Consider the following 110,699-nt stretch of genomic DNA (forward strand, 5'->3'; position numbering starts at 1 on the left):
ACGCCACAGGAACTCGGGCACGTCTTTCTCTTTGACCTTTTTCAGTTTGGACGGAACGCCCGCCTTGCGGAAGTACTTCTGAGCGATGACGTCGCTGGCGACCTGGCTCCAGCTTGATGGAACTTCGATATCATCCAGCCGAAAGACAATTGTACCATCGGGGTTTCGAATCTCGGACGTGGCCGAAATGAAATCCAAGTCTGCGTAAGCATCCTGCCCCGGTTTGGTGAATTTTCTTTCAATTTTCATGTCCGCCGCCTTCGAATTAATGACCGTCTACCCAGCTTCGGGCCCGAGAAATGCCAAGCCCTCCACTTTGCCGAATCCGACAGACGCAACGGTCCGGGCGCTGCCGCGCGCAGCGCAAAACCGCATCAGCGGTTGCACAATTAGCATGGTGTGCGTCCCGTCCCTGCCCTGCGCCTTTCTCTGATTTTGCACCAGATGTAGTGGCGTCATATTCGGCTCATACAATTTGGCGTATCTTCACATAGAAGGTCAACGGCCTTTTTCCGACATTTTTGAAATCTTTTGTGTTGACCCGATCCCGCCATGGGGCCGCGAAACGCGCGCTCCCGATTCCTCCGCAAAGTGATCCACGGCGAAAATCCGCCGGCCTTGGATTTGACGAAATGAAATTCCCGTTTTTACCAGCATAGTTATAAGCGTTTGGTGAACCGGACCGCGGCTGGTTAGGCTGAAACAGAATCATCACGGGCTAATCGAAGGTCGATGTGGTTGGCACGCAAATCAATGAGGGCTTACAATCAGATGCGGTTGTTTCACTTTCTATCGGCACTGGCCCTGATCGTGGCCTGCACACCACAAGATGTACCCGATCCATCACGCAGTGCGCAGTTCAACGACTACCCCAAGCGTCTGTTCGAAACCTTTGAAATGAGCTGTACCGGCCCGGGCGACAGATTTAGCAAATTACCGGATCGCAGTTTTGAGTGCAGCCAATACCTGCCCCCCGAAGCGGCCGCTTCTCTGATTCTGACCTATGATGGTTCGCCCCAAGAGTTGCCAAAAAGCGTCATGCGGTTGAACCCGACCAAAACCGCATCCGGCTACCGTGTGGATGCCTCACTGGTGTTCAGGGTTCCACAAAAGGCCGGATCGGTAGTTGACGTTCCGGTAGAAAGCGAGGCTTTGGACCTTGCCCTCAGCAGGCTCTATCGCACGATGGGCGGATTGCCGGGCTGATTGCTGCAGCATTATTTTAGGGCGAGAGGTCGACGCCCCTAAGACGCGGGAGGCTGTTCCGAAAGGAACCTCTGAACCCAGTCCCGGCTGGTCGCGTCGGCCATCTTGCGGATATCCGGAGCGACCTCTTCCGCCACTCCAGGGTCCAACCCCAACTCGGCAAAAACCAGACGCAGCATCGCAGCAGGTGCCTTGGATAGATCTTCATAATAAACTCTGACGGGCTGGATTCCTTCCCGATGGAACCAAGCATCCCAGCCCCTGTCATAGCTTTCCAGCGTGGCGATGCAGTCCTTGATCTTACGCGCATCAAAAACGGGTTCCTGAGCGGGGACTGTCCGCTCCCATTCCGACCCATCAACGGCAACATGCCACAATCCAGTCTGTTGCGCCTTGAGATAGGAAACGGCCTGCTCCAATTTATTTCTGCGGCTCAGATGTACAAACAACATAGGTCCAAATGCGTGTTCGATCCTTATCCTTGGTTGCCTCAGGATGAAGAGCCGCCAAATTCTGGCAAAGAAAATCAAAGCTAGGAAATTGCTGACGCAAACCAAAAACAGGTGTTTCACCTCGCCCTGCTTGCAGCGCTCTCTGCATCACAACCTCAAGGCCTTCTTGCTCGCTCAGCACCCCCTGAGGCAGCCCCAATCTGGTTAACCAATCCTCAAGCGATGGTCGATAAAACAAAGATCTGGGATCTCCGGCAACCCCGGAGTTCTTGAGCATGCTGCACAACAAAGTACTGCCGCTTCGAGGCGACGTGCAGATCATATAGGAGGCGGGATTTTTCATCCTCTACACATAGCAACGCGTCATGAAGAGTGCGTGACCACATCAAAAAATGCTTTCACATAAGGTATGCTGCGCCTTTTGCGCGAACATTGCCTTATGTGATGAAAATGGTCGGGGCGGCAGGATTCGAACCTACGACCCCCTGTACCCAAAACAGGTGCGCTACCAGACTGCGCCACGCCCCGGACCGTGCGCCTTCCTAAACGTGCCGATCTGATTTGAAAAGCCCTAACAGGGCCAAATTGCCGGGCCTTGTGAAAAAATTTCGTGCCGTATCCGAGTTCCGGCTTCGATTCCATAGCGTGCGGCCAATCCGGCGTTGATTTCCAGCACTGCAAACACGGAATCGCCCCCTTCGATCGGGGTCAAATCACCCGGGATCGCGCCTTCATGCACACTGCTGACCGCTCCGGTTTTGTCGATAAAGATCATGTCCAGAGGAATCAGCGTGTTCTTCATCCAGAATGCCACACGCTGAGGCGGATCGAAGACGAACAGCATCCCTGACCTGTTGGGCAGGGACTCTCGAAACATCAACCCACGCGAACGTTCTTGGGGTGTTATGGCCAGTTCAATGTCGAAACGTATCTGAGTCTGATCATTTTTCAGCTCAACCCGATCCGCACGGCATTCCGCCAACGCGCCCCCGGCCCAAATGGTAAAGATCAGGGCAGGAACGGCGAAGCGAGACATCATGTTGGAATCATTCGTCCAGTGCGGCTTCCCAGGCAAGCACCTGTGCTGCCATCCGGCCCCGTTTGCCATCTATCACGCGCATGGCCAGTGCTTCGCCGGGTTGCAGATCGGCAAGGCCCGAGCGGCGCAAAACTTCGATATGCAGAAACACATCCTCGCCACGGCCAAACACATTGGCAAAGCCAAAGCCTTTGCCCTTGTCGAACCATTTCACCCGCGCCGCCTCCATCGGGGCATCGGCGATCACGTCTGGATCAAGTTCGGCAAAATCGGCCAGCAGCATCGAATCTGCGCGCGCTGGCGGATCAACGCTGATCACCTCGACCGCTTGAACGCCACGGTCCGTGCGATGGGTCATAATTTCGATGCCCGCACCATCTGCGACAGAACTTTGCCCAAAATTGCGCAAGACGTTAACGTGCAGCAGAATATCCGGACCACCCTCGTCGGACACAACAAATCCATACCCTTTCGCGGGGTCGAACCATTTCACGTGTCCACGTACGCGATACATATTGTTCAGATCGTCCGGCACTGTTTTCCTAACGCGCAGTTTTTAAGATCGTTAAGGGTTCGTTGTTTATGGGAATGCCCCGCAAATTCAAGCTGAAAAAACCCATTGTTTTCTACAAGTTGCATTTCGCGCAACGCGAACATCATGGATTCAACCTTTCAACCTGCCAGATTGAATCGGCCTGATCCCTTGTCCATCTAAAGCGATCATGCAGGCGAAAGGCCCCATCAGCCCAGAATTCAATCTCAGTCGGCGCTATTCTATATCCTCCCCAAAATGGCGGTCGCGCAGGATTCGGGCCGTGTTTCGCAGTAACCTTTGCAACTTCGGCCATCAGCGCAGCGCGGCTGCTCAGCGGCTGTGACTGCCGCGAAGCCCAGGCCCCCAATCGGCTTTTGAGTGATCTGGATACATAATATTCATCCGCTTTCGGACCCGTCTCGCGGGTTATTGTACCACGAACTCGGATTTGGCGCCGCAAAGATTTCCAATGCATAACAAAGGCCGCTTTGCCCGCGCCATCCAGTTCGGACGCTTTTGCGCTTTCGTAATTCGTATAGAAAACGAAGCTGTCCGGCTCGATTTCTTTCAGAAGAACCATGCGAACATTGGGCAAACCGTCTTGATCGACAGTCGCCAGCGCGATTGCGTTCGGATCGTTGACTTCACTTACTTCAGCCTCACTTAACCACCGAGCCGCTATTTCAAACGGATCGGAGCCAGCAAAGATGCCATCACGCTCGTTCATTTCCATCCCCAGGAAAGTACTAAAGTCGAACCTAAGGCGATAACCCGCTACGGGCAAGAGTGGATGGCCTTGATGCAGCGCTAACGATGGCATAAACCAACGCAATACAACGCGAAGACAGGCGGAGAACCAATCATGTCAAATCAGTTGATGGCCGGTAAGCGCGGCCTCATCATGGGACTGGCCAATGACAAATCAATCGCATGGGGAATCGCCCGCGCCTTGTCCGATGCCGGGGCCGAACTGGCCTTTTCCTATCAGGGCGATGCCCTGAAGAAACGTGTCGATCCGTTGGCGGCACAGCTTGGCAGCGAAGTCGTCCTGCCCTGCGACGTCAGCGACGAAGAGTCGATTGATGCACTGTTTACCGCGCTCGAAGCGAAATGGGGCAAGCTGGACTTTATCGTTCATGCCATCGGATTCTCGGATAAGAACGAACTGCGCGGTCGCTATGTCGACACCAGCCGCGCGAATTTCAATTTGACGATGGATGTGTCCGTCTTTTCGTTCACAGCCGTTATGCAGCGCGCGGAAAAGATGATGGGCGAAGGTGGCAGCGCCGTGACCCTGACCTATTATGGCGCCGAACAGGTCATGCCCCACTATAATGTCATGGGCGTCGCCAAAGCCGCGCTTGAAGCATCGGTCAAATATCTGGCCGAGGATCTGGGCAAGGATGGCATCCGCGTGAACTCGATCTCGGCCGGGCCGATCAAAACGCTCGCCGCCAGTGGCATCGGTGACTTCCGCTATATCATGAAATGGAACGAGTATAACTCACCCCTGCGTCGCAACGTGACGATCGACGATGTCGGCAAATCCGCACTCTATCTGCTGTCTGATCTCAGCAGTGGGGTGACGGGCGAAAACCTGCATGTGGATTCAGGGTATCACATCGTCGGCATGAAAGCTGTCGATGCCCCCGACGTCGAGAAGGGCTAGGAACATGAGCGCGAAGGACCGCCTGCCCCACGAAAAAGGCTTTCACATTAGCTGGGACCAGATTCACCGCGACTCGCGCGCGCTGGCCTGGCGGCTGGATGGGCAAGGCCCCGATGATGGATCATGGCGCGCGGTTGTCGCGATCACCCGTGGCGGCATGGCCCCGGCCATGATCGTCAGCCGTGAGCTGGACATCCGCACCGTCGATACGATCAGCGTACGCTCCTACCACCATCAGGAACAGGGCGAGGCTGAAGTGCTCAAAGCGCCAGATGCCCAGTTGATGGGTGATGGCGAAGGCGTTCTGATCATCGACGATCTGGTCGATAGCGGCAAAACCCTGGATCTGGTGCGCCGGATGTTTCCCAAAGCGCATTTCGCCACCGTCTATGCCAAGCCCAAAGGTCGCCCGATGGTCGACACGTTCATTACCGAGGTCAGCCAGGATACCTGGATTTTCTTCCCCTGGGACATGGCCTTGCAATATGTCGAACCCTATCGCGGCACGGACTAACTTCTTCTGTTCAAAAATACCTCGGAGCGCGAGGCAGAGCCTCGCACAAGCCCTGCTGGCAATGTCCAAGGACCAAACCCAATGACTCAAACCCGCACTAGCGTCACCTTCCCGCCCCCGGTGATGGAGGCACGCCGCTGGCTGGACGGGGTTACATTTTCGGATGACCAGCCGTTGATCAATGTCAGTCAGGCGGCCCCTGTCGATCCGCCACCTCTGGCCATGCGTCAAGCCATGGCGGCTTTTGCTGTAGAAGAAGACAGCGCCCATCTCTATGGGCCCGTTTTGGGCAACAGTGATTTGCGCGCGGAACTGGCCAACCAGATCAGCACTCATTACGCGGCCGAGGTCGCCGCGAACCAGGTTGCCATCACCTCGGGGTGCAATCAGGCGTTTTCGGCGATCATCTCGGCGATCACCGATCAAGGGGACGCGGTCATCCTACCTACTCCATGGTACTTTAACCACAAAATGTGGCTGGACATGGCAGGTGTCCACGCGGTCGACTTGCCAACCGGCGCTGATCTTTTGCCCGATCCCGAACAAGCGCGCGCTCTGATCACCGACAGAACCCGCGCCATTTCTTTGGTCACGCCCAACAATCCCGGCGGGGTTGAATACCCGGCCGAACTGGTCCGCGCCTTCTACGATCTGGCCCGCGAGGCTGGCATCTACCTTCTGGTCGACGAGACCTATCGCGATTTCGACAGTCGCAGTGGCCCGCCGCATGAGCTGTTACAACAACCGGGCTGGGATCAGACGTTTGTTCATCTTTATTCCTTCTCGAAAGCCTACCGCCTGACTGGTCATCGCGTTGGGGCAATCGCATCCAGCGCCGCCCTGCTGGCCGAGATCGAGAAATTTCTGGATACGGTCGCGATTTGTCCCGGCCAGATCGGCCAATTTGCTGCCCTTTGGGGCATGCGGAATCTCAGCCAATGGTTGGCCGGGGAACGCGATGAGATCCTCGACCGGCGTGCCGCGATCGCCGATGGGATGTCTAGGCTGACTGCCAAGGGCTGGCGGCTGTTGGGCCTCGGCGCATATTTCGCTTATCTTGAACATCCGTTCACTATCCCCTCGGATGAACTTGCCCGCCGCCTCGTTCCCGAAGCCGGTATTCTCCTGCTGCCAGGTACGATGTTCATGCCCGCAGGCGATCCTGCCGGGCAGCGCCAGGTACGCATCGCTTTTGCCAATCTGGATCGGGCCGGGATTGGCCAATTGTTCGACCGCTTGCAGGCAGTTTCCTTCTAAGCTTGCCCCCCGGCGGTGCCCGTCGTATTCAGGGCGGCGACCAACAGGGCAGAGACCTGCCAAAACACCAAGAGGGCATTATGGCTGCAGGCAAGAACAGTCTTTCGAAAACCTTTGTCTGGATATTGATGGGCCTTTTGTTCGTCGGTCTTGCCGGCTTTGGCGCCACCAATCTCAGCGGCACCATCCGCACCGTTGCACAGGTGGGTGACGAAAGCGTCTCGGTCGATGCCTATGTACGTGAGCTGCAGCGCGAAATCCGTGCTGTTGAGGCCCAGACCGGGCAATCTCTGCAGATGTCTCAGGCCCGAGAGCTGGGTTTGGAACAGCGCGCCCTGTCCCGCCTGACCGCCCTCGCCGCGTTGGACAACGAAGTCAGCCTGTTGGGCATTTCGATTGGCGACGAAAACCTGCAGGAAGAGATCGTGGCGATCCCGGCCTTTCAGGGCGTTGATGGAAGTTTCGACCGCGAAGCCTATCGGTTCCAACTGGATCAACTGGGTATCTCGGATACCGAATTCGAATCCGACCTGCGCAAGGAATCTTCTCGCACGATCCTCCAGGCCGCTGTGACCAGTGGTGTTGTCATGCCCGATACCCTGACCCAAACACTGGTCGATTATCTGGGCGCGCGGCGCAGCTTTACCATTGCGACCCTTGGGGTTGAGGCGCTGACGACGCCGGTTTCTGAACCAACCGATGAACAGGTTCAGGCGTTTTATGATGAAAACACCGACCTGTTTACCCTGCCCCGCACCAAACGGCTGACCTATGCGATCCTCTCGCCCGAGATGTTGATCGATACGGTCGAGGTCGACGAAGACACACTGCGCAGGCTATATGATCAGCGCGCGGCTGAATACCAGCAACCCGAACGCCGGTTGGTCGAACGGCTGAACTTCCCCAGTGAAGAGGCCGCAAATGACGCCATGGCACAGCTTGAGGTTGGCGGCACCACGTTCGAACAGCTTGTCCGCGCCCGCGAGCTGGAACTGAGCGATATCGATCTGGGTGATGTCACCCGCGATGATCTGGGTGAGGCTGCTGATGCTGTTTTTGCCGCAGAGCTGGATCAGGTTGTTGGCCCGTTGCCCTCGGTCTTTGGCCCGGCCTTGTTCCGCGTCAACGGCTCGCTGGCGGCCAACAATGTTCCTTTTGAAGAGGCTGAACCAACACTGCGTGAAGAGCAGGCCTCAGAGCGCGCGCGCCGCCTCATCGAAGCCCAATCCGAGGATATCAACGACCTGTTGGCCGGTGGCGCCACGCTGGAAGAGCTGGCCGCTGAAACCGAGATGGTGCTGGATCAGATCGACTGGACCCGCGACAGCAACGAACAGGTTGCCGCCTATGATGGGTTCCGTGTGGCCGCCGAAGCGGTGCAAGAAGGTGATTTCCCCGAGATCGCGTTCCTTGAGGATGGGTCGATCTTCGCGCTTCGACTGGAAGAAGACCTACCCCCGCGCCCCGAACCCTTGGACAGCGCGCGCGACCGCGTCGCTGCGGCCTGGACCGCAGCCGAGACAAATACGGCGTTGCAGGATCAGGCGGCCTCGGTCCTGCTGGACCTGGCCACCGATGGCGAATTCACCGCAACGGGCCTGCCCTTCCGCGTGGAAAATGCCCTGACCCGCACCGCATTTCTGGAGGATGTGCCCCCCAGCTTCATGGCTGAGGTCTTCGAGATGGAGCCAGGGGAACTGCGCGCGATCAGCGGCAATGGCGCCGCCCTGATTGTACGTCTGGATGAGATCCTGCCACCGGATGAGACCGACGAGTTGCGGCAGCTGCAAGAGGCGCTTGGCGCGCAGCTGGATCAGGCCTTGGCGCAGAACATCTTTGACGCCTATGTCCGCGACGCGCAGACCCGCGCACGCCCCGTGGTCGATCAGCAAGCCCTGAACGCCGTGCAGGCGAGTTATTAAGAGGCCATCATGGCACTGACACCCGATTTCGACACATTCGCCCGTGCCTATGAGGCGGGTGAAAATCAGGTCGTATACACACGCCTTGCTGCTGATCTGGACACGCCTGTATCGCTGATGCTGAAGCTGACCGGTGCGCAAAAAGATGCCTTTATGCTGGAATCGGTTACCGGCGGAGAGGTGCGCGGGCGTTATTCGATCGTTGGCATGAAGCCTGATCTGATCTGGCGGTGCCGGGGCGAAACATCCGAGTTGAACCGATCCGCCCGGTTCGATCCCGAGGCGTTTGAGCCGCAAGCCGACAATCCGATGGACAATCTGCGCACCTTGCTGGCCGAAAGCCGGATCGCGCTGCCCGATGATCTGCCGCAGGCGGCTGCCGGGCTGTTTGGTTATCTGGGCTACGACATGGTGCGTCTGGTCGAATATCTGCCGGATGTGAACCCTGATCCGCTGGGCCTGCCGGATGCGATCATGCTGCGCCCTTCGGTCGTGGCGGTTCTGGATGGCGTCAAAGGCGAAGTCACCGTTGTGTCGCCCGCATGGGTCAGCGACGGGCAATCGGCCAAGGCCGCCTATGCGCAGGCAGCCGAACGCGTGATGGACGCTGTCCGCGATCTGGAACGCGCCATGCCGGCAGAAACGCGCGATCTGGGTGATGCGTCCGAGGTTGCTCCGCCCGTGTCGAATTTCACCAAATCCGGCTACATGAAAGCGGTTGAAAAGGCCAAGGAATACATCCGAGCAGGCGACATCTTTCAGGTCGTCCCGGCGCAGCGCTGGACACAGGATTTCCCGCTGCCGCCGTTCACACTCTATCGGTCTTTGCGCCGCACCAACCCTTCGCCATTCATGTTCTACTTCAACTTCGGTGGCTTTCAGGTCGTGGGCGCCAGCCCCGAGATTCTGGTGCGCGTCTTTGGCGATGAAGTCACCATTCGTCCCATCGCTGGCACACGCCCGCGCGGTGCGACGCCTGAAGAAGACAAAGCAAACGAGTTGGATTTGCTGGCCGACAAGAAGGAATTGGCCGAACATCTGATGCTTCTGGATCTGGGTCGCAACGATACGGGCCGCGTCGCCAAGATCGGCACTGTACGCCCAACCGAAGAGTTCATCATCGAACGCTACAGCCACGTGATGCACATCGTGTCGAACGTGGTGGGTGAGTTGGCCGAGGACAAAGACGCGCTGGATGCCTTCTTTGCAGGGATGCCTGCGGGCACTGTCTCGGGCGCGCCAAAGGTCCGCGCGATGGAGATCATCGACGAATTAGAGCCTGAAAAGCGCGGCGTTTATGGCGGCGGTGTTGGCTATTTCAGCGCGGGTGGTGACATGGACATGTGTATCGCCCTGCGCACGGCCATCGTGAAAGACCAGAAGCTCTACATTCAGGCAGGCGGCGGCGTCGTCTATGACAGCGACCCCGAGGCAGAGTTTATGGAGACCGTTCATAAATCGAACGCCATCCGGCGGGCAGCCGCAGATGCGGCGCGGTTTACCCCAACCGGAAACAGCTAAACAGAAAAAGGCGGCGATCCCGGATCAGCCGCCTTTCTAGCGCTCACTGAACCTCGCGCTTCATCACCGCTGAGATCGGCGCCATGGCGACCCGGCTGGCGCGATCCTCTAGCCCCCAGAGCAACAAGGCCGAAATCGTTTCGGGACGCACGCGGCCCAGCATCACCACAGTGCCCTCCTGCCCGGCGCGGAAAACGGCCTGATCCAGAAAACGGCGCATGATCTTGGGGTCCTGGCGTGCTCCGTCGATATCGCGGAACACGACGCTGGATGGGACGCCGTTGCGCGCGGCAATTTTCTGGACCGTGTTCAAACCATTGTCCTGTGTGATCAGACCCCTGCCCGTGACGCCTGCAATTTCGGCCACCTGATCAGCCAGCTTGCGATTGCCCTGAATGCCGGTTTCAACACCTTCCAGAATTCCTACTGTTTCCGGCAGGGTTTCCAGCCAGACGGCCATCGAAACTTCGGCATCCTGTGCGCTGGCGGCCTCGGGTAGATCGGCCAATGCCATCACCTCGAATCCGGCAGCGCGGTGGCGTGCCATTTTTTCGGCGGCGTTTGGATCAGACGGGCTGACAGCAAAGCTGATCGGATAGGGGAAGTCCTGCAATGCTTCGGCCCCAAAGGATTGTTCATCATCGATCAGGATAATCGACATCAGCGGCTTGGCTTCGGCATTTTCAAACGCGGCGGCATAAGCTTCGATGGGTTTACCCATAGGGATCAGACCTGCGATATCGACTGTTTCCTCAGCCGGTGGATCGTCGCGTTCGGTCAGCGGCACCACACGCTTGCCGACGATCGTCCTGGTGCTGGTTTCACCCTCTCCACCGATCTGTGGCAAGGCTGCAATACGCGGCAAAGTGCGCGGCAGCGTATCCTCATCCCCTTCGACAGCAATCGGGCTGTTTTCAAACGGGTTTTCCTCGGTAATATCTTCGGTCGAGCCCGGAACGTCGATGCTTGGCACGGGTTCCAGAACCGCAACCTCTTCAGCTTCAGGCGCAGCAGGTGCCTCACCAATAACCTGTGGCTGCACCTCATCCTGAGGGGTTTCAGGCGCGGCACCTGGCAGTGGCGGCGCCGCAGGCGGGTTTGTCAGCACCGCAACCTCATCCGCTGTACCGGGATCGGGTTGTTCGGGTTGTTGCCCCGGCGCGGTGATGTTTGGCTGGGCGTCTGTCTCTTGCTCAAGATCCGAAAGGTCGGCCACATCCTCTTCCTGGAAATCGGCAGCTTTTGGCCCAGCGGGTTGCGCATCAACAAGATCGGCGTCTGATCCGGTCTCGGTCACACTGGCCGAGGCTTCGGATGCGGTGACATCCTCGGGCTGTGGTGCTTCGGTTGCCACAACCGGTTTTTGGGTCAACGGTGCCTGCAACGACAAAACCGCGCCCAAGATCAAAACAACGACCGCACCTGCGACCATTCCTCCGACAAATCCGCCCATGTCCAACGCCTTTCGCCTGTCTGCTGCTACGCCCGTTCTTACGTCATCTTTTGCAACGCTTGGCCTGATGGCGCGTCGGGAACGGGTTGTCCTCTTGACGCTGCCGCCCAAGCCTGAGCATGTATGTCCCGACATTATACCGTGGCCGGGGGCTGTATCGCCAGCCTGAAATGCCCAAGCTAAGATAAGTGCCCAAATGCTGCTGCTGATCGACAACTACGATTCGTTTACCTACAACCTGGTGCATTATCTGGGCGAACTTGGGGCCGAAATGGTCATTCGCCGAAATGATGCGCTGGATGTACAGGAAGCCATGGCGATGAATCCCGCCGGTATCCTGCTTAGCCCCGGCCCTTGCGACCCGGATCAGGCCGGGATTTGCCTGGCCCTGACCGAAGCCGCCGCCGAGACAAAAACACCATTGATGGGTGTTTGCCTGGGTCATCAGACCATCGGTCAGGTTTTCGGCGGCAAGGTCGTGCGTTGCCATGAGATCGTCCATGGTAAGATGGGTACCATGAAACACACAGGCAAAGGTGTCTTTGCCGGTCTGCCCTCACCTTTTGAGGCGACGCGCTATCATTCGCTGGTCGTCGAACGTGAGAGCCTGCCAGACTGCCTTGAGATCACGGCAGAACTGGATGACGGCACGATTATGGGGCTGCAGCATAAAGACCTGCCCATTCACGGGGTGCAATTCCATCCGGAATCAATCGCCTCAGAGCATGGCCACGCCCTGCTCAAGAACTTCCTGCAAGAACTGAAAGTCCCCGCATGAGCGATGCTTTGAAACCGCTGATCGGCGCGTCTGCCGATCGGCCCCTGACCCGCACCGAGGCGGAACAGGCCTTTGGCATTCTGTTCGATGGCGAAGCCACGCCCAGCCAGATTGGCGGGCTGCTGATGGCGATGCGCACACGTGGCGAAACCGTGGACGAATACGCCGCCGCCGCCGCCGTGATGCGCGCCAAGTGTAACGCGGTCACCGCCCCGACGGGCGCGATGGATATCGTGGGCACCGGCGGGGATGGCAAGGGAACACTGAATATCTCAACCGCAACGGCCTTTGTCGTGGCGGGGGCCGGTGTCACCGTGGCCAAGCATGGCAACCGGAACCTCAGTTCGAAATCCGGCGCAGCAGATGCACTTGGGCAGATGGGCATCAACGTAATGGTCGGCCCGCAAGTGGTTGAAAAGGCACTGAATGAGGTGGGTATCTGTTTTATGATGGCCCCCATGCATCACCCTGCAATTGCTCATGTCATGCCGTCTCGGCAGGAACTTGGAACGCGCACGATCTTCAATATTCTAGGACCGCTGACCAACCCGGCGGGCGTCAAACGCCAACTGACTGGCGCCTTCTCTCGCGAATTGATCCGGCCGATGGCTGAAACGCTGGGCCTGTTGGGATCTGACCGCGCGTGGCTGGTTCATGGCTCGGACGGGACGGATGAGTTGACCATCACCGGTGTCAGCTGGGTTGCCGCATTGGAAGACGACGCCATAAAAGAAGTTGAACTGCACCCCGAAGATGCGGGCCTGCCGGTCCATCCGTTCGAACAGATCATCGGAGGGACACCAGAAGAAAACGCTGTTGCCTTTGGCGCATTGCTGGATGGTGCCCCATCGGCCTATCGTGATGCTGTTCTGCTGAACTCCGCCGCTGCTTTGGTCGTGGCCGAGGCCGCGAGTGATTTGCGTGAAGGCGTTGAAAAGGCGGCCGAAAGCATCGACAGTGGCAAAGCCAAAGAGAAGATCGCCGCCCTTGCGCGGATCACACAGGAAGCCGCATGACCGAGACTGTTCTGGACAAAATCAAGGCTTATAAGCTGGAAGAGATCGAAGCGGATAAGGCACAGAAATCGCTGAGCCAGCTGGAAAGCGAAGCGCGAGATGCGCCTGAGGTGCGCGGCTTTGCCCAGGCGCTGCACAATGCATCGCGTACCGGCTACGGTTTGATTGCCGAGGTCAAAAAGGCCAGCCCCTCCAAAGGCTTGATCCGTCCGGATTTTGACCCACCCGTGCTGGCAAAAGCCTATGAAGACGGCGGCGCAGCCTGTCTGTCGGTTCTGACCGACACGCCCAGCTTTCAGGGTGCCAAAGAATATCTGACTGCTGCGCGCGCTGCGACCAATTTGCCCGCTTTGCGCAAGGATTTCATGTACGATCCCTATCAGGTCGTCGAAGCGCGGGCCTTGGGGGCGGACTGTATTCTGATCATCATGGCCTCGGTCGAGGATTCGCAGGCCGCCGAGTTGGAACAAACCGCATTTGACTGGGAAATGGACGTTCTGATCGAAGTTCACGACGAAGCCGAGCTTGACCGCGCAGCGCAACTTAAAAGCCCCCTGATCGGTATAAACAACCGCAATCTCAAGACCTTCGAAACCACTCTTGATACTACGCGGCGCCTGTCAAAGCTGGTTCCGGGCGACCGAACGATTGTCTGCGAAAGCGGTCTGGGCGCGCCGGAAGATCTGGCCGATATCGCGCGATACGGTGCACGGTGTTTTCTGATCGGCGAGAGCCTGATGCGGCAGGATGACGTCACTGCCGCGACCCGCCATATCCTGTCGAACCCGTTGATCCCCGGGGTGATGTGATGCCGCTTACGCATTTTGATGCCGAAGGTCAGGCGCATATGGTCGACGTCTCGGACAAGGATGTCACTGATCGCGTTGCAGTGGCTGCCGGGCACATCAAGATGGCGGCAGAAACCTTTGATTTGATTTCAGAAGGCCGCTCCAAGAAAGGCGATGTTCTAGGCGTTGCGCGTCTTGCTGGGATCATGGGGGCCAAGAAAACGCCCGATCTGATCCCGCTGTGCCATCCGCTACCCGTGACCAAGGTTGCAGTTGAACTGACACTGGACCCTGATCTACCGGGTGTCCAAATCGAAGCCACGGTCAAAACCTCGGGCCAGACCGGCGTTGAGATGGAAGCATTGACCGCTGTCTCAACCGCCGCGCTTACGGTCTATGACATGACCAAAGCCGTGGACAAGGCAATGGAGATCGGCGGCATTCGCGTTCTTCTCAAAGATGGCGGCAAATCAGGGCGTTACGAAGCGCTATGATCACGGTCGAAGACGCCCGCACGCTGCTGTTTGATCTGGTCGCCCCGCTTCCTTCCGAACATGTGCCACTTGCCCAATCGGCGGGTCGCGTCCTGGCCGAAAACGTTATCGCAACCCGCGATCAGCCTCCCTTTGCGGCCTCATCGATGGACGGCTATGCGGTCAAGGCGGCTGAGGTCGAGCGCCACGCCATGTTCAAGGTTGTGGGCGAGGCTGCTGCGGGTAACCGGTTCGATGGCGACATCGGACCCGGACAAGCCGTCCGGATCTTTACCGGAGCACCCGTGCCGGAAGGGGCTGACTTCATTGTCATACAGGAAGATGCGGACCGTCGCGGCGACCTGATCACGATAACCGACGCGCCCGGCCCCAAAACCAATATCCGACCCGCTGGCGTGGACTTTGCCAAAGGTACCACAATCGCCGCCCCGCGCCTGATCCGGCCCGAGGATGTGGCGCTCATGGCTGCCATGAACATCCCCCAGATCCCAGTGACTCGAAAACCGCAGATCGCCCTGATTTCGACCGGGGACGAATTGGTGATGCCGGGTGAGACCCCGGGCCCCGATCAGATCATCGCCTCCAACACGTTCGGCCTGCAGGCGCTGCTTGAAGGGGTCGGCGCCCATGTCCGTGTTCTGCCCATCGCATGGGACACGGTCTCTTCGTTGGAAACCGCGTTTGGACTGGCGGAAGGGGCCGATCTGGTGGTCACCATCGGCGGCGCATCAGTTGGGGATTATGATCTGGTCTCCGAAGTATCCGAGGCTCTGGGGATGGAGCGATCCTTCTACAAAATCCGGATGCGCCCCGGAAAACCGTTGATGGCCGGACGGATGGGCGATGCCGCAATGGTTGGCCTGCCTGGGAACCCAGTCAGTGCAATGGTGTGCGGCTACCTGTTCCTGGTTCCGATGGTGCGACGGATGTTGGGGCTTGATACAGTCGTCACACCCTTCCAGCGTGCGGTTCTAGCCGAAGCGCTGCCTGTAAATGGCCCGCGCGAACACTATATGCGTGCAATTCTCGACGAAAACGGCATCCGCGCCTGCGCCGATCAGGACAGTTCTCTGCTAAGTGTTTTGGCCGAAGCCAACGCTCTGATAATGCGTCCGCCCGAGGACCCAGAGAAGCCAATTGGCACCGAAGTGCTCTATCTGCCGATCTAGAACATCCTCAAATTCATTGACACAAAACGTGAACATGCGTAGAACAAAAGAAAACGCATGAGCGACGAGGTGTGAGCGATGCTGACCAAGAAGCAGTTGGATTTGCTGGAATTCATCCACAAACGCGTACAACGGGATGGCGTTCCACCCAGTTTTGACGAAATGAAGGCCGCTCTGGATCTGCGATCCAAATCCGGCATCCACCGATTGATCACAGCGTTGGAAGAACGCGGCTTTATCCGCCGTCTGGCACACCGAGCGCGTGCGATTGAGATCGTGAAACTGCCCGAAAGCCTAGGGGGCGAGCCAACGGCTGGATTTACCCCTCGTGTCATCGAAGGTGACAAGCCCGAAGGTCCGCGCCCTGCGAATTTCGAACCGGTATCGGTCGATGCGCTGGAATTACCGGTCATGGGACGGATCGCCGCCGGTGTCCCAATTGCAGCGATCAGTCATGAATCTCACCGCGTTGCGGTGCCCGGCCCGATGGTGTCGGGCCAAGGGGCGCACTACGCGCTTGAAGTGCAAGGCGATTCGATGATCGATGCCGGTATCAATGACGGGGACGTCGTCATCATCCGGGAGACATCGACAGCCGACAATGGCGACATCGTGGTTGCGCTTGTCGAAGATCAGGAGGCCACGCTGAAACGGTTCTTCCGCCGTGGCAATGCCATCGCACTTGAGGCTGCGAACCCGGCCTACGAAACCCGCGTGCTGCCCGAAGATAAAGTTCGGGTTCAGGGGCGTCTGGTCGGGCTGATCCGCAGTTACTGATCGCCTGCCTTCTTACGGTCCCCGGTAAATTTCGGGGACCAGAGACGATCTCCTGTCAGATCGGTACTAGTGATCACCTTGCCATCCGAAATGGACAGGCTGCCTGTGCGATACAGCCGATCCGGGTCGAACACCCCGCAATCCCCCTGAATCGTCAGCTCCACCGCCGAGACGACAATCTGGTTCGCGTTGCATTCCGTAAAACTGCGTGCAGCCCGTTTGCCGGTGATATGTACAACCTCCGTTCCCTGCACAGCGATGCGCTGGATTAGATCAATCTTACCCGGCCAGCGCCCTGCCGCCTGCCCCTGATCCTGACCATCGCCGTCGTTCTCCAACCAGACGCTTGCAACGAAACCGCTGCCCTTCTTCTTGCTCAGCGCCCGACCCTCTTCAGTCATGACACCAACTAGCCCGCCGGATTCTGCGACCAAAACCTCGGGGCGATGATCTGAGGTCCACAGTAGGAACGCTGCAGTCATCGGACCAAGGCCAACCCAGCGCAAACGCCCCTGCCAGAGCGCCACCCAGAGCCCTCCAAGCGCTATCGCAGGCGGCACGAACCACGGCGGGCTGACCACATAGCCTTGCGCGCCCTCAAGGTTAGAAACCCAATCGGCAACCAACAAAATCCAGCTCAACCCAATCCCCATGACCTCTAGGGCGATCCACTCCAGTCCAAACGGTGCCAGCAACGCAGCAACCACGGCAGAAGGCACAACAACCGTCCCCATCACGGGCACGGACAGCAGATTTGCCAACAACCCGTAGTGGGACATTGTATTGAAATGGGCGGCCCCAATTGGGGCTGTTGCAAGGCCTGCGATGGCCGATGACAACACAACGCCAAAGACGGGCCTAAGCCATTTCGGCCCAGGAGTCGGACCAAAGTCACGTAACGTGCCAAACACGGCAACCAACGCGGTCGTGGCAGCAAACGACATCTGGAAACCGGGGCTGAGCAATGTCTCAGGGCGCAAGATCAACACGATCAGCGCAGCCACTGCCACCGCTCGCAGCGAAATCGCGCGACGATCGATCAGGATGGCCCCGAACATGACGCTGACCATGACAAATGCCCGCTCGGTCGCCACATTGCCCCCTGAAAGCATCAGGTAAATAACCGCGGCCACTAGGGCACATCCGGCTGCCAGCTTGCGGACCGGAAGTCGCAGCGCCAGGGTTGGGATCATCGACAGGCCAATCCGGCAGGCCACGAAGACAAATCCGGTCAGCAGCCCCATATGCAGACCGGAGATCGCCAATAAATGCGCCAAGTTCGACGCCCGCAACGCATCAAGCGATGCCTGCCCCATGCCGCTGCGATCTCCGGTTGTGACTGCGGCAGCAAACCCGCCGACCTCACCCGGAAGGATACCGCGCACATGATCCGAGATCGCCATCCGGATCGCCGTAACCCGAACACCCCCCAGCGCATCCTGCGGCGGGGCGATAGTCAGGACCGGAACACGCGTGTATCCGACTGCGCCCAAGCGTTGAAACCAGGCATGGCGTCGGAAATCGAACCCTCCGGGTTCAACCGGGCCTTGTGGCGGCGACAGATGGGCCGTGGTCATAATCCGTTGTCCGGGCGCGATGGGTCCAATGTCGGAATGGATGGAAAGGCGGATGCGCTGCGGTCGCCGGTCGTCTGGTACGTCCCCTAGTCGCACCTGATCCAGCGTCAGCCGCAGCGCATCCGAGGCAGACCGGTCCATGGCCACCACGCGCCCCTCAACCGGGCCGTAGTAGCGCCATGACAGAACCGGTTCTGCCACCATATGGGCGCGAGTGCCGGCCAGCACAAAGCCAGCGATAACCAGCGCCCCCCCGATCGCTAACGATCCCCAACCCGAAGGGAATACACGGCTTAACCAGATCAGCCCCAGACCAATGCAGCCAAGGCTGACATAGACCGTCCAATCCGGTTCGAACCGAAGTCCGAAATAGAGGCCGATCCCAACCGCAAGGCACACCGGCGACCAGGGAAACAAGAACCCTGTCTGGTTCAGCAGCGCGGCCTGGGCCCGTGCAAGAACACGCATGGTTGCCCCCGTCCTTCGGGCTCGTTAGACAGGCGCCAAACTATGCCCGACACGGTTACCAAAAGGTTAATCCATACAATGTCCGATCAGGTCGTCACCCGTTTCGCCCCCTCGCCTACCGGTTTTCTGCATATCGGCGGCGCACGCACTGCGCTGTTCAACTGGCTTTACGCGCGCGGACGTGGCGGCAAGTTCCTGCTACGAATCGAGGACACAGATCGCGAGCGGTCTACACCGGAAGCAACAGCCGCGATCCTGCAGGGCATGGCCTGGCTGGGGCTGGATCATGATGGCGATGTGATCTCTCAGTTCGAAGGTGCCGCACGCCACGCCGAGGTGGCACATCAGCTGCTGACCGAGGGCAAGGCTTATAAGTGTTTCTCGACCCAGGACGAAATCGCAGCCTTCCGCGAACAGGCCCGCGCCGAGGGTAAATCGACCCTGTTCCACAGCCCCTGGCGCGATGCGGATCCGGCGACGCACCCGGATGCGCCCTTTGTGATCCGCATCAAGGCCCCACAGGACGGTGCAACAGTGATCCGCGATCAGGTGCAGGGCGATGTGACCATTCGCAATGATCAGCTGGACGACATGATCCTGCTGCGTTCCGATGGCACACCGGTCTATATGCTGGCTGTGGTTGTGGACGATCACGATATGGGCGTCACCCATGTCATTCGGGGCGATGACCATCTGAACAACGCCGCGCGTCAGATGATGATCTACGAGGCTATGGGCTGGGATATCCCGGTCTGGGCCCATATCCCATTGATTCACGGACCTGACGGCAAAAAACTGTCCAAGCGCCACGGTGCTTTGGGTGCGCAGGAATATCAGGCGATGGGTTATCCTGCCGCAGGTATGCGAAACTACCTGGCGCGTCTGGGATGGAGCCACGGAGATGATGAGTTTTTCACTGACGCGCAGGCTAAAGACTGGTTTGATCTGGACGGCATCGGCAAAAGCCCGGCGCGTTTCGATTTGAAAAAACTGGAAAATCTGTGTGGGCAGCACATTGCGATCTCGGACGATACTGCACTGCGGCATGAGATCGAGGGATATCTGGCCGCTGCTGCACTACCCGCTCTCACGCAGACACAATCAGGTGATCTTAAACGGGCGATGTTTTGCCTGAAGGATCGCGCGCGGACCTTCCCAGAACTCCTTGAAAAAGCGCATTTTGTTCTGACTGAACGACCAATCGCTCCAGATGAAAAGGCCGCCAAGGCGCTCACAAATGTATCCGATGGTATACTGGAAGAATTGACGCCGCAGCTGCAAAATGTTAGCTGGTCGCGAAACGAGCTGGAAGAGGCGCTGAATTCCTTTGCCGAGGCACGGGAACTCAAGTTCGGCAAGCTGGCAGGTCCACTCAGGGCCGCTTTGGCAGGTCGGGCCGTCACACCTTCGGTTTTTGACATGATGCTTGTGCTGGGACGCGATGAAACCCTGGCGCGGCTTTCTGAGGCAGCGACATAAACCCAATCTTCATAAACGGGTAACGCTGCTCCGCTAACACCCGGACTGCGCGCCCGCGCGCAGTCATTGCCCGCATGGTTCGGCAACGATCCGGCCTGCGCACGAATGAAGAAGGGACAATCATGACTGATAGCACCAAAACAGCCACTCTGACGGTTCACGGAAATGAGTACGAGCTGCCGATTCACTCGCCGACAGCCGGGCCTGACGTTATCGATATCCGCAAATTATATGGTCAGGCGGGTGTGTTCACCTATGATCCCGGATTCACTTCAACCGCCAGCTGCGACAGCACCATAACCTATATCGATGGTGAAAAAGGCGAGTTGCTGCACCGGGGTTACCCGATCGATCAGCTGGCCGAGAAATCCCATTTCCTGGAAGTCTGCTATCTGCTGCTGTACGGAGAGCTTCCGGGTGCCAAAGCACTGGAAAATTTTGAGACCACGATCACCCGTCACACAATGCTGCATGAGCAGATGTTGTATTTCTACCGCGGCTTCCGCCGTGACGCGCATCCGATGGCGATTATGGTGGGTGTTGTTGGCGCCATGTCAGCCTTCTACCACGATTCGACCGATGTTTCGGACCCGCATCAACGTGAGGTCGCTTCGCACCGCCTGATCGCCAAGATGCCGACAATTGCGGCCTGGGCTTACAAATATCACATCGGGCAGCCTTTCGTGTATCCGCGCAATGATCTGGACTATGCGTCGAACTTCCTGCGCATGTGCTTTGCCGTTCCCGCCGAAGAGTATGAGGTCAACCCGATCCTGAGCCGTGCGATGGATCGTATCTTTACCCTGCATGCGGATCACGAACAGAACGCCTCGACCTCAACCGTGCGTCTGGCCTCGTCTTCGGGTGCCAACCCGTTTGCCTGTATCGCCGCCGGGATCGCCTGCCTATGGGGGCCAGCCCACGGGGGTGCAAACCAGGCCTGTCTGGAAATGCTGGAAGAGATCGGTAGCGTTGATCGCATCCCGGAGTATATCGCCCGCGCCAAGGACAAAAACGACCCGTTCCGCCTGATGGGCTTTGGCCACCGCGTCTACAAGAACTTTGACCCGCGCGCCAAGGTGATGAAACAGTCGGCGGATGAAGTTCTGGATCTGCTCGGTGTTGAAAACAACCCGAAACTGCAGGTCGCTAAAGAGCTTGAGAAAGAAGCTCTGCAAGACCCGTATTTCGCTGAGAAGAAGCTGTTCCCGAATGTCGACTTCTATTCGGGCATCATTCTCGAGGCGATGGGCTTCCCGACCTCGATGTTCACGCCGATCTTTGCGCTGTCGCGCACCGTTGGCTGGGTCAGCCAGTGGAAAGAGATGATCGCCGATCCTCAGAACAAGATCGGTCGCCCGCGCCAGTTGTATCTGGGCGACACGAACCGCGACTACGTGGATATCGAAAAGCGCTAAGCGCCAGACCCATGCAACGCCCCGGATCATCCGGGGCGTTTTGCTTTAGAGCAGGCTCAGTTGATCGCCTGCCTGCGGTGGCCTGGCAAACAGATCCGTTCGCAAAGGGTGCGCGTCTATGCGCAACCCCAATCGTTTGACCGCCAGTTTAAACCGTTGCGCGATCACTTCGGCATATTCGCCCTCGCCCCGCATCCGATGACCCCAACGCGGATCATACTCCCGCCCACCATGCATTTCGCGCAGGCGCGACATAACCTTTTCCGCGCGCGCTGGTTCATGTTGTGCCAGCCAATCCTTCCAAAGCCCCGACACTTCGCGCGGCAGGCGCAGCATGATCCAACTAGCAGTATCAGCCCCGGCATCCCGGCCCGCCTCAAGCAGCTGTTCCAGTTCATGATCGGTTAACCCGGGGACAAGCGGTGATGTCATTACTCGGACCGGTATCCCTGCCTGTGTAAGCTGACGGATCATATGCAACCGCCGCTTGGGTGAAGGGGCCCGAGGTTCCATCCGGCGCGACAGTTTCGCATCCAGCGTTGTCAGCGATATACCAACACGCACCAACCCACACGCAGCCATGGGCGCTAAAATATCCAAATCGCGTTCAATCAAGGCCCCTTTGGTCACGATGGCAAGCGGATGGTTGAAATCGCGCAAAACCTCCAGGCATCCTCGTGTTATTAAGCGGGTTTTCTCAATGGGCTGATATGGGTCAGTATTCGTACCCAGCGCCATTGTGGCCACGCGGTATTTGCGCGCCGAAAGCTCTTGCCGCAGCAGATCAGCCGCGTTCGGGCGCGCAATCAGGCGAGTTTCGAAATCCAACCCGGGGGACAGCCCAAGATAGGCGTGGCTTGGCCGGGCAAAGCAATAGACACAGCCATGCTCACACCCACGATACGGGTTGATCGACCTATCAAAAGGCAAGTCCGGGGACCGGTTATAGGAAATGATACTGCGCGCAACCTCCTCCCGAACTTCGGTCCGAAGCGGTGGAAGATCGTCGTCCTGTGGCCATCCATCGTCGGTTTCAAACGTCATAAAACGTTCGAAACGCCCGGCATCATTTGATGCCGTTCCCCGCCCCCGAATTCTGGATTGATCGACCATATGTTCCCTCTTTGTTCTTTTTTGAGAATACTGAAAGAGCGCAGCTCCATCAAGAGCGCTTCATTCGTGCTACGGCCAGTTGATGAGATGAATTTACCTAACAATCTGAACGTTATGCAGAATGATCATGCAGAAAATTCAGTCGCCCTGTGCAATTTTCTCTCTTATAGGTCGGTCCCGAAACGACTGAGGTCGCAATCGTCACAGTCAAACTGCGGCGTTTTGGCCAAAACAGAAAAAATGCCATCTTGGTGCCATTGGCCCACACAGCTCAGGGAAACGCCCCATGTCTGATGAAGAAGATATCGTCCTGTCCGAACTGAATGACGATGAACTTGTCGAACAGATGTTCGACGATCTTTATGACGGCCTAAAAGAAGAAATCGAAGAAGGTGTGAACATCCTGCTGGAACGCGGATGGGTGCCGTACGATATTCTGACCAAAGCGCTAGTTGGCGGTATGACCATCGTGGGACATGACTTCCGCGACGGTATCCTGTTCGTACCCGAAGTTCTTCTGGCGGCGAACGCGATGAAGGGCGGCATGTTTATCCTCAAGCCGCTGCTTGCCGAAACCGGTGCGCCGCGCGTTGGCAAAATGGTCATCGGCACCGTCAAAGGTGACATCCACGACATCGGCAAAAACCTTGTTTCGATGATGATGGAAGGTGCAGGTTTCGAAGTTGTCGATATCGGCATCAACAACCCGGTCGAAAACTATCTTGAAGCGCTGGAAAGCGAAGAGCCTGATATTCTTGGCATGTCCGCCCTGCTGACCACAACCATGCCCTACATGAAGGTCGTGATCGACACGCTGGTCGAGCAAGGCGTGCGTGATGACTATATCGTTCTGGTCGGCGGTGCGCCGTTGAACGAAGAATTCGGCAAGGCCATCGGCGCTGATGCCTACTGCCGGGATGCGGCCGTTGCGGTTGAAACCGCTAAGGAGTTCGTTTCCCGCAAGCACAACCAAATGGCCGGTTGATCCGACTAAGCACACCAAGCCAAAGCCGCCCCATCTTGGGCGGCTTTTTTTTGTGCGCGGCTGTGGTGCAGCGCCAGCTTATCATCAGTTTGTGCAGTAAGCGTCGGTGGCCACAATAGGAATGTCGGCACCAGACTTGCCTTCCTGCGCTAAAGATCATTCTCTTATCCAGAAGCAGACGGGTTCAAAGCCATGCCACAGAACACTTTACCTGACGACGCAAGCCTGACCACCGATGGATATTCCGAGAATGTTGGTCAGCAGCAGATTTTGCTGATCGCCTGCGGTGCCCTGGCGCGCGAGATCCTCGACCTGAAAAAGCGCAACGGCTGGGATCATATGGCCCTGACCTGCCTGCCCGCGATCCTGCATATCCATCCGGATCGCATCACACAGGCGGTCGAGGATACAGTTGCGAAACATCGTGACGACTATGATCAGATCTTCGTCGTTTACGCAGATTGCGGCACCGGAGGGCTGTTGCAGAAAGCCTGCCAAAGGCTCGGGGTCGAGATGATCAAAGGCCCGCATTGCTATTCGTTTTTCGAAGGCAATGAGACCTTTGCTGACCGCGGAGATGATGAAACAACCGCCTTCTATCTGACGGATTTTCTGGCGCGGCAGTTCGATGCCTTTGTCTGGAAGCCATTGGGTCTGGACCGTCACCCAGACCTGCGTGAGATGTATTTCGGAAATTACACCAAGCTGATCTATCAGGCGCAGACGGACGATCCGGCCCTGACCGAACGCGCCCGTGCTTGCGCTGAAAAGATGGGATTGGCGTTCGAGCGTCGCCTGACCGGCTATGGCGATCTTGAAGTCACGCTAAAAGACTGGGCCAACCGCTAAGCGATGGTGTTAGACGTTTTGTTGCGCGACCTCGCGGATGCGCTCGATCATTGAGCGCAACCCGTTTGATCGCTGCGCAGACAGGTGATCATGCAGCCCCAGACGGGCCAACTCACCCCCTGCATCCACTTTCAGAACCTCTGCCACGGGTAGTCCGTTATACAAAGAACGCAATACCGCGATCAGGCCACGCACGATCAGTGCGTCGCTATCCCCGTCAAAGCGAAATGTGCCATCCTCGATCACAGGTTGCAGCCAGACCTGACTGGCGCATCCATCCACCTTGGTCGAAGGCACCTTGAAGGCGTCGTCCAACGGTTCCATCGCCTTGCCTTGTTCGATCACATGGCGATACCTGTCTTCCCAGTCCTCGAGAAACTCAAAATCCTCAACGATTTCTTCAAAGGCGGGCGTTGCCATGGCGGGGCGATCCTTGCGTTATCTTCACAATTGTGACCTAAGCTCAGCCATCATCGCTGTCCAGCCCCTGCCGTGGCTTTTCAAGGCGTGGAAATTGCGCTAACCCATTGGCTGAACTGCCATCATAAAGCTGTGGGTCCATGCTGAAACCTCTGTCCTTACTTGTCGTCGTCTCACTGACCCTGTCTGCCTGCGGCTGGCGGGATTCGCGGGTCAACCCGTCAAACTGGTTCGGCGGTAGCAGATCAACCCCGGTTGAAGCCCCCCCAGCAGATGATGCGAACGCTCTGGTTCCGCAGGAACGTCAGGGTGGCGGCTTGTTCGCACGCCCCGAAGAAGAAGATACCAGCGTGCCGATTGCGAAGGTTGATGAGCTGCGGATCGAACCCATCCCGTCGGGCGCCATCGTCTATGCCTCGGGCACTGCAATCCGCCAGGGTGCGTTTGATGCGCGACTGGTCCGGGTGGACTCGGAAGACAACCAGAAGAACGGTATCCTGGAATACACATTCCGCGTCGACTACCCCAAAACTCAGACGCCGCAAGGGTCCGAACGGACGCGCATGGTGTCGGACGCCATCAATGTCTCGACGCAGGACTTGGAAGGCATCCGCCTGGTGCGTGTGGTCGGACAGCAGAACGCATTGGAATCGCGTCGGCGCTGACTGCGTCTATAGCGAGACGACTTTGACGTTTTGTCCTTTGGCGGCCAGTGCGATCCTGCCTTCGCACAGTTTCAGCGCGTCTTCACCAAACACTTCAAAGCGCCATCCGGACATGGCGGGCAAGTCACGCTCGCCCGCCGCGATCTGATCCAGTTCCGAACTTGTGGCGATCAGCTTGGCCGCCACCCCGGAGCTTTCGGTCTTTGACTTCAAGAGCACGCGCAATAGATCAGCCAGCGCCGGGTTAACCTTGAGTTTATCCCGCGAGTTATCAACTTTGGGCAGCTTGTCCGCCGGGCAATTCACGCCGCGTTTCACTGCGGCCAGAATACCGTCGGCAATCGCGCCTTTGCGCGCCTCGCGCAGCAATAGGCGAGAGCCACCCAGATCAGAGGGTGTTTTGGGCTTAGTCGAGGCCAATTCGATCAAGGCATCATCCTTGAACACCCGATTGCGCGGCACGTTGTTTTCCTGTGCGTACTCCTCGCGGAATTGCGCCAGCTCTCGCACAACGGCCAGAAACTTGGCCGAATTGGTGCGCGTCTTGACCCGTTTCCAGGCATCCTCGGGCTGAATGTCATAGGTTTGCGACTGGGTCAGGGTGCGCAGCTCTTCCGCAACCCAGTGGCTGCGGCGCGTCTTTTCCAGCTCCGCCGCCAGGTGTTCATAGATCTTGCGCAGATGCGTGACATCCGCCAAGGCATAAGTTTTTTGCGCATCCGTCAGCGGCCGCCGGGACCAATCGGTAAAGCGCGACGTCTTATCGACACCCTGTTTGCAGATTTTGCGTACAAGAGTTTCGTACCCCACCTGTTCGCCAAAACCGCAGACCATTGCGGCAACCTGCGTGTCAAACAACGGTGTTGGGAAGACATTGGCCTCAACCCAAAAAATCTCAAGATCCTGCCGGGCGGCGTGGAACACTTTGACCACGCTATCATCCCGGAACAAGTCGTAAAGCGGCTCAAGCGACAGACCATCCGCCAATGGGTCGACCAGAACGGCGCTGCCCTCATCTTCTGATGGTACGGCCAGCTGCACCAGACACAGTTTCGAGTAATAGGTCCGTTCGCGCAGAAACTCGGTGTCTACAGTGACATAGGGATAGCCTGCAGCAGCCGAGCAAAACTCGGCCAGCTCTTGCGTCGTCGTCAGGGTTTTCATGCGCCGTACTATTCTTGCTCTTGTTCTTTATGTGACTGCCCGATTTTCCGCGTCCCGAGCGATAGATGCGACCATAGGACGAATTTTAGGGATCTGTAAATCACTCAGGGGCGATCAGGGCAGCATAAGGCGTGAACTGTTGCCATCCGCGAAACGACGCAGCACTGCGGGGTATAATTTGTGCTCCCAAAGCAGTACCCGTGCAGCCAGATCATCGGGTGTATCGCCCGGTGAAACCTCAATCCGCGCCTGACCAAGGATCGGGCCGTCATCCAAAGCCGCGGTCACTTCATGCACGGTGCAGCCGTGTTCCGCGTCCCCTGCTTCGATGGCGCGCGCATGGGTGTTCAGGCCCTTGTACTTGGGCAGTAGTGACGGATGGATATTCAGCATCCGCCCCTGAAAGCGCGAGACGAAATCAGCCGTCAGAACCCGCATGAACCCGGCCAGGCACACGATGTCTGGTTGCGCCTGTTCCAGCGGTTTCAGAAGCTCGGCCTCAAAGGCGGCACGGTCGCCCTTGAAGGGGCGATGATCCACCACGGCGGTTGCAATGCCGCGCTCCTGCGCCTTCGTTAACCCGCCCGCTTGCGCATCATTGCACAAGACCAGACAGGGCCGCGCAGGGTGGTCGCCTGTCATGCTGTCGACCAGCGACACCATGTTGGACCCACCCCCCGAAATCAGGATCGCAACGCGCTTGTGGCTCACAGCAACTTGCCTGAATAGGCCACGCCTTCTGCGTCGGTGATGACGCCAATGCGCGAGACGTCCTCACCCGCTTCGGTCAGCAAAGCTGACAGCGCATCTGCTTGGTCAGCCGCGCAAACCACGATCATGCCAATGCCGCAGTTAAAGGTCTTCAGCATCTCAGCTTCAGAAATCCCGCCGGTTTTGGCCATCCAGTTGAAGACCCAGGGCGCATCCCACGCATCCAGATCGATCTGGGCCCCCAAACCTTCGGGCAACACGCGCGGCAGGTTCTCGGTCAAGCCACCGCCTGTGATATGGGCCAGCGCATGCACGCCCCCTGCCCGGATCGCAGCCAGTGCGGGTTTTACATAAAGGCGCGTCGGCGTCAGCAATGCCTCGCCCAGCGAGCCCACGCCAAAGGGTGAGTCTGCGTCCCAGCCCAGACCCGAGATCTCAACCAGTTTGCGGACCAGCGAATAGCCGTTGGAATGCACCCCATTCGAGGCAAGCCCCAAAAGAACATCGCCGGCCTGGACACCGTCGGGCAGGTCAGCGCCCCGTTCCATTGCACCAACCGAGAATCCGGCCAGATCGAAATCACCATCGGGATACATGCCTGGCATCTCGGCCGTCTCTCCGCCGATCAGCGCGCAACCCGACTGCGCGCAACCTTCGGCAATCCCTTCGATGATCCGGGCGGCGGTATCTGTGTCCAGCTTGCCGGTCGCAAAATAATCAAGGAAGAACAAAGGCTCAGCGCCCTGACAGATCAGATCGTTGACACACATGGCCACCAGATCAATGCCAACACCGTCAACAACACCAGTATCAATAGCGATCCGCAGCTTGGTGCCCACACCGTCAGTCGCCCCGACCAAGATGGGATCGTCGTAGCCTGCTGCCTTGAGGTCAAACAGTGCACCAAAGCCGCCCAGACCGCTCATCACACCGGGGCGGTTCGTCCGCTTGGCCGCGGGTTTGATCCGATCAACCAACGCGTTGCCTGCATCAATATCCACACCCGCATCGGCATAGGTGATTCCGTTCTTGCCCGCTGTCATGGTAGGTCCCTTAAGAATGCTTTTCGGGCGGGTTAGTCGATTGTGCGTCTTGTTGCAACGGTCAGGCTTGACGCGGGCGTTCACCGTGATACTCAAAGCGCTCAGGCGGGCCTGTAGCTCAATTGGTTAGAGCAGAGCGCTCATAACGCTTTGGTTGCGGGTTCAAGTCCTGCCGGGCCTACCAGATCTCCCAATTCGCCTGCTGACGCATTGATCCGGCTTTCGGGCTGAACGACTGCCGGGGCAAGCTTTTGATGGACAAAGCCTTTGCTGCATGGCACCTGAGGCGCGGCGAAGACAAGAGCGTACGATGACCGAGAAGACCTTTATCCCCGGCCCAGATCAAAGCAGCGATTTTCGCGCGGCTTTGGGCTGTTTTGGGACCGGTGTTACGGTTGTCACCACACATACGGAAAACGGCCCCCGTGCGATTACGGTCAACTCATTTGCATCCGTGTCGCTGGATCCGCCTTTGGTGCTGTGGTGTCTGGCCAAAGACTCGTTTCGCTTTAACGCGTTCAATTCCTGCCAGCACTATGCGATCCACGTCATGGCGCAGGAACAACAGGACGCCGCGCTAAAATTCGCCCGCGACGGCACCGATTTCTCACATGCCAAGTGGGAGTTGGACGCAGCCGGTCGCCCGCAACTGGCCGAATGTCTGGCTAGGTTCGACTGCGAGCTGCACACCAAACATGAAGCCGGGGATCACCTGATCCTTGTGGGTCAGGTCGAACAGGTGATGTACCGCACTGGCAAAGGCCTGATCTTTAAACGCGGTCAGTTCGGTGGTTTTGTCGACAACGTCTAATCGTCAAGCGACCCATGCACGGCCAGCGCCTCTAACTGCGTCTCTTGCGGTGTGATCACCCGAAACGCTTCATGCACACCGCTTTCCGTCAACTCACGTGCGACGGTCAACAGCGAATTTGGCGCGTGATCCGCGCAAAGCTCCGACATATGATCAATTTCCGTTTGCGCCACGCCGCGTGCGGCTTCGACCGAGGGCGCGCCGTAGAACTGCACGAAATGCTCGGCCAGATTCTGAATGATCTGATCCTTTTCTGCCGCTTCGATCTGGGTCACCGCGACAAAGGTCACGCGCCCAAAGGTTTCCAGCCCCAACCAGCCATTGGCAAAGGCCTGCCGGGATTTCCCCTCAAGATCGCCCTGGCCCCAGTTCGAAAACTCGAACCCGCCCGAGATGCACCATTCACCAGTCCGCGCTGGGGAATGAAACACATTCATATCGCTTTCATCGAAATGGATCGCGCGGGCGAGTTTCATTGGCTTGCCTCCAATAGCTCTGTCAGCGGGCGTAGGCGTGTTTCCTCGCCATCCCGGATCAACATGCCAAATCGTTCATCCGTACCCAGGAAGACGCCCCCTTCGGCCAGAGGTTCTCCTACTCCGCGCAAAAGGCCCAGCCATTCGCCGTGCAGCGGCCCATTGCCATCCTCTTGCCAGCGATTGAGCCATGTCAGCATGTGCCGCGACCAGCTCTCCACAAGTTGGGTCGCTGAAACATCCGCACAACCTTCGTCATAAAGCGCCGTGATATCAGGCGTGTTCCCCGGTGCATCACTGGTTTGCAGCAGTGCCAGTTCCCATCCGATCACCAGCCAGTCAGGCATCTGCGCGGGATCGGAGGACGAGGCCGCGACGTGGAACTGCCCGCATTTTGCGCCGTTCACGCAAATCAGCCCATCCCACCCCAGATGCACAGCCACTTCGGGCGGGGCCAGCGCGCCCAAAGCGTTCTGAAACCCAACAGCACAGAGCGGTAGCATCGCCATCGCGTCCTGCAACGGCACCTCGGGCGCGAACACGATGGCCACGCGCAGGCGGTCGGCCTGAATATTGTGGATCACCGTGCCCGCATCACAGCCCAGGGCTGCCATGGCCTGTGCCTTTTCGAACGGATCCTCTCCCCCCTTCGCGGCGAGACCGGTCAGTAACGGAGGGAAGACCGGATCGGTCATGCGTTACCTTTGGCGATCAGGTCGCGGGCAATCTTGCGGAAGGATTCTGCCTGAGCGCTGTCTGGTTTGCTGACCACGATCGGCGCGCCGCCATCTGCGGCTAGGCGGATGTCCAGATGCAGCGGGATTTCCCCAAGCAGCGGAACACCCAGGCCCTCAGCCTCAGAGGCGACACCGCCATGGCCAAAGATATGTTCCTCGTGCCCGCAATTCGAACAGATGTGCGTCGACATGTTTTCGATCATCCCCAGGATCGGTGTCTTGAGCTGATTGAACATGTCGATCCCTTTGCGGGCATCGATCAGGGCCACGTCCTGAGGGGTTGAGACAACGATGGCGCCATCCACCTGGAATTTCTGGCTGAGCGTCAGTTGCACGTCGCCGGTGCCCGGCGGCAGGTCCACGATCAGAACATCCAGCGCGCCCCATTGCACCTGGCTCATCATCTGTTGCAACGCGCCCATCAGCATCGGACCCCGCCAGACGACCGCCTGCCCTTCGTTGGTCATCAGACCCATCGACATCATGGTAACGCCGTGATTGCGCAGCGGCAGGATCGTCTTGCCATCGGGGCTGGCCGGACGTCCTGACACACCCAGCATCCGGGGCTGCGACGGGCCATAGACATCCGCATCCAGCAGACCCACACGCCGCCCTTCGGCAGCCAATGCACAGGCAAGGTTCGCGGATACGGTGGACTTACCCACCCCGCCCTTGCCCGAGGCTACGGCGATGATCCGATCCACGCCAGGTACGGCCTGCGGGCCGGTCTGCGATGGTTTGGGCTTGGGCTTCAGATCCGGCGGGGCCTTATCGGAATGTGCGGTCATCATGGCCGAGACCTTGGCGACCCCATCCACCATCTGTGCGGCCTGTTCGGCAGCCGCGCGCACGGGTTCCATGCGCTCGGCATGTTTGGGATCGATCTCGATGACAAACCGGACGGTATCGCCTTCGACATTCAGCGCACGGACAACGCCTGCGCTGACAATATCCTGACCGGATACCGGATCGGTGATCTTTTTTAGGTTCGCCAGAACCGCGTCACGGACACTCATGCCTTCATCCCCAAAACCTGCCCCATCGCATGGCTGCATTTCATCGCACCTGTCTCCGTCTTTCCTAGTTCATTTGACGCATTTGCCTGTTGGCCGTTAGGTTTGGCCATGCGCTTTGTCCTGTTGTGCCTCAGCCTGACGCTCACCGCCACCCCTTCCGGGTCGCAAGAGGCCATCGGCCTGGCCGCCCCGTCCGAGGTGACAGACACCGGCCTGTTGCAACATATTCTTCCACGCTTTTCGCTCAAGACCGGGATACGCGTTATTGCGGATGAAAGCGGTGTTATGTCGCTGACGGCGGGCCCAGCCGGTGATCCGGTCTTTGCCCGCGGCGGTATCGCCTACCATCTGAACATTCAGGACGATCCCCGGCAGGCCCGGTTCCGGGATTGGCTGATATCCGAGATCGGAAAACGCACGATCGAAAGCTTTGCACCCGATCAGGGCGCGCCCTTTAGCGCCAGTTTTGAGGTCGCCGTTTCCGATGAAGCAACCACACCCGAGGGTGACGTGACCCTGGGTGAGCAGCTTTCGATGACCCATTGTGGTCGCTGCCATGTTATCGGTCCAAGAAACCGGATGAACGGATTGGGCTCGACCCCCTCTTTCGCGGTTTTGCGCAGTCTTCCGGATTGGGACGAACGATTTCAGGCCTTCTTTGCGCTGAACCCGCACCCCGCCTTTACCCAAATCGATGGGCTGACGCCGCCCTTCGATCCGACGCGCCCGTCGCCCATCCATCCGGTTGAGATGACATTGGATGACCTCGACGCGATCCTGGCCTTTGTCTCGATCATTGAAGCGGCGGATCTGGGCAAGCCGCTGCAGCATCAATGATCTTTCCGCTTTGAGAAGTAATCATCCGTCGTCACAACCCGCGGCTTGGGATTGGACCGGAACGGATTGTCCTCCAACTTGAACTGCGCCTCGACCCGGCAATTGTCACACATCTGGATCATCCGCGCCTGCTCGGAAGAGGCGAACATCGGATGCGTGCCCGACAGTTTCTCCATGATGCGTTCCACCGTCGATTTCACGCCGAACAGGGCGCCACATTCGACACAGGCAAAGGGTTCCTCTTCGTTCAATACCTGTTGCGATAGGGCCGTATCGCTCAAATCCAGTTGTGGCACCAGCGCAATCGCATCCTCGGGGCAGATGTTCCGGCATAGACCGCATTGCAGGCAGGCATCCTGCTGAAAGTTCAGTTGTGGTTTATCCGGGTTGTCGATCAGCGCCCCTGAAGGACAGAGCGAAACGCAACTCAGACAAAGGGTGCAGGCGTCTGTATCCACTGCAACCGCACCATACGGGGCGCCCTCTGGCAAAGATAGCGGCTCTTGCTTCATTGGGTTCAAAGCTTGTGCCGCCAGCCGCGTGATCTGTCGGCGATTGCCCAATGGCAACACAGGGTCTATCAGCGGTGCCGGAACAGCCTGCGCATAAAGCAGATCAGACAACGCGTCCGGGTCGGGCTCATCAATAAGGCTCAGACCGGCATCTGTGGCGATGGCCAAAGCCAGCGCGAGTTCCCGATCCAGCGCATCCCGCTCAGTTGTTGGCGCGAGCAATACATCCACCCGTGCAAACCCATGGGCCAGACCGGCCAACATTTCGGCATGGCCGAAACCCGAGATGACGCTCAGCTCCATCAGGATCACATCGGAGGGCAAGCCACGGCCAAAACGCGCGGCCAGGCGGATCATCTCGGCCCCATGCGCATCGTGCACAAGCAGGCGCGGCACAGTGCCACCCGCCCGCCGATAGGTGCGCGCCAGAACGTGCATCCGCGACAGGATTGCTGATACCGGAGGATCCTCGTAGGTGATCGCGGTCGAAGGGCACAGAGCGGCGCAGGCCCCACAACCTGCACAGATCATCGGGTCGATTGCGACATGCTCTCCAGCTGATGTGATCGCACCGGTTGGGCAGATATCAAGGCAGTTGGTGCAAGCGACCTGTTCAGCGCGTGAGTGAGCGCAGAGCGTTTCCTCAAGCCGCACATAAAGCGGTTTTTCAAACGTCCCGACCAGTTGCACCGCGTCAAACGCCACACGGGCCACCGTCAACGGATCGCGCGGATCTGCCCGCAGATACCCTTCGCGCTTGGCAGGGGCCTGAACCAGCGGTGTGCCAGCTGTCAGATCAATCAGTATGTCGCAGGTGGATTTGGCCCCGTCACGCGGATCGGACCAGGCGAAAGCCCCGCGACCCCCCGGCTCCAATTGCCGCAGCTGATCGATCCGCAGCACAAATCCCCCCAACGCGCCAGTGACCGACCGTACCTGCCCCTGAACTACGTCAAAAGATCGGGTCATGGGATGGCCGCCATCAGTTGTCAGAACCGTCACGGCCAGCAAGTTGGCCAGACGATCCGCCAGTTCGAACGCAACGTCGGAGGGGCCGATGATGCAGCAGGTCCCCTCGCTAATCACATCCACGCTAGGTGTAATGGGCATCGGGATCATGGCCTCAGCCGCCAGTGCAGCCATTTTAGGGGCCGCATCTTGCGCCTGCTCTGACCAACCCGCACGATCCCGGATGTCCACAAAAGCGGGCGGTTCAACACCCAGGTCTTCGGCCAGGTCCCGAAACACTTCCTGCTCTTGCCCACAGGCAATCAGCACCGGGTCATCGCCTGTCAGAAAATCGGCCACCAGCCCAAGTTCGCGGGTACACAATCCGGTGTGAACCTTCGAACATTCCAGATCGCAGGCGGATCCGATCCGCGCAGCATCGACGGATTGCGATCCTTCACAGTCGCATAGAATAAGTTTGGTGGCCATGTCCCTCCCCCGGACAGCTTCCTTAGGTGCCCACTTTAGATGGTATGCCGCAGCTTACAATCCACACTTGAAACTCAGACCGAATTGTAACCAACAATCTGCAAGGCTTCTTTTTTCTTATAGAAATACTCAGAGTTTCACATGTTAAATTTTTGTCGATCACGCGGATTTGCACATAATACAGGCTTGGCAGATCGGTATTTTGTGTACCATAGTAGACGCAAGTTAAGGCACGGGAGAGCCTTACGGGGAGGAGCCAGTGGCCAAGGCCGCAAGCTGTATCGAAATGCCAGTTGGCGTCATCGTGCGCAAAACGCCCGGGGTAACCCGCTGGGCCAAGTGGAACTGGCGCGCGGTCGCTGCCCTGCCGGGTGCAGGCCCTGCGGATTGGGTTGAACTGCGCCGCGAGGGCGATGCTGTCGAATACCACGCCGCCACCTTGCCCCTGACCCTATGGGTGGATGAGACTGAGGCCTACATGGTCAACCTGTCTGACGGGCAACCGTCGATCTATCTGGTTCTACGCGATGCATTGGACGGGGAACGCCCGATGGATGCGGTATTGATCACTGCCTCTCCGTTCGAAGGCCAGGACTATGCGGATACGGGTGAGGAACTGGTCGAGAAGATCCCGATGTCCGAAGGTTTGATTGCCTGGGTGCGCGATTTTACCTTGGAACACCACCGTGATGAGGTTTTCATCAAGCGCCGCCGCGACAAGAAACGGACCGATCTGGTGGAAGATGGCAAAGGCGATGCGCGGATCCGGCAGGATTCAGACGTCTACCGCGCGCCGCGGAGGGTTGTGCAATGACCCAGTCCCGCGATTTCTGGTCTCGCCGCAAGGCTGCCGTTCAGGCCGAAGCTGAGGCTGAAGTTATCGCCGCCGAAGAACAGGTGATTGCCCTTCAGCAGGCCGAGCTGGAAGAAAAAAGCGACGCCGAAATATTGGCCGAATTCAACTTGCCCGACCCGGATCACTTGCAGGCGGGCGATGATGTCTCGGGTTTCATGGCCAAAGCGGTGCCAGACCGCCTGCGCCGCCGCGCATTGCGACGCCTGTGGCGTCTGAACCCGGTGCTGGCCAATGTGGATGGTCTTGTCGACTACGGCGAGGATTACACCGACGCGGCCTGCGTGATCGAGAACCTGCAAACCGCGTATCAGGTTGGCAAAGGGATGCTGGCCCATGTCGAGGCACTGGCGGCTGAGACCGAAGAACAAGAAGTCGAGACCGAGGCTCAAGAGACCGAGGACGAGTCCGAGACCCATCCGGTCGTAGCTGCGGAACCTGCCCCCGAACCCGTCGCTATGGTCGAACGGGATGCGGCCGAAGAGATCGCAGAGCTTCCCCCTGCCCCGCGTCGTATGAGATTTGAATTCGAAGGATAACGCATGACCGCAGATAACGCGCAAACACTGGATATCTCAGCCGAGGATCGGCTGCGCGCGGATTTCTACAATTTCCTCGGTCTGCTTTTGGCCGGTCCACCGGATAAATTGCTGCTGGACCAGATGGCGGGGCTAAGCGGCGATGAAACCGATCTGGGACAGGCCATTCAGGCGATGTCGCGCGTAGCAAAGGTCACCAAACCCGCCGCCGCCGAGCGCGAATTCAACGCGTTGTTTATCGGATTGGGGCGTGGTGAGCTGCTGCCCTATGCCAGTTTCTATCTGACTGGGTTCCTGAACGAAAAACCCTTGGCGCAATTGCGTAACGATATGGCCGTGCGCGGCATAACTCGGGCGCAGAATGTGTTCGAACCCGAAGACAACATCGCCTCGTTGATGGAGATGATGGCGGGCATGATCGTTGGACGCTTTGGTGCGCCTGCCTTGTTGGATGACCAGAAAGCGTTCTGGAACAAACATATCGGTCCCTGGGCCGCGCATTTCTATTCGGATTTGGAAGCCGCTGAAAATTCGGTTCTCTATGCCTCGGTCGGTACTGCCGGTCGGGTGTTCATGGAGATCGAACGCGAGGCGTTCCGAATGACGGCGGCATAACCCGCCACTCGCCAGCGCCCGAATTGGCGCTAGATCGCAAATGGGAGAGGAGACACCCATGAGCACGACGAAGGAAGAAGGCGCAACGCGCCGCGACTTCCTGAAACTGGCCGGAACCGCAGCGCCTGCTGCTGTTGCCGCTGCCAGCCTAAGCGGTCAAGCCGAAGCAGCCGAGCTGCCCACGGACGAGACCCGCATGCAGGATACGCCGCACACCCGTGCGTATCTGGAAAGCGCGCGCTTCTAAGCCACTTGAAAGCGCGCTTTCAGCACGACGACCGCGCCCGGCGCACCAGCTGGACGATGTCATCTACCCGACTGACGGTTGCGATTGGCCCTGACGTCGGTTTCGCAGTTACCAAGCCAGCCATGATCATCATGGCCAGCAAGGGAGGAAAGAAATGCTTAGGAAAAAGACCAACGGGGTTGCGAGACGCCCCCAGCGGACAAGTATCCTGTCCCAGGTCGGCGAGAAAACCGTCGATCGCCGCGCATTCCTGCGTGGCTCGGGCCTGACGATCGGCGGCCTCGCCGCGATCAGCGCTACGGGTGGAACCGTGACGCCAGCCAGTGCCCAGACAGCGGCCAATCAGGCCGTCGAGAATATCAAATCCATATGCACCCACTGCTCGGTCGGCTGTACCGTCGTTGCCGAAGTGCAGAACGGCGTTTGGGTCGGGCAGGAACCCGGCTGGGACAGCCCGTTCAACCTGGGTGCACATTGCGCCAAGGGGGCCTCGGTGCGCGAGCATGCCCATGGCGAGCGCCGCCTGAAATATCCGATGAAAAAGGAAGGTGGCGAGTGGAAACGCATCAGCTGGGAGCAGGCGATCGACGAGATCGGCGACGGCATGATGAACATCCGTCAGGAATCCGGGCCGGACAGCGTGTACTGGTTGGGTTCGGCCAAGCACAATAACGAACAGGCCTATCTGTTCCGCAAATTCGCCGCCTATTGGGGCACGAACAACGTGGATCATCAGGCCCGTATCTGCCACTCGACCACGGTTGCGGGTGTTGCGAATACATGGGGCTACGGCGCCATGACCAATTCGTATAATGACATCCACAACTCTCGGGCCATCTTCATCATCGGCGGCAACCCGGCCGAGGCGCACCCTGTCTCGCTGCTGCATGTTCTGCGTGCGAAAGAGCAGAATAACGCCCCGTTGATCGTGTGTGACCCGCGCTTTACGCGCACGGCAGCCCATGCGGATGAATATGTCCGGTTCCGTCCGGGCACAGACGTGGCGCTGATCTGGGGTATCCTGTGGCATATCTTCGACAACGGTTGGGAAGACAAAGAGTTCATCCGCACCCGTGTCTGGGGCATGGACCAGATCCGTGAGGAAGTCGCCAAGTGGAACCCGGATGAGGTCGAACGCGTCACCGGCACGCCCGGCTCACAGCTGAAACGCGTTGCCCGCACAATGGCCAATAACCGCCCCGGCACCGTGATCTGGTGCATGGGTGGGACCCAGCACACCAACGGCAACAACAACACGCGCGCCTATTGCGTGCTGCAGCTTGCGCTTGGCAACATGGGCACCTCGGGGGGTGGCACCAACATCTTCCGTGGCCATGACAACGTACAGGGCGCGACCGACCTTGGTGTTCTGTCACACACCCTGCCCGGCTATTATGGCCTGTCGAAAGGGGCTTGGGGTCACTGGGCCCGTGTCTGGGGGGAAGACCCCGAATGGCTGGCAGGTCAGTTCGCCACGATCAAGGACAAGGACGGCAAGGATAAACCGCTTCAGAATGAACGCGGCATCCCGGTCTCTCGTTGGATCGACGGTGTTCTGGAAGACCCGGCCAACATGGATCAGGACAATAACGTCCGCGCCATGGTTCTGTGGGGCCACGCGCCCAACTCGCAGACCCGGATGACGGAAATGAAGACGGCGATGGAGAAGCTGGACATGCTGGTCGTGATCGACCCGTATCCCACCGTTTCCGCCGTTCTGCATGACCGCACCGATGGCGTCTATCTGTTGCCGGCCTGCACGCAGTTCGAAACCCGTGGTTCCGTCACGGCCTCGAACCGTTCGCTACAGTGGCGCGATAAGGTGGTTGATCCGCTGTTCGAAAGCCTGCCGGACGAGGTCATCATGGCCAAGTTCGCCAACAAGTTCGGCTGGGCGGATCGGTTGTTCCGTAATATCGAGATGGACGACCCAGAAACCCCGAATGTCGAAAGCATCACGCGTGAGTTCAACGCGGGCCTTTGGACCATCGGCTATACCGGACAATCGCCAGAGCGCCTGAAAAGCCATATGGCCAACCAGCACACGTTCGACAGAACCACGCTGCAAGCCATTGGTGGGCCAAACGACGGCGAGTATTACGGTCTACCTTGGCCTTGCTGGGGAACGCCGGAAATGGGGCATACGGGGACACCAAACCTCTATGACATGTCCAAGCCGGTGGCCGAAGGCGGCCTGACCTTCCGCGCGCGCTTTGGCGTGGAACGCGATGGTGACAACCTGCTGGCCGAAGGGGTCTATAGCGTTGGATCGGAAATTCAGGATGGTTATCCCGAATTCACGATGCAGATGCTGATGGACCTTGGCTGGGATGGTGATCTGACGGCTGACGAACGTGCAGCCATTGACGCCGTTGCGGGACCAGAGACCAACTGGAAAACCGACCTGTCGGGCGGTATCCAGCGGGTTGCGATCGAGCATGGCTGTGCGCCCTTCGGGAACGCCAAAGCCCGCGCGGTTGTTTGGACCTTCCCGGATCCGATCCCACTGCATCGCGAGCCGCTTTATACCAACCGGCGCGATCTGGTTGCGGACTATCCGACCTACGAGGACCGTCAGGCCTATCGCCTGCCCACCCTTTACGCTTCGATCCAAAAGAACGACTTTTCAAAGGATTACCCGATAATCCTCACGTCAGGTCGTCTGGTCGAATATGAAGGCGGCGGCGATGAGACACGGTCGAACCCGTGGCTGGCCGAGCTTCAGCAGGACATGTTCGTCGAGATCAATCCGCGCGATGCCAACAACCTTGGTATTCGGGACGGATCGCAGGTCTGGGTCGAGGGTCCTGAGGGCGGTAAGGTCAAGGTTATGGCGATGCTGACCAACAGGGTCGGTGCCGGTGTGGCCTTCATGCCGTTCCACTTTGGTGGCCATTTCCAGGGCGAAGATCAGCGGCATAAATATCCCGCTGGTGCAGACCCCTATGTACTGGGCGAAAGTACCAACACCGCTCAGACCTATGGCTATGATTCAGTGACCCAGATGCAAGAGACCAAAGCGACTCTCTGTAAAATCTGGTCAGCGTAAGGAGGAGAAGAGAAAATGGCAGCAAGAGCAAAATTTCTCTGCGACGCCGAACGCTGCATCGAGTGCAATGCCTGCGTCACCGCGTGTAAAAACGAGCACGAGGTTCCGTGGGGCGTAAACCGCCGCAGGGTGGTAACGATCAATGACGGTGACCCGGGTGAACGCTCGATCTCGGTGGCCTGTATGCATTGCTCTGACGCGCCCTGCATGGCGGTGTGCCCGGTCGACTGCTTCTATCAGAACGAAGAAGGGGTTGTCCTGCATTCCAAGGACCTGTGCATTGGCTGTGGCTATTGTTTCTACGCGTGCCCATTCGGCGCGCCGCAATACCCACAGGCGGGCAACTTCGGATCACGCGGCAAGATGGACAAATGTACCTTCTGCGCTGGCGGCCCTGAAGAAACGCACTCGACCGCAGAGTTCGCCAAATACGGTCGCAACCGGATCGCCGAGGGCAAATTGCCCATCTGCGCCGAGATGTGTTCCACCAAGGCCCTGCTCGCCGGTGACGGCGATGTGGTCTCGGCCATCTACCGTGAGCGCGTCGTCGCCCGCGGGTTTGGTTCAGGCGCGTGGGGTTGGGGCACTGCCTACGACCAGAAAGACGGCTAAGACCGCTTTCATTGACCAAACAGGCGACCCGCAACCGTGGGTCGCCTGATATGGAATTTTGACCGAGGCTCAGATGTTCCGCTTACTCATCGCATTGCTTTTGACCATTGGGATGGCCCAAGCCGTCGTTGCACAAACCGACGAGGCCGATGCACCAGCCACCGCAAATGAACGCATCTCGACCGGAGGTGCGTCAACGCTCGAAGATATCCTGGCCCGCCAACGCGGCGAAAATGTGGACAACAGTTTTCGATCGGAGAACACCGGCCAGGGCAATGTCGAAGGCCTGTTGGGCCAGTTTGGACCTAGCGGCGTATCCTCGGACAGCGATGTTTACCGCGCGCTGCGCTTTGGGTCGGCAGATGTTACCGTGTCATCGCGCGGCCCGGCAGACAGTGTTCTAATACAAGACGGCGGCATGTGGTGGTGGCAATTCCGCACCGGACCATTACGCGAATACGGCACCTATATCATCGCCGTAATGCTGGGTCTGATCCTATTGTTCTTCCTGATCCGGGGCCGAATTCGCATAGATGGCGAAAAAACGGGCCGCACAGTCACGCGTTTCAAAAGTTTCGAACGCTTTGGTCATTGGCTTTTTGCCGGATCCTTTATCATCCTCGGAATAACCGGATTGCTCACCCTTTATGGTCGCGACGTCCTGATCCCAATCTTCGGCAAGGAAGGGTTTGCGGTGATCGCCCAAGGGTGCAAATGGCTGCACAATAATTTGGCCTGGGCCTTTATGCTGGGCCTGATCATTGTCACGGTGAACTGGATTTCACATAACATTCCAAACCGGACCGATCTGAAATGGCTCGCTGCCGGAGGGGGCCTGTTCACCAAAGGCAGCCATCCACCTGCTAAGAAGTTCAACGCGGGCCAAAAGATCATCTTCTGGGCCTGCATAGTGCTGGGCACCTCAATCAGCCTGTCCGGCCTATCCTTGTTGTTCCCCTTCGAACTGCCGATGTTCGCCAAGACGTTCGCCGTTGCCAATTCCACCGGCATTCCGCAGGCTTTGGGCCTAAGCCTGCCCGTCCAGATGTCACCGCAGGAAGAGATGCAATACGCCCAAGTCTGGCACGTGATGGTTGCCTATGTGTTCATCGCGATCATCGTGGCGCATATCTATCTTGGATCCATCGGCATGGAGGGCGCGTTTGACGCCATGGGCACTGGTGAAGTCGAGGAGCAATGGGCCCGTGAGCACCACTCGCTGTGGCTGGAAGAGGTGCAGGAAAAAGAGGCCAGCAAGGCAGCGGCCTCACCTGCGGAATAGATGCGCGCGCTGGTTCTGGCGTTTGCTCTGATCCCCCTACCCGTTTGGGCTGATTTCTTCACGCTCAAGGGGCATGGCGGCCCCATCATGGGAATTGCGACCGCATCGGATGGCCGGATCGCAACGGCCAGTTTCGACAATTCGGTCGGAGTGTGGTCAGACCAGACACCCGAATGGCTGGAAGGCCACGAAGCGGCGGTCAACGCGGTCGTCTTTAATGGCACTGCGATCTATTCAGCCGGGGACGATTTCACCCTGCGCCGCTGGCCGGGCGGAGAAATCATTGGCCAGCACAAAGGCAAGATCGTCGGCATCGCAGCCTCGAAAACGCATGTAGCCACCGCCAGTTGGGATGGCACAATAGGTGTTTGGTCGGTTGACGGATCAGACCCAATTCTGCTTGGCCCAGTCGGCAGTGGCGTGAATGCACTGGCGTTTTCGCGCGAAGGTGACCAGCTTTATTCTGCCGGGGTCGATGGCAGTCTGCGGAAATGGGATGTCTTCAGCGGCCAAGAGGTACTGCGATTGGTCGAACACGGGTTCGGGCTGAACGAGTTGATCCTGAACGAAGATGACGGCTGGATCGCCTATGGCGCGGTGGATGGCGTGACCCGCATCCGCGATCTTTCAACAGGTGAAGAACGGGATTTCACCCTGGATCGCCGTCCGATACTGGCCCTTGCCCTCAGCCCGGATCGCTCGCTTTTGGCCGTCGGCGACGGCGAAGGCTATATCATGGTGATCGACACGGAAAACTGGCGCATCGCCAGTGATTTCCGCGCAACCCTGCGCGGTCCGGTCTGGGCCTTGGCATTTTCCACAGACGGGCAGAATATCCATGCCGGTGGCATTGATGAGGCCATGTATAGTTGGCCAGTGTCTACCCTTGGTGATCAGGGACAAATGGCGGTAGCCGAGCCCAGCTTTCTGAAAGACCCCGCAAAAATGGGTAATGGAGAGCGCCAATTTGCCCGCAAATGCTCGATCTGTCACAGCCTGACACCCGATGGGCAACGCCGCGCAGGTCCCACATTGCATGGTATCTTTGGGCGGCGGGCCGGCACCTTACCGGGCTATTTCTACTCGGAAACGCTGCAAGACTCTGATATCATTTGGAATGACGAGACGATAAACGCCCTTTTCGATGTAGGGCCAGATCACTACATTCCAGGATCAAAGATGCCGATGCAACGGATCACGCAAGCGCAAGACCGGATCGACCTGATTGCCTTCTTGCGCAGTGCAACGGTTGATCAAAACTGAACCGGAGGAGACCATGAAAGCCTTTCTTACCGCCTTGGCCGCGATGGTCGTCATCACGGTTGCAGCCCCCTACACGCTGGAGCAGATGGGGTTTAGCGCTGAAGAAGCCACCTCTGGCGCAGCTGTACGTCTGGATTAAATGTTCGAATATCTGACCACCAAGGAACTGGCCGACCTGCTTCGGATCGGCGAGCGCAAGGCCTACGATCTGGCCTCATCGGGTGAGCTGCCTTGCGTCCGCGCCATGGGCAAGCTTTTGTTTCCACGGGCCGAAGTCATAGCCTGGCTCAATGCCTCGCGATCGGGCCCACATGTGGCCGAACCACCCCTGCCCCCGATTGTCGCGGGCAGCCACGATCCCTTGCTAGACTGGGCGCTGCGCGAAAGCGGATCGGGGCTGGCGACCTACTACGACGGTTCATTTGACGGTCTGACTCGCCTTGCAGACCGAAGCGCACAGGCGGCAGTACTGCACATCCACGAAGACCGTGGGTTCAACACCCAATCCTTGCGCGACACGCTTGGTGAGGCGCCTGTTGTGCTGGTTGAGGTCGCGCAGCGCCAACGGGGTCTGCTTCTTGCGCCCGGAACCTCAGGTATCGCGGGCTTTGCTGATCTTAAGGGCCGACGCGTCATTTTGCGCCAGGACAGTGCAGCCAGCCAGCGCCTGTTCGATGCGCAGCTGGAAGTACATGGCATGACACGGGATGATCTGGACGCCCTTCCAAACTGCGCCCGCACCGAAGAGGAACTGGCGATCACCCTACATGATGGCAAAGCCGAGGCAGGTTTTGGCCTCGGGGCTTTGGCCGGACTCTATAACCTTGGATTTTCACCAACCCATTCCGAACGGCTGGATCTGGCGATCTGGCGGCGCGCTTACTTTGATGCGCCCATGCAGAAACTGCTGGGCTTTCTGCAATCAGACCCGTTCAAGGACCGCGCATCCGAGTTTGGGGGCTACGACCTGACCGGACTCGGACAGGTCCACCATAATGGCGCCAGCGGCTAGCGCTTGATCATTTTAAGAACCCTCTAGCCAAAGGCCCATTCAGCGCGCGTTGGGAAAGAACACCTGCTGCCCTTGCAAGCGGTATGACTCGATGGCCATCTGCCCCTCCGGCCCTGTCAGCCAATCGACAAACCGCTGCCCTGCCTCGGCCCGCACTTTGGGATGTTTGTCCGGGTTTACAAGGATCACCCCATATTGGTTGAACAGGCGCGGGTCTCCTTCGACCAGACTCTCAAGATCGCCCCGATTTCCAAATGACAACCACGTCGCCCGATCTGTCAGCGTATACGCCCCCATGCCGCTGGCCACATTCAACGTCGCCCCCATGCCCGAGCCGGTTTCGCGATACCAGGTTCCGGACACCTGGGTCGGATCAATACCGGTATCCGCCCAATGCCTCATCTCGGCCTTGTGTGTCCCGCTATCATCCCCGCGCGAGACAAACACGGCGCCCGCCGCTTCGATCGCCTTGAGCGCAGACAGAATGTCTGACCCACCTTTGACGCCAGCAGGGTCCGATTTTGGCCCGACCAACACAAAGTCATTATACATCAAATCAAACCGCTCAACGCCCCAGCCATCGGCCACGAACTTCTCTTCCGCTGGTTTGGAATGCACCAGCAACACGTCACCATCCCCGTTGATCGCGTTGCGAATGGCCTGTCCGGTGCCGACGGCAACAACACGCACATCGATCCCGGATTCAGCCTCAAACCCCGGCAGGATATAATCCAACAGGCCCGAATTTTGTGTTGAAGTTGTCGACTGCACAATGATGAACGGCTCTTCCGCAAAACCCGCCCCTGTCATCAGGCCAAGCCCCACCGCCGCTGCGCGCAATACTGCCCGAACCATCATAATCTCCGATTTGTTGTTAGGTCACCAAGCCGCCCGCCAGATAACGGCGTGAGGCTTCACTTTCTGGGGTCTCCAGAACCTGTTTGGCAGGTCCGTGTTCAACCACGCGACCGCCTTGCATCATGACAATGTCTGCCGCCAACCGCCGTGCCTGCCCGATGTCGTGTGTCACCATGACAATCCGTACGCTGCGTGACGACGCCCGCAAAATCATGCCTTCGATCATCTGCGTCGCGTTTGGGTCTAATGCGCTTGTGGGTTCGTCCAGAAACAAGGTTTCGGGCGTTGCCGCCAGAGCGCGCAGGATCGCAAGACGCTGCGCCTCACCACCTGACAAAGAACGCGCGGCCTGCCGCGCTTTGCCCTCAAGCCCGCCTTCGGCCAACAATTCGACAATCCGCGCCTTGCGCGCTGCGCGCTTCAGGCCCTGACGCCTGAGCACAAAATCCAGATTGGCCGACACCGAACGCCGCAGAAGAACCGGCTGCTGAAACACCATTGCCTGCCGGGCCATGTGACCGACGTTCAAAGCCTCATCATCCTGCAACACTCGACCCTGATCAGGTGCGATCAGCCCGTGCAAACAACGTAGCAGCAGGCTTTTGCCCGCCCCGTTTGGGCCCAACAGCAAGGTCGGCCCCGGCCCATCCAGCATCAGATTGGAAACATCCAGCAGAGCAGTGCCATTGCGGCGGATTTGTACATCGCGGACCTGTAGGCAGTTCGCCATTTCCGACACCAGATCACGCATGGCGCAACCCCTCCTGCTCAGCCCGCAGGCTGGCCGCGCTGACCATGGCATTCACGGCCACCGCAATCCCGATCAGGATCGCCCCCAAAGCCAGCGCCAGCGCCAGGTTGCCTTTCGAGGTTTCCAGCGCAATCGTCGTGGTCATCACCCGCGTCACGTGGTTGATATTGCCCCCAACGATAATCACGGCCCCAACCTCGGCAATCGCACGGCCAAATCCGGCCAGCAGCGCCGTGACCAAAGCAAGCCGCGCATCCCAAAGCAGAACTGGTACAGACGCCAATCGCGACACGCCCAGCGAACGGAGTTGTTCCGAATACTCCTCGGCCAACATCTCAACCACTTGGCGGGTCAGCGCGGCCACAATTGGTGTGACCAACACGACCTGCGCGATGATCATGGCGGTAGGTGTGTAAAGCAGTTCCAACACACCCAAGGGCCCTGAGCGTGAGAGCATCAGATAGACCAACAGCCCGACCACCACGGGCGGGAAGCCCATCAGCGCGTTCATCAGCACGATCAAAACCCGCCGCCCGGGGAACCGTGCCACCGCCAGAGCCGCCCCAATGGGCATTCCGATCAGCGCGGAAATCAGCACGGCAAGAAGGGAAACTTGCAGAGACAAAAGCACTATCGCCCAAAGCTCTGCATCCCCGTTGAGGATCAGACCCATCGCCATCCTGAATTCTGATGCAAATCCTTGCATTTTACCCCATCATCCAATGCATTACGGATGAAATGCGAAGTTATACAGGGAAATACTAACCTGATTTGACACCGAGTACACGCACAATTCCAACAGTCGGCACAAAAAAAGCGCGGCCCCATTTGGGACCGCGCTAAAACGGCTTCGAGGATGAATTACCTTAGTTCAAGGCTGCATCCGTGATCTGGTGAGTCCAGGCCCCTTCGGGCTGTTTGGTGATAACCGGGTCAGACCCGCCTGCCAGCAATGTGCCCACTGTCCGCTCAAAATCCGCCGGGTCCAGCGCACCATTCGAACCAGCGGTCAGCTTGGCAATCTCACCCATCATTCGCTTCTGATGTTCTTCGGTCTGCGCACCTGTTGCGTCATTGTCCAGAACGATCAATGCGGCCTCTTCCGGGTTCTCCTCGGCATATTTCCAGCCTTTCATTGAGGCGCGCACAAAGCGCTGCATCTTGTCCACGAAAGCCGCGTCGCTCAGGTTCTCTTCCAGAACGTACAGACCGTCTTCCAAAGTTGCGACGCCCTGATCTTCGTATTTGAAGGTCACCAGCTCATCGGGGCTGACGCCCGCATCGATCACTTGCCAGTACTCGTTATAGGTCATGGTACTGATGCAATCGGCCTGACGCTGCAACAGCGGATCGACGTTGAAGCCCTGCTTCAGAACCTCGACACCATTTTCGCTCTTGCCGCCAGTATCAATACCCAACTGGCTCATCCAGCTCATGAACGGGAATTCATTACCAAAGAACCAAACGCCCAGGGTGCGGTTCTTCAGGTCTTCGGGCGCGGCGATCCCGGCATCCTTCCAACAGGTCAGCATCATGCCCGAACTTTTGAATGGCTGCGCAATATTCACAAGCGGCAGACCCTTTTCGCGCGCGGCCAAGGCCGCTGGCATCCATTCAACGGTCACATCTGCCCCACCGCCAGCAATCACTTGCGTTGGCGCAATATCCGGACCGCCCGGCAAGATGGTCACGTCCAGATCTTCTTCTTCGTAGAACCCCTTGTCCTTCGCCACATAGTAGCCCGCGAACTGAGCCTGCGTGACCCATTTGAGCTGCAGGTTCACTTCGTCTGCGGCCAGTGATGCACTGGCGGTCAGGCTCAAGGCGGCAACCGCCCCGCTGAGTAGCTTTTTCATCTTCATCTTCTCCTAGTTGCTTGGTGTGCCTCGTTTTCGAGGTCTGTTAAGTCTTCTTTTGGTTATCCGCGTTGTGAGGGGTGCCAGAAGGTCACCACCTTTTCGATCCCTGCCACCAATGTATAGAACACCGTACCCGCCATGGCCGCCACCGCAATCTCGGCCCAGACCAGATCGATCGACAGGCTACCCACCCCAGTCGAGATCCGAAAGCCCATGCCGCGCGTCGGCGATCCGAAGTATTCGGCGACAATCGCCCCGATCAGCGCCAACGTCGTGGCAATCTTGAGCCCGTTGAAAATGAACGGCATCGCCGCAGGCAAGCGCAGCTTGACCAGCGTTTGCATGTAGCTGGCCGCATAGGTGCGCATCAGATCGCGTTGCATCGCATCCGCCTCGCGCAGGCCCTGCACCGTATTCACAAGGATCGGGAAGAACACCATCACCACGACAACGGCCGCTTTGGATTGCCAGTCGAACCCGAACCAGCTGACCAGAATGGGCGCAATCCCGACGATGGGCAGAGCCGCGACAAAATTCCCGATGGGCAGCAAACCACGTGTCAGAAAAACTGATCGGTCGATCAGGATCGCCGTTAGGAATGCTGCGGTACTGCCAATGGCAAACCCGGTGAAAGCCCCTTTGAACACGGTCTGAGTGAAATCCTGCCACAGAATATCTGTCGAATTCGCAAAGGTCTGCGCCACCATCGAGGGCGGCGGCAGGATCACGGGTGAGACGTTTAGCCCGCGCACCAGACCCTCCCACAGGATCAGCAATGTGACACCGAACAGCACAGGCACAAAGACCCGAACGCCCTTGGAATCGCGATAGATCGACCGCGCCAGCCAGGCATTCAGCCACCAGGCTCCGGCCCAGAAGATCAGCGCAAAGATCAACCAACTCATGTGCTCATCCCCATGCGTTTCAGGGTCACCCGTTGCAACACGTCCAGCAAGGTCACCAGAATCCCCGCCAGAATCGCCGCCGCGAACAGAGCCGCCCAGATGGCAAGCGGTGTGCCAAACTGATCGCCGATCAATATCCGCGCGCCGAGGCCCGAAATTGCACCTGTTGGAAGTTCTCCGACAATTGTTCCGACCAGAGCGGCTGCGACACCCACCTTCAAAGAGGTGAACAGATAGGGCACCGAGGACGGCAGACGCAGCTTCAGAAACGCCTGCAGACCGTTTGCATTGTAGGTTCTCAGCAAATCCAATTGCGAAGCAGCTGGTGACCTTAACCCTTTGACCATCCCCACCAGAACCGGGAAGTAACACAGATAGGCCGAGATGATGGCCTTCGGAACGCCGCGCCCTTCGATCCCAAGTTGCGAGCTTAAGACAATGATCATCGGCGCCAAAGCCACAATCGGGACTGTCTGGCTGATAATGGCCCAGGGCATCAGGCTCATATCCACAACGCGGGAATAGACGATGGCAACGGCCCCGAGAATGCCGACAGCCGTGCCCAGAACAAAACCCCAAAGCGTTGATTGAAGGGTGATCCATCCGTGGTAAATCAGCGACCGTTTGGACATGGCTCGCCCGCGCATCGCCATTTCACCCGTAGTTTTCCAAAGCTCCTGGCCAACTTGGACCGGGGTTGGCAGGCGCGGTCGATCCAATTCGTAACCCCGTGCGATATGCGAAGAGTTCTGCGCCATCAGAACCCAGGCCGACACCTGCTGGCGATCCCTGGACAATTCGGGTGTCACTGTTTCCCCGGCGCGTTCCGCCTGATCCAGCGATACGCGGATATTCATCGGCGCCACGGCCAAATACCAAAGCATGACAATGGCCAGCAAAACGGTCATGACGGCGAGAAACTGCTTCATGCGCGCCACTCCATCCGAAACACCGGAACCGTATCCGGAGGCACAGGTGGTTCCTCAGCCGTAACCGCGAACCCTTCGCGCCGATAAAACCTTTGCGCCGCTGTGTTAGGTTTATGTGTGGTTAGCCAAAGAAAATCGCGCCCTTCCTTAGCCTTATCGACAAGGTGTTTGCCAATACCCTGCCCGGTTCGGCTGCAATAGAGCGCGCCGATCTTCTGTTCTTTTGGGTCGACAGACATGTAACAATCCACCGGATCACCGGCGACCCAGATTTCACGTGCGTCAAATGCTTCTCTGATCATCCCGGCCAACTGATCAACCGGCAATTCTTCGGGCATCCACGCGGTCCGGCTGGCCCAGTCATGAACCACCCGGGCGCATGCTTTTACATCCGCAGGTCTTGCGCGCCTGATCTGGACAGGGTCAGTCATCATAGGAATGCCCCGCCCGCAGGCCGTCGCGCACCCTATGCGCGACCTCGATGAATTCCGGCGTATCACGAATGTCCAAGGGACGTTCCTTGGGCAGAGGGCTGTCGATCACATCCGTGATCCGCCCGGGCCTCGGGCTCATGACCACGATCTTGGTACTCAGATACACCGCTTCGGGGATCGAGTGGGTCACAAACCCGATTGTCTTCTCGGTCCGCGCCCACAGCGCCAGAAGCTGTTCGTTCAAGTGATCGCGCACAATTTCATCCAGCGCCCCAAATGGCTCGTCCATCAGCAAGATATCGGCGTCAAAAGCCAAGGCGCGCGCGATACTGGCACGTTGCTGCATCCCACCGGATAACTGCCAAGGAAACTTCCCACCAAACCCCTCAAGGTCAACAAGTTCCAAGACTTTTTTAACGCGCTCATCCTGTTCCGTAGTGGAGTATCCCATGATCTCAAGCGGCAGTTTGATGTTTTTGGCAATCGTGCGCCACGGGTATAACCCGGCGGCCTGAAACACGTATCCATAGGCACGCTTGCGCCGCGCTTCATCCGGGGTCATGCCATTCACGCTCAACGTTCCGCCGGTCGGGGCTTCCAACGCCGCGATACAACGCAAGAACGTGGTTTTACCACAGCCAGACGGGCCAATGAAGCTAACGAAATCGCCCTTGTCGATGGTGAGATTCACATCTTTAAGGGCATGGATCGGGCCATCATTCGTCTGAAAGGTCAGGTCGAGATGAGCCGCTTGTATAACGCTAGATTGTTGCGTTGATTGTATTGTCACTTTCACACGTCCTACTTTTTGAGAGCTCTCTCGATGGTGAGCAATATTATCGCCGCACCAAACGTTATTCCTAACACCGCAAGCACACCTGGAAACAATTCAATAAGCGGCTTCACAGTCACAGGCACTCCGCGTATCCCAATGGTCAGCAAGGAACCGATCGCTAAAACCACCACTATGGATATGACGATCGAGAGTGAAAATGCTCGTGCCTCAGGCATTTTAGTCTGCAAAAGGTCGTATGATAGCCAAATGAGTGGTGTCATTGCGAATGTTGCCACAGGGACAGCGAGCACGCTTGCAAAGAGAGCCCAAGTGGCAATGGCAAAAACCAGTTCTCCGATAGTTGGCGGACAAATGAACTCGCACCGGGCCCCAAACAACTCTAAATAGATGCTTGTCCAAAAAACAGCGTTGCACACAAAGCAGCTTATCAAAACCACCAGCGCAATGCGCCCAGCCAGCTTCCAAGGCGATGTTATGGGACGAATGTCGAATGCCACCGCTCAGCCCGTCAAACCCCCGTTGCCGGAATACCCGTCCGCTCGACAGGTCGCGGTGCGGTCAGCTCTTTCCAAGTGCTCAGCGCTTTGTTCACATGTGTATTGGCCTCACGCGATACGAACTTTCCGTGCCCTTCCTGCGTCTGGATCTCACCATCATGCACAGCAACCGCACCACGGGTCAGCGTGAACCGCGGCAGTCCACGCACTTCTTTACCTTCGAACACGTTGTAGTCGATCGACGATTGTTGCGTTTCGGCCGAGATCACCTTGGCCTTGTCCGGATCCCAAACCACCAGATCAGCATCAGCACCGACAAGAACCGCGCCCTTTTTCGGATAGCAATTCAATATCTTGGCGATATTTGTTGAGGTAACAGCCACAAACTCGTTCGGCGTCAAACGCCCAGTATTCACCCCATGGGTCCAAAGCATCGGCATCCGATCTTCCAACCCTCCAGTTCCGTTCGGGATCTTGGTGAAATCCCCCACTCCATAGCGTTTCTGTTCAGTCGTGAACGCGCAATGGTCCGTGGCGACCACGCTTAATGTGCCTGATTGCAGACCATTCCACAGGCTGTCCTGATGCTGCTTGTTCCGGAACGGGGGGCTCATGACCCTCCGCGCCGCATGTTCCCAGTCATGGTGGAAATACTCGCTCTCATCCAATGTCAGGTGCTGGATCAAAGGTTCTCCCCAGACCCGCTTGCCTTGCATCTTCGCGCGCCGAATGGCCTCATGCGCCTCTTCACACGAGGTATGCACCACGTACAAGGGCACACCGGCCATATCAGCAATCATGATCGCGCGGTTGGTCGCTTCGCCTTCCACCTGCGGCGGGCGGGAATAAGCGTGTGCTTCTGGGCCGGTATTGCCCTCGGCCAGCAGTTTGGCGCTCAGCTCGGCCACCACGTCACCGTTCTCGGCATGCACCATCGCGGTGCCGCCCAATTCGGCCAGACGTTTGAATGAGGCAAACAACTCATCATCGTTGACCATCAAGGCGCCCTTATAGGCCATGAAATGCTTGAATGTGTTGATCCCGCGAGTCTCGATAACCGTCTTGATGTCGTCAAAGACCTGCTCGCCCCACCAGGTCACCGCCATATGGAACGAGTAGTCACAATTTGCCCGCGTTGATTTGTTGTCCCAACGCTTGAGCGCGTCCAGCAAGCTTTCGCCCGGATTGGGAAGCGCGAAATCCACCACCATCGTGGTGCCTCCGGCCAAGGCCGCGCGCGTACCGCTTTCGAAATCGTCGCTGGAATACGTGCCCATAAACGGCATCTCAAGATGCGTATGGGGGTCGATCCCGCCAGGCATGACATAGCAGCCGGTTGCATCCAACTCCTTGTCGCCTTGCAGATCTTTCCCGATCTCAGTGATGATACCACCTTCGACCAGCACATCCGCCTTATAGGTCAAATCCGCAGTCACGACGGTTCCGTTCTTGATCACAGTGCTCATTTTACTCTCCCTGTCGCGGTCTGCGCCACGTGCTTCTTCTGTTCAAAAATACCTCGGGGGAGTCGCCCATCGGGCGACGGGGGCAGCGCCCCCTATCCCACGATCTCAGCTGTCTCGACGACCGCATGCAGCAAGACGTCCGCCCCCGCTGCGGCCCAGTCCTTGCTGATTTCTTCGGCTTCGTTATGGCTCAGCCCGTCCACACAGGGGCACATCACCATCGCAGTTGGCGCGACGCGGTTGATCCAGCACGCATCATGACCCGCGCCCGAGATGATATCTGTATGCGAATACCCCAGCCGCTCGGCGGCGTTGCGCACAGCTGCCACGCAGCCGTCATCAAACTTCACCGGATCAAACCCGCCAACCTTCTCGAACGCGATCTGCAGCCCCATCTCGTTCACGATATCTTCGGCCGCCACGCGCAGGCGGTTCTCCATATCGGTGATCACCTCCAACTCGGGCGAGCGGAAATCGACCGTAAACACCACCTTGCCCGGTATCACATTGCGGGAATTCGGATAGACATCAATATGCCCCGCCGCACCCACCGCGTGCGGTGCATGTGACCAGGCGATCTCATCCACTTTCTCAAGAATTCGCGCCATGGCCAGCCCCGCGTTCTTGCGCATCGGCATCGGGGTCGAGCCGGTATGGGCATCCTTGCCCGTCACCGTAACTTGCGTCCAGCTCAGGCCCTGCCCATGGGTTACAACGCCAATATCCTTGCCCTCGGCCTCCAGGATCGGGCCCTGTTCGATATGCAGTTCAAAGAAGGCATGCATCTTGCGGGCACCAACCTCTTCCTCGCCGCGCCAGCCGATCCGCTGCAATTCGTCGCCAAACTTCTTACCTTCCGCGTCTTCGCGGTCATAGGCCCAATCCAGTGTGTGCATCCCAGCAAACACGCCCGAGGACAGCATGGCCGGCGCGTAGCGCGTTCCTTCTTCATTGGTCCAGTTCGTCGCAATGATCGGATGTTTGGTCTTGATGCCCAGATCATTCAACGTGCGAATGATCTCTAGCCCACCCAGTACACCCAGCACACCATCATACTTGCCGCCTGTCGGCTGGGTATCGAGATGTGAACCCACATAAACCGGCAGCGCCTCTGGGTCGGCTCCCTCGCGCATGGCAAACATGTTGCCCATCTGGTCCAATCCCATGGAACAGCCTGCTTCCTCGCACCATTCCTGGAACAGGGCGCGCCCCGCGGCGTCTTCATCCGTCAGGGTCTGGCGATTATTGCCACCTGCAATACCGGGGCCGATCTTGGCCATCTCCATCAGGCTGTCCCACAACCTGTCGCCATTGATCCTGAGATTCTGCGCCGGAGCTGCCATAGTTACTTTCCCTGTTGCTTGCGATTTGCTCGCTTTTGGTGTCTTGATTTGACCATCTGGTCAAACTCACGCTATCACGGGTTCGACATCAGTCAAGAAATTGCGCGGACCAGCCGGAATTTTTGGCTTATTCCACGATTGCTTGACAAAAAAAGAGACAGGCCGAACAGATGCCCAGCGACCGCGCCCCAACCCGCATTCAGAAGAAGAACCGCGCTGCGATTCTAGAAGCCGCTTTGAACGTGTTTTCGTCGCATGGGTTTCGCGGCTCGACTGTTGATCAGATCGCGGCTGAGTCCGGACTGAGTAAGCCGAACCTATTGTACTACTTCCCGTCAAAAGAAGCGATCCATACGGAGCTTCTGTCTGGCCTGCTGGAAACCTGGCTAGCGCCGCTGCACGATCTGGACGAAAATGGTGACCCGCTTGAGGAACTGCTGTCCTATATTCGCCGAAAGCTGCAGATGAGTCAGGAGCTACCACGAGAAAGCCGCCTGTTTGCCAATGAACTGGTTCAAGGCGCGCCGCGCATTCACGAGGCTTTGTCGCAAGATTTGAAGGCACTGGTCGATCAGAAAACCGCGCTTCTGACCGGATGGATGGATCAAGGCAAAATCGCGCGGGTGCATCCTTATCACCTGATGTTTTCGATCTGGGCCCTGACCCAGCACTACGCAGATTTCGAAGTTCAGGTGCGCGCGATTCTGGGCGACGAAGACCCGTTCGAAGGCGCAGAACCTTTTGTCGACACCCTGTACCGCAAGCTTCTGACGCCTTGAAAAAAAGAGGCCGTATCAGCGGCCCCTTTGTGATCTGCGCGAACCACCTCATTCCGCAGCCTTGGCCATCGGATTGTTGGGATGCGTTGTCCAGTTTGCATAATCCGGCTGAACTTCGCGTCCGGTACGCGGATCAACCTCTCCGGCTGCCATCGGTTCCATCGAGATACAGCCCTCGACCGGGCAGACATCGACGCAGAGGTTACAGGCCACGCATTCTTCGTCGATCACCTCGAACACCCGGTCCGGTGACATCGCGATGGCCTGGTGGCTGGTGTCTTCACAGGCGGCATAGCAGCGACCGCATTTGATGCACTGGTCCTGATCGATCTTTGCCTTGGCAATGTAATTCAGGTTCAGATACTGCCAATCGGTTACGTTGGGGACCGCGCGACCAACAACTTCCGAGACGTTGGAATAACCTTTCTCGTCCATCCATTTGGACAAGCCGGCCGTCAGTTCATCGATGATCTTGAAGCCATAAGTCATGGCCGCTGTGCAGACCTGCACGTTGCCGCAGCCGAGCGATATGAACTCTGCCGCGTCCCGCCATGTGGTGACGCCACCGATGCCGGATATGGGCAGGCCATGCGTTTCCGCATCCCGCGCAATTTCTGAAACCATAGACAGGGCAATCGGCTTCACCGCCGGACCGCAATACCCGCCGTGGCTGCCCTTGCCATCAATCGAGGGTTCAGGGCTGAACGTGTCCAGATTGACACTGGTGATCGAGTTGATCGTGTTGATCAGTGACACCGCATCCGCACCGCCATTCCTGGCCGCGGCCGCGGGTTTGCGGATGTCGGTGATGTTCGGCGTCAGCTTCACGATCACCGGGCGGTCGTAATACATTTTGCACCAACGGGTGACCATTTCGATGTATTCCGGCACCTGCCCGACCGCCGCTCCCATGCCCCGCTCGCTCATTCCGTGCGGGCAGCCAAAGTTCAATTCGATTCCATCTGCACCAGTCTCAGCCACGCGCGGCAGGATTGCTTTCCACGCGCCCTCCTCACACGGCACCATGATCGAAGCGATCAGAGCGCGATCCGGGTAATCGGCTTTCACGCGGGCCATTTCCTCGAGGTTTACCTCAAGTGGCCGGTCGGTGATCAGTTCGATGTTGTTCAGCCCCAGCAACCGCCGGTCCGCACCGTAGATCGCACCATAGCGCGGGCCATTCACATTCACCACCGGAGGGCCCTCAGAACCCAGTGTTTTCCAGACGACACCGCCCCAACCGGCCTCAAAGGCACGGCGGACGTTGTATTCCTTGTCAGTTGGTGGGGCCGAGGCCAGCCAGAATGGATTGGGGCTGGAAATGCCCAGAAAGTCTGTCGTCAGGTCAGCCATGGGTACTCCTTTCCGGCTCCTCAGCCGGTTTTCTTGAAAATCATCTCAGTCGGGCGGATTCGCCCGGCATGCAGGTTCGCGACGTAGTTTTGGAACTTCTCGGGCGCCGTCTCGCCCATCATCAGGTGGATGCCCAGCGGCGCGGGACCGGTTTCGGCGATCTTTGCAAAGACGTCCTCGAAGAACTTAATCGCGAATTGGGTACGGTCGGTCTCGGTCTCCAGCTCAAGCCCCGCCGCTGCGGCTGCGTCCTTGTAGACCTCAGGCGCGTCGACGAAGGATGTCTCGGCCACGCTTGACCAGGGCAGAGGGAACGCCAGCGGCTCGGCTGTTTCTCCGGACATCACATCGAACAGGGCAAAGCGTCCGTCAGATGCCAAAGCGCGCGAGACCTCGGCAAACAGCCCGGCCTTGTCTTCGATATTCATGCCCACATGCAACATCACCGCCAGATCGAACCCGGCATCCGGGACAGGCATGTCCAAAGCACTGCCCACATGGAACGAGACTTTGTTGGAATGCCCAACAATCTCGCTCAGCGCCTCTGCTGTCTCGACAAATTCGGGCGTCAGGTCGACCCCCGTTACTGTCGCGTCATAGCGATCCACCACATAGCGCGACGTTCCGCCAATCCCGCAGCCTACATCCAGCACCCGCGTTGCGTGGGTCAGCGACAATTGATCAAACAGGTGATCGGTGGCCAAAACCCCGCCGGTGTGGAACTCGTCTCCGGCTTTCAGGTCGGCGGCGGTGGCCGCGTCCGGATCCACGCCGCTAGCTTTCAGCGCATCGCGCACGCGATCCGTCAGGGCGCCAGTGGTGTAATGTTGGGCAACTGCGTCTTCGATTTGGGACATAACGGTACCTCAGCGAATGGGATGAATTCAATACCTCACCCTATCACGAAATCAGGCTCGCGTGGATGTCCATCGCCGCATCCCGGCCCTCGGCCACCGCAGTCACGGTCAGGTCTTCGCCTCCCGCAGCGCAGTCGCCGCCCGCCCAGACGCCGGGCATGGAAGTACGTCCAGCACCGCTGACAGCGATCTTGTTGCCGTCCAGCTTCAGCCCTTCGGGCGCGCCATCCAGAGTTTGACCGATGGCCTTGAGCACCTGATCGGCGGGCAGGCGAATGGTCTCGCCGGTTCCGGTCAGCTGACCGTTCTGGCTTGACGTATATTCAAGCTCAATCTCAACTGCCGCGCCGTTGCCATGCACAGCAACAGGCTGAACATTGGTCATGATCCGCACGCCATGCGAGGCGGCCAAGTCTTGTTCATAGCGGCTGGCCCCCATCGCGTTACGCCCTCGGCGATACGCAATCGTGACATGCTCGGCGCCCAGCAGTTTCGACTTCACCGCCGCATCAACAGCAGTCATACCGCCGCCGATCACAACCACATTCCGACCAACCGGCAGATTCGCAAGATCCGACGCCTGTCGCACGTCCGAGATGAAATCGACCGCGTGCAAGACACCGTCCTTATCAGAGCCCTGCGCCCTCAGCGCGTTGACGCCGGCAAGACCAATAGACAGGAACACAGCATCATAGTTTTGCTGCAAACCCTCCATCGAGACGCCATTGCCCAAGGCTGATCCCGTTTCAATCGAGATACCACCGATTTTCAGCAGCCAGTCGACCTCGGCCTGCGCAAAATCATTGGTCGATTTATAGGCCGCAATCCCGTATTCGTTCAGACCGCCCGGCTTGGGTTTGCCTTCGTGGATCACCACGTCATGACCCAGCATCGCCAGCCGATGCGCACAAGCCAGACCCGCAGGCCCCGCCCCCACAACGGCAATTGTCTTGCCGGTCGCAGGCGCGCGCTCAAAAGGATGATCGCCCGAGGCCATCACATCATCAGTTGCAAAACGCTGAAGCCGCCCGATCTCAACCGGTTTGCCTTCGGCGGCTTCACGCACACAGGCCTCTTCGCACAGTGTCTCGGTCGGGCAGACACGAGCGCACATACCGCCCAGAATGTTCTGATCCAGAATGGTCTTTCCCGCCGATTGCGGCTGGCCCGCCTGTATTTGGCGGATGAACAACGGAATATCGATATCCGTCGGACAGGCCGTAACGCATGGCGCGTCATAGCAAAAATAGCAGCGATCTGCGGCCACGGCAGCCTCATGCGGGGCCAAAGGCGGATGCAGATCCGAAAAATTCGATGTCAGTTCATCGCTGGAAAGCCGCCCGGAAACGATCCCGGGTGCCATCTGGCCCTGTGCCATCGCTCTACTCCCTGTAGATATGTTTGTTATGAGCACAGCTTGCCACAAATCAAAATTTTATCAATTGGTAAAATTTATCAAATGGTCAAAATTCTGATTTTGCACGAGATTTCGTGTGAAATATCGGCGTTTTCGCGGGTTTTGACGGCAAACTAGGCGGAATTGACACGCTGAAATGCTGTAACTGAAGCCGGCATTTGACACCCCGCGCCCCACAAACGACTTTTGACGCCCTACCCCGGTTGCTGTAAGCCGAAACACAGATGCGTGAGATCAACGCATGTTTAGGACAGGCACAGATGCGGGCAGCTTCGCAAGACTTCAATATTGTCATCATTGGTCAGAACAACCGCCTGCAATATGAGGCGGTCCTGTTCGCCGCCTCGCTGCGCCATTCCGCGCCCGATTTCAAAGGGCGTCTGTTTGTAGCCACACCCAACCCTGGCTCGCGCTGGAACCAGAACCCCACCATTCAGGATCAAGACGTCCTAAAGGCCCTAGATCAACTTGATGCGGAAATCCTGCCTTTTGACAATCATGTCTTCGGGGAAAGCTATCCTAACGGGAACAAGATCGAAGCGCTTTTGGCCCTGCCCGAAGGCGAACCCTTTGTTTTCTTTGATACAGATACCCTGATCACCGGCGATCTAGGCAGCGTTCCGTTTGATTTTAATCGCCCCGGCGCTTCGCTGAAGGTCGAAGGCACATGGCCCAAGCCCACGCTTTATGGCCCGGGGTATGAGGGCATCTGGTCTGCGCTTTATCGCCGTTTTGAACTGGATTTCGAAAGCTCGATTGATATCAGCCAACCACAGGGACACTGGCGTCGGTATCTGTATTTCAACGCAGGCTATTTCTTCTACAAATGCCCGCGTCAATTTGGCGAACGCTTCCTGGACTATGCGCGCACCATCCGAGATGAGCACATCCCGGAACTGGTCGGGCAGAACCTTGATCCCTGGCTGGATCAGGCCGCTCTGCCCCTTGTGATCCACTCTTTCGGCGGTGGGCGCGATGCCTTGCCTGACGGGTTGCTGGATGGCTCGGTCAGCTGCCATTATCGCCTGTTCCCGCTGCTTTATGCCCGCGAGGACGATCATGTGATCGATGTTCTGGAAACCGTCGTGGCCCCGAACAAGGTCAAGAAGGTGCTCAAGCAATATGATCCGATCAAAAAGCTTGTGATTCAAGGCAAGGGTCAGAAAATCCGGGACCTGTTCGACCGTAACGCGCTGCCAAGCCGCGAACAGGCCATTCGCAACCGGATCAAAGCGCAAGGCCTGTGGATGCGCTAAAAGCGGCGTTGTGTGACGGCGGGCAATGTCCTACAGATTTCGCAAGTTCTATTTCGACAGGAGAGTTTACGATGTCCGACGGCCCTACCTATGGATTTGACACGCTGCAGATTCACGCGGGTGCACGCCCTGATCCGGCAACCGGTGCGCGCCAGACTCCGATCTATCAAACTACCGCCTATGTCTTTCGCGATGCGGATCATGCAGCCGCCCTGTTCAACCTACAAGAGGTCGGCTTTATCTATTCACGCCTGACCAACCCGACGATTGCCGTACTGCAAGAACGTGTTGCGACGCTGGAAGGTGGTGTTGGGGCGGTCTGCTGTTCTTCGGGCCACGCGGCGCAGATCATGGCGCTGTTCCCGCTGATGGAGCCGGGCTGCAATGTGGTTGCTTCGACCCGTTTGTACGGCGGCACTGTCACCCAGTTCAGCCAGACGATCAAACGCTTTGGCTGGTCGGCCAAGTTTGTTGATACCGACGATCTGGACGCCGTGAAGGACGCCATCGACGAAAACACCCGCGCGGTGTTCTGCGAATCCATCGCCAACCCAGGCGGCTACGTGACTGATATCCGGTCGCTTGCGGATGTTGCCGATGCGGCGGGCATTCCGCTGATCGTCGACAACACCTCGGCCACCCCTTACCTGTGCCGCCCGATCGAACACGGCGCGACACTGGTGGTACATTCGACCACAAAGTACCTGACCGGCAATGGTACTGTCACCGGCGGCTGCATCGTGGATTCGGGCACGTTCGACTGGTCGGCGAATGACAAATTCCCCTCGCTCAGCCAACCCGAGCCTGCCTATCACGGGTTGAAGTTCCATGAGACGTTTGGCCCGCTGGCCTTCACCTTCCACGGCATCGCCATCGGTCTGCGCGATCTGGGTATGACGATGAACCCGCAAGCGGCCCATTACACGCTGATGGGGATTGAGACGCTGTCGCTGCGGATGGAGCGTCATGTTGAGAACGCCCAGAAGATCGCCGCCTGGCTCGAAGCGGATGATCGGGTCGACTACGTGACCTATGCGGGCCTGCCCTCGTCGCCCTATCACGACCGGGTCAAAGCGCAGTATCCGCGCGGCGCCGGTGCCCTGTTCACCTTTGCGGTCAAGGGTGGCTACGACGCCTGTATCAAACTTGTCAACGCTTTGGAGATCTTCAGCCACGTTGCAAACCTCGGCGATGCGCGCTCGCTGATCATCCACTCGGCCTCGACCACGCACCGCCAGTTGACCCCCGAACAGCAAGAGGCCGCAGGCGCCGGGCCCAACGTTGTGCGCGTTTCCATCGGGATCGAGGATGCCAACGACCTGATCGCCGATTTGGATCAGGCTTTGGCCAAAGCCAGCGCATAAATCATGAGCGGGCACGACACAAACGCGCTTGGTCAACCCATCGGACGGCCGGTCGCGGGTGAGTTCCCGCGCCCCACGCCGCCCTATACCCCGATGGAGGGTCAGTATTGCTCGGTCGTGCCGCTGGATGTGAACAGGCATGCGCCCGGATTGTTCCGGGCGTTTGCCAATGACGCTGATCACCGAAATTGGACCTACCTGCCCTACGGTCCATTTGAATCGGAACAGTCGTTTGAAACCTGGGCGCGCGCCACCTGCATGGATGCGGATCCGATGTTCCATACGGTTCTGGATGCAAATGAGGTTCCGGTGGGCATGGCTTCCTATCTGCGGATTGAACCGGCTTCAGGTGCGATCGAGGTTGGGCATATCCATTTCTCGCCGCTTCTCCAACGCAAACCGCAATCCACCGAAATCATGTATTTGATGATGAAACGCGTCTTCGACGAGTTGGGTTATCGCCGCTACGAATGGAAATGCGATGCGCTGAACGCGCCCTCATGTACGGCGGCGCGGCGTCTCGGCTTTACCTACGAAGGGATATTCCGCCAGGCGACCCATTACAAAGGGCGCAACCGGGATACGGCGTGGTTTTCCATTCTCGACAGTGAATGGCCCCGCATCCGGGACGCATTCGAGGCCTGGCTATCGCCCGACAATTTCGACGCGACGGGCCAACAGAAACAGAAGCTGATGGCCCGCGCCGACGGCTGAGTTTATTCAGAGATTTCAAACTCCATCGAGACGCTGACAGAGACAGAGACTTCCCCTTCGGCTACAGGGACGCTGCTGGCTTCCGCCACCGCTCGTTGAAACGCTTGAGCGACTGGTCTGCCATCTCTGGAGTTATCGGTGATCAATAGAACTTCACCCAACTCTATTCCAGCGGCCGTTGCCAATTGTTCGGCTTTTTCACGAGCATCTTTCACTGCTTCAGCGCGGGCTTTGGCTTGTAGCGGTTTAGGGTCCTGCACCGAGAAACTTAGCCCACCGAAATCATTCGCCCCATCCGTGATGACAGCGTCCATGATCTGCCCAAGCTTATCCAAGTCACGCACACGGACAAACACCCGGTTGGACGCCACAAACCCAACGATCTCACGCGTGGAGTTCTCATGATCACGTCCGTTGGACCAAATCGGAGACAGCGATAGATCACGCGTTTGCACATCCCGCGGCTCTAGCCCCATTTCGGTTAGTCTTGAGAGAACTTGCGCCACCGTATCTGAGGTTGCCCGCATCGCGTCTGATGCTACTTTGTCCTTGTTGGATACACCCAACGTGATTGTGGCCATATCAGGCAAGCTTACTACCGTGCCTGTGCCAACCACGCTAATGCGACGTTCTTCCGCATGGGCGATACCAGCGGCAGTTGCGGCCATCATGGCGGCCAGAAAAGCGAATGTCTTCAAGGTCATCCCTCCAATTTACTACTGTTCAACATGGGTTGGCAGGGCTTTGCCATACAAGGGGAGAGTTCGCGTTTTTCTTTCCCTCGGCGGGTTCCTGCTCTACTGTCACTCTGCAAGCGTGTGATCGTTTGCGCTGATGATATAGTTATGGTTCTCCGGGAATATGAAACCCGCCTTTACGCTATCTTTTTCTGCAACCGGTATTTCGTTGCACCACCTGTCCGAAGGTGAGTGGTACGAGATCGGTACTGTAACGCTGGATACAGATGACCTGAACGGGCAGATACAGGCGCTGCGGGATCAGGGTTTTGCGCTGGAAAACGACCTGAGTTGCAATGTGGTCATCCCGGCGGATCAGATCCGGTATCTGTCGATTCCATCGGATGGTCTGTCTGCTGATGAAAACGCGCAGCTGGTGCAGGACGCATTGGTCGATGCCACTCCATATGAGCGCGATGAACTGAGTTTTGCCTCGATCACCAAAAATGGACTGGTCTATGGGGCGGCAGTGGCACGCCAGACCTTGAACGAAGCGCATAGCTTTACCACCGAGCACGGATTCGTCCCCGTCGCCTATACCGCAGAGCCCGGTGAAGACGAGTACCCCGGCGCGCCGGTGTTTGATCTGGACACCGAACCGCCGGTAGCTGCTGCGGTTACTGTACCAGAGGTCGGCCCACCCCCAGCAAAGCCGGAACCCAAAGAAGACGCCGATCCGTCAGCACCCAAAGTTCACGCCATAGCGGAAACCGCCGCCCCGGATGCGTTTCGTGCGCCTGCGCCATCGCCGGGTGACTCAGCGAGCACCGGCGCGGACCTCAAAAAATTTGCCCTGCCTGCTGTCGCAGCGGCGGGTCTATTGGCCCTGGCGATTGGAACGTGGTTACTGCTCGGATCGCCGGAAGAGGAGATCGTGGCCGAGGTGGATGTGGAACCTGAAACCACATCACCCGAAGCCGAACTGGCCGCTGATCTGGCGGCAGACGCGCTGCCCGAAGCACCTGAGGCAGAAAACACGGAACCTGCGATCGAACCCGCGCCAGAAGATGTTCAGGTGACAGCTGCCGAACCTGCGCCCGAGGCGACACCCGAAGACCAACCCGCCTTGTCTGCGACCGATGCGGCGATCCTTGAGGCGTTGAAGGTAGAACCCACCCCGGTCGAGGACGTTGCGCAGGAAACCGAGACGGCCCTGCCTGCCGAAATCGTCACCGGTGTTGCTAAAACCGCGCCGGTGCAGCCCGCAGAACCGGTAGCCGTTGAACCGGACGATCTGTATTTGGCTTCGGTGGACAAATCCGATTTCTCCAACGACGCGGTGGCCCTTGCACCGTCAGCAAGTTTTGAAACAGATCAACCTTTTGATTTGCCCGCTCTGGCGCGCGCCTCCATCCCCGGGTTTGACCTGGATGAGCGCGGGCTTGTCACCCCATCCCCCGAAGGCACACTGAACCCTAATGGCGTGCTGGTCTATCAGGGCCGCCCCTCATCTGTGCCGCCTGCCGTACCTTTGCGGTTCGAAGAAGAACCGGTGGTCGAAGAAAAGACCTCGCGCCTGGCCGGAATACGGCCCAAACCCCGTCCTGAGAACCTGCAAGATCAATTCGAACGTCAGCAACTGGGCGGCAGATCGCTGCAAGAACTGTCCGTGTTGCGGCCCAAGCAACGCCCCGCTTCGCTACAAGCCAGCCCCGAGGTAGATGATACCCCAACTGCCCTGGCCGTTGTCCTTGTTCCGCGTCCCAAGGCACGCCCTGCAGGGCTGGTTCGGACTGCAGCGGCCGCGCCGGCGACCAATCTGGGATCGACCGCCGGGCTGGATCAGAACGCTGGCGAGGCCGAAACCTTCGAGCCCAAAACAGTTGCCCCCAAGATCCCCACGACTGCATCGGTGGCGCGGCAGGCGACCATCGACAACGCGATCAACCTGCGCCGCCTGAACCTGATCGGGGTCTACGGCACACCAGCCAACCGGCGCGCCTTGGTGCGCTTGCCCAGCGGACGATACAAGAAACTGAAAGTGGGTGACCGGGTCGACGGCGGCAAGGTCGTCGCAATCAGCGACAGTGAGTTGCTATATCAAAAGAAGGGTCGCAACGTGTCCCTCAAAATGCCGCGTGGATGATCGCTGCGCGCAGGCATTAAAGCCTTAATCACTCCAGCAACGCCTCTCTTCGCAAGAGAAACTGGCGCGCCCGAATGACTTGGGTAAAGCGTGTTTTCGAAGCGGATTAAGCCGCTGTAATCTCGCCGCTTTCGATCTGCTCGCGTTCGATGGATTCGAACAGGGCCTGAAAATTCCCCTCACCAAACCCATCATCGCCTTTGCGCTGAATGAATTCGAAAAAGATAGGGCCGATCACGGTTTTCGAAAAGATTTGCAGCAAAATCCGCGTCTCACCGCCATCCACCACGCCTTCGCCATCGATCAGGATGCCGTGCTTAATCATCCGATCCAGCGGCTCGTCATGATCTTTCACGCGGTCCTTTGACATATCATAGTAGGATTGGTTCGGGCCTGGCATGAACTTTAGCCCCTTCTCTGCAATCGCGTCGGTCGAGGCATAGATATCCTCGCTGCCCACCGCGATATGCTGGATACCTTCGCCCTTGTACTTCTTGAGGTACGAGACGATCTGGCCCGTTTCGCCGCGATCTTCGTTGATCGGTATACGGATACGGCCGCAAGGCGAGGTCAACGCGCGGCTATAAAGCCCCGTGAACTTGCCCTGAATATCAAAGAACCGGATTTCGCGGAAATTGAACAAGTCGCCATAAAACTTGAACCACTTGTCCATATTGCCCTTAAAAACGTTATGAGTCAGGTGGTCGAGGTAGTAGAACCCATCACCGCGTGGTTTGGATTCCTTGATCCATTCGAATTCCTGGTTGTAGGGCGATGTGTCGTAATACTGATCGATGAAGTAGATCAGCGACCCGCCAATCCCTTTGATCGCGGGTACATCCATGGTTTTGTCCGCGCCATCATAGGGTTCGGCCCCTTTTGAAACCGCATGCTCATACGCCTGCTGCGCATCGACAACCCGCCAGCCCATTGCAGGCGCACAGGGGCCGTGTTCGGCGACAAACTTTGCGGCAAAACTCTCAGGATCGGCATTGAGGATATAAGTCACGTCCCCTTGCTGCCACAGCTCGATTAGGGGTTTTTTCTTGTGACGGGCAACAAGGTCATAGCCCATGGTCGCAAACAGATCCCGCAATTCCTGCGGGTTGGGATGAGCGAATTCGACGAACTCGAACCCGTCGGTTCCAGCCGGGTTCTCTGCGCTGATGATGGATTTCGGGGCGTTATGCGGGAAAGGACCCATGGCGCGTCTCCTTTGAAAACAGGAATTTCTTTGCTGATTCCAAGATATGTCTTAAACAACGCTGTTTCTGCGCATTGTTTTCAGATAAACTATGTTCACACGCGCAAAACACGCGCGATTTGGAAATAATACGGTGAAATGCCGCAAGCACTGGATCATATCGATATCGGATTGTTGGCCGCGCTCCAGCGCGATGCGCATCTGACCGCCCAACAACTGGGCGAAGTACTTAACCTGTCTGCGAGTCAGGCCGGTCGCCGCCGCCAACGGCTGGAGGCCGAAGGTTACATCACCGGCTATACCGCACGGCTGGATCCGCTGAAGCTGGGCCTGCAAGTGCAGGGCTTTGTTCAGGTCCATCTCGGCACGCATGGGCCAGATCAATCGGCCAGTTTTGCCCGCATGGTCGATGCCCGCCCCGAAATCACCAGCGCCTGGACGATGACCGGAGAGGCAGATTACCTGTTGCATGTCTATTGCGACGATCTATCTGCGCTCAACAGCTTGCTTCATCAAGTGATCCTGCCGCATCCTGCAGTTGCACGGGTTCATAGCCAGATCGTAATGGACCAATTGAAACGCGACGCCCCCCTGCCGACCTGAGCAGGCTACGAGGACACCTATGGACGATTTCCTGTACCAGGCTTCTATCTATCTCGCCGCTGCGGTGATTGCCGTTCCGTTATCGGCGCGTCTGGGGTTGGGATCGGTTCTGGGATATCTGGCCGCCGGTCTTATCATCGGCCCGGTTCTGGGCCTTGTTGGGGCAGAAACCGAAGACCTGCAGCATGTGGCAGAGTTCGGCGTAGTCATGATGCTGTTCCTGATCGGGCTGGAGCTGGAACCGCGCGCTCTTTGGGATATGCGGGACAGGTTATTGGGGTTGGGTGGTTTGCAGGTTTTGCTATCCACCGCAGTAATTGCGGGCGTGGCAATTTATGCCAGCCACCCGTGGACAGTGGCGCTCGCCGTCGGCCTGACCCTTTGCCTATCTTCAACCGCAATTGTACTGCAAACCCTGTCTGAAAAGGGGCTGATGCAGACCAATGGCGGGCGCGCGACCTTCTCGGTGCTGTTGACGCAGGATATTGCGGTCATCCCGATCCTGGCGATGTTGCCCTTGCTGGCACTGCCCGCCATCCCTCATATCGAGGCCGACGGGTCAATTGATCGCGGCGCGGGGGATCACCTGCACGACGCGCATCACAGCCTGTCCCTGGTCGAAGGTCTGCCCGGCTGGGCCGTCACATTGGTAACGATCGGAGCCGTCGCCTTTGTCATTTTGGCCGGTGTCTACCTGACCCGCCCGCTGTTCCGCTTCATCCATGCCACACGCCTGCGCGAGATGTATACAGCGTTGGCCCTGATGATCGTGGTTGGCATTTCCTTCCTGATGACGCTGGTTGGTCTTTCACCTGCTCTGGGCGCCTTTCTCGCAGGTGTTGTGCTGGCTAGCTCAGAGTTTCGGCATGAGATGGAAAGCGACCTTGAGCCCTTCAAAGGCCTGTTTCTGGGCCTTTTCTTCATCACGGTCGGGGCTGGGATCGACGTTGGCTATTTCTTCAACGATCCGTTTGACCTGATCGGTCTTGCATTGCTGGTGATCTTCGCCAAGGGTGTCATCCTCTATATTGTAGGCAAAGCCTTCAAGCTGAAGGGCCGTGATCACTGGTTGTTCACCCTTGGTTTGGCACAAGCGGGTGAGTTCGGTTTTGTCCTTCTGGCCTTTTCACGGCAACAGAATGTGATCCCTCAAGACCTGGCGCAAAAGCTGCTTATGATCATCGCGTTGACCATGCTGATTACGCCGCTTTTGTTCATCATCTACGACCTGCTGTCGAGGAAGCTGGGCGAGACGGCAACCACAATGGAGCCGGACGAGATCGACGAAAAAGGGCCGGTGATCATTGCGGGCATTGGACGGTTCGGTCAGATCGTCAATCGCCTTGTGGTGGCCAGCGGGTTCAAGACCATCGTTCTGGACCATGATATCGAGACGATCCAGCTGATGCGTCGGTTTGGCGTGAAAGGGTTTCTAGGTGACCCAACCCGGCCCGAGCTTTTGCGCGCAGCGGGGTTGGATAAGGCGTCGGTTCTGGTAGCCGCGATGGATGATCGAAAGACGGTGACGCGACTGGTTGGATTTGCCCGCCGCCAGCGCCCAGACCTGCACATCATCGCCCGCGCCCATGACCGGACCCATGTGTACGAACTGTATCAAGCCGGTGCCAACGACATCGTGCGTGAGATGTTCGACAGCTCACTACGCGCTGGTCGATATGTATTGGAAAATATCGGGCTCAGCGAATATGAGGCCGCGCAGGCGGAACAGACCTTCTATCATCACGACCGGACGTCAGTGCGTGAACTGGCGGAACTCTGGGTGCCCGGCATACCTACGGCAGAAAACAAGAAATACATCGAACGGGCGCAGTCTTTGGAGAAAGATCTGGAGACCGCGCTGCTGGAACTGGCCGAAGAACACGCCAAGAAATCTGCCTGACCGGGGGTTGCCCGGACAGGCCCTTTGTTTCAGCCGTCTGCTACGCCCGCCTCAGCAAAGGTGGCCATGCCGGAATGGCAGGCCACGGCGCTTTTGAGGATGTTAATAGCCAGCGCCCCGCCAGAGCCCTCGCCCAATCTCAGGCCAAGGCTCAGCAACGGGTCCTTTCCGAGTTTCGCAAGCATTGCGCCATGCGCGCCCTCGGCGCTTTGATGGCCTGCAACCGCATGGTCCAGTGCCGATGCTGACACGCGCGCCAGACAGGCCGCTGCCGAAGTACAGATAAACCCGTCCAGAATGACAGGAATGCGCAACACACGCGCGGCAGCTATGGCGCCTGCCATCGCGGCAATCTCGCGCCCGCCCAAACACCGCAGAACTTCTAGCCCATCGTCGGTGGCATGGCGCGCAACGCCTTCGGATACAACGCGGGTTTTGTTCCCAAGGCCCGCATCGTCGACACCGGTGCCGCGCCCGGTCCAATCGGCAGCCTCACCCCCGAACAGCGCGCAGGCGATGGCCGCAGCGGGGGTGGTGTTGCCGATCCCCATCTCACCGACCACCAGCAGGTCGGCTTGTGGGTCGACCGCGTTCCAACCGGTTTTCAGCGCGCTCAGAAATTCGGCTTCGCTCATGGCTGGCCCTTGCGTGAAATCCGCCGTCGGGCGCTCTAAGTCCAGCGCATGGACATCCATCTTTGCCCCGGCCGCCTTGGCCAGTTGATTGATCGCGGCCCCTCCATGTTCGAAATTCATAACCATCTGCACGGTCACTTCAGGCGGAAAGGCCGATACGCCTTGCGCCGTGACCCCGTGGTTGCCTGCAAACACAATGACCTGAGGCTGTTCGATCTGAGGACGCGTATCGCCGCGCCAGGACGCGTACCAGATCGCCAGATCCTCAAGCCGCCCCAACGCACCCGGAGGTTTCGTCAGCTGGCCATTACGCGTGGCGGCGCCGTCTGCGGCTGCTATGTCCGGACCCGGCGCGTTGATCAACGCATCGCGGAACGTGTTCAAATCATTCAGTTCGGGCAGCATCAAAGCCTCATTGCATCAGAGTGGTCCTGCGTGTTTAACCGAAGCTGAAAGACCAACAAGACCCTGAAAGGCGCGGGAGTGAATAAAAACGACAACTACGCGATTTCTCGGTGGGATATCCCGCTGGCACTGGTCCTGTTGACCCGCCTGCCCTTACCCCGTCTGCCCGAGCATGTCTTTGCCCGGCAGGCTCATGCGGTCTGGGCTTTTCCAGTGGTCGGACTTGTCGTCGGCGGGCTAGCTTGCGCGGTGGGCTGGGTCTTGTTGGCGTTGTCCGTGTCCCCATTTATTTCCGCTGTTCTGCTTGTGGGGGCCCTGATCATGCTGACGGGTGCAATGCATGAAGACGGTTTGGCTGACACTTTTGACGGACTTTGGGGCGGCTTCACAGCCGAACGTCGTCTGGAAATCATGAAAGACAGCCATATCGGGACATATGGCGTTCTGGCCCTGATCAGCGCGCAACTGATCCGCATCTCGGCGATTGCCGCGCTTTTGTCCGCAGGGGCGTTCTGGGCGATCCTTGCCGCCTGCGTGCTGTCCCGCGCCATGATGCCGGTTCTGATGGCCGCCTTGCCCAATGCACGGCAATCGGGCCTGAGCCATTCAGTCGGCACGCCAAGAGCGATGGTGGTCAGCCTGTCCTTGGGTCTGGCATTCGTGATCAGCTTACTGCTGGTTGGAACGCAGTCTTTGTTGCCTGCAATTTGCGCTGCGGTCGTTGTTTTTTGCCTTTGGCAGTTGGCCAAGAAGAAAATCGGCGGCCAGACCGGCGACATTCTTGGGGCGTCTCAACAATTGGCCGAGGTTACATTCTTGATCGCAATCAGTGCTCAGCTGTAAATATCAGGCCCGCCCGCGCCTTTGGCGAACATGCCCAATCAGCAGGTAGAGCGCGGGTAGAAGTGTCAGCATTGCGGCTGCTCCCCAGACCAAACCCGCCTGTTGCAACAGAACCTGACCGGTCTCCGGGTCGTAGCACCGGCCCAATTCGTTAAAACATTCGCGCCATTTGATATATCTGGAATAGTAGGCCGCCCAGAACAGGCCGGACAGTGCAAGCAAGGCGCATCCGATGGTTATCCTGATCACGGCCGTTCCTCAGCCAATGGGCGTTTAGGCATAGCACAATCTAGATAGAAAAAGCCGCCCTGATGTCAGAGCGGCTTTTAAAACTCAAAGTCAGTGCATTCAGGCAGCAGCAGCACGCGAGGTCAGAACCTCATCCACCTGCTTGGCCGCCGACAGCTCACCCGCGCCGGACACAGCGGCAACTTCGCGGGTCAGGCGTTCCAGCGCGGCTTCGTACAGCTGACGCTCGGAATAGCTCTGCTCGCGCTGATCGTCGGTGCGGTGCAGGTCGCGAACCACTTCTGCGATTGAGATCAGATCGCCCGAGTTGATCTTTTGTTCATATTCCTGCGCCCGGCGCGACCACATGGCGCGTTTCACCTTGGCCTTACCCTTCAGCGTTTTCATCGCCTGGCTGATCACGTCCGGCGAACTAAGCGAACGCAGCCCGGATTCGGTGACCTTATTGGTCGGCACCCGTAAGGTCATCTTGTCTTTCTCGAATGAGATGACAAACAGCTCAAGCGAATAGCCCGCGACTTCCTGTTCCTCGATCGAGATGATCTGTCCCACGCCATGGGCGGGGTAGACAACATAGTCGTTGGGGCGGAACTCAAGCTTTTTCGACTTTGTCATTCAATGTATTCCTTGGTTTTGGACCGGTACGCAGACGACAAAACACCACAAGCGGGGACTGTTTCAGCCCCGACAGGCGGCATATTTATCATAAATTCAGAACTCCAAAGCGAGCATACTTACGGAGTGCATCCCGATCTCAGTCATCATGTAAGGACAGATTATATCACAAAAATGCGACACCCGAAAGTTTACCTAAGGTAAATTCGCAATATTTGACCTGATTTCAGCCAATTAGCACGCTGTTCTGAGGAATATCGGTCCCCAATGCGAGACGAATCGCTTACCCGCCTTCGCCGGGGGCTTCGGAGAAATATTTCTCCATCTTGCCCTCTTCGCCGTCGCGTTCTTCTGCTTCGGGCAGCGGATCCTTTTTGGTCACGATCACCGGCCAAATTTCCGAAAACTTGCGGTTAAATTCAACCCAGGTCTCCATTCCCGGTTCAGTGTCCGGGCGGATCGCATCGGCGGGGCATTCGGGTTCGCACACGCCACAATCAATGCATTCGTCGGGATGAATGACCAGCGCATTCTCACCTTCATAAAAACAGTCCACCGGGCACACTTCGACACAGTCGGTGTATTTGCAGGCGATGCAGTTTTCGGTGACGACATAAGTCATTGCTGAGTTCCCGTATGATCTTTGGCGCTTAGCTAATTCAGACTGGCCCTTTCTTCAAGGTCAGATCAGTCATCCAGCGTGCGAGAAAGATCAATTGCCCGCCGATCTTTCTTGGTTGGACGACCTTTTCCCTCGAAACCAGGATTCGTGGATCGCACCTCCTGTTTCGGGGTCAAATCCGAGTACAGCGTTTGTGCCTCGGCTGCCGGACCACGCCTATCACCCAGCGCCTCAACCTTGACGACCCGAACAGTGCGGGCCTGTGGGAAGGTCAGAACATCGCCGGGACCCACCACTTGCGCAGGTTTCAGAATCCGGTTTCCGTTCAATCGCACATGGCCGCCGCTGACCTGTTTGGCGGCCAGGCTGCGGGTCTTGAAGAACCGCGCCTGCCACAGCCATTTGTCGATCCGCAGCTTGGCCTGATCCATGACGGATCAGTTACCGCCCTTCAGACCCATCAGCGCTGCTGCAAACGGGTTGTCGGGATCGATGGCCTTTTCCTTTTTCGGAGGCCGCGCCGAGAAGGATTTAGCGCCTTGCGGCTTGCCACCCTTTTTGCCTTGCGGCTTGCGACTATCCTGAGGTTTCCCACGCGGCTTGCCTTTGCCCTGCCCCTGCTCGCGGCGCGGGCCGCGATTTTGCTGGCGCTGACGGCCCCATGTGAAGGTGTAGAACACCTCGACCTCGGGTTCATCACTTGCGGGTTCTGCTGCCGGAGCCTCGGCTGCTGCCTCGGTGCTTTCGGTGGCCTCGGCTGGCGCCTCGGCGGGTGCGACGACCTCATCACTCGAAGCCTCGACGGCCGGGGTTTCTTCGGCGGCGGATTGCTCAGCCGCTTCAGTCGCAGGTGCCTCAGCCGGTGCAGCTTTGACCTTTTCACGCTCGCCGCGTTCGGCCTTGTAGCCCAGCCCCTGCATCAGGTCCGCGAACTGTTCCAGCGTCATGCCCGTGATCGACAGCATGTCGGGCTTGGCTTCAAAGCCACCCCGGCTGTCCTCGGCCCGCAGCATATCGGCGAGACGTTCCAGCATGTCGATCCGGATCGAGCGCTCGCCCGCGTCGCGGTAGCCACACATGGTGTCGTATCCCTGCGGCGCATCCTTGGCGACGGGCACGGTGACCAGCCCCGGAGGTGGGGCTTCGGGGAATTCCTGCAGGCCGCTGGACAGCGCCCAAAGAACCAGACGCAAGCGCGTAGGTGCCGGCTTCAGCAGCAGCGGCATGAAGATGGTGAACTGACCAAAACGGATTCCGTGCTTGCGCAGCGCGCCGCGAGCGTCCTGATCCAGATCCTTGACCTCGTGCGCGACCTGCGCGCGGGGCAGCACGCCCAACGCCTCGACCATGCGGAAGGCAAAGCCTTTCGCCAGACCGGACAGTTCTTCGTCTCGCGACAGGTTCAGCAGCGGCTCGAACAGCGCGGCCACTTTGCGGTCGATGAAGTGCTGCAGTCGGCGCTGCACCTTCTGTTCGACGTCCGGACCTGCGGCCTCATCCACAAAAACCTCGACCATCGGCTTGAGAGGCTCGGCCCCGGCAACCAGTTTGCCGACCGCATATTCGCCCCACATCAGGCCGCCCTGATCAGTGAAATCAATTTCGGTATCGGGCGCATTGTAGAAGCGATCAGCACGCAGATGGAATTGCGGCGCGAGGGCTTGCAGAGACGCCGATTTCAAGGCTTTCGCCTCAGCCCCTTGCGCAGCCTTGTCCGGAGAAAACCGGAACCCTTCCAGACGACCGACGAATTCGCCTTCGACGGTCACTTCACCCTTGTCATTTACTTCGGCCAAAAGGGCCTCCTTCTGTTTGAGCCGGCGCAGCAACACGGATGTGCGCCGGTCCACAAATCTTTGAGTCAAACGTTCGTGAAGAGCATCTGACAGCCTGTCTTCTACAATGCGCGTCTCGTCCCGCCAATGCGATTCGTCACGGACCCAGCCGTTTCGTTGCGCAACATAGGTCCAGGTGCGAATATACGCCAACCTTACGGAAAGAGCATCGATATCGCCATCTGCCCGGTCGATACGTCGCACCTGCCGGGCCATGAAATCATCGGGGATAGACCCGCGCTCGTGTAGGTGGCCAAAGATCACTTCGAGCAAACCTGCATGTTCGGCGTGGCTGATCCCCCGGAAGTCGGGAATACGGCACACATCCCATAGCAAACGGACCGATGGCCCGTCGCTGGCGCGGGCCACAACCTCGGTCACTTGTGACAGGGATTTCAGGGCGTTCAGGTCATCAGCCGGGCGCGCCTTAACCAGGTTTTCGCCCTGGGGACTAGCCTCAAGCGCGTCAATCAGTGCCTCAATCGAGCCAAAACGAAGGGCAGCATTTCGCCAATTTAGCTTTTTCATCGGCGTAAACCGGCTGTCCATGATCGCCTGCGCCACGCCTTCATCCAGCGGCGCGGCCTCACCGGTCACACCGAAGGTGCCATCTGACATGCCCCGCCCAGCCCGGCCTGCGATCTGGGCCAGCTCATTCGGGGCAAGCGGGCGCATCCGGCGACCATCGAATTTGGACAGGGACGAGAACGCCACATGGTTCACATCCAGGTTCAACCCCATCCCGATGGCATCGGTCGCGACCAAATAATCGACCTCACCATTCTGATAGAGATCGACCTGTGCATTGCGCGTGCGCGGGCTAAGCGCGCCCATCACCACCGCCGCGCCACCCTTCTGGCGACGAAGCAGTTCGGCGATGGCATAGACATTGTCGACCGAGAAGCCGACGATGGCGCTACGTGCGGGCATCCGGCTGATTTTCTTCGAGCCGGAATAGACCAACTGCGACATCCTCTCGCGCCGTACGAACTGCACCTCGGGGATCAGCGTTGCAATGGGGCCGCGCATGGTATCCGAACCCAGAAACAGGGTCTCATGGGTTCCACGGGACCGCAGTAAGCGGTCGGTGAAGACGTGACCGCGTTCCGGATCAGCGCAAAGCTGGATTTCGTCGATGGCGACAAAATCAGCCCCCATCCCTTCGGGCATCGCTTCGACCGTACAGACCCAATACTGGGCACGGGGCGGCACAATCCGTTCTTCGCCCGTGACCAGAGCCACAACAGACAGGCCGCGAATGGCGACGATCTTGTCATAGACCTCGCGCGCGAGCAGCCGCAGCGGCAGGCCAATGACGCCCGTTCGATGCCCCAGCATGCGTTCGATTGCGTAATGGGTTTTGCCTGTATTCGTCGGGCCAAGTACGGCCACTACCCGGGATGACCCGCTCACCTGTGCCCCCTGCCCCAGTGTCTCAGAGAGATGAGCCCTCGACCTGAGGCTTTAGTCGATTCACCGCATTGGTTACTTCTTCGTGATGGGGATGTATAGCCAGCGCGCGCTGATAGGCATCGAATGCGCGCTTGGGCTTGCCCACAACCTCAAAGATCAGGCCCAGCCCATAGATGGCCTCGTAGTTATTGGGGTTCAGAGTCAATGCGTATTCCAGATCGGCAGCGGCCATGCCGAAGCGCTCTTGCCCAAAGAAGGCCGAAGCTCGCACATGCCAGCCTTCGGCGAAATCAGGGGCGTGATCGGTCAGGGCTGTCAGATGCTCAATGGCAGTTTCGACATCCCCATCATCCAGCGCCTCTCGCCCGCGCTCTAACAGCAGGTCCGCCGAGGCCGAGCCGGATTGAGACCAAAGTGCCTGAAGCTGACGGTCCAGACCAATGGCCTGCTGCGGCGTTGATTGCGCCAGTTGCTGTAACAACTGAGTCTCATCCCGGGAATCAGCCTCTTGCGCGGCGCAAGTTCCGGAAAACATGACTAGCAGCGCGATTGCCGCAACGATACCTTTGAGATTGTTTGTTGCAATGCCCATAACAATGCTCAGTGTAGCGTTGCGACCGGGGATGTCCATTCACGGCGCACAAACAAAATGAGGAGCACCATGAGCGACACTTTGGAAGCAGCCGTATCCGCGCTGAATGAAAAACTGGCGGGTGGCGACTTTGACGCCTCGGCCAAATTTGCAATTGCCGATCTGGGCGCAATCATTCTCGATTCGGACGGTGCGCGCATCAGCGATGACGAAGCAGACGTCACCCTAAGCGCCGATGCCGATACGTTTCAGGAGATTCTCAGCGGCGCGCTGAACCCCACGGGCGCATTCATGTCCGGCAAGCTGAGCGTAGATGGTGACATGGGCGTCGCCATGAAGCTTGCCTCGGTGCTGGCCTGATGGAACTGTCGCCGGCCCCCTTTTACGAAGATGTGGCCGGCGGTCCCGCCGGTGGTGCGGCTCATTGGTTGCAGACCACGGACGGGCCCCGCATTCGCATGGGCCATTGGCGGCCTCAGGGCGATGCAAACGGCACGGTATTTATGTTTCCGGGCCGAACCGAATATATTGAAAAATACGGCAGCACCGCTGCGGAGTTTTCCGAACGCGGGTTCGCCATGTTGGCTGTCGACTGGCGCGGTCAGGGCTTGGCAGATCGGTTGCTGGACAACCCCCGCATTGGCCATGTGGACCGTTTCCCGGACTATCAGCATGACGTGCGGGCCGTCATTGATCTGGCCACGCAGCTTGACCTGCCGAAACCCTGGTATGTGATCGGGCATTCGATGGGTGGGGCCATCGGGTTTCGCGCGGTTGTCGAGCAGGGATGCTTTGCCGCCTGTGCCTTCACCGGCCCTATGTGGGGCATATTCTTCACGCCTGTCATGAAACCGCTCAGCCGTCTGACGGCCTATTGGGGCACTGCGCTTGGCCTCGGCGAACGGACACCGCCGACAACCTCGCTGGACAGTTATGTGCTGTCGCAGCCGTTCAAGGACAATGTGCTGACCCGCGACGCGGCGATGTTCAAGATGATGCAGGAACAGTTGACCGCACATCCTGAGTTGTCGCTTGGCGCACCGTCCAACCGGTGGCTGCGCGAGGCGTTGACAGAATGCGCCTGGCTGATGGATCAACCCGCCCCTAATACACCCTGCCTGACCTTCCTGGGCAGCCACGAACAAATCGTGGACCGTAAGGCGATCCGTACCCGCATGGCCAACTGGCCAAACGGCACGCTGGTCGAAATCCCCGATGGCGAACACGAAGTGCTGATGGAAGCACCCGATGTGCGTGGCCCGGTTCTGGATCAACTGGCGGCTCATTTTCTGGCGCATTCGTCATAGGGCCTCCTTAACGCATGCGTTGATAACGGTTGTGCCAACTGCCCGCTTGTGATCCCGGCGCGGCAGCCCTAGATGTTTGCCAAAGCAGTTTCAAAAGGTGATCTATGCGCGACCTTCCCTTTCCCGTCCGTGATGCAAACGCTGTAGGTGGTACTGACAATCTGGGCAACCTGCCGGAATGGGATCTGAGCGATCTTTACGCATCCGAGGACGCGCCTGAACTGGCACGTGATCTGGATTGGCTGGAAGATGAATGCGCCTCTTTCGCGTCAGACTACGAAGGCAAGTTGGCCGATCTGGATGCCGATGGCCTACTGACCTGCGTGCTGCGAAACGAAAAGATCAATGCAATTGCCGGGCGGATTATGTCCTTCGCTGGTCTGCGCTACTACCAACTAACCACTGATGCGGATCGCGCGAAATTCCTGTCGGACATGCAGGAAAAGATTACTATCTTTACCACGCCACTGGTCTTCTTCACCCTCGAACTCAACCGCATCGACGATGACGTGCTGAAGGCGCATTTCGACGCGAATACCGATCTGGCGCGATATGAGCCGGTCTTCCGCCGCATCCGCGCGATGAAGCCTTATCAACTCTCTGATGAGTTGGAAAAATTCCTGCACGATCTGGGCGTTGTTGGCGATGCCTGGGAACGCCTGTTCGACGAGACCATCGCGGGTCTGACCTTTGACGTTGACGGCGAAGAGCTTAACATAGAAGGCACCCTGAACCTTTTAACCGAGCAGGACCGCAGCAAACGCGAAGCTGCGGCGCGCGAACTGGCATCAGTGTTTCAGGACAACATCAAAACCTTCGCCCGTGTGCACAACACGCAAGCCAAGGAAAAGGAAATCGTCGACCGCTGGCGCAATATGCCGACTGCGCAGACCGGGCGTCACCTGTCGAACGATGTTGAACCCGAAGTGGTCGAGGCCCTGCGCGAGGCAGTCGTGGCCGCCTATCCCAAGCTGAGCCATCGGTATTATGAACTGAAACGCAAATGGCTGGGGCTGGACGTTATGCAGGTCTGGGACCGCAACGCGCCCCTGCCGATGGAAGACACACGCATCGTTGGCTGGGATGAGGCCGAACAGACACTGATGGACGCCTACAATGCGTTCGATCCGCGTATGGGAGAGATCGCGGCGCCCTTCTTCTCAAAAGGTTGGATTGATGCAGCGGTAAAGCCCGGCAAAGCGCCGGGTGCGTTTGCGCACCCCACCGTGACCGACGTGCATCCTTACGTGATGCTTAACTATCTGGGTAAGCCGCGCGATGTGATGACTCTGGCGCATGAACTGGGCCACGGCGTGCATCAGGTGCTGGCCGCTGATCAGGGCGAGATGCTCTCATCCACGCCGCTGACACTGGCCGAAACCGCATCGGTCTTTGGAGAAATGCTGACCTTCCGCAAGATGCTGGATCAGGCAGAGACTCCGGAACAGCGCAAGGTGCTGCTGGCCGGTAAGGTCGAAGATATGATAAACACGGTCGTCCGCCAGATCGCCTTCTACGACTTCGAATGCAAACTTCACGCCGCCCGCCGCGAGGGCGAACTGACCCCGGACGACATCAACGCCCTGTGGATGAGCGTTCAGGCCGAAAGCCTTGGTTCCGCGTTTGAATTCATGGACGGATATGAGACCTTCTGGGCCTATATCCCACATTTCGTCCACTCCCCCTTCTACGTCTATGCCTATGCCTTTGGCGACGGCCTCGTGAATGCGCTGTATTCCGTTTATGAGAGCGGCGCCGAGGGGTTCGAGGACAAGTATTTCGAAATGCTGCGCGCTGGTGGTTCGAAACACCACAAGGACCTGCTCGCCCCGTTTGGACTGGACGCCAGCGACCCGAAATTCTGGGACAAGGGCCTATCGATGATCTCGGGCTTTATTGACGAGTTGGAAGCGATGGAAAGCTGAATCAGGACAGGCCAATAATCGCTTTGTCCGCTTCGCGGACAAAGCTGTCTTTGACTTTCCAAATGATTGCAACGTTAACTCGTCGCCAATCGTCTGCCAAACTGCGGCGACCGCCCTGCTGCGGTTTCTAGGTGCCACGTCAAATTGAGAAGTTACTGAGAGCCGATCTAAATGACCAAACATGTTTATGGATGCGCTTGTTGTAGCGCGGATTTCGGAAAGCTGTTTCGCTCGAATGTTGCTGTCGGCGACCTCAGGGAAAAGGCGGCATCGGGCGACGGCTGGTCCTGTAACTGGGGCTTTGATCTGGGCAGCCTCGGGCGGCGGGACTTCCTGAAAGGCGGTGCGGCAGCGGCAGGCCTCGCGGCTATGGTACCTGTGCAGGCTCAAGCACAATCCAACACGACGATCGTCTTCACGGGGGGTACCGTCCTAACCGTGGACGACAATTTTTCCGAGGCCGAAGCGATTGCCATCCGCGGCAACCGCATTCTGTCTGTCGGAACCGAAGGCGAAGTCCGGGCCGTTGCCGGCGCAGATGCGCTTGTCGTCGATCTGGCCGGCAAGACCGTGTTGCCCGGTTTTGTCGATCCGCACACCCATGTGATCGCCGGGTCCGTCGTCGACGCGGTAATGGAATACGTTGGGATGGCGCGCTTTGCCACAGTGGCGGAGGTTTTGGATCATATAACCCAGCGGGCCGCTGGAACGCCTTCCGGGGAGTGGCTCGTCTTTCGGAATTTAGATCCTGCGGTTCAGGAAGGTCTGGATGAACTAACCTTCGCCGACCTCGACCCGATCTCGACGGATCATCCAATTTTTGTCTTCAATGCCTCCGGGCACCTCGCGTATGCAAACTCTACAGCCTTCGAAGTTGCCGGAGTGCCCGCGGACGTTGAGAACCCGTCGGGCGCTGAGTTCGTCCGCGATGCCAACGGCAACCTGACCGGCGTCATGAAGAACAACGTGTCTTTCCTGCAAGTCCTCAGGGCGTACCCGGCGCTTGCAACGACGGAGCCGGTGGACGCTGTCGTCGACTTACTGTCGAAATGGAGCCAACATGGCCTCACAACCGTCAGTGAATTGAGCCTCGGTGGCCTCTCGCAGTCGCCTGTGGATACGCAAGTACTGCTTGGCGCCGCCGCCTCCGGACGACTGCCGGCGCGCATACGGGCTTATCCCTTCTATACCATCGGTGCCGAGGCGTGGGACGAGGCTGGTGTGGTACCCGGCACCGGAAACGCCATCGCGCGCGTCACGGGCTACAAGCTGGTGGCTGATGGCTCTAATCAGGGCTTTACCGGCCTGCAGAGAGAACCCTATCTCAATTCCGACAGTCTTGGACTGGCCTATACCGCCCGTGAAGACCTTATCGACCTTGCCGTAGACAGAGCGACCAAGGGCTGGCACCTCGCGATACATGGCAATGGCGATGCCGCAATTGACAACGTGCTTGACGCCTGCGAGGCGGTCCGCGACGCGGGTGTCGACATGTCACGGGTCCGGGCGCGGATCGAGCATTGCTCGATTCTGCACGACGAACAGATCGCACGCATGAAAGACCTTGGGGTTTCGGCCAGCTTTCTGATCGGGCACGTGCACTATTGGGGCGTTGCAATGCGCGACGAGGTCTTTGGTGAGGAAAAGGCGCAATTGCTCGACCGCTGCAAGAGTGCAGAGGACGCTGGTGTTGGCTTTTCCTTGCATTCGGACTTCATGGTGACCGACCCTGTGCCCCTGCACATGATTGAGATGGCGGTCACGCGGAAAACATGGAAGGAGCCAGATTATGTTCTGGCCCCTCAAGAACGCATCTCAGTTGAGTCGGCCATCCGGGCGGTCACATCCGAGGCTGCGTGGCAATTGTTCTCTGACCATGAGATCGGAAGTTTGGAGCCGGGCAAGTTCGCCGACCTAGTGATCCTCGACAGTGACCCTCGCGCTGTCGACCCGGACAGCCTTAAAGACATCAAAGTGGTCGAAACGTGGATGGACGGGCGGCAAGTCTACAAGGCCTAGGTTACACTGTAATTTGGGTTCTGCTCTGGGCTCAAAGCAGCCAAACCAACCTTACCGCAACTGACTGTCCTTCGACCCGCGTCGATTGATCTCACCGCGTGCCTTGAATGCCCCATCCCGCTCCTGCTGGCACTCCAGACACAGCTTCACACCCGGCAAGGCGATGCGTCGTTTCTCGGGGATCGGTTCCTCGCATTCCGCGCAATGGGTCAGGCTTTCTCCTACGGGACGCTTTTGCACCCGCATCCGGGCCAGCTCGTCCGATATCGACGCCTCGATCTGTTCGCTTACAGCGCCATCGCGTGCCCAGCCGCCTGCCATGGGGTCTCTCCTGTGTCCAAGGTGGTCAGGATAGCCAAGCCAGCGCGTAAGGCAAGTTACAGGGCCACGGCCCCATCAAACACCCGATCAATCATCTGTTGTGTCCCGCGCGAAAATTCCAGCGGGCACGGGTAGTCGGCACCGTCGCGCACCGACCGGCAAAACGCCTCAATCTGCAGCTTATAGTGATCATCGCCTGGAAAGCGCATGACCTGCATCTCAAGCCCGGGGCAGTGCAGTTCCACCCGCGCCTCGCCAAAGACGCGCGCGTTGAACGGGGCTGTCAGGCGGATCACGCCGCTTTCGCCGTGAAACACCATTTCCTGATGCGGGTGCATCCGGATCGAAACATAGGCCGAATAGGTGAAATCAGGAAACTGCGCGCGGATTTCGGTAAAGATGTCGATATCGTTCTGCCAGCGTATCGCCGATTGAACGCTGTCAGGCTCTTGCCCTGTCGCAAACCGCGCCGAGCCGATCACATAGACGCCTATGTCCCGCAGGCCGCCGCCGCCTGTTTCCGCCTTATTGCGGATGTTTCCAGTATCCGCGCGGTTGTCGAAGCTAAACGCACCGGTCACATGCGCCAGCTTGCCGATTGCCCCATCGGTGATCAGTTTGCGGACCAACTGCCACTGCGGGTGGTGGACAATCATATAAGCCTCGGCCGCCAACAGACCGGTCTGATCGCGTTTGTCGATCAAGGTGTCGAACTCTGCGGCGCGCATGGTCATCGGCTTTTCGCACAGAACGTGCTTGCCTGCGTCCAGTGCCTTCAGGCTCCATTCCACATGCATGTGATTTGGCAAAGGGATATAGACCGCATCAATCTGAGGGTCCGCCAAGATCGCATCATAGCTGTCATAGACATGCAGATCCGGGCAAAATGCCTGAAACGGGGCGGCCTTCGCCGGATCCGAGGTCGCAAGCCCATAAAGCTGTGCGCCGTCCGCCGCGTGGATTGCAGGGGCGAGATATTGCTGCGCGAATTTCGAAGCCCCAAGAACGCCCCATCGAACCGGTTTCTGCATTTTCCCCTCCCGTTAGCGCAACCATAGCTGTTTTCTATGTAGCGGGAGATGACGGTGCTGTCATGCGGCTTTCCACCCGATCGGCCAAAAGAAAACCGGCTCAACTGGGTTGAGCCGGCTCCACCTGCATTCGACGTGCTTTTAGGCCGTGCTGAGCATGCCCTTTTCACGGGCCAGTTCGCGCATCTTCTTTTGCAACTTCTCAAAGGCGCGCACTTCGATCTGACGGATGCGTTCGCGGCTGACATTGTACTGCGTGCTCAGTTCTTCCAGCGTAACGGCCTGATCCATCAGACGTCGCTGGGTCAGGATATCTTTCTCGCGATCGTTCAAGACATCCAACGCAGCGGCAAGCAGCTCGCGCCGGGCTTCCAACTCATCGCGCGCCTCATAGTCACCGGCCTGGTCGGCATCTTCATCTTCCAACCAGTCCTGCCACTGCATGGTACCTTCGCCTTCGGACCCCACGGTCGCGTTCAACGAGGCGTCACCACCGGACATCCGGCGGTTCATGCTGATCACTTCGTCTTCGGTCACGCCCAGATCTTCGGCAATCTTCTTGACGTTTTCAGGACGCAAATCACCTTCTTCCAGCGCTCCGATACGGGCTTTGGCCTTTCGGAGGTTAAAAAACAGTTTCTTTTGCGCTGAAGTTGTACCCAGCTTGACCATCGACCAAGACCTCAGGACGTATTCCTGAATCGAGGCGCGAATCCACCACATGGCATATGTAGCCAGGCGGAAGCCCTTTTCGGGGTCAAACTTTTTGACCGCCTGCATTAGGCCCACATTAGCTTCGGAAATCACTTCGGCCTGCGGCAGCCCATATCCGCGATAGCCCATGGCGATCTTAGCCGCCAGACGCAGGTGCGACGTGACCATTCTATGCGCGGCTTCAGTGTCTTGCTCTTCAACCCAACGCTTGGCCAGCATGTATTCCTCTTCCGGATCCAGCAGAGGAAACTTGCGGATTTCCTGCATATAGCGGTTCAGGCCGCCCTCAGGCGTCGGTGCGGGGAGATTTGCGTAATTGGCCATATATGATGTCCCTCCGACAAATGTTTAGCTCTTTAACATAGGAGATAGGTAAGGAACCCACCCCTTTCAAGAGGTACCGTTAACAGTTTGGAATTAAGCTTTGGTAAAGGAAAGATAAGAAAACCTTACTCACAGCAGTTTGCGGATTATGTCAGCGGCGCATGCAGAGTGTCGATCAAAACCTGCATATCGGCTGGCAATTCGGCCTCAAACCGCAGGTTTTCACCTGTGACCGGGTGTTCAAAGCCCAAAACTGCGGCATGCAACGCCTGACGTGGAAAGGCGCGCACCGCCTCGGCAGTTGCGGCGCTGAACGCTTTGGCCGCCAGCTTGCGTTTGCCGCCATAGACAGGATCCCCCACCAGCCCGTGGCCAGCATGGGCCATATGGACTCTGATCTGATGCGTGCGACCGGTTTCCAGCCAGCATTCGATTAGCGCCAGCCCCACAGGATTGCCAAAGCTCTCGACGACCCGTGCGCGCGTGACGGCATGACGCCCGCCATGAAACAGTACAGCCTGTCTTTGCCGGTCCGTCTTATGCCGCGCCAACTGCGTGGTTAGCCGCATGATGTTGCCTGGCTCGAAGCTTACGCCCTTCACCCCACGCAAGCGCGGATCATTGGCATCCGGCACCCCGTAGCAGATGGCACGATAATAACGCTCAACACTATGCGCCTCGAACTGGGCGGCCAACCCGTGATGCGCCGCGTCTGATTTAGCGACGACCAGCAAGCCACTGGTTTCCTTATCTATTCTATGAACGATACCGGGGCGCTTGACGCCACCGACTCCGGAAAGATCATCGCCGCAATGATGCAACAGCGCATTCACCAGCGTTCCCTTAGGCGAGCCTGGCGCCGGATGTACGACCATGCCCGCCGGTTTGTTGATCACGATCAGGTCGGAGTCTTCAAAGACAATCTCCAGCGGAATATCCTCGGGGCCGATATGGCTGTCTTCAGCCTCGGCAACCCAAATAACCACCGCAGCTCCCTCGGCCACTTTGTATTTCGGATCAAAAATTGCGACACCATCAATAGACACTGCGCCCTCTTCGATCAGGCGGGCCAAGCGGGTGCGTGACAGGCTCTCATCGGCTGGCACATCCCGCGAAAGGGCCTTATCAAGACGAGGCGGCGGATCGGCCGCGATCTGAAACTCTATCTGGCGGGTGCCCATGACTGTTCCTTCCGACCCCCAAGACGAACCGCAAGAGACGTCGCAATTGCGATTGCTGCGGCGCATGGTCATGCTGCTGACCGCGGTGATGATTGGCGGGGTTCTAGTGACATTCGCACTGATTGTCATCCGCCTATCGGACCGCACCCCCACCCTGCCCGATCAGGTCGAATTGCCCGATGGCGCACGCGCGCAGGCGGTGACGATTGGCAACAACTGGTACGCCGTAGTGACCGATGACAACCGCATCCTGATCTTCGACAAGACGACAGGTAACTTGCGGCAAGAGATACCCGTAGACTAAACCGGCGCTGCTTTAGTTCGGGAACAACCGCGTGCCCGTCCACGCATCGCCCAACTGAGTGTCCAGCTCGGGCGTGCGCATCTGACGTTTCCCTCCAAACGGGCAGAGTGTAATTTCACCAAGGTAAATCTTGTCGCCAATCGCATAGAGGTCGACCCGCGCGAACTCGACCCGTTGGCCAATGGCTTCAGCGATCTGTACCATATCGTCATAGCGTTCTGGCTTCGGCTCCGTATCTTCGCTGGTCTTGAAGTACAACTCTTTGGGAATAAAGTTGAAACCCCGATCATGGATCATCTGCACATGCCCGCGCGAGCGATCCCGGTCGACCTGAACCAGCTGAACCCGCCCGGCGACAACCCAGAATTTCCAGTCGATGATATCCTCACCTTCGGCAGCGAGATCTTCTTCGATAAAGTACTGCGTATCGATGGTTGCGTACCACCATTCGGCCGCCCAATATCCCTGAGGGAGCCGCCTTCTGTTCCAATAGTTCATGCGTTCGTTGGCCAATTTGCGGTCTTCATCGCTTAACGGCCAGTTGATACGGCAATTTTGACTCTGTCCGTTGTTTCGCTTTAGCCAATAACTACCGAGTTCTAACTCCAGGTCATCGGGCAACCTGGGAATTGCAGATTGCCAATAGCGCTTTATCGGTGACAGAAGCTTCTGGGCGGGTTCCGGCACACAGCTTTCCACTATCAACTTGTTCGCCGGAGATGCCTCTGGCAAATCGGCAAACAGCTTCATGACCAGCAGCTTTTCTGTCAGAGTCTTAGGGTTCGAAAGGTCCGGTAAATAGTGGTGATGGCTTGCAAATCGCGACAGAGACATCGAAAGCGCGTTTAGACGGGTCGCGTCACTGATGTAGAAATCCCAGCCGCGTTTGTGGCCCGGCAAAGCCTCGCGGTTCACGCCGTAAAGGTTAGCTTCACGAATTTTATCCAGCTCATTTTGCGCGGTTTGCAGATACGGCTCATCTTTAGACACTTGCGCGACGGACATGACGCCATTGGTTGCCCGACTGATGGCCTCTTTGCTGATCCTCAATTCCGGTAGAACCTCGGGAAACTCAATTTCTTGCCGCTCGCCCCTGCGCCTGCGTGGCAAAGGGGCACTTGCTGGGTTGATGCCCAAGCTCCTTAGCCTGCGGTCCAAAAAGGAGTATCGCTTGACGCCTTTGGCGATCCACCACCGCATGCGGCGCCCCCAAAGATGCACGGTCAGTGTATCGTCTTTCAGATAGGTATCTCGAAACTCCCGCGAGTGAATATCGTTCGCCTGCCCCGTTTGCCTGAACGGGAGGGGGTAGAAAACCGAGACAGAACTTGCGTGTTTTATCTCACCATAATGCGTAAGGTACCATGTCAGTACACCCGGCCCGTAGACGCTATGCTCCTGATCAGAGGCATGGGGCAGTTCTCCGGCCACTTTTTTGCGTTCCAGTTCTGCCCGCTCTTCACCTTCAATCCAAGGTCGGATCGGGAACGGATCAAGGCTGTATTCGGTATAATCGCGCAATGCTGGGCTGTCGGACGGTAACCGCATGATTGCGTTGCAGATCGTCGTTTTGTTGAAATAGCCGAATATGTGATCCGCTTTTGGAATTGGCGCGAGCGACAACACATCTGTATCACACCATAGGAAATCAGTTTTTTTCATCAGTTGCAGGCGAAAAATGTCTGACTGCGGAACGGGCGTTTTGAACTGGTTGTTCATGATGAATTGCTGCGGCTCATGGATTTCATTGGCCGAGACCAATTCGATGCCTTCGGGGACGTTCTCGACTTCACCGTAATGAAAAAGCACTACTTTGTGGCCGGTTGCCACAAAAGACAGCAGACACATCTGCTCAAGAAAGCTCAGCGGGCCTTCCAACCAGAGCATTCCAATCGTCGGAAGGTTATTGTCGACAACCATTAATTCGCTACTCCGGGGGCTCTATTTACGTATCCGGTTGATTTTGATCGGATGGGCGAGACAAGGGCTCGCTACTGACGCGCTCATGTACTCCCCGATCCTTTTTGACAAACTTGGCCGCAGGTTTTTCCAGAAGCTTCTGATAAATATCTTGGTATTCAGGCATCTGCATGAGGTTGGTAATCAGCTCTTTGTGCCAGCGAAACGCTTTGCGGTGGAACCGCCTGAGCGCGTCATCGGATTTGAACTGCTCCAACATCTCTGCCGTTTCGTCCTGATATCGCAGAATGGTTTCATCCTTGGAACCACCCCGGTTCCAGCGGTCCCAATAATCCGTTCCAAGCGTATGTGACGAATGGTTTGCCCGTCCACGGCTGCGTTTAACCAGATACGCCTGGGTTGAACGCACCGCATAGTGGTTGATCTGTGCAACCTCAAACCCAAATGGCGGCGACACGTGATTTCCAAAGGGGGCGGGTTCCCTTGCGTGGCCGCCGGGTACAGACCGGAACACGCTGGACTGGCACTCGGGCCGGGGGTGTGGGTTGTGCAGACCGAAGCGGTTGTAAAACTCTCCCTGCCGGAATATCGATTTCACAAAGCGCCGCCCGGCCCCGCCTTCCTCAAAATCCAGTTCGCTGTCATGGAATTGAGCCGTAACAGGGGAATCGCGCAGCACATGCCGACCACTGTTCGAGAATATCTTCCAAGGGATCGAGATCACGTCCACATCGGGCGTCGCCTCGATCAGATCGTCAACCTTGTGGTTGCCAACATGAATATTCAGAAACTCGTCAGCGTCGCAGACATAAATCCACTTTGCTTCTTTAACCACGGGCAATCGACGCGCCTGCCTCAGGGCCGATCGGTGAATTCCCCCAACGCCGACCCGGTTGCGGCGAAACTCTACATGCCCAAGTTCCTGCAACCGTCGCAGGATGCGGTTGGTTCCGTCCGAACAATCGTTGGTGTAGACAATGATCTTATCAAAGCCGAGAACCTTGTGATGGGCCACCCATTCCAGGATATAGGGCCCCTCATTCTTCATGGCAGAGATGAGGATTTTCTCAGGGTTGTTCATCTGATGCGCTCGGTCTCAATACTGGGGCAGATTAGTCCTTTTTATCGACCTGAGGTTCGATTTTCTCGATCGCGATTTGTGCCCCTGCTATGGCTCTGATGCGCAGATGCCTTGGATACTGACCCAGGAATTCGTTCACGGCACGGATGACCCCATCCCCCCACCAGCCGCGACGGTGATAGTCGTCGAACGCCATGATGCCACCAATCTTCATCTTGGGGAAAAGCGCCGCCAGATCCGCCGAAACACCTTCGTAGGAATGATCCCCATCGACATAGGCGAAGGATATGCTGTCATCATCGAACAAGTTCAGAGCCGGGACAGAGAAGTCGCGGATAATGCCAACCTTCCCGTCTTCGATCTCTTTTTCGAACGACTTTTTGACCTTCTGAAAGATGGCTTCCATCTTTTCATCTTCGGTCCGACCGACAAAGGCTGTGGTGTGCGACTCTTCCCCGATATGTTTCCAGGGGTCGATCAGAAACAATTGGCTGGGCTCCAGCAGCTTCAGTATGGTCGGAGAAAACTCCCCCTGCCAAACGCCAATCTCAACCGCGACCCCACCTTTAGGCAGGCGGGACAGAAATGTCCGTCGGATGGCCTCTTTCGAATTTTTGCGCTTGGTTGCCTTGTCCGCCTTGGGTTTGGGCTGGCTTCCCGGCGCTACGCCAATCACCTTGGATTCATCTGACATCTCGACCTCACTTCGCAGACGGGTTTCAGCCTTGCTCAGAACCCGTTTTGTTCGTTGAGCTATCGTTACCACGCCAGCCCTTCAAGAACCAGAAGCTAAGTCTCTTCTGCGTTAAGTGGTGGTAACTTGTCGATCCCAAGCCACGGTGGTTGCAGGCTGGTTATCCTGTAACGGCTGGCATTCTGCCCCAAAAATGTGTTGATGGCTGCGTTCATCCCGCCATATGAGCCGCCGCCACGACGGCGATATGTGGTGAAGGCGATGCTACCCCCAGGGGCCAAAACACGGTCAATCCTGCGCAGCAACCCGTTCATAACCCGTTCGGACCGGACACCCCGGATCAAAACTACACCAACGGATTCGTCTTCGAAGAATTTCAACATCAAGGGAGGCAATGCACGATAGACGCGAAGACGACCAGCGATAATCGGTTCGCGAAAGTACTCAAGCAGCGCATAAAACGCGCGATCAAGATTCTGCAACTCTGGGGTCTGAGTTGTGTCCCGACAAGTGAACCGATCCCACGACAACCCCCAGGGACCTATGATCGTCAGCTGCGAGACAGCATCAACTGCGAGGATTTCCTCGACCAGCTCTGCCTCAACATGGCCGATCACAACCCAGGATTTCTTGCCACTTATCGAGTTCAGAAAGCTCTGGCGCTGCTTCTTAGTGCGCTCAAGTTCGGGGGTCGCTTTGGGCAGATACGCCGGATCCTTTGGGTCAAATGGCAGGGAAACTTGCTTCGCGTCGGTTATGACCGCGTGCTGAGCAACAGCCTCTTCGTAGTTCATTGTGGTATCCAAAGCATCCAGCCGCACAAACCAAGGATAGCTATTGGGTTTGGCATTCTCGATCTTGGACATCTTACCCAGTCGCGTCCATTTCGCAACCTGCGCAAACGTCACATCCGGGTCTTTGTAAGTCGCAGCATTGAAAGAAAGATCTGCTTCTTCCATAACCCCTAAATCCAGAGCTTTCACATAGCGTCCACCGCGAAAGTTCCTGTATTTCTTGATAAACTCTTTGGCCGCCTCGGTCTCTCGTATTCCGGCTATCCGATCCTTGTGAAACGCGACCGCCTTTTGATGCAGATGATTCAATACATCATCAGACCGCAACCGATCATAGCTGAGCTTCAGTCGATCCAGCCTAGACAGAATGGATTTTTCTTCTGTGTTGTTGAAACAGTGCAGGCGCCAGTATTCCTCGCCTGTTCCCTCCATCTTTCGATGGAATGATGAGGTTTTCACATCGCCTCGAAGACGCTTCATCAAATAGCTTTCAACGGACCGAACCGCGTAATGGTTCATTCGAAACAGCGATTGTCCGAATGCTCCGCCTGTTGTCAAATGCGCCCAGCCACGACGGCGGACCACCGGGGGCAAAGGATCGCCATCCCCATCCACCCAGTCGAATGTCTCGGCCTTACCCGGTATGGGACCACGTGGCCGGTGCGTGTTTATTGATCGGTATGATCCGTTGTTCCGAATCAAGGATTTAAACGCCCGCATATTGTGAGGGCTTACGACTCCCATTTCAGCCGCCCGGGTGAACTGTTCGATCACAAAGCGATCTTCGAATTCCACGACACCGTTGTGCCCAAATAGCTGCCATAGCGCTGCAAATCCATCCGCACGCGGCAAAGCCCGGAACAAGTCATCCAGTGTTCCGTCGCCAATGCGGATGTCGAAAAACTCATCCACATCGCAAACCATGATCCACTCGGCCTCTTTGTACCAGGGGTGCTTCATAGCGTTTTCATAGGCCGAAGCTTGCGGACCGTGCTCCCAAGGTCCGGGATTGTCGATATGGGCTAGAAACCCAAGCTCTTCGCAGCGCTTGAGAATAGCATCGGTTCCATCCGAACAATCATTTGAATTGACGATGAAATGTGTGAATCCTATAGACAGGTAGTAGGCGATCCACTCCAGAATAAACGGTCCTTCGTCTTTCATCGTGGATACGATTAGTCTCATCTATTCTCACCCGTGACCGTGTTCGGAACCGCAAGACTGCAAGCAAAACCGGGGCTTAGGCGGCACATGCAGGCGGTCTTGGCTGCCTAGCTTTGTTACGGGTCCGTATTGTGCTTTGCAAGCGCGCGCACGTGATCGCATCGACACGATAGGCCAACAATTCCACCCGCCGCCCTAAAATGCGTCTTGCCACATGGTCCGCGCATCCTGCACCACCACCAATGCGGTCTTGCCGAGGTCTCTGCGAAGTGAAGCTTGAAGGAAGAACCGTTTCAGCAAGTTTGTCGCCGCGATGGGCGAACGCGGCTTTGAACGGATTGAAGACCTGCCCCGGTGGTTCGTGACACATTTGATTGCGGTTTGCCCTTCGTCCAGACGGATTCAAACGGGCCGAAACAGCGTGGCCGCAAGACCTTTATATCGCCGCATTGCTGAGCAAATGTCGGTTGACGAGCATGTCTTCTAATCACTAGTGACATCTGACCCCGATCTAGCCGTAAGTAAGGATTGCAGCATTGGATTTCGAAGTCGCCAGCTTTTGGTCCGGTTCCGCTTTGTCATGTGTGGAGAGGGTGTGCATCCAGTCATTTCTGGACCATGGGTACACCTTTCACCTGTATGTTCTTGACTTGAGCCTCGATGTACCCAACGGTGTTGTCCTGCATGACGCAAGGGAAATTTATTCAGACGAAAACACGGAAAACCTGACAGGTGGGCGCCGACGCATGGCAGTCTATTCAGATATTTTCCGTATCTACATGCTGAAAGAGACCGACTATGTTTGGGTCGACCTAGATATCTATTGTGTGAACCCGCTGGATATCAAATCCGACTATCTGTTCGGGGTCGTCAAAAGAAAAAACGCGATGAACAATTGCGTTTTGCGGCTCCCCAAACACTCCCTAGCGTTGAAACTGATCCTGAATTTCCTGGAGTCCGAGGTTCCGATCCCTTTCTGGTTGGGGCGTGAGCAAGTGGACAAACTGGTCGGCCGATACGAAGCGGGTGAAACCATAACGTTGTATGACCTCCCCTGGACAACGACCGGACCCAGTGTCGCCCGCTGGGCGCTAAGCATCACCGGCGAAATCAGCCGTGGTCAGCATTGGCATTTGTACTGGCCGAGACGAGGCTTCCTTGATCCGTCACAGGATATTGAAGACTATGAACCCGATTGGGCACGGTTCCATCACTTTCAAGGTGAAACTCGGAACAACATCCGCTCTCAGTTTGGAGGCATTCCTCCGAAAGGAAGCTACATTGATTTTGTTTGTCAACGGCATGGGGTAGATCCTGAAAAATACCCAGTCGTTTAGGAGACCGAAACAGATGCCTGTAGAATTGTCGGATAAACGGAAACTCTTCTGCACGGCTTCTTGTTTCTGCCGAATTCTCAGACGATCAGGTAAGCCAAGAGTGAATAACTGACTGGAGCCTGTAACTGACCGCAGATGTTTCCGTCTGAGTGAACACAAAAGGTAGAAAGATGCACTTTCCAAAGAGGCGTTTTCGGCATGTCAAAAGTGTCGTACGAAAGTTCCGCAGCGAGTTTTCGCAATATGTGTTGGAACAGAGCCGCTCTCAGGTTTTGTGCGGCCCCATGGCGGGGTTTCGTTTCACCGAGAACGCATTCTGGGGTCAGCACTCTGATACAGCCACAAAGATTTTTGGTCTGTACGAGCAGCAAAACCTGGAAATCTTGAGCCAGTCAGAGAAACAAGTTCTGGTGGACATAGGTGCCGCAGACGGATTTTGGGGCGTCGGTCTTGTATCTGCAGGTAAGTTCGAAAAAAGCGCTTGCTTTGAAATCTCCGATAAAGGTCGTGAAGTAATCCTGGAAACGGCCAAACACAATGGGGTTGAAGACCGGGTCAGCATCTTTGGCAATGCCCTGGACAATACCGTTGATAATATTGCGACCGTGTCCTCCGATCCTGACGACATATTCTTCTTGATTGACATCGAAGGTGTTGAATTCGACCTCTTAACAGAAGAATTCCTACACCACTTTCGTGAGTCAGAATTCCTGATCGAACTTCACCCTCAAATGGTTGAAGATGGAGACGCAAAACTAAAGGCAATTGAAGAGTTCTGCGGTCCATATTTTGACATCAGGTACATCGATGGCAGCGTCCGGGACACCTCAGAAATGGACAAAATCATAAAGCTCGGTGACGATTTCAAATGGGCGCTCTTGTCAGAAGGTCGCGGGTTTCCAATGCAATGGTTACACTTGATACCTCGAAAACAGGTTGTGATATCGACGGCCTGAGAGGCGCAGAATGGGTGAGCTAAGGCTAGCAGCCAGACCTCAAACAGAGCGCTCTGCAGGTGCAGCCGTGATCTTACGCTCGTTGATCGCTGGTCGAAACAGGCAGCACGTGTCCGATGCAAAGGGATAGGACCGCGTAGGCGACGGCGGAAACAGAAACAATAAAGTTACTTCTTAGTTACTTCCAAAAACAAAGGGTTACGCCGAAAGGACGTAACCCTTTGTTTTTACTGGTGCGGACGGAGAGACTCGAACTCTCACGGGTGTTACCCCACAGCGACCTCAACGCTGCGCGTCTACCAATTCCGCCACGACCGCACTCTGCCATTGACTTGGTAGAGGGGCGTATAGACGCAGATGGGGCCGATGTGAAGAGGCAAAACAGCGCTGGTTTAAATTCCATTTGAACCGGCATATCTGTTGGGTCAGGTGAAACGAAAACAGACAGACTGGACCTTATCATGAACACCTCTGACCCACGCCCCGTTCTTCAGGTTGATATCGTCTCGGATGTTGTTTGCCCCTGGTGCATTGTCGGATTTCGGCAGCTCGATCTGGCCTTGCAACAGCAGCAGGTGTTGGCCCGTCTCAGATGGCATCCTTTTGAGTTGAATCCAGCCATGCCCTTGGAAGGTCAGAACCTGCGCGAACATATTGCGGAAAAATATGGCTCGACGGCTGAGCAAAGCCAGCAAGCCCGCGACAGGTTGACCGCTTTGGGGTTGGAGCTTGGGTTTGCCTTCAATTTCAATGACGAAAGCCGCATTGTTAACACCTTCGCAGCGCATCAGCTGTTGGATTGGGCTGAAACACAAGGACGGCAGCACCCGCTGAAATTGGCCTTGTTCGAAGCATATTTTAGCCACCAACGAGATGTCTCGGATACCGATGTTCTGATTGAGGCTGTGTCTGCGGCCGGGCTGAATCCAGATGATGCCCGCACGGCGCTTGAATCCGGCGCCCATGCTGCATCAGTGCGCGAGAAACAGCAGTTCTGGACCAATCGGGGCGTCACGGGTGTTCCATCCATGGTGTTTGGGGGCAAATACCTGCTGACCGGAGCGCAGGGAACCGAGACTTACACCCAAGTTCTGCAGCGCTGCTTGGCCGAGGCGGCCTGACCCCTTCCCCCTGCCCCGCATGCGCGATATGAGGCCGGTATGGAATGGAAAATCACTGATGGTCTGACCCGGTATGAGGATGCCGTTGCCTTAATGGAGGCGCGCGTGGCCGCGATTGCAGCGGGCGATGCAGAGGAGTGCGTGTGGCTACTGGAACATCCCCCGCTTTATACCGCCGGAACATCGGCCAAAATCGCGGATCTGAAGGACCCCGACCGCTTCCCTGTCTATGAAAGCAAACGTGGCGGGGAATACACCTATCACGGCCCCGGGCAGCGCGTGGCCTATGTGATGCTGAACCTGAACACACGCGGCCGCGATGTGCGGCAGTTTGTGAAACAGCTGGAGACCTGGGTGATTGCCGCCCTAGCGGAATTCAACGTTCAGGGTGAAATCCGCGATGGCCGCGTGGGCGTTTGGGTTCGGCGCGATGACAAGCCGCTGACCGCAACGGGCAAGCCTGCCGAAGATAAACTAGCTGCTATTGGACTGCGCCTGCGCAAATGGGTCAGCTTTCATGGCATTTCGATCAATGTCGAGCCGGAGCTGGATCATTTCAACGGGATCGTACCCTGTGGCATCACCGAACACGGGGTCACCTCGCTGGTCGATCTGGGCTTGCCTGTGACCATGGCGGATGTGGATGCCGCGCTGCAGAAGACCTTTGAAGAGGTTTTCGTAGCCCCACCAAAAAGCCATATTTGAATGATTCGAATCGCAATTTGATAGTTCGCAGACACAATCCCGTAGGCTCACATAGCTCTGTTTCCCGATTTCGAGGGCCTTGCACAATTATGTAACGATATTATCTTTCAATTTAACCAAAATTCACTTCTTTGAATACAACACCAATGTTTACGAGTAGCATGGAACAGCCAATCTAGAGTGAGTGGTATGTTAAACCGGTGATCCAGGGCTTGCCCTGTGAAATCCGATCAGTGTTTGGTTACGAGTCTGCCGTTCCGACCCCAAATCGGAACGGCAATTCTATCTCTAAGCATTCGATGAGCTGGACCACCTTCTCAAAAGCACATGATCCCTACCGGAAGATCACAGCGCTATCGTCCGTCACGGCTGGCCGGGCACTGGTTGCAAAGGCTTTGAGCGTTCAAAACTGACGTTTGCACTAAACTCTAGGACATCCCCCTCTTAGATAGCGCGTTTCCGTCGCTTCACTCAGTTCAGCGCCTTCCTGATCTTTTCTGCATGCTCGGCAATCAGATCAAAATCCCCCATATTGCCCGGCGGGCGCATTGAAACACCTTCGTGTCGGGGCAAAACATGGAAATGAAGGTGAAACACCTCCTGCCCACCAGCTGCTTCGTTGAACTGCTGGATGGTAACCCCGTCGGCCTCAAACGCCTGTTTCACTGCATGGGCCAATTTCTGCACCGTCGCCACCACTGCAGATAGTTGTTCGGGCGTAGCATCCAGCATGTTGCGGCACGGGCTTTTGGGGATGACTAGCAAATGGCCGTCTGATCGCGGCATGATATCCATGAAGGCCAGCGTGTCGTCATCTTCGTAAACACGGGTCGACGGGATTTCACCGCGCAGGATCTTGGCGAAGATGTTGTCGGGGTCATAGCTGGACATATGCAGGCTCCGGTTGGATGCTGGTTTCCTACCTGCGTTTGTGCGAGGCCCCATGGATGCGGTCAAGCCGCAAAAAACGAGTGTCACAGCGACAAGGGCGTCGCCAACCAGTCCTGATACATCCTGTCGCGGTGCGCCAACAAACCAGATGACAAAACCGCCCTCGTTTCATCCGAGACATGCGCGAACACAGTTCGGGTGCTGGGCCGCATGGCGCAGAGTATATCTGGCAAGGGTGAAAACAGGGCCATAAAGGCTGCGCAGTAGATATCTGCGGCAGTCAGACGATTGCAGAACAGAAAATCTCCACCGGTTTCAAGCTGAGCGCTGACGCGTTTCAGTATCTCATTTGCACGCCCTTCGGCCAAAGCGCCCGCCTCAGGATCATACCCGTATTTTTCCCCCAGATATGCGGCAATCTTGGGGTGGAAACCACCATCCCGTCCTTCAAGCCCCGAATGAATTTGCTGCAACCGCCTGTGCCAGCCCAGCCCACCCGGGGCCGCCAGTAGATTTATGAACTCCATAATCTCGGAGACTGCTGCCTCAGGAACCAAATCCGGGTCAGGCGCTATAAGCTGAACCAGCGAAACGATCTGGGCCGCGTCCGAAACCGGGCTTTCGTCTTCCCAGAAAACAACCGGCGCGCTGTCTGTCTGCGCCCAAACAGCCTGTGCGCGGTCCTGCTGGTCCAAATAGACGGGCATCCAGGGGATGTCCTTGACGTAGAGCAATCCTTTGACCGCCTCGCTCCAGGGGCTGGGCACGCCGCCGACCACAATCATACGCAGACCTGACGCTGCTTTTGCCTGCTCGGTCGTCGCGTATTTCAACGCCATTTGGACTCCTCCAATGATGCTACATGTGCACTTATACCAAGTGCCGCAACCGCTGCCCGCGACAATTAATCTTGATCCATATCAAACTCGACCATTGAAGGCGCCCTCTTCGCATTCTAAAACCAGCAGGAATCCCGCGCGTTGGAGAGGTCCGACTGCGCGGTGCAGTTGCAACAGGAGGCACCTATAATGGCAGACGCAGCCATTCATGGTCACGATCATGAAGACCAGCGCAGTTTCTTTGTGCGTTGGTTCATGTCGACCAACCACAAAGACATCGGGATTCTATACCTGATCTTCTCGGCTCTGGCCGGTCTGATCTCGGTGATGATGACCGTTTACATGCGGCTTGAACTGATGCACCCCGGTGTGCAGTACATGTGCCTCGAAGGGTTCATGGCCGATCCATGTACCCCGAACGGGCACCTGTGGAACGTCATGATCACCTATCACGGTGTTCTGATGATGTTCTTCGTTGTCATCCCGGCCCTGTTTGGCGGTTTTGGCAACTATTTCATGCCGTTGCAGATCGGTGCACCGGATATGGCGTTCCCACGGATGAACAACCTGTCCTTCTGGCTGTATGTCGCTGGCACCTCGCTGGGTGTTGCTTCGCTGCTGAGCCCTGGCGGTAATGACCAGCTTGGCTCGGGCGTGGGTTGGGTTCTGTATCCACCGCTGTCCACGACCGAGGGCGGCATGTCCATGGACCTTGCGATCTTCGCCGTGCACGTATCGGGCGCCTCCTCGATCCTCGGCGCGATCAACATGATCACCACCTTCCTGAACATGCGCGCCCCGGGCATGACCCTGTTCAAGGTGCCGCTGTTCAGCTGGTCGATCTTCATCACCTCGTGGCTGATTCTGTTGTCCCTGCCGGTTCTGGCTGGCGCAATCACCATGTTGCTGATGGACCGCAACTTTGGCTTCACCTTCTTTGATCCGGCCGGTGGCGGTGACCCGATCCTGTATCAGCACATCCTGTGGTTCTTCGGCCACCCGGAAGTGTATATCGTGATCCTGCCGGGCTTCGGTATCATCAGCCACGTGATCGCGACCTTCTCGCGCAAGCCGATCTTTGGCTACCTGCCGATGGTCTGGGCGATCATCGCAATCGGTGTTCTGGGCTTCGTTGTGTGGGCACACCACATGTACACGGTTGGCATGTCACTGCGTCAGCAGGCTTACTTCATGCTGGCCACGATGGTCATCGCGGTACCGACCGGTGTTAAGGTCTTCTCGTGGATTGCGACCATGTGGGGCGGCTCCATCGAGTTCAAGACGCCGATGCTGTTTGCCTTCGGCTTCCTGTTCCTGTTCACCGTTGGCGGTGTGACCGGTGTGGTTCTGTCGCAGGCCGGTATCGACCGCGCCTATCACGACACCTACTACGTGGTGGCACACTTCCACTATGTGATGAGCTTGGGTGCCGTCTTCGCGATCTTCGCGGGTGTGTACTTCTACTTCTCGAAGATGACGGGTCGTCAGTACTCGGAGTTCTGGGGCAAGGTTCATTTCTGGCTGTTCTTCATCGGCGCCAACCTGACCTTCTTCCCGCAGCACTTCCTGGGCCGTCAGGGCATGCCGCGCCGCTATATCGACTATCCCGAAGCGTTCGCGCAGTGGAACTATGTCTCGTCGATTGGCGCGTTCATCTCGTTCGCCTCGTTCATCCTGTTCTTCGGCATCGTGATCTACGCCCTGCTGCGTGGCGCGAAAGAAACCCGTCCGAACCCGTGGAACGAATACGCGGACACGCTGGAATGGACCCTGCCGACACCGCCGCCTGAACACACGTTCGAGCAGCTGCCAAAGCAGGAAGACTGGGATAAGGGCCACGCGCACTGATCCGGTCAGAGAGCACAGAAAACCCCGCCCGAACCGGCGGGGTTTTTCTTTTTCAGGCAGTTCTCAAAAATCCACGCTATACCTACCCCAACACAGATACGACGGTAGCCGGTGGATTGTGCGGAAAGTACAAACAACAACATTTGCAGGGACAATCATGCCGACGACTGATGCCCATAGGATCGAGCCTGCAAGCACAATGATTCCGGATATCCTAAGCCTTGTACGGCAGAGCTTTGCCTATATGGAACAGCGGATTGATCCGCCCTCGTCAATGCACCGCCTGACCGAGGATAGCATCCGCAAGACCTGCACTGAAGGCGAGGTTTGGGTCATGGGTGACAGGCCAGATTGTTGCATCTTTCTGACGCCGAAAGGTAATTGCCTCTCTGTTGGCAAACTGTCTGTCCGCGATGACATGCGCGGGAAAGGGCTTGCCAGATCGTTGATTGAATTGGCCGGGCAACGCGCGCGGTCAATGGGGCTTTCCTGTCTGGAGCTGGAAACGCGGATCGAGCTGACTGAGAACCACAACACCTTCCAACGCATGGGGTTTGTCAAAGCCGGCGAAGGGGCGCATGTTGGATTTGATCGCCCAACTTACATCATTATGCAAAAGCCTGTTGTAAGGGATACATAACCGCCGCTGTTGCAGGCTTGAACCATAGCTTGCTTGCGGCCTGATTTGTCGCATAAACCATCAAACCGCCCTTCGACACGCGCCTCGACTACGCTAAGTTTCAGCCATGCCCTATCAATGGACCCAGACCTCGGACAGTGAACAACAGCTGCGCTTGTGGCCGCACAATTCGCTGCCGCCACGTGGTGCGATGATTGTTATCCTATCGGTATTTCTATTCGGTCTGATCCCAATCCTGGCGATGCTGGGATCTGCGATACTGTGGGGCCTGTTGCCCTTTCTGCTTGTGACGGTACTGGGCCTGTGGCTGGCCATTCAGACGAACTATAAAGCGCGTAGCGTGTTTGAGGTGCTCACACTGAACGGAACCCGCGCGCAGCTGATCCACCGCACACCCGGCAAGCAGCAGCAGGAATGGTCCTGCAACCGCTATTGGGCGCGTGCAGAGATGCACAGGAAAGGCGGCCCGGTTCCGTATTACGTTACCCTTGTGGGAGACGGGCGCGAAGTCGAAATCGGTGCGTTCCTATCCGAAGAGGAACGCATCAGGCTGTATGATGAGCTGGTGGAACGACTGCGCGGACCAGCCGCGCAGTAGCTGCACTCACATCTGGCTAAGTGTTTAGCAGCCGCCGTTTGATGCGGCGCATAGGTGGTCTTTGACCATCGGGCCAACCCGTCCAAAATCCATCTGGCCGGTATAGCGGGTCTTAAGCTCGCCCATCACCTTGCCCATATCCCGGATCGAACCGGCACCTGTGGCAGTGATCGCGGATTGGATCGCCCGTGTGACCTCATCTTCATCCAATTGCTTGGGCAGGAACTCCTCAATAATCGCAACCTCACGCATTTCACGTTCGGCCAGGTCCAGGCGTCCGCCCTCTTCATAGGCGCGGGCGCTTTCCTTGCGCTGCTTGGTCATTTTACCAAGAATTTCAAGAACCTCGGCATCACCACAGCCCTTCGCCTCTTCATTGTCAGAAGCGCGCGAGGCGATATCTCGATCCTTGATTGCGGCGTTGATCAGACGCAGCGTCGACAGACGCTCTGCCGCTTTGTCTTTCATTGCTTGCTTCAGGGCAGTGTTCACCCGTGATCGCATGTCCATTTGGTTTGTCCATCCCCATGACAAAGGAACCCCGAACATATCCAAACAAAAAGCATGATACAACAGGGTGCGAAACCACTTAACCTATTGATAAATAACAATAGCCAAAAATTTGAACACACTTGACCCGAAGGCATAACCCCCTTAGTTATGCGCCGATTTACCCTTTAGGAGAGTTGCGCCATGGTCCAGAATGCCCCGTCCAAGCCCACCGCATGTCTGGCTCTGGCCGACGGAACCCTGTTTTACGGCGTAGGCTTCGGCGCAACCGGCCAAACCGTGGCCGAGCTGTGTTTTAACACCGCGATGACAGGGTATCAGGAAATCATGACTGATCCCTCCTACGCTGGGCAGATCGTCACCTTCACCTTCCCGCATATCGGCAACGTCGGTGTGAACCCTGAAGATGACGAAACCGGCGATCCGGTGGCCGCCGGTATGGTGGTCAAATGGGATCCAACCGAACCCTCGAACTGGCGTTCCGCCGAAGAGTTGAAGGATTGGCTGGCCCGCCGTGGCCGGATCGCCATTGGCGGTGTTGATACCCGCCGCCTGACCCGCGCGATCCGTCAGCAAGGCGCACCGCATGTGGCCCTAGCCCATGATCCAGAGGGGAATTTCGATATTGAAGCGCTAATTGCAGCGGCCCGTGGGTTTGCCGGTCTGGAAGGCATGGACCTGGCCAAAGAGGTTACCTGCGCCCAAAGCTATCGCTGGGATGAAATGCGCTGGGCCTGGCCCGAGGGCTATGCCCGTCAGGACGCACCTGTTCATAAGGTCGTGGCAATCGACTATGGTGCCAAGCGCAACATTCTACGCTGTCTTGCCTCGGCGGGCTGCGATGTCACCGTGCTGCCGGCAACCGCCACTGCCGCCGAGGTTCTGGCTCACAATCCCGACGGAGTGTTCCTGTCAAACGGTCCGGGCGATCCCGCCGCGACAGGTAAATACGCCGTGCCGATGATCAAAGAAATTCTTGAGACGACAGAATTGCCGGTTTTTGGCATCTGCCTGGGTCACCAGATGCTGGCGCTGGCGCTGGGGGGGCAGACCATCAAGATGAACCACGGTCACCATGGTGCGAACCACCCGGTTAAGGATCTTGAGACCGGAAAGGTCGAAATTACTTCGATGAATCATGGCTTTGCTGTGGATGCCGAGACCCTACCCGAGGGCATTGTGGAAACTCATCGGTCTTTGTTTGACGGATCAAACTGCGGCATTCGCATGACGGATCGCCCGGTCTATTCAGTACAATATCACCCTGAGGCCTCACCGGGACCGCAGGACAGTTTCTACCTGTTCGAACGTTTCGCAGACGCCATGGCAGGACGTAAAGAGCAAGCATAATCGCCTTCTGCCCAAGGTTAACCTGCTATTAACCTAAAATGATCAACCCTGACGACAGGTCGCTGCGTCAGGGTTTTTTTAATGGTTGAATTGAATCTTCAGAATTTCACCTCTGCTGCACCGATCCCGCCACAAGGATTACGCAAGCCCCTTGGGGCCTGCTTGATCGAACAAGGCGCAATCACAGCGGACCAATTGGGGCAAGCGCTGGACCTGCAATCACGGCAAAAGGCGCCACTGGGGGAAATTCTGGTTGGTGAGGGCTGGGTCAGCCGCGCCGATATCCTGACGGCATTGTCCGCACAAAGCGGTTGGCAAATTGCCGATCTCGAGGAAATCCCACCCGCCCCGGGCCTGTCCGAGTTCAAGCCGGTGGAATTCTGGCTGGCGCATAATGTCATCCCCTGGATGCGCATTGGCCCCCTTCTTCTGGTTGCGACTGCCCGTCCCGACCGGTTTCCAACCGTCACCGCCGAGATGCAAGATTGCCCCTACGCCATCATTCCCGTTCTGGCCGCGCCAGACCAGATTGACCGGGTGATATCGCAGCAATTCGCCATACCTTTGGCCCAAGCCGCCGAAACACGTGTGGATGAGGCGCAAAGCTGCCGCACCTGGACACCCGTTTCGCGCGCCGTTCCGGTTTTGGGTGCCATTGGGGTGATCACACTTTTTACGCTGATGCCGAAGTTCGGGCTTTCCGTTCTTCTGACTGCAGCTGTTATCACGTTGATCCTGTTCATGATCCTGCGGGTAGCAGGCGCGTCGGCCTTTGTGCTGTCGCAGATCAGACGACGAGAGGTTGATCACAGCTCCGCCCCGATTTCCCTGCGACAACCTTGTGTCTCGATCATGGTCCCACTGTATAAAGAGCGCGAGATTGCAGGCGCTTTGATCCAGCGCTTGCAACGGTTGACCTATCCCAAGGCGCTGCTGGATGTGATCCTGGTGCTGGAAGAAAGCGACGAAGTTACGCGCGAAACCGTTGCCAAGGTCGATCTGCCCAGTTGGATCAGAACCGTCGAAGTTCCCGAGTTGAGCGGCCTCACCACCAAACCACGCGCGATGAACTATGCGCTGGATTTCTGCCGGGGCGACATTCTGGGCGTCTGGGATGCCGAAGATGCGCCGCAGCCGGATCAGATCGAACGTGTTGTCGAACATTTCACCCAAGCCGCACCGGATGTGGTCTGCCTGCAAGGGGTTTTGGACTACTACAACCCCCGTACCAACTGGCGCTCACGCTGTTTTACGATCGAGTATAACAGCTGGTTTCGGGTTATTTTACAGGGCATTGCCCGGTTGGGCCTTGTGGTGCCTCTGGGTGGAACCACTTTTTTCTTTCGCCGGGATAAGCTGATCGAACTCGGCGGTTGGGATGCCCATAATGTGACCGAAGATGCAGACCTAGGCGTGCGCCTCAGCCGTGCCGGATACCGAACTGAAATGGTGAATACCACCACCTATGAAGAGGCCAACTTTCGCGCCTGGCCCTGGGTCAAACAGCGCTCGCGCTGGCTCAAGGGCTTTATGGTCACCTATCTGGTGCATATGCGCAGCCCCTTGAAACTATATCGCGATCTCGGATTGATGAGAATTGCCGGGGTTCAGGCGTTCTTTCTGGGCACACTGGGCCAGTTCCTTCTGGCCCCGGTGCTATGGGTGTTCTGGCTATCGACACTGGGTATTTCAAACCCGATGCAAACCATCCTGCCCCCCGCTCTCATCACGTCGTTGCTGGCGCTGTTTATTGCAACCGAAGCGATCAACATTGCGGTTGGAATGCTGGCTGTCGCCGCGCGCGAGCGGCGGTTTCTTCTGCCCTGGGTGCCGACTATGGGACTGTATTTTCCCTTAGGGGTCGTTGCGGCCTACAAGGCGTTGTGGGAGTTGGTGTTCAACCCATTCTTCTGGGACAAAACCCAACACGGCCAAGCCGCCGAGGACCTGCAACAGGTCTGAGCGTTAGTTCTCCCGCCGCACGGCATCTTGTTTGAGGCGCGTCATAAACGCGACCGAGATATGCTCTTTCAGGGCGTGGCCTGCGGCGTCTTCATCCCGTGCGGCAATGGCATCGACAATGGCTTTGTGTTCGCTCTGCGCAATCTCGCCACGCCCTTGAACCGCCAGTGACGTCGTTGCCATCAAGGCCATCGTGCGATGTACCAGGTCCAATTGCTGCACCAGATACCGATTGTGCGAGGCCAAATGTATCTGCTCGTGAAACCGACGGTTTGCCCGCGCCAAGGCGGTTGGGTCATCGACCAAAGCATCATCCTCGGCCACCATGTCTTGCAGAACTCTGATCTCTTCTTCGGTCGCATGCTTGGCGGCCAGACGGGCGGCCAGCCCTTCTAGCTCACGCCTGACCACATACAGTTCGGCCATCTGGTTGTGGTCCAAAGACGCCACGATCAGCGACCGCCCGTCCCGTTCCAACAAGGATTGCGTCTCAAGTCGCTGCAGCGCCTCGCGGATCGGAGTACGCGAGACACCAAACCGCTCGGCCAGCTCACTTTCGACCAGACGATTGCCGGGCTTATAGACCCCCACATCAATCGCTTCCAAGATCAGGCTATAGGCATCCTTGTTGGATTGTCGGGATTGGGGCATGTGTCTTACGTCTCCTCGTTCGGACATGTCTATCCGTGTCCGGGCCGTGCAATCAAGCCCGGCATTGAAAAGCTCTGCGTTGCAGCCTACACCCGCAGCATGGTCAAACCTGCTTTTAGCCACGTCACCCAATGGGTGTTCGATCTGGATAACACGCTTTATCCGCCGCATATGCGCCTGTTCGACCAGATCGAGGTGCTGATGACGGATTATGTCGTGCAAGCCATCGGCGTGGACCGGGCCGAGGCTGACCGGCTGCGCAGCCACTATTGGCGTGAATATGGTACCACGCTTGCGGGTCTGATGGCTGAACATGATCTGGATCCTGATCCCTATCTGCATGCGGTCCATCAGATCGATATGAGCCATATGGATGCCGATGCCGAACTGGCTGCCCATATCCGCGCCCTGCCCGGTCGGCGTATCGTTTATACCAATGGCAGCGCCCCCTATGCGGAGCGTGTGCTTGAGGCGCGTGGGCTGACAGGTCTGTTTGATGCGATCTACGGCGTCGAACATGCAGGCTATCGCCCGAAGCCGGAAAAAGAAGCCTTCGAGGCGATCTTTGCGCAGGATGGCATTCAGGCCGATAAGGCCGCAATGTTCGAGGATGACCCCCGCAATCTGGCCGCGCCTTACGAGATGGGAATGCGCACCGTTCACGTTGCACCCGATCCACATGAGGCCGACCATATCCACCACCACACGGACGATCTGACCGCCTTTCTGGCGCGCCTGCGATAGGCTGTCACACTGCGACGATCTGCACATTCTGCGCCCGAAGCATCGACCCTATATCCCGTTTTGCGACGAACAGAACGGAGACCCCGATGACCGCGATCGAGATGCCTAGGCGCCTGCCGATCTGGCAGCGTTTGTTTTATAGAATTCCCTTGCTTGGCTGGCTGGCGCGCGACGCCGCCGAGGGCGAACCAGAAGATCTTGTGTACACCGCGGCGGCGATCTTCAGCATGTGGGGCTGTTCAACTTTTCTGTTCGGACTACCGGGCCTTTATATTCCAGCGGTGATGATGGTTCCGGTGGTTTTCCTGATCCTCATTCTGGTTTCACGCGGCTAAGGCACGAGACAGGATGTCACTTGGCGCAGGCGGCGGAACCGCACTAGGGTCTGCCGGGAACGGAGTAAGCGCCATGACCAACAGCTGTGACATCCTGATTTCCGGTGGCGGCATCGCCGGCCTGACCGCGGCGGCCGCCTTTGGCACAGCTGGTTTCGATGTGATCTGCGTTGACCCGGCCCCTCCGATCACGGAACGCGATGTTGATGGGTCAGACCTGCGGACCACTGCCTTTCTTCAGCCCGCGCAGGCGTTGCTGGAACAGTGCGGATTATGGAACCGGCTGCAGGCGCACGCAGCGCCCTTGCAGATCATGCGTATCGTCGATGCGGGCGGCGACATCCCCGAACCGCGCGTGGTGCGGGATTTCAACGCCTCGGACATCTCGGATCAACCCTTTGGCTGGAACCTGCCCAACTGGCTGCTGCGGCGCGAGATGGTGGCACGGTTGGCCGAGCTTCCCAATGTCGATTTCCGCCCCGGAACCGGTACGGTCAGCCTGTTCACCCGCACTGCCGAAGCACGTGTTGGCCTGAGTGATGGCAGCCGCATCCTGTGCAAGCTGGTCATTGCTGCGGACGGGCGGAATTCTCCCATGCGCGAAGCCGCGGGGATTACGGTTCGCACCACACGCTATGGTCAGAAAGCGCTGGCCTTTGCGGTAACGCATCCGATTGCGCATGAAAATGTGTCGACCGAGATCCATCGGTCCGGTGGCCCCTTCACGCTGGTGCCATTGCCCGATTGGCAGGGTCAGCCTTCATCCGCCATCGTCTGGATGGAGCGCGGGCCACGAGCCGTCGAGTTGCAAAACCTCAATACCGACGCATTCGAGGCCGCGATGACTGAGCGGTCCTGCGGTTTGTTCGGGTCGTTGAAACTGGCCTCACGCCGGACGATCTGGCCGATCATCAGCCAATCGGCTGCACGCCTGTCAGGCGAACGCATCGCGCTCATGGCCGAGGCCGCCCATGTGGTGCCCCCTATCGGCGCACAAGGCCTGAACATGTCGCTGGGCGATCTTCGGTCACTGCTGGATCTGGCGCAAGCCCGACCTGATGGCCTGGGCGACGCGCAAATGCTGGATGCCTATCACAAGGCGCGCCATGCCGAGATTGACCTGCGGGTCAAAGGCATTGATCTGCTGAACCGCGCCTCGATGATCGAAGCGCGCCCGTTGCGCGATGCCCGCGCCATGGGGCTGAACGCCCTGTATTCTATGGCACCGGTGCGCAAGACGCTGATGCAGATGGGCCTCGGCGTTCGCTAAGGCCCGACAGGTTTACAGAACCTGATCCAGAACGCGTTTCAAACGGGAGATGGTGCCATCGACATCATAGAGCTTGTCGAGGCCGAACAGGCCCAGGCGGAACGTGCTGAACCCGGCCGGTTCGTCACATTGCAGCGGCACACCGGCGGCAATCTGCATGCCCAGAGCCGCAAATTTCTTGCCATTCTGAACTTCGGGATCAGCCGTATAGCTGACGACAACCCCCGGCGCGCCAAAACCATCCGCAGCCACTGAGACAATGCCTTTTTCTTTCAACAGCGCCCGCACGCCATTGCCCAAGGCCCATTGCGCCTGCCGCAGCTTTTCGAACCCGTAATCTTGCGTCTCAAGCATCGTATCACGAAAAGCAGTCAACGCATCTGTGGGCATGGTGGCGTGATAGGCATGTCCGCCGTTTTCGTAGGCCTGCATAATCTGGCGCCACTTTTTGAGATCCACTGCAAAACTGTCGGACTCGGTCTCTTGCAACCGCGCTTCGGCCCGTTCGGACAGCATGACAAGACCGGCACAGGGGGATGCGCTCCACCCTTTTTGCGGGGCCGAGATCAGGACGTCCACTCCGGTTGCTTTCATATCGACCCAGGCACAGCCAGAGGCGATGCAATCTAGAACCATCAACGCCCCGACCTCATGCGCGGCCGAAGCCATGGCGGTCACATACTCATCCGGCAGGATCACCCCAGCCGAGGTTTCCACATGCGGTGCAAAGACCACGTTCGGGCGGGTCTCATGAATGGTCGCCACCACATCTTCGATAGGTGCAGGTGCAAACGGGGATGGGCTGGAATTCCCGGTTTCCCGCGCTTTCAGAACAGTTGTTGCCCGGGTCAACGACCCGCTTTCGATGATCTGGCTCCACCGGTAAGAGAACCACCCATTTCGCACGACCAGAACGCTTGCATCCCGGGCAAATTGACGGGCGACAGCCTCCATCCCATAGGTCCCGCCACCGGGAATGATTGCGACGCCGTCAGCGTTATAAACCTCACGCAGCATGGCGGATGTATCGCGCATGACCTGCTGAAACTTCGACGACATGTGATTCAAAGAGCGGTCGGTAAAGACAACCGAGAACTCTTCAAGACCGTCTGGATCCACGGTTTCCAGCAATGCAGGCATTTCGAATCCTTCCCTTCGGCATTTTGTTGAAAGACTGGCGGGATTACATGGACGGGTAAAGTCAAAACGGCACGACAGAAATGACCCAAGGTCAAGTGAAACAATCCCCGTGATTCCGTGCTAAAGGCTTCAATTACAGCAAAAATGACGCCAATTAGTGTCAGCTCCCCTTTACACTTTTACTTGCTTCTGACCAGATGCATACACTTTTTGCTTGAAGGGATAATTTCACAGGTGAATGTTCAAAAGCGGATCAGCTTCCAGGTCGTTCGTGACGAAGTCAAACGCCGTATCGAAAGCCGCATCTGGCCTCAGGGCTCGCTTTTACCGACAGAAACGCAACTGGCTGAAGAGTTCAACTGCGCCCGCGCAACTGTAAACCGCGCGCTGCGCGAATTGGCTGATCAGGGCTTTGTCGAACGCAAACGCAAAAGCGGGACACGGGTCAAGAAAGAGCCCAGCCGCCATGCCAAGCTAGAGCTTCTGCTGGCCCGACAGATGGTGCAAAACCAAAACGCCGCCTATCGGTATGCTCTGGTCGAACGGAATGTCGAGTTCAGCCCAGGTTGGCTGACCTCGCAACTGGGCGTTTCAACCGATGCCAGCGTTCTGCACGTGATCTGCATGCACTATGCTAACAACCGCCCCTTTCAGCTTGAAGAACGCTGGATCAATATTGCGGCGATCCCCGAAGTTGAACATGCCGATCTGACCGAACAAGGCCCACAGGAATGGTTGCTGACCGCTGCGCCATTTACCGAAGCCGAAGTTTCGTTCTGCGCGATTTCCGCCGACAGTCGGCTTGCCGAGTTCATGGGAACCACGGCCGGGACGTCGATGATCCAGATGGAGCGCACGTCGTGGAAGGATGACATACCGTTGAATTTTTCCAGGGTGACCTATCATCCCGGCTATTGCATCCGGACGCGATATTGAACTTGGTCAGCCGATCGGCCCGGGCAGCCGTTCTTCGCTGAGCAAAACGTTCGCCTCAACATCTCCTGCGCCGGGCAGGGTCATGATCCGGCGGCGCAGCACTCGTTCGAAATCGGACAGGTCCCTAGCCACAACGCGCAGTCGGTAGTCATACAGCCCCAGCACATGTTCCACCGTTTGCACTTCGGGGATAGCACTGACGGCGCGTTCGAAATCTTCCAGACTGGCCTGACCTTTGCGGGCCAGTTTCACACCCAGAAAAACCGTGACCCCGAACCCCAAAGCCTCGGCATTCAGACGCAGCCGGCGGCCCTTGATCACACCGGCCTCTTCGAGCCTGCGAATACGCCGCCACGTGGCGGGTTGAGACAGTTCCAGTTTGCGACCCAAGCCACCGGCGCTTTGCGTTGCGTCCTGACGTAAGGACCGCAAGATTTGTCGATCAATTTCATCCAGTTCGATCATACCGGAAGCACCTCGTCCCGCTTGACCCGTGCGATATGCATCAACGCCTCGATATCCGCGATATGCGGCAGGGTCAGGATGCGATCACGGTACAGCTGCTGATAATGCGCCATATCCTTTGCCAGAATAGACAGGCGTACGTCCACCCTGCCCAGAAAGGTCTGGATTTCGATCACTTCTGGCACCTGTCGGGCTGCGGCGGTGAATTCGTCAAATGCGCGCGGCTGTGTTTTGTCCAGCGTCACGCGCAATGACACCTCGACTGCGTAACCCAAAGCGGCCCAGTCAATCACCGCCTCTTGGCCCTCGACAATCCCGGCGGCCTGCATCTTTTCGATGCGCCGCCAACAAACGCCTTGCGTGACCCGGCACCTCTCGGCCAATTCCGCAGTCGAAAGGCTGGGATCGGCCTGAAAATGGCGCAAGATACGGCGGTCAATCTCATCGAGCATGAATTTTCCATAATTCTTCGCGATAGCGAATAGATCTTCTTATTTTCTGTGAATACATGATGCCAACACGCTCGCCAATCGGAAAAACCCCCGGTAAAAGCAAATCAATCGAAACAGAAAGGACCGGCAAAATGCGCGTCTATTACGATCGCGATTGCGACATCAACCTGATCAAGGACAAGAAAGTGGCCATCCTGGGCTATGGCAGCCAAGGACACGCTCACGCGCTGAACCTGCGCGACTCGGGCGCCAAGAACCTTGTCATCGCCTTGCGCGAAGGCTCGCCCTCAGCCAAGAAAGCCGAAGGTGAAGGACTGCAAGTGATGGGTATCGCCGAAGCGGCAGCATGGTGCGATGTCATCATGTTCACCATGCCCGACGAATTGCAGGCCGAAACCTATAAGAAATACGTCCACGACAACATCAAGCCGGGTGCTGCGATCGCGTTTGCCCACGGCCTGAACGTCCACTTTGGTCTGATCGAGCCGAAAGAAGGCGTCGACGTCATCATGATGGCCCCCAAAGGTCCCGGTCACACCGTGCGTGGCGAATACACCAAAGGCGGCGGCGTGCCTTGCCTTGTTGCTGTCGACAATGACGCAACCGGCAAAGCGCTGGAAATCGGCCTGTCCTACTGCTCGGCTATTGGTGGCGGTCGCTCGGGCATCATCGAAACCAACTTCCGCGAAGAGTGTGAAACCGACCTGTTCGGCGAACAGGCCGTTCTGTGCGGTGGTCTGGTCGAACTGATCCGCTGCGGCTTTGAAACTCTGGTCGAGGCAGGCTACGCACCCGAGATGGCCTATTTCGAATGCCTGCACGAAGTGAAGCTGATCGTCGACCTGATCTATGAAGGCGGCATCGCCAACATGGATTACTCGATCTCGAACACTGCAGAATACGGTCAGTACGTCACCGGCCCGCGTATCCTGAAATACGATGAGACCAAAGCCCGCATGAAAGCGGTTCTGGACGACATCCAGCAGGGTAAATTCGTTCGCGACTTCATGCTGGAAAACGCCGTTGGCCAGCCGACTATCAAAGCGTCGCGTCGTGCCAATGACGAGCACATGATCGAAGAAACCGGTGCAAAACTGCGTGCCATGATGCCCTGGATCTCGGCCGGTAAGATGGTCGACAAAGAAAAGAACTAAGCCTGACACACGTCAGAGTTAGGGCGACCCAAGTGGTCGCCCTTTCTATTTCGTGAATGCGTTGGCGTAACACTCGCCGAGAACAAATTCCCAGCCTGTATCGTATCCGCCCCGTTTCTCCGGCGCCTCTGCAGCCCAGACTTCCCACCCCGAATGGGTCAATGTCACAAGGGTTTTGCCGGGATCGCTCTCTTCAAAAAGCACTTCAACCTGCGTGGGAAAGTCCTTGTTCGTGCCAGGATGCCAAGTGAACGCCACGCGCCGCCCGTCTTCATAGACCAGCACCTCGCCCCAGTCGGCCCTTTCGCCATCGCACATGGTTTCGTACACCGCACCACCAACCCAAGGCTCGATCATGACCGCCAGCGCTGGTTTTCCCTTGGAGGCCGACACTGCATGGCCGTCCAGCGGCCACCAGTTTGCAACGCGATGAACGAAAACATCAAAAGCCCTACTCGGCGCAGCGTTCACGGTAATAGATTTGACAATTGGATTGGTCATACATCGTGCCTTTCCCGATTGATTTCTTCTGCAAAACTACCCAGCACGTCCGACCAGTGTCTTTCCAGCCATGCCCGAATGCTGTCCAACCCATCTGGACGTGCAAAGTAAATACGACGCGTCCCTTCTGATCGGCATTCGACCAATCCGGCGTCAGACAAAACCTTCAGATGCTGCGATACCGCTGGGCGGCTGACGGGTAGCGTTTCCGCCAAGGCCCCGACCGCAGAAGGCCGGGCCGCTACCGCTTCGAAAACCCTAAGGCGCGTTGGATCACCTAGGGCTGAAAATGTATCATGGTAAGTCATAACTTACCGTAAGTTATAACTTACGTATTGTCAAATTCAGGCACGTGACATCTGTAAAATCAAAGGATAAGCGGGAGTTATGGTTCAAGACCCCAACTACCGCGATTGGA

General features: G+C 57.5%; 112 protein-coding genes, 3 tRNA genes and 1 pseudogene (2 of these 116 only partly in view). 58 read left to right on the forward strand and 58 right to left on the reverse strand.

Features of this window, described 5'->3' with window-relative positions:
* Nucleotides 1-249, reverse strand: partial view of a vitamin B12-dependent ribonucleotide reductase gene (locus AC2FGE_RS07115; protein WP_496818517.1) — the start only. Its footprint begins 3,381 nt before the window's first position; the window shows 249 of its 3,630 coding nt (coding positions 1-249); it begins with the start codon at nucleotides 247-249; its stop codon lies off the left edge, out of view.
* Nucleotides 250-753: 504 nt separating this feature from the next.
* Between AC2FGE_RS07115 and AC2FGE_RS07120 the strand changes: the two genes are divergently transcribed.
* Nucleotides 754-1,206: a hypothetical protein gene (locus AC2FGE_RS07120; protein WP_496818518.1), complete on the forward strand. Its 453-nt coding sequence runs from the start codon at nucleotides 754-756 to the stop codon at nucleotides 1,204-1,206.
* A gap of 38 nt (nucleotides 1,207-1,244) precedes the next feature.
* Here AC2FGE_RS07120 and AC2FGE_RS07125 read toward each other — a convergent pair.
* The 5 genes and pseudogenes from AC2FGE_RS07125 to pdxH all read right to left on the reverse strand — a co-directional run bounded on the left by AC2FGE_RS07125 (nucleotide 1,245) and on the right by pdxH (nucleotide 3,959).
* Nucleotides 1,245-2,001 (reverse strand): annotated as a pseudogene (locus tag AC2FGE_RS07125) (Stf0 family sulfotransferase).
* Nucleotides 2,002-2,109: 108 nt separating this feature from the next.
* A tRNA-Pro gene (locus AC2FGE_RS07130) sits at nucleotides 2,110-2,186 on the reverse strand.
* Between the two features lie 43 nt (nucleotides 2,187-2,229).
* Complete coding sequence (locus tag AC2FGE_RS07135) at nucleotides 2,230-2,697, reverse strand: DUF192 domain-containing protein (protein ID WP_496818519.1); 468 nt, start codon at nucleotides 2,695-2,697, stop codon at nucleotides 2,230-2,232.
* Nucleotides 2,698-2,704: 7 nt separating this feature from the next.
* Entirely contained in the window at nucleotides 2,705-3,211 is a 507-nt protein-coding gene (locus tag AC2FGE_RS07140) for a cold-shock protein (RefSeq protein ID WP_353007746.1), read from the reverse strand.
* A 142-nt stretch (nucleotides 3,212-3,353) separates the two neighbouring features.
* The gene (gene pdxH / locus AC2FGE_RS07145) at nucleotides 3,354-3,959 is read right to left on the reverse strand and encodes a pyridoxamine 5'-phosphate oxidase (protein ID WP_496818520.1); all 606 of its coding nucleotides are present in this window, start codon (nucleotides 3,957-3,959) and stop codon (nucleotides 3,354-3,356) included.
* A gap of 135 nt (nucleotides 3,960-4,094) precedes the next feature.
* Here pdxH and fabI point away from each other — a divergent pair, with 135 nt between their 5' ends.
* The 5 genes from fabI to trpE all read left to right on the forward strand — a co-directional run bounded on the left by fabI (nucleotide 4,095) and on the right by trpE (nucleotide 10,115).
* Nucleotides 4,095-4,901, forward strand: a complete 807-nt coding sequence (gene fabI / locus AC2FGE_RS07150) for an enoyl-ACP reductase FabI (protein ID WP_496818521.1) — start codon at nucleotides 4,095-4,097, stop codon at nucleotides 4,899-4,901.
* 4 nt (nucleotides 4,902-4,905) lie between these two features.
* Nucleotides 4,906-5,415: a xanthine phosphoribosyltransferase gene (gene gpt / locus AC2FGE_RS07155; RefSeq protein ID WP_170532900.1), complete on the forward strand. Its 510-nt coding sequence runs from the start codon at nucleotides 4,906-4,908 to the stop codon at nucleotides 5,413-5,415.
* 81 nt (nucleotides 5,416-5,496) lie between these two features.
* A complete protein-coding gene (locus AC2FGE_RS07160) occupies nucleotides 5,497-6,672 on the forward strand; it encodes an aminotransferase (RefSeq protein ID WP_496818522.1) in 1,176 nt (391 codons plus the stop codon).
* Between the two features lie 80 nt (nucleotides 6,673-6,752).
* Entirely contained in the window at nucleotides 6,753-8,594 is a 1,842-nt protein-coding gene (locus AC2FGE_RS07165) for a peptidyl-prolyl cis-trans isomerase (RefSeq protein ID WP_496818523.1), read from the forward strand.
* 9 nt (nucleotides 8,595-8,603) lie between these two features.
* On the forward strand, nucleotides 8,604-10,115 hold the full coding sequence (gene trpE / locus AC2FGE_RS07170; protein WP_496818525.1) for an anthranilate synthase component I: 1,512 nt from the start codon (nucleotides 8,604-8,606) through the stop codon (nucleotides 10,113-10,115).
* Between the two features lie 43 nt (nucleotides 10,116-10,158).
* On the opposite strand, the gene AC2FGE_RS07175 is transcribed toward trpE, so the two are convergent.
* A complete protein-coding gene (locus tag AC2FGE_RS07175) occupies nucleotides 10,159-11,568 on the reverse strand; it encodes a divergent polysaccharide deacetylase family protein (protein WP_496818526.1) in 1,410 nt (469 codons plus the stop codon).
* A 196-nt stretch (nucleotides 11,569-11,764) separates the two neighbouring features.
* Between AC2FGE_RS07175 and AC2FGE_RS07180 the strand changes: the two genes are divergently transcribed.
* The 6 genes from AC2FGE_RS07180 to lexA all read left to right on the forward strand — a co-directional run bounded on the left by AC2FGE_RS07180 (nucleotide 11,765) and on the right by lexA (nucleotide 16,590).
* On the forward strand, nucleotides 11,765-12,346 hold the full coding sequence (locus tag AC2FGE_RS07180; RefSeq protein WP_496818527.1) for an anthranilate synthase component II: 582 nt from the start codon (nucleotides 11,765-11,767) through the stop codon (nucleotides 12,344-12,346).
* On the forward strand, nucleotides 12,343-13,362 hold the full coding sequence (trpD, locus tag AC2FGE_RS07185; protein WP_496818528.1) for an anthranilate phosphoribosyltransferase: 1,020 nt from the start codon (nucleotides 12,343-12,345) through the stop codon (nucleotides 13,360-13,362). The genes AC2FGE_RS07180 and trpD overlap by 4 nt, the downstream gene beginning before the upstream one ends.
* The gene (gene trpC / locus AC2FGE_RS07190) at nucleotides 13,359-14,171 is read left to right on the forward strand and encodes an indole-3-glycerol phosphate synthase TrpC (RefSeq protein WP_496818529.1); all 813 of its coding nucleotides are present in this window, start codon (nucleotides 13,359-13,361) and stop codon (nucleotides 14,169-14,171) included. Before trpD ends, trpC begins: the two co-directional genes overlap by 4 nt.
* Nucleotides 14,171-14,644: a cyclic pyranopterin monophosphate synthase MoaC gene (gene moaC, locus AC2FGE_RS07195; RefSeq protein ID WP_496818530.1), complete on the forward strand. Its 474-nt coding sequence runs from the start codon at nucleotides 14,171-14,173 to the stop codon at nucleotides 14,642-14,644. Before trpC ends, moaC begins: the two co-directional genes overlap by 1 nt.
* Entirely contained in the window at nucleotides 14,641-15,813 is a 1,173-nt protein-coding gene (locus AC2FGE_RS07200) for a molybdopterin molybdotransferase MoeA (protein ID WP_496818531.1), read from the forward strand. The genes moaC and AC2FGE_RS07200 overlap by 4 nt, the downstream gene beginning before the upstream one ends.
* Nucleotides 15,814-15,891: 78 nt before the next feature.
* A complete protein-coding gene (gene lexA / locus AC2FGE_RS07205) occupies nucleotides 15,892-16,590 on the forward strand; it encodes a transcriptional repressor LexA (protein ID WP_496818532.1) in 699 nt (232 codons plus the stop codon).
* Here the strand turns inward: lexA and AC2FGE_RS07210 are convergent.
* The gene (locus AC2FGE_RS07210) at nucleotides 16,584-18,635 is read right to left on the reverse strand and encodes a ComEC/Rec2 family competence protein (protein WP_496818533.1); all 2,052 of its coding nucleotides are present in this window, start codon (nucleotides 18,633-18,635) and stop codon (nucleotides 16,584-16,586) included. The genes lexA and AC2FGE_RS07210 overlap by 7 nt on opposite strands.
* A gap of 78 nt (nucleotides 18,636-18,713) precedes the next feature.
* Between AC2FGE_RS07210 and gltX the strand changes: the two genes are divergently transcribed.
* Both gltX and gltA read left to right on the forward strand, forming a co-directional pair.
* Nucleotides 18,714-20,114: a glutamate--tRNA ligase gene (gene gltX, locus AC2FGE_RS07215; RefSeq protein ID WP_496818534.1), complete on the forward strand. Its 1,401-nt coding sequence runs from the start codon at nucleotides 18,714-18,716 to the stop codon at nucleotides 20,112-20,114.
* 122 nt (nucleotides 20,115-20,236) lie between these two features.
* Complete coding sequence (gene gltA / locus AC2FGE_RS07220) at nucleotides 20,237-21,532, forward strand: citrate synthase (protein ID WP_496818535.1); 1,296 nt, start codon at nucleotides 20,237-20,239, stop codon at nucleotides 21,530-21,532.
* Nucleotides 21,533-21,577: 45 nt separating this feature from the next.
* On the opposite strand, the gene AC2FGE_RS07225 is transcribed toward gltA, so the two are convergent.
* The gene (locus tag AC2FGE_RS07225) at nucleotides 21,578-22,645 is read right to left on the reverse strand and encodes a PA0069 family radical SAM protein (protein WP_496818536.1); all 1,068 of its coding nucleotides are present in this window, start codon (nucleotides 22,643-22,645) and stop codon (nucleotides 21,578-21,580) included.
* 286 nt (nucleotides 22,646-22,931) lie between these two features.
* Here AC2FGE_RS07225 and AC2FGE_RS07230 point away from each other — a divergent pair, with 286 nt between their 5' ends.
* Nucleotides 22,932-23,630: a corrinoid protein gene (locus AC2FGE_RS07230; protein ID WP_496818537.1), complete on the forward strand. Its 699-nt coding sequence runs from the start codon at nucleotides 22,932-22,934 to the stop codon at nucleotides 23,628-23,630.
* Nucleotides 23,631-23,822: 192 nt separating this feature from the next.
* Nucleotides 23,823-24,479 carry a DUF1638 domain-containing protein gene (locus tag AC2FGE_RS07235; RefSeq protein ID WP_496818539.1) on the forward strand — a complete coding sequence of 219 codons (657 nt, stop codon included), beginning with the start codon at nucleotides 23,823-23,825 and terminating at the stop codon, nucleotides 24,477-24,479.
* 9 nt (nucleotides 24,480-24,488) lie between these two features.
* On the opposite strand, the gene AC2FGE_RS07240 is transcribed toward AC2FGE_RS07235, so the two are convergent.
* Entirely contained in the window at nucleotides 24,489-24,899 is a 411-nt protein-coding gene (locus AC2FGE_RS07240) for a SufE family protein (RefSeq protein ID WP_496818540.1), read from the reverse strand.
* Between the two features lie 140 nt (nucleotides 24,900-25,039).
* Here AC2FGE_RS07240 and AC2FGE_RS07245 point away from each other — a divergent pair, with 140 nt between their 5' ends.
* On the forward strand, nucleotides 25,040-25,564 hold the full coding sequence (locus AC2FGE_RS07245; protein WP_496818541.1) for a hypothetical protein: 525 nt from the start codon (nucleotides 25,040-25,042) through the stop codon (nucleotides 25,562-25,564).
* A 6-nt stretch (nucleotides 25,565-25,570) separates the two neighbouring features.
* Here AC2FGE_RS07245 and rnd read toward each other — a convergent pair whose 3' ends face one another.
* The 3 genes from rnd to purM all read right to left on the reverse strand — a co-directional run bounded on the left by rnd (nucleotide 25,571) and on the right by purM (nucleotide 28,482).
* Nucleotides 25,571-26,728, reverse strand: a complete 1,158-nt coding sequence (gene rnd / locus AC2FGE_RS07250) for a ribonuclease D (protein ID WP_496818542.1) — start codon at nucleotides 26,726-26,728, stop codon at nucleotides 25,571-25,573.
* A gap of 114 nt (nucleotides 26,729-26,842) precedes the next feature.
* Nucleotides 26,843-27,439, reverse strand: a complete 597-nt coding sequence (purN, locus tag AC2FGE_RS07255; RefSeq protein ID WP_496818543.1) for a phosphoribosylglycinamide formyltransferase — start codon at nucleotides 27,437-27,439, stop codon at nucleotides 26,843-26,845.
* Nucleotides 27,436-28,482, reverse strand: a complete 1,047-nt coding sequence (gene purM / locus AC2FGE_RS07260; protein ID WP_496818545.1) for a phosphoribosylformylglycinamidine cyclo-ligase — start codon at nucleotides 28,480-28,482, stop codon at nucleotides 27,436-27,438. The genes purN and purM overlap by 4 nt, the downstream gene beginning before the upstream one ends.
* Before the next feature lie 107 nt (nucleotides 28,483-28,589).
* Here purM and AC2FGE_RS07265 point away from each other — a divergent pair.
* Both AC2FGE_RS07265 and AC2FGE_RS07270 read left to right on the forward strand, forming a co-directional pair.
* A tRNA-Ile gene (locus AC2FGE_RS07265) sits at nucleotides 28,590-28,666 on the forward strand.
* A gap of 126 nt (nucleotides 28,667-28,792) precedes the next feature.
* Nucleotides 28,793-29,293: a flavin reductase family protein gene (locus AC2FGE_RS07270; RefSeq protein WP_480549045.1), complete on the forward strand. Its 501-nt coding sequence runs from the start codon at nucleotides 28,793-28,795 to the stop codon at nucleotides 29,291-29,293.
* On the opposite strand, the gene AC2FGE_RS07275 is transcribed toward AC2FGE_RS07270, so the two are convergent.
* From AC2FGE_RS07275 to AC2FGE_RS07285, 3 genes are read right to left on the reverse strand one after another with little or no spacing between them, the layout of a single operon-like run.
* On the reverse strand, nucleotides 29,290-29,769 hold the full coding sequence (locus AC2FGE_RS07275) for a DUF6505 family protein (RefSeq protein WP_496818546.1): 480 nt from the start codon (nucleotides 29,767-29,769) through the stop codon (nucleotides 29,290-29,292). The genes AC2FGE_RS07270 and AC2FGE_RS07275 overlap by 4 nt on opposite strands.
* Nucleotides 29,766-30,464, reverse strand: coding sequence for a biotin/lipoate--protein ligase family protein (locus AC2FGE_RS07280; RefSeq protein WP_496818547.1), 699 nt, complete (start codon nucleotides 30,462-30,464; stop codon nucleotides 29,766-29,768). Before AC2FGE_RS07280 ends, AC2FGE_RS07275 begins: the two co-directional genes overlap by 4 nt.
* The gene (locus AC2FGE_RS07285) at nucleotides 30,461-31,522 is read right to left on the reverse strand and encodes an Mrp/NBP35 family ATP-binding protein (RefSeq protein WP_170532826.1); all 1,062 of its coding nucleotides are present in this window, start codon (nucleotides 31,520-31,522) and stop codon (nucleotides 30,461-30,463) included. The genes AC2FGE_RS07280 and AC2FGE_RS07285 overlap by 4 nt, the downstream gene beginning before the upstream one ends.
* Nucleotides 31,523-31,630: 108 nt before the next feature.
* On the opposite strand from AC2FGE_RS07285, the gene AC2FGE_RS07290 reads away from it, so the two are divergent.
* Nucleotides 31,631-32,359, forward strand: a complete 729-nt coding sequence (locus tag AC2FGE_RS07290) for a c-type cytochrome (RefSeq protein ID WP_496818548.1) — start codon at nucleotides 31,631-31,633, stop codon at nucleotides 32,357-32,359.
* Here the strand turns inward: AC2FGE_RS07290 and AC2FGE_RS07295 are convergent.
* Entirely contained in the window at nucleotides 32,353-34,308 is a 1,956-nt protein-coding gene (locus AC2FGE_RS07295) for a 4Fe-4S binding protein (RefSeq protein ID WP_496818549.1), read from the reverse strand. The two genes, AC2FGE_RS07290 and AC2FGE_RS07295, sit on opposite strands and share 7 nt — an antisense overlap.
* A gap of 259 nt (nucleotides 34,309-34,567) precedes the next feature.
* On the opposite strand from AC2FGE_RS07295, the gene AC2FGE_RS07300 reads away from it, so the two are divergent.
* The 10 genes from AC2FGE_RS07300 to AC2FGE_RS07345 all read left to right on the forward strand — a co-directional run bounded on the left by AC2FGE_RS07300 (nucleotide 34,568) and on the right by AC2FGE_RS07345 (nucleotide 43,780).
* On the forward strand, nucleotides 34,568-35,122 hold the full coding sequence (locus AC2FGE_RS07300) for a DUF3305 domain-containing protein (protein WP_480549037.1): 555 nt from the start codon (nucleotides 34,568-34,570) through the stop codon (nucleotides 35,120-35,122).
* On the forward strand, nucleotides 35,119-35,700 hold the full coding sequence (locus AC2FGE_RS07305; protein ID WP_496818550.1) for a DUF3306 domain-containing protein: 582 nt from the start codon (nucleotides 35,119-35,121) through the stop codon (nucleotides 35,698-35,700). The genes AC2FGE_RS07300 and AC2FGE_RS07305 overlap by 4 nt, the downstream gene beginning before the upstream one ends.
* A 3-nt stretch (nucleotides 35,701-35,703) precedes the next feature.
* Nucleotides 35,704-36,315 carry a TorD/DmsD family molecular chaperone gene (locus AC2FGE_RS07310; protein ID WP_496818551.1) on the forward strand — a complete coding sequence of 204 codons (612 nt, stop codon included), beginning with the start codon at nucleotides 35,704-35,706 and terminating at the stop codon, nucleotides 36,313-36,315.
* Between the two features lie 58 nt (nucleotides 36,316-36,373).
* Nucleotides 36,374-36,562: a twin-arginine translocation signal domain-containing protein gene (locus tag AC2FGE_RS07315; RefSeq protein ID WP_480827516.1), complete on the forward strand. Its 189-nt coding sequence runs from the start codon at nucleotides 36,374-36,376 to the stop codon at nucleotides 36,560-36,562.
* 154 nt (nucleotides 36,563-36,716) lie between these two features.
* Nucleotides 36,717-39,611 (forward strand): formate dehydrogenase subunit alpha, encoded by a 2,895-nt coding sequence (locus AC2FGE_RS07320; protein WP_496818552.1) that lies wholly within the window; start codon nucleotides 36,717-36,719, stop codon nucleotides 39,609-39,611.
* A gap of 15 nt (nucleotides 39,612-39,626) precedes the next feature.
* Complete coding sequence (gene fdh3B / locus AC2FGE_RS07325) at nucleotides 39,627-40,223, forward strand: formate dehydrogenase FDH3 subunit beta (protein WP_039530246.1); 597 nt, start codon at nucleotides 39,627-39,629, stop codon at nucleotides 40,221-40,223.
* Between the two features lie 73 nt (nucleotides 40,224-40,296).
* The gene (locus tag AC2FGE_RS07330; RefSeq protein WP_496818553.1) at nucleotides 40,297-41,505 is read left to right on the forward strand and encodes a formate dehydrogenase subunit gamma; all 1,209 of its coding nucleotides are present in this window, start codon (nucleotides 40,297-40,299) and stop codon (nucleotides 41,503-41,505) included.
* Nucleotides 41,506-42,768, forward strand: a complete 1,263-nt coding sequence (locus AC2FGE_RS07335) for a c-type cytochrome (protein ID WP_496818554.1) — start codon at nucleotides 41,506-41,508, stop codon at nucleotides 42,766-42,768.
* Nucleotides 42,769-42,781: 13 nt separating this feature from the next.
* Nucleotides 42,782-42,907, forward strand: a complete 126-nt coding sequence (locus tag AC2FGE_RS07340; protein ID WP_496818555.1) for a hypothetical protein — start codon at nucleotides 42,782-42,784, stop codon at nucleotides 42,905-42,907.
* Nucleotides 42,908-43,780, forward strand: a complete 873-nt coding sequence (locus tag AC2FGE_RS07345) for a substrate-binding domain-containing protein (RefSeq protein ID WP_496818556.1) — start codon at nucleotides 42,908-42,910, stop codon at nucleotides 43,778-43,780.
* A 39-nt stretch (nucleotides 43,781-43,819) separates the two neighbouring features.
* Here the strand turns inward: AC2FGE_RS07345 and AC2FGE_RS07350 are convergent, their stop codons facing one another.
* The 11 genes from AC2FGE_RS07350 to AC2FGE_RS07400 form a co-directional block, all read right to left on the reverse strand.
* On the reverse strand, nucleotides 43,820-44,635 hold the full coding sequence (locus tag AC2FGE_RS07350) for an ABC transporter substrate-binding protein (protein ID WP_496818557.1): 816 nt from the start codon (nucleotides 44,633-44,635) through the stop codon (nucleotides 43,820-43,822).
* Nucleotides 44,636-44,654: 19 nt separating this feature from the next.
* On the reverse strand, nucleotides 44,655-45,389 hold the full coding sequence (locus AC2FGE_RS07355; RefSeq protein WP_496818558.1) for an ATP-binding cassette domain-containing protein: 735 nt from the start codon (nucleotides 45,387-45,389) through the stop codon (nucleotides 44,655-44,657).
* Nucleotides 45,382-46,095, reverse strand: a complete 714-nt coding sequence (locus AC2FGE_RS07360) for an ABC transporter permease (protein ID WP_496818559.1) — start codon at nucleotides 46,093-46,095, stop codon at nucleotides 45,382-45,384. The genes AC2FGE_RS07355 and AC2FGE_RS07360 overlap by 8 nt, the downstream gene beginning before the upstream one ends.
* 160 nt (nucleotides 46,096-46,255) lie before the next feature.
* Entirely contained in the window at nucleotides 46,256-47,245 is a 990-nt protein-coding gene (locus tag AC2FGE_RS07365) for an ABC transporter substrate-binding protein (RefSeq protein WP_496818560.1), read from the reverse strand.
* A 62-nt stretch (nucleotides 47,246-47,307) separates the two neighbouring features.
* The gene (locus AC2FGE_RS07370) at nucleotides 47,308-48,153 is read right to left on the reverse strand and encodes an ABC transporter permease (RefSeq protein WP_496818561.1); all 846 of its coding nucleotides are present in this window, start codon (nucleotides 48,151-48,153) and stop codon (nucleotides 47,308-47,310) included.
* Nucleotides 48,150-49,082, reverse strand: a complete 933-nt coding sequence (locus AC2FGE_RS07375) for an ABC transporter permease (RefSeq protein ID WP_496818562.1) — start codon at nucleotides 49,080-49,082, stop codon at nucleotides 48,150-48,152. The genes AC2FGE_RS07370 and AC2FGE_RS07375 overlap by 4 nt, the downstream gene beginning before the upstream one ends.
* Nucleotides 49,079-49,513, reverse strand: coding sequence for a GNAT family N-acetyltransferase (locus AC2FGE_RS07380; protein WP_496818563.1), 435 nt, complete (start codon nucleotides 49,511-49,513; stop codon nucleotides 49,079-49,081). Before AC2FGE_RS07380 ends, AC2FGE_RS07375 begins: the two co-directional genes overlap by 4 nt.
* The gene (locus AC2FGE_RS07385; RefSeq protein WP_496818564.1) at nucleotides 49,506-50,306 is read right to left on the reverse strand and encodes an ABC transporter ATP-binding protein; all 801 of its coding nucleotides are present in this window, start codon (nucleotides 50,304-50,306) and stop codon (nucleotides 49,506-49,508) included. The genes AC2FGE_RS07380 and AC2FGE_RS07385 overlap by 8 nt, the downstream gene beginning before the upstream one ends.
* A gap of 11 nt (nucleotides 50,307-50,317) precedes the next feature.
* Complete coding sequence (locus AC2FGE_RS07390; protein ID WP_496818565.1) at nucleotides 50,318-50,809, reverse strand: hypothetical protein; 492 nt, start codon at nucleotides 50,807-50,809, stop codon at nucleotides 50,318-50,320.
* A gap of 11 nt (nucleotides 50,810-50,820) precedes the next feature.
* A complete protein-coding gene (hydA, locus tag AC2FGE_RS07395) occupies nucleotides 50,821-52,275 on the reverse strand; it encodes a dihydropyrimidinase (protein WP_496818566.1) in 1,455 nt (484 codons plus the stop codon).
* 92 nt (nucleotides 52,276-52,367) lie between these two features.
* Nucleotides 52,368-53,618, reverse strand: a complete 1,251-nt coding sequence (locus tag AC2FGE_RS07400) for a Zn-dependent hydrolase (protein WP_496818567.1) — start codon at nucleotides 53,616-53,618, stop codon at nucleotides 52,368-52,370.
* Between the two features lie 170 nt (nucleotides 53,619-53,788).
* Here AC2FGE_RS07400 and AC2FGE_RS07405 point away from each other — a divergent pair, with 170 nt between their 5' ends.
* Entirely contained in the window at nucleotides 53,789-54,397 is a 609-nt protein-coding gene (locus AC2FGE_RS07405; protein ID WP_496818568.1) for a TetR family transcriptional regulator C-terminal domain-containing protein, read from the forward strand.
* 48 nt (nucleotides 54,398-54,445) lie between these two features.
* Here the strand turns inward: AC2FGE_RS07405 and preA are convergent, their stop codons facing one another.
* The 3 genes from preA to AC2FGE_RS07420 are packed head-to-tail and all read right to left on the reverse strand — an operon-like array spanning nucleotide 54,446 to nucleotide 57,985.
* Entirely contained in the window at nucleotides 54,446-55,750 is a 1,305-nt protein-coding gene (gene preA / locus AC2FGE_RS07410; RefSeq protein WP_496818569.1) for an NAD-dependent dihydropyrimidine dehydrogenase subunit PreA, read from the reverse strand.
* Between the two features lie 20 nt (nucleotides 55,751-55,770).
* On the reverse strand, nucleotides 55,771-56,607 hold the full coding sequence (locus tag AC2FGE_RS07415) for a class I SAM-dependent methyltransferase (protein WP_496818571.1): 837 nt from the start codon (nucleotides 56,605-56,607) through the stop codon (nucleotides 55,771-55,773).
* Between the two features lie 43 nt (nucleotides 56,608-56,650).
* A complete protein-coding gene (locus AC2FGE_RS07420; protein ID WP_496818572.1) occupies nucleotides 56,651-57,985 on the reverse strand; it encodes an NAD(P)-dependent oxidoreductase in 1,335 nt (444 codons plus the stop codon).
* Between the two features lie 263 nt (nucleotides 57,986-58,248).
* Here AC2FGE_RS07420 and AC2FGE_RS07425 point away from each other — a divergent pair, with 263 nt between their 5' ends.
* The 3 genes from AC2FGE_RS07425 to AC2FGE_RS07435 all read left to right on the forward strand — a co-directional run bounded on the left by AC2FGE_RS07425 (nucleotide 58,249) and on the right by AC2FGE_RS07435 (nucleotide 61,358).
* Complete coding sequence (locus AC2FGE_RS07425; protein ID WP_496818573.1) at nucleotides 58,249-59,280, forward strand: GT-B fold glycosyltransferase domain-containing protein; 1,032 nt, start codon at nucleotides 58,249-58,251, stop codon at nucleotides 59,278-59,280.
* Nucleotides 59,281-59,351: 71 nt separating this feature from the next.
* Nucleotides 59,352-60,644 (forward strand): O-acetylhomoserine aminocarboxypropyltransferase/cysteine synthase family protein, encoded by a 1,293-nt coding sequence (locus tag AC2FGE_RS07430; protein ID WP_496818574.1) that lies wholly within the window; start codon nucleotides 59,352-59,354, stop codon nucleotides 60,642-60,644.
* A gap of 3 nt (nucleotides 60,645-60,647) precedes the next feature.
* Nucleotides 60,648-61,358, forward strand: coding sequence for a GNAT family N-acetyltransferase (locus AC2FGE_RS07435; protein ID WP_496818575.1), 711 nt, complete (start codon nucleotides 60,648-60,650; stop codon nucleotides 61,356-61,358).
* A 2-nt stretch (nucleotides 61,359-61,360) separates the two neighbouring features.
* Here AC2FGE_RS07435 and AC2FGE_RS07440 read toward each other — a convergent pair whose 3' ends face one another.
* Nucleotides 61,361-62,062: an SIMPL domain-containing protein gene (locus tag AC2FGE_RS07440; protein WP_496818576.1), complete on the reverse strand. Its 702-nt coding sequence runs from the start codon at nucleotides 62,060-62,062 to the stop codon at nucleotides 61,361-61,363.
* A 157-nt stretch (nucleotides 62,063-62,219) separates the two neighbouring features.
* Here AC2FGE_RS07440 and AC2FGE_RS07445 point away from each other — a divergent pair, with 157 nt between their 5' ends.
* Nucleotides 62,220-64,181 carry a hypothetical protein gene (locus AC2FGE_RS07445; protein ID WP_496818577.1) on the forward strand — a complete coding sequence of 654 codons (1,962 nt, stop codon included), beginning with the start codon at nucleotides 62,220-62,222 and terminating at the stop codon, nucleotides 64,179-64,181.
* 106 nt (nucleotides 64,182-64,287) lie between these two features.
* Here the strand turns inward: AC2FGE_RS07445 and hppD are convergent, their stop codons facing one another.
* Nucleotides 64,288-65,385, reverse strand: a complete 1,098-nt coding sequence (gene hppD, locus AC2FGE_RS07450; protein WP_496818578.1) for a 4-hydroxyphenylpyruvate dioxygenase — start codon at nucleotides 65,383-65,385, stop codon at nucleotides 64,288-64,290.
* 138 nt (nucleotides 65,386-65,523) lie between these two features.
* On the opposite strand from hppD, the gene AC2FGE_RS07455 reads away from it, so the two are divergent.
* Together AC2FGE_RS07455 and AC2FGE_RS07460 are read left to right on the forward strand one after the other, a co-directional pair.
* On the forward strand, nucleotides 65,524-65,988 hold the full coding sequence (locus tag AC2FGE_RS07455) for an Lrp/AsnC family transcriptional regulator (RefSeq protein WP_496818579.1): 465 nt from the start codon (nucleotides 65,524-65,526) through the stop codon (nucleotides 65,986-65,988).
* A gap of 19 nt (nucleotides 65,989-66,007) precedes the next feature.
* Nucleotides 66,008-67,888, forward strand: a complete 1,881-nt coding sequence (locus AC2FGE_RS07460) for a cation:proton antiporter domain-containing protein (RefSeq protein ID WP_496818580.1) — start codon at nucleotides 66,008-66,010, stop codon at nucleotides 67,886-67,888.
* 29 nt (nucleotides 67,889-67,917) lie between these two features.
* Here AC2FGE_RS07460 and cobT read toward each other — a convergent pair whose 3' ends face one another.
* Nucleotides 67,918-68,928, reverse strand: a complete 1,011-nt coding sequence (cobT, locus tag AC2FGE_RS07465; RefSeq protein WP_496818581.1) for a nicotinate-nucleotide--dimethylbenzimidazole phosphoribosyltransferase — start codon at nucleotides 68,926-68,928, stop codon at nucleotides 67,918-67,920.
* A gap of 78 nt (nucleotides 68,929-69,006) precedes the next feature.
* On the opposite strand from cobT, the gene cobS reads away from it, so the two are divergent.
* A complete protein-coding gene (gene cobS / locus AC2FGE_RS07470; RefSeq protein ID WP_496818582.1) occupies nucleotides 69,007-69,771 on the forward strand; it encodes an adenosylcobinamide-GDP ribazoletransferase in 765 nt (254 codons plus the stop codon).
* Between the two features lie 3 nt (nucleotides 69,772-69,774).
* Here the strand turns inward: cobS and AC2FGE_RS07475 are convergent, their stop codons facing one another.
* From AC2FGE_RS07475 to AC2FGE_RS07500, 6 genes are all read right to left on the reverse strand, one after another.
* The gene (locus tag AC2FGE_RS07475) at nucleotides 69,775-70,020 is read right to left on the reverse strand and encodes a hypothetical protein (RefSeq protein WP_496818583.1); all 246 of its coding nucleotides are present in this window, start codon (nucleotides 70,018-70,020) and stop codon (nucleotides 69,775-69,777) included.
* A 99-nt stretch (nucleotides 70,021-70,119) separates the two neighbouring features.
* Nucleotides 70,120-70,635: a CarD family transcriptional regulator gene (locus tag AC2FGE_RS07480; RefSeq protein WP_170532727.1), complete on the reverse strand. Its 516-nt coding sequence runs from the start codon at nucleotides 70,633-70,635 to the stop codon at nucleotides 70,120-70,122.
* A gap of 283 nt (nucleotides 70,636-70,918) precedes the next feature.
* Nucleotides 70,919-71,257: a ferredoxin FdxA gene (gene fdxA, locus AC2FGE_RS07485; RefSeq protein ID WP_353007833.1), complete on the reverse strand. Its 339-nt coding sequence runs from the start codon at nucleotides 71,255-71,257 to the stop codon at nucleotides 70,919-70,921.
* Between the two features lie 65 nt (nucleotides 71,258-71,322).
* Complete coding sequence (locus AC2FGE_RS07490; RefSeq protein WP_496818585.1) at nucleotides 71,323-71,688, reverse strand: RNA-binding S4 domain-containing protein; 366 nt, start codon at nucleotides 71,686-71,688, stop codon at nucleotides 71,323-71,325.
* Nucleotides 71,689-71,694: 6 nt separating this feature from the next.
* Entirely contained in the window at nucleotides 71,695-74,505 is a 2,811-nt protein-coding gene (locus AC2FGE_RS07495) for a helicase-related protein (RefSeq protein ID WP_496818586.1), read from the reverse strand.
* Between the two features lie 22 nt (nucleotides 74,506-74,527).
* Nucleotides 74,528-75,097 (reverse strand): tetratricopeptide repeat protein, encoded by a 570-nt coding sequence (locus tag AC2FGE_RS07500; RefSeq protein WP_496818587.1) that lies wholly within the window; start codon nucleotides 75,095-75,097, stop codon nucleotides 74,528-74,530.
* Nucleotides 75,098-75,166: 69 nt separating this feature from the next.
* Between AC2FGE_RS07500 and AC2FGE_RS07505 the strand changes: the two genes are divergently transcribed.
* The 4 genes from AC2FGE_RS07505 to AC2FGE_RS07520 all read left to right on the forward strand — a co-directional run bounded on the left by AC2FGE_RS07505 (nucleotide 75,167) and on the right by AC2FGE_RS07520 (nucleotide 80,348).
* Nucleotides 75,167-75,457: an SCP2 sterol-binding domain-containing protein gene (locus AC2FGE_RS07505; protein WP_480548969.1), complete on the forward strand. Its 291-nt coding sequence runs from the start codon at nucleotides 75,167-75,169 to the stop codon at nucleotides 75,455-75,457.
* The gene (locus AC2FGE_RS07510) at nucleotides 75,457-76,404 is read left to right on the forward strand and encodes an alpha/beta hydrolase (RefSeq protein ID WP_496818588.1); all 948 of its coding nucleotides are present in this window, start codon (nucleotides 75,457-75,459) and stop codon (nucleotides 76,402-76,404) included. The genes AC2FGE_RS07505 and AC2FGE_RS07510 overlap by 1 nt, the downstream gene beginning before the upstream one ends.
* A gap of 104 nt (nucleotides 76,405-76,508) precedes the next feature.
* Nucleotides 76,509-78,329, forward strand: coding sequence for a M3 family oligoendopeptidase (locus AC2FGE_RS07515; protein WP_496818589.1), 1,821 nt, complete (start codon nucleotides 76,509-76,511; stop codon nucleotides 78,327-78,329).
* 171 nt (nucleotides 78,330-78,500) lie between these two features.
* Nucleotides 78,501-80,348, forward strand: a complete 1,848-nt coding sequence (locus AC2FGE_RS07520) for an amidohydrolase (RefSeq protein ID WP_496818590.1) — start codon at nucleotides 78,501-78,503, stop codon at nucleotides 80,346-80,348.
* A 51-nt stretch (nucleotides 80,349-80,399) separates the two neighbouring features.
* On the opposite strand, the gene AC2FGE_RS07525 is transcribed toward AC2FGE_RS07520, so the two are convergent.
* The 4 genes from AC2FGE_RS07525 to AC2FGE_RS07540 form a co-directional block, all read right to left on the reverse strand.
* Entirely contained in the window at nucleotides 80,400-80,669 is a 270-nt protein-coding gene (locus AC2FGE_RS07525) for a DksA/TraR family C4-type zinc finger protein (protein ID WP_496818591.1), read from the reverse strand.
* A gap of 56 nt (nucleotides 80,670-80,725) precedes the next feature.
* A complete protein-coding gene (locus tag AC2FGE_RS07530; protein ID WP_496818592.1) occupies nucleotides 80,726-81,700 on the reverse strand; it encodes a Gfo/Idh/MocA family protein in 975 nt (324 codons plus the stop codon).
* 141 nt (nucleotides 81,701-81,841) lie between these two features.
* Nucleotides 81,842-82,738 (reverse strand): RNA polymerase sigma factor RpoH, encoded by an 897-nt coding sequence (rpoH, locus tag AC2FGE_RS07535; protein WP_496818593.1) that lies wholly within the window; start codon nucleotides 82,736-82,738, stop codon nucleotides 81,842-81,844.
* Between the two features lie 146 nt (nucleotides 82,739-82,884).
* Nucleotides 82,885-83,919, reverse strand: coding sequence for an RluA family pseudouridine synthase (locus tag AC2FGE_RS07540; protein ID WP_480548955.1), 1,035 nt, complete (start codon nucleotides 83,917-83,919; stop codon nucleotides 82,885-82,887).
* Here AC2FGE_RS07540 and AC2FGE_RS07545 point away from each other — a divergent pair.
* Nucleotides 83,918-84,223, forward strand: a complete 306-nt coding sequence (locus tag AC2FGE_RS07545) for a DUF6476 family protein (protein ID WP_496818594.1) — start codon at nucleotides 83,918-83,920, stop codon at nucleotides 84,221-84,223. The genes AC2FGE_RS07540 and AC2FGE_RS07545 overlap by 2 nt on opposite strands.
* A gap of 12 nt (nucleotides 84,224-84,235) precedes the next feature.
* Here the strand turns inward: AC2FGE_RS07545 and AC2FGE_RS07550 are convergent, their stop codons facing one another.
* The 4 genes from AC2FGE_RS07550 to AC2FGE_RS07565 all read right to left on the reverse strand — a co-directional run bounded on the left by AC2FGE_RS07550 (nucleotide 84,236) and on the right by AC2FGE_RS07565 (nucleotide 89,897).
* Nucleotides 84,236-86,143: an ATP-grasp fold amidoligase family protein gene (locus tag AC2FGE_RS07550; protein WP_496818595.1), complete on the reverse strand. Its 1,908-nt coding sequence runs from the start codon at nucleotides 86,141-86,143 to the stop codon at nucleotides 84,236-84,238.
* Between the two features lie 25 nt (nucleotides 86,144-86,168).
* Entirely contained in the window at nucleotides 86,169-87,224 is a 1,056-nt protein-coding gene (locus AC2FGE_RS07555) for a glycosyltransferase family 2 protein (protein WP_496818596.1), read from the reverse strand.
* Nucleotides 87,225-87,255: 31 nt separating this feature from the next.
* Nucleotides 87,256-87,918, reverse strand: coding sequence for a class I SAM-dependent methyltransferase (locus tag AC2FGE_RS07560; RefSeq protein ID WP_496818597.1), 663 nt, complete (start codon nucleotides 87,916-87,918; stop codon nucleotides 87,256-87,258).
* A 95-nt stretch (nucleotides 87,919-88,013) separates the two neighbouring features.
* Nucleotides 88,014-89,897 (reverse strand): glycosyltransferase family 2 protein, encoded by a 1,884-nt coding sequence (locus AC2FGE_RS07565; RefSeq protein ID WP_496818598.1) that lies wholly within the window; start codon nucleotides 89,895-89,897, stop codon nucleotides 88,014-88,016.
* 725 nt (nucleotides 89,898-90,622) lie between these two features.
* On the opposite strand from AC2FGE_RS07565, the gene AC2FGE_RS07570 reads away from it, so the two are divergent.
* Together AC2FGE_RS07570 and AC2FGE_RS07575 are read left to right on the forward strand one after the other, a co-directional pair.
* A complete protein-coding gene (locus AC2FGE_RS07570; RefSeq protein WP_496818600.1) occupies nucleotides 90,623-91,213 on the forward strand; it encodes a hypothetical protein in 591 nt (196 codons plus the stop codon).
* Nucleotides 91,214-91,497: 284 nt separating this feature from the next.
* Nucleotides 91,498-92,169 carry a hypothetical protein gene (locus AC2FGE_RS07575; RefSeq protein WP_496818602.1) on the forward strand — a complete coding sequence of 224 codons (672 nt, stop codon included), beginning with the start codon at nucleotides 91,498-91,500 and terminating at the stop codon, nucleotides 92,167-92,169.
* A 231-nt stretch (nucleotides 92,170-92,400) separates the two neighbouring features.
* Here AC2FGE_RS07575 and AC2FGE_RS07580 read toward each other — a convergent pair.
* Nucleotides 92,401-92,487: transfer RNA gene (locus tag AC2FGE_RS07580), tRNA-Leu, on the reverse strand.
* Between the two features lie 143 nt (nucleotides 92,488-92,630).
* Between AC2FGE_RS07580 and AC2FGE_RS07585 the strand changes: the two genes are divergently transcribed.
* Together AC2FGE_RS07585 and lipB are read left to right on the forward strand one after the other, a co-directional pair.
* The gene (locus AC2FGE_RS07585; RefSeq protein ID WP_496818603.1) at nucleotides 92,631-93,290 is read left to right on the forward strand and encodes a DsbA family oxidoreductase; all 660 of its coding nucleotides are present in this window, start codon (nucleotides 92,631-92,633) and stop codon (nucleotides 93,288-93,290) included.
* Nucleotides 93,291-93,329: 39 nt separating this feature from the next.
* Nucleotides 93,330-93,995 carry a lipoyl(octanoyl) transferase LipB gene (lipB, locus tag AC2FGE_RS07590; RefSeq protein WP_496818604.1) on the forward strand — a complete coding sequence of 222 codons (666 nt, stop codon included), beginning with the start codon at nucleotides 93,330-93,332 and terminating at the stop codon, nucleotides 93,993-93,995.
* 471 nt (nucleotides 93,996-94,466) lie between these two features.
* Here lipB and AC2FGE_RS07595 read toward each other — a convergent pair whose 3' ends face one another.
* Nucleotides 94,467-94,886, reverse strand: coding sequence for an HIT family protein (locus AC2FGE_RS07595; RefSeq protein WP_496818605.1), 420 nt, complete (start codon nucleotides 94,884-94,886; stop codon nucleotides 94,467-94,469).
* Nucleotides 94,887-94,969: 83 nt separating this feature from the next.
* Nucleotides 94,970-95,725, reverse strand: coding sequence for a glutathione S-transferase family protein (locus tag AC2FGE_RS07600; protein ID WP_496818606.1), 756 nt, complete (start codon nucleotides 95,723-95,725; stop codon nucleotides 94,970-94,972).
* A gap of 189 nt (nucleotides 95,726-95,914) precedes the next feature.
* Between AC2FGE_RS07600 and ctaD the strand changes: the two genes are divergently transcribed.
* The 3 genes from ctaD (at nucleotide 95,915) to AC2FGE_RS07615 (ending at nucleotide 98,811) form a co-directional block, all read left to right on the forward strand.
* On the forward strand, nucleotides 95,915-97,573 hold the full coding sequence (gene ctaD / locus AC2FGE_RS07605; protein WP_496818607.1) for a cytochrome c oxidase subunit I: 1,659 nt from the start codon (nucleotides 95,915-95,917) through the stop codon (nucleotides 97,571-97,573).
* Nucleotides 97,574-97,730: 157 nt separating this feature from the next.
* Complete coding sequence (locus AC2FGE_RS07610) at nucleotides 97,731-98,213, forward strand: GNAT family N-acetyltransferase (protein WP_496818608.1); 483 nt, start codon at nucleotides 97,731-97,733, stop codon at nucleotides 98,211-98,213.
* Nucleotides 98,214-98,319: 106 nt separating this feature from the next.
* The gene (locus AC2FGE_RS07615) at nucleotides 98,320-98,811 is read left to right on the forward strand and encodes a DUF2244 domain-containing protein (RefSeq protein ID WP_496818609.1); all 492 of its coding nucleotides are present in this window, start codon (nucleotides 98,320-98,322) and stop codon (nucleotides 98,809-98,811) included.
* A 24-nt stretch (nucleotides 98,812-98,835) separates the two neighbouring features.
* On the opposite strand, the gene AC2FGE_RS07620 is transcribed toward AC2FGE_RS07615, so the two are convergent.
* Nucleotides 98,836-99,321 carry a GatB/YqeY domain-containing protein gene (locus AC2FGE_RS07620; protein WP_496818610.1) on the reverse strand — a complete coding sequence of 162 codons (486 nt, stop codon included), beginning with the start codon at nucleotides 99,319-99,321 and terminating at the stop codon, nucleotides 98,836-98,838.
* A 183-nt stretch (nucleotides 99,322-99,504) separates the two neighbouring features.
* Here AC2FGE_RS07620 and carA point away from each other — a divergent pair, with 183 nt between their 5' ends.
* Nucleotides 99,505-100,671 (forward strand): glutamine-hydrolyzing carbamoyl-phosphate synthase small subunit, encoded by a 1,167-nt coding sequence (gene carA / locus AC2FGE_RS07625; protein ID WP_496818611.1) that lies wholly within the window; start codon nucleotides 99,505-99,507, stop codon nucleotides 100,669-100,671.
* Nucleotides 100,672-100,752: 81 nt separating this feature from the next.
* Nucleotides 100,753-102,633 carry a glycosyltransferase gene (locus AC2FGE_RS07630; RefSeq protein WP_496818612.1) on the forward strand — a complete coding sequence of 627 codons (1,881 nt, stop codon included), beginning with the start codon at nucleotides 100,753-100,755 and terminating at the stop codon, nucleotides 102,631-102,633.
* A gap of 3 nt (nucleotides 102,634-102,636) precedes the next feature.
* Here the strand turns inward: AC2FGE_RS07630 and AC2FGE_RS07635 are convergent, their stop codons facing one another.
* Nucleotides 102,637-103,284, reverse strand: coding sequence for a GntR family transcriptional regulator (locus tag AC2FGE_RS07635; RefSeq protein WP_496818613.1), 648 nt, complete (start codon nucleotides 103,282-103,284; stop codon nucleotides 102,637-102,639).
* A gap of 99 nt (nucleotides 103,285-103,383) precedes the next feature.
* Here AC2FGE_RS07635 and AC2FGE_RS07640 point away from each other — a divergent pair, with 99 nt between their 5' ends.
* The 3 genes from AC2FGE_RS07640 (at nucleotide 103,384) to AC2FGE_RS07650 (ending at nucleotide 105,633) form a co-directional block, all read left to right on the forward strand.
* Nucleotides 103,384-104,028, forward strand: a complete 645-nt coding sequence (locus tag AC2FGE_RS07640; protein WP_496818614.1) for a pyrimidine 5'-nucleotidase — start codon at nucleotides 103,384-103,386, stop codon at nucleotides 104,026-104,028.
* An 86-nt stretch (nucleotides 104,029-104,114) separates the two neighbouring features.
* Nucleotides 104,115-104,363 carry a hypothetical protein gene (locus AC2FGE_RS07645; RefSeq protein WP_496818615.1) on the forward strand — a complete coding sequence of 83 codons (249 nt, stop codon included), beginning with the start codon at nucleotides 104,115-104,117 and terminating at the stop codon, nucleotides 104,361-104,363.
* Between the two features lie 73 nt (nucleotides 104,364-104,436).
* Nucleotides 104,437-105,633: a UbiH/UbiF family hydroxylase gene (locus tag AC2FGE_RS07650; RefSeq protein ID WP_496818616.1), complete on the forward strand. Its 1,197-nt coding sequence runs from the start codon at nucleotides 104,437-104,439 to the stop codon at nucleotides 105,631-105,633.
* A 12-nt stretch (nucleotides 105,634-105,645) separates the two neighbouring features.
* Here the strand turns inward: AC2FGE_RS07650 and AC2FGE_RS07655 are convergent, their stop codons facing one another.
* The gene (locus tag AC2FGE_RS07655) at nucleotides 105,646-106,773 is read right to left on the reverse strand and encodes an aminotransferase class V-fold PLP-dependent enzyme (protein WP_496818617.1); all 1,128 of its coding nucleotides are present in this window, start codon (nucleotides 106,771-106,773) and stop codon (nucleotides 105,646-105,648) included.
* 234 nt (nucleotides 106,774-107,007) lie between these two features.
* Here AC2FGE_RS07655 and hutC point away from each other — a divergent pair, with 234 nt between their 5' ends.
* Complete coding sequence (gene hutC, locus AC2FGE_RS07660; protein WP_496818619.1) at nucleotides 107,008-107,709, forward strand: histidine utilization transcriptional repressor HutC; 702 nt, start codon at nucleotides 107,008-107,010, stop codon at nucleotides 107,707-107,709.
* Nucleotides 107,710-107,715: 6 nt separating this feature from the next.
* Here hutC and AC2FGE_RS07665 read toward each other — a convergent pair whose 3' ends face one another.
* Both AC2FGE_RS07665 and AC2FGE_RS07670 read right to left on the reverse strand, forming a co-directional pair.
* Nucleotides 107,716-108,174, reverse strand: coding sequence for an Lrp/AsnC family transcriptional regulator (locus AC2FGE_RS07665; protein WP_496818620.1), 459 nt, complete (start codon nucleotides 108,172-108,174; stop codon nucleotides 107,716-107,718).
* Nucleotides 108,171-108,626, reverse strand: a complete 456-nt coding sequence (locus AC2FGE_RS07670) for an Lrp/AsnC family transcriptional regulator (RefSeq protein WP_496818621.1) — start codon at nucleotides 108,624-108,626, stop codon at nucleotides 108,171-108,173. Before AC2FGE_RS07670 ends, AC2FGE_RS07665 begins: the two co-directional genes overlap by 4 nt.
* 131 nt (nucleotides 108,627-108,757) lie before the next feature.
* Between AC2FGE_RS07670 and ilvC the strand changes: the two genes are divergently transcribed.
* On the forward strand, nucleotides 108,758-109,780 hold the full coding sequence (gene ilvC / locus AC2FGE_RS07675; RefSeq protein ID WP_170689671.1) for a ketol-acid reductoisomerase: 1,023 nt from the start codon (nucleotides 108,758-108,760) through the stop codon (nucleotides 109,778-109,780).
* A gap of 45 nt (nucleotides 109,781-109,825) precedes the next feature.
* Here the strand turns inward: ilvC and AC2FGE_RS07680 are convergent, their stop codons facing one another.
* The gene (locus tag AC2FGE_RS07680) at nucleotides 109,826-110,281 is read right to left on the reverse strand and encodes an SRPBCC domain-containing protein (protein ID WP_496818622.1); all 456 of its coding nucleotides are present in this window, start codon (nucleotides 110,279-110,281) and stop codon (nucleotides 109,826-109,828) included.
* The gene (locus tag AC2FGE_RS07685) at nucleotides 110,278-110,589 is read right to left on the reverse strand and encodes an ArsR/SmtB family transcription factor (RefSeq protein ID WP_480541107.1); all 312 of its coding nucleotides are present in this window, start codon (nucleotides 110,587-110,589) and stop codon (nucleotides 110,278-110,280) included. The genes AC2FGE_RS07680 and AC2FGE_RS07685 overlap by 4 nt, the downstream gene beginning before the upstream one ends.
* A 79-nt stretch (nucleotides 110,590-110,668) precedes the next feature.
* Between AC2FGE_RS07685 and AC2FGE_RS07690 the strand changes: the two genes are divergently transcribed.
* A protein-coding gene (locus tag AC2FGE_RS07690; RefSeq protein WP_496818623.1) for a DMT family transporter crosses the window boundary here: on the forward strand, nucleotides 110,669-110,699 show its beginning. The gene runs 872 nt beyond the window's last position; only the first 31 of its 903 coding nucleotides appear in the window; the start codon lies at nucleotides 110,669-110,671; its stop codon lies off the right edge, out of view.

The sequence above is a fragment of the Ruegeria sp. YTSA075 genome (assembly GCF_059610245.1).

Excerpts from the sequence above, each read along its gene's own strand:
- AC2FGE_RS07120 (WP_496818518.1), top strand. The coding sequence starts at position 754 with ATGAGGGCTTACAATCAGATGCGGTTGTTTCACTTTCTATCGGCACTG.
- AC2FGE_RS07135 (WP_496818519.1), bottom strand. The coding sequence starts at position 2,697 with ATGATGTCTCGCTTCGCCGTTCCTGCCCTGATCTTTACCATTTGGGCC.
- AC2FGE_RS07140 (WP_353007746.1), bottom strand. The coding sequence starts at position 3,211 with ATGTATCGCGTACGTGGACACGTGAAATGGTTCGACCCCGCGAAAGGG.
- pdxH (WP_496818520.1), bottom strand. The coding sequence starts at position 3,959 with ATGAACGAGCGTGATGGCATCTTTGCTGGCTCCGATCCGTTTGAAATA.
- fabI (WP_496818521.1), top strand. The coding sequence starts at position 4,095 with ATGTCAAATCAGTTGATGGCCGGTAAGCGCGGCCTCATCATGGGACTG.
- gpt (WP_170532900.1), top strand. The coding sequence starts at position 4,906 with ATGAGCGCGAAGGACCGCCTGCCCCACGAAAAAGGCTTTCACATTAGC.
- AC2FGE_RS07160 (WP_496818522.1), top strand. The coding sequence starts at position 5,497 with ATGACTCAAACCCGCACTAGCGTCACCTTCCCGCCCCCGGTGATGGAG.
- AC2FGE_RS07165 (WP_496818523.1), top strand. The coding sequence starts at position 6,753 with ATGGCTGCAGGCAAGAACAGTCTTTCGAAAACCTTTGTCTGGATATTG.
- trpE (WP_496818525.1), top strand. The coding sequence starts at position 8,604 with ATGGCACTGACACCCGATTTCGACACATTCGCCCGTGCCTATGAGGCG.
- AC2FGE_RS07175 (WP_496818526.1), bottom strand. The coding sequence starts at position 11,568 with ATGGGCGGATTTGTCGGAGGAATGGTCGCAGGTGCGGTCGTTGTTTTG.
- AC2FGE_RS07180 (WP_496818527.1), top strand. The coding sequence starts at position 11,765 with ATGCTGCTGCTGATCGACAACTACGATTCGTTTACCTACAACCTGGTG.
- trpD (WP_496818528.1), top strand. The coding sequence starts at position 12,343 with ATGAGCGATGCTTTGAAACCGCTGATCGGCGCGTCTGCCGATCGGCCC.
- trpC (WP_496818529.1), top strand. The coding sequence starts at position 13,359 with ATGACCGAGACTGTTCTGGACAAAATCAAGGCTTATAAGCTGGAAGAG.
- moaC (WP_496818530.1), top strand. The coding sequence starts at position 14,171 with ATGCCGCTTACGCATTTTGATGCCGAAGGTCAGGCGCATATGGTCGAC.
- AC2FGE_RS07200 (WP_496818531.1), top strand. The coding sequence starts at position 14,641 with ATGATCACGGTCGAAGACGCCCGCACGCTGCTGTTTGATCTGGTCGCC.
- lexA (WP_496818532.1), top strand. The coding sequence starts at position 15,892 with ATGCTGACCAAGAAGCAGTTGGATTTGCTGGAATTCATCCACAAACGC.
- AC2FGE_RS07210 (WP_496818533.1), bottom strand. The coding sequence starts at position 18,635 with ATGCGTGTTCTTGCACGGGCCCAGGCCGCGCTGCTGAACCAGACAGGG.
- gltX (WP_496818534.1), top strand. The coding sequence starts at position 18,714 with ATGTCCGATCAGGTCGTCACCCGTTTCGCCCCCTCGCCTACCGGTTTT.
- gltA (WP_496818535.1), top strand. The coding sequence starts at position 20,237 with ATGACTGATAGCACCAAAACAGCCACTCTGACGGTTCACGGAAATGAG.
- AC2FGE_RS07225 (WP_496818536.1), bottom strand. The coding sequence starts at position 22,645 with ATGGTCGATCAATCCAGAATTCGGGGGCGGGGAACGGCATCAAATGAT.
- AC2FGE_RS07230 (WP_496818537.1), top strand. The coding sequence starts at position 22,932 with ATGTCTGATGAAGAAGATATCGTCCTGTCCGAACTGAATGACGATGAA.
- AC2FGE_RS07235 (WP_496818539.1), top strand. The coding sequence starts at position 23,823 with ATGCCACAGAACACTTTACCTGACGACGCAAGCCTGACCACCGATGGA.
- AC2FGE_RS07240 (WP_496818540.1), bottom strand. The coding sequence starts at position 24,899 with ATGGCAACGCCCGCCTTTGAAGAAATCGTTGAGGATTTTGAGTTTCTC.
- AC2FGE_RS07245 (WP_496818541.1), top strand. The coding sequence starts at position 25,040 with ATGCTGAAACCTCTGTCCTTACTTGTCGTCGTCTCACTGACCCTGTCT.
- rnd (WP_496818542.1), bottom strand. The coding sequence starts at position 26,728 with ATGAAAACCCTGACGACGACGCAAGAGCTGGCCGAGTTTTGCTCGGCT.
- purM (WP_496818545.1), bottom strand. The coding sequence starts at position 28,482 with ATGACAGCGGGCAAGAACGGAATCACCTATGCCGATGCGGGTGTGGAT.
- AC2FGE_RS07270 (WP_480549045.1), top strand. The coding sequence starts at position 28,793 with ATGACCGAGAAGACCTTTATCCCCGGCCCAGATCAAAGCAGCGATTTT.
- AC2FGE_RS07275 (WP_496818546.1), bottom strand. The coding sequence starts at position 29,769 with ATGAAACTCGCCCGCGCGATCCATTTCGATGAAAGCGATATGAATGTG.
- AC2FGE_RS07280 (WP_496818547.1), bottom strand. The coding sequence starts at position 30,464 with ATGACCGATCCGGTCTTCCCTCCGTTACTGACCGGTCTCGCCGCGAAG.
- AC2FGE_RS07285 (WP_170532826.1), bottom strand. The coding sequence starts at position 31,522 with ATGAGTGTCCGTGACGCGGTTCTGGCGAACCTAAAAAAGATCACCGAT.
- AC2FGE_RS07290 (WP_496818548.1), top strand. The coding sequence starts at position 31,631 with ATGCGCTTTGTCCTGTTGTGCCTCAGCCTGACGCTCACCGCCACCCCT.
- AC2FGE_RS07295 (WP_496818549.1), bottom strand. The coding sequence starts at position 34,308 with ATGGCCACCAAACTTATTCTATGCGACTGTGAAGGATCGCAATCCGTC.
- AC2FGE_RS07305 (WP_496818550.1), top strand. The coding sequence starts at position 35,119 with ATGACCCAGTCCCGCGATTTCTGGTCTCGCCGCAAGGCTGCCGTTCAG.
- AC2FGE_RS07310 (WP_496818551.1), top strand. The coding sequence starts at position 35,704 with ATGACCGCAGATAACGCGCAAACACTGGATATCTCAGCCGAGGATCGG.
- AC2FGE_RS07315 (WP_480827516.1), top strand. The coding sequence starts at position 36,374 with ATGAGCACGACGAAGGAAGAAGGCGCAACGCGCCGCGACTTCCTGAAA.
- AC2FGE_RS07320 (WP_496818552.1), top strand. The coding sequence starts at position 36,717 with ATGCTTAGGAAAAAGACCAACGGGGTTGCGAGACGCCCCCAGCGGACA.
- fdh3B (WP_039530246.1), top strand. The coding sequence starts at position 39,627 with ATGGCAGCAAGAGCAAAATTTCTCTGCGACGCCGAACGCTGCATCGAG.
- AC2FGE_RS07330 (WP_496818553.1), top strand. The coding sequence starts at position 40,297 with ATGTTCCGCTTACTCATCGCATTGCTTTTGACCATTGGGATGGCCCAA.
- AC2FGE_RS07335 (WP_496818554.1), top strand. The coding sequence starts at position 41,506 with ATGCGCGCGCTGGTTCTGGCGTTTGCTCTGATCCCCCTACCCGTTTGG.
- AC2FGE_RS07340 (WP_496818555.1), top strand. The coding sequence starts at position 42,782 with ATGAAAGCCTTTCTTACCGCCTTGGCCGCGATGGTCGTCATCACGGTT.
- AC2FGE_RS07345 (WP_496818556.1), top strand. The coding sequence starts at position 42,908 with ATGTTCGAATATCTGACCACCAAGGAACTGGCCGACCTGCTTCGGATC.
- AC2FGE_RS07350 (WP_496818557.1), bottom strand. The coding sequence starts at position 44,635 with ATGGTTCGGGCAGTATTGCGCGCAGCGGCGGTGGGGCTTGGCCTGATG.
- AC2FGE_RS07355 (WP_496818558.1), bottom strand. The coding sequence starts at position 45,389 with ATGCGTGATCTGGTGTCGGAAATGGCGAACTGCCTACAGGTCCGCGAT.
- AC2FGE_RS07360 (WP_496818559.1), bottom strand. The coding sequence starts at position 46,095 with ATGCAAGGATTTGCATCAGAATTCAGGATGGCGATGGGTCTGATCCTC.
- AC2FGE_RS07365 (WP_496818560.1), bottom strand. The coding sequence starts at position 47,245 with ATGAAAAAGCTACTCAGCGGGGCGGTTGCCGCCTTGAGCCTGACCGCC.
- AC2FGE_RS07370 (WP_496818561.1), bottom strand. The coding sequence starts at position 48,153 with ATGAGTTGGTTGATCTTTGCGCTGATCTTCTGGGCCGGAGCCTGGTGG.
- AC2FGE_RS07375 (WP_496818562.1), bottom strand. The coding sequence starts at position 49,082 with ATGAAGCAGTTTCTCGCCGTCATGACCGTTTTGCTGGCCATTGTCATG.
- AC2FGE_RS07380 (WP_496818563.1), bottom strand. The coding sequence starts at position 49,513 with ATGACTGACCCTGTCCAGATCAGGCGCGCAAGACCTGCGGATGTAAAA.
- hydA (WP_496818566.1), bottom strand. The coding sequence starts at position 52,275 with ATGAGCACTGTGATCAAGAACGGAACCGTCGTGACTGCGGATTTGACC.
- AC2FGE_RS07400 (WP_496818567.1), bottom strand. The coding sequence starts at position 53,618 with ATGGCAGCTCCGGCGCAGAATCTCAGGATCAATGGCGACAGGTTGTGG.
- AC2FGE_RS07405 (WP_496818568.1), top strand. The coding sequence starts at position 53,789 with ATGCCCAGCGACCGCGCCCCAACCCGCATTCAGAAGAAGAACCGCGCT.
- preA (WP_496818569.1), bottom strand. The coding sequence starts at position 55,750 with ATGGCTGACCTGACGACAGACTTTCTGGGCATTTCCAGCCCCAATCCA.
- AC2FGE_RS07415 (WP_496818571.1), bottom strand. The coding sequence starts at position 56,607 with ATGTCCCAAATCGAAGACGCAGTTGCCCAACATTACACCACTGGCGCC.
- AC2FGE_RS07420 (WP_496818572.1), bottom strand. The coding sequence starts at position 57,985 with ATGGCACAGGGCCAGATGGCACCCGGGATCGTTTCCGGGCGGCTTTCC.
- AC2FGE_RS07425 (WP_496818573.1), top strand. The coding sequence starts at position 58,249 with ATGCGTGAGATCAACGCATGTTTAGGACAGGCACAGATGCGGGCAGCT.
- AC2FGE_RS07430 (WP_496818574.1), top strand. The coding sequence starts at position 59,352 with ATGTCCGACGGCCCTACCTATGGATTTGACACGCTGCAGATTCACGCG.
- AC2FGE_RS07435 (WP_496818575.1), top strand. The coding sequence starts at position 60,648 with ATGAGCGGGCACGACACAAACGCGCTTGGTCAACCCATCGGACGGCCG.
- AC2FGE_RS07440 (WP_496818576.1), bottom strand. The coding sequence starts at position 62,062 with ATGACCTTGAAGACATTCGCTTTTCTGGCCGCCATGATGGCCGCAACT.
- AC2FGE_RS07445 (WP_496818577.1), top strand. The coding sequence starts at position 62,220 with ATGAAACCCGCCTTTACGCTATCTTTTTCTGCAACCGGTATTTCGTTG.
- hppD (WP_496818578.1), bottom strand. The coding sequence starts at position 65,385 with ATGGGTCCTTTCCCGCATAACGCCCCGAAATCCATCATCAGCGCAGAG.
- AC2FGE_RS07455 (WP_496818579.1), top strand. The coding sequence starts at position 65,524 with ATGCCGCAAGCACTGGATCATATCGATATCGGATTGTTGGCCGCGCTC.
- AC2FGE_RS07460 (WP_496818580.1), top strand. The coding sequence starts at position 66,008 with ATGGACGATTTCCTGTACCAGGCTTCTATCTATCTCGCCGCTGCGGTG.
- cobT (WP_496818581.1), bottom strand. The coding sequence starts at position 68,928 with ATGCTGCCCGAACTGAATGATTTGAACACGTTCCGCGATGCGTTGATC.
- AC2FGE_RS07480 (WP_170532727.1), bottom strand. The coding sequence starts at position 70,635 with ATGACAAAGTCGAAAAAGCTTGAGTTCCGCCCCAACGACTATGTTGTC.
- fdxA (WP_353007833.1), bottom strand. The coding sequence starts at position 71,257 with ATGACTTATGTCGTCACCGAAAACTGCATCGCCTGCAAATACACCGAC.
- AC2FGE_RS07490 (WP_496818585.1), bottom strand. The coding sequence starts at position 71,688 with ATGGATCAGGCCAAGCTGCGGATCGACAAATGGCTGTGGCAGGCGCGG.
- AC2FGE_RS07500 (WP_496818587.1), bottom strand. The coding sequence starts at position 75,097 with ATGGGCATTGCAACAAACAATCTCAAAGGTATCGTTGCGGCAATCGCG.
- AC2FGE_RS07505 (WP_480548969.1), top strand. The coding sequence starts at position 75,167 with ATGAGCGACACTTTGGAAGCAGCCGTATCCGCGCTGAATGAAAAACTG.
- AC2FGE_RS07510 (WP_496818588.1), top strand. The coding sequence starts at position 75,457 with ATGGAACTGTCGCCGGCCCCCTTTTACGAAGATGTGGCCGGCGGTCCC.
- AC2FGE_RS07515 (WP_496818589.1), top strand. The coding sequence starts at position 76,509 with ATGCGCGACCTTCCCTTTCCCGTCCGTGATGCAAACGCTGTAGGTGGT.
- AC2FGE_RS07520 (WP_496818590.1), top strand. The coding sequence starts at position 78,501 with ATGACCAAACATGTTTATGGATGCGCTTGTTGTAGCGCGGATTTCGGA.
- AC2FGE_RS07525 (WP_496818591.1), bottom strand. The coding sequence starts at position 80,669 with ATGGCAGGCGGCTGGGCACGCGATGGCGCTGTAAGCGAACAGATCGAG.
- AC2FGE_RS07530 (WP_496818592.1), bottom strand. The coding sequence starts at position 81,700 with ATGCAGAAACCGGTTCGATGGGGCGTTCTTGGGGCTTCGAAATTCGCG.
- rpoH (WP_496818593.1), bottom strand. The coding sequence starts at position 82,738 with ATGGCCAATTACGCAAATCTCCCCGCACCGACGCCTGAGGGCGGCCTG.
- AC2FGE_RS07545 (WP_496818594.1), top strand. The coding sequence starts at position 83,918 with ATGACTGTTCCTTCCGACCCCCAAGACGAACCGCAAGAGACGTCGCAA.
- AC2FGE_RS07540 (WP_480548955.1), bottom strand. The coding sequence starts at position 83,919 with ATGGGCACCCGCCAGATAGAGTTTCAGATCGCGGCCGATCCGCCGCCT.
- AC2FGE_RS07550 (WP_496818595.1), bottom strand. The coding sequence starts at position 86,143 with ATGGTTGTCGACAATAACCTTCCGACGATTGGAATGCTCTGGTTGGAA.
- AC2FGE_RS07555 (WP_496818596.1), bottom strand. The coding sequence starts at position 87,224 with ATGAACAACCCTGAGAAAATCCTCATCTCTGCCATGAAGAATGAGGGG.
- AC2FGE_RS07560 (WP_496818597.1), bottom strand. The coding sequence starts at position 87,918 with ATGTCAGATGAATCCAAGGTGATTGGCGTAGCGCCGGGAAGCCAGCCC.
- AC2FGE_RS07565 (WP_496818598.1), bottom strand. The coding sequence starts at position 89,897 with ATGAGACTAATCGTATCCACGATGAAAGACGAAGGACCGTTTATTCTG.
- AC2FGE_RS07570 (WP_496818600.1), top strand. The coding sequence starts at position 90,623 with ATGGCAGTCTATTCAGATATTTTCCGTATCTACATGCTGAAAGAGACC.
- AC2FGE_RS07575 (WP_496818602.1), top strand. The coding sequence starts at position 91,498 with ATGGCGGGGTTTCGTTTCACCGAGAACGCATTCTGGGGTCAGCACTCT.
- AC2FGE_RS07585 (WP_496818603.1), top strand. The coding sequence starts at position 92,631 with ATGAACACCTCTGACCCACGCCCCGTTCTTCAGGTTGATATCGTCTCG.
- lipB (WP_496818604.1), top strand. The coding sequence starts at position 93,330 with ATGGAATGGAAAATCACTGATGGTCTGACCCGGTATGAGGATGCCGTT.
- AC2FGE_RS07595 (WP_496818605.1), bottom strand. The coding sequence starts at position 94,886 with ATGTCCAGCTATGACCCCGACAACATCTTCGCCAAGATCCTGCGCGGT.
- AC2FGE_RS07600 (WP_496818606.1), bottom strand. The coding sequence starts at position 95,725 with ATGGCGTTGAAATACGCGACGACCGAGCAGGCAAAAGCAGCGTCAGGT.
- ctaD (WP_496818607.1), top strand. The coding sequence starts at position 95,915 with ATGGCAGACGCAGCCATTCATGGTCACGATCATGAAGACCAGCGCAGT.
- AC2FGE_RS07610 (WP_496818608.1), top strand. The coding sequence starts at position 97,731 with ATGCCGACGACTGATGCCCATAGGATCGAGCCTGCAAGCACAATGATT.
- AC2FGE_RS07615 (WP_496818609.1), top strand. The coding sequence starts at position 98,320 with ATGCCCTATCAATGGACCCAGACCTCGGACAGTGAACAACAGCTGCGC.
- AC2FGE_RS07620 (WP_496818610.1), bottom strand. The coding sequence starts at position 99,321 with ATGGACATGCGATCACGGGTGAACACTGCCCTGAAGCAAGCAATGAAA.
- carA (WP_496818611.1), top strand. The coding sequence starts at position 99,505 with ATGGTCCAGAATGCCCCGTCCAAGCCCACCGCATGTCTGGCTCTGGCC.
- AC2FGE_RS07630 (WP_496818612.1), top strand. The coding sequence starts at position 100,753 with ATGGTTGAATTGAATCTTCAGAATTTCACCTCTGCTGCACCGATCCCG.
- AC2FGE_RS07635 (WP_496818613.1), bottom strand. The coding sequence starts at position 103,284 with ATGCCCCAATCCCGACAATCCAACAAGGATGCCTATAGCCTGATCTTG.
- AC2FGE_RS07640 (WP_496818614.1), top strand. The coding sequence starts at position 103,384 with ATGGTCAAACCTGCTTTTAGCCACGTCACCCAATGGGTGTTCGATCTG.
- AC2FGE_RS07645 (WP_496818615.1), top strand. The coding sequence starts at position 104,115 with ATGACCGCGATCGAGATGCCTAGGCGCCTGCCGATCTGGCAGCGTTTG.
- AC2FGE_RS07650 (WP_496818616.1), top strand. The coding sequence starts at position 104,437 with ATGACCAACAGCTGTGACATCCTGATTTCCGGTGGCGGCATCGCCGGC.
- AC2FGE_RS07655 (WP_496818617.1), bottom strand. The coding sequence starts at position 106,773 with ATGCCTGCATTGCTGGAAACCGTGGATCCAGACGGTCTTGAAGAGTTC.
- AC2FGE_RS07665 (WP_496818620.1), bottom strand. The coding sequence starts at position 108,174 with ATGATCGAACTGGATGAAATTGATCGACAAATCTTGCGGTCCTTACGT.
- AC2FGE_RS07670 (WP_496818621.1), bottom strand. The coding sequence starts at position 108,626 with ATGCTCGATGAGATTGACCGCCGTATCTTGCGCCATTTTCAGGCCGAT.
- ilvC (WP_170689671.1), top strand. The coding sequence starts at position 108,758 with ATGCGCGTCTATTACGATCGCGATTGCGACATCAACCTGATCAAGGAC.
- AC2FGE_RS07680 (WP_496818622.1), bottom strand. The coding sequence starts at position 110,281 with ATGACCAATCCAATTGTCAAATCTATTACCGTGAACGCTGCGCCGAGT.
- AC2FGE_RS07685 (WP_480541107.1), bottom strand. The coding sequence starts at position 110,589 with ATGACTTACCATGATACATTTTCAGCCCTAGGTGATCCAACGCGCCTT.